A 109,973-nucleotide genomic window follows, 5' to 3' on the forward strand; every position below is an offset into this window, starting at 1 on the left:
CCGCTCGTCCTCGTTCACATACCGGCCCCGCACCGCACGCCGGACGGTGATCGGGTTCGGGCCGTGCCGCCACCGTTAACCGGTCCGCGGGTTGATCCCGACCACCCGGGCCGCCTGCGAACAGTTCATCCTCTGCTCCACCAAGGCAAGGTAAACCGCCCGCTCCCGCAGCAACGGCCGGCCACGCTGCGGATCGAACGGTCCCGGACCTCAAACTCCATCATCAACACCCCTTCGATCGGATGTTGCAACGACCCAAGGAATCCGAGCTGCTGAGTGGGGCGAAACTAGCGCCCGGGTATGACATTTCCGGGTCGGCCATCCACAAGCGCGGTGGTTCGGTGGCGGCTCTTCATGTCGTGCGTGAGTGGGTGGTGCCGACCGTCGCTCCCGCCGGGACCCGGCCGGGCCGAGCAGGCCGCTGGCGCGCCCAAAACGCTCACCCCGGCCGGGCGACGTGCGTGAGTGGTCGCGCTTACCCCGGAAAGCGGCGCAGGCCGTCGGTGAGGAACTGGGCCACCTCGTCCGGTGAGTCCAGGGTCAGGTCGGCCGCGCTGGACACCTCGGCGCCCGTCTCCGGGTTGGCGACCGCTACCGCCACGCCGAAGAAGCCGGGGTCGACGGCCTCGCGGGCGCGCAGCGCGTCGAACGCCTTGATGTCGGACATGTCGTCGCCGAAGTACCAGGCGCAGCGCGCGTTGCGGACGCCCTCGGTGATGACCATGCCCTTGTCCTGGTCGACCGGGGGCTTCAGCTCGATCACCATGCGGCCGCCCTGGATCTTCAGACCGTGGCGCTCGGCCTGCTCGTGACCCCAGCGCTCGACGTCGGCCGCCAGCTGCGGCGCCGTGCGGTAGTGCAGGGCCACCGACAGCCGCTTGAACTCGACCAGGATCTGCGGCGGCAGCTCGGCCTTGGCCCGCTCGGCCAGGTCGCTCATGGCCGGTATCCACGGCAGCGCGGCCGGCTCGGTGACGACCGCGCCCTCGTGCCACACCTCGAGCCCGTACAGCCCGTAGAGGTCGACCCGCTCGAGCGACGCGAACCGTGACCGCAGGAAGCTGACCGGCCGCGCGGACACTATCGCCACGCGGTGCACCGACGCGGCGAGCCGCTCGAGCACGCCGGGCACGGCCGGGACCGGCTGCGACGCGTCGGGGTCGTCGGTCACCGGCGAGAGCACGCCGTCGAAGTCGAAGAAAAAGGTGGTCTCGGCCGCGCGCTCGGCCGTGACGGCCCAAGCCTCGGCGACGCTCGGCGGATGGTTCGGACGCTGAGTCTCTGCCACGAGGTCAGATTACCTGCCGGAAGTCCGGATGGCCGCCTGAGAAATTGCCGTGACCCGGGTTTTGCGTACTACCGCGTGGCCCGGTTGACCGCTAGCGTTCTAAGCATGACGCGGGGTCATCCCGGGTCAGCCGGCCGGCCCGGACCTGCGACAAGTGCGCCACAGGGCCCCGCAATCCGACCCTGTGCATGTGCCGGGGGCCGGAGGTGCGGACCGCGGGCGTCGACGGGTTGCACGCCCGCTGGAGCAGGCCTGTGACACCACGCCGATCTGACGCCGAGGTCACCAAATCCAGCAGCCGCGCCGATACGGGACGCACATCCCGCGATCGACACGCTGACTCCGAACCGGCCCCTGCGGGCCGTGTTTTCGTTCTGGACACCTCGGTCCTGCTGTCCGACCCGGCAGCGTTCCGCCGGTTCACCGATCACGAGGTCGTCATTCCCCTCGTGGTTATCACGGAGTTGGAGGGCAAGCGTCACCATCCCGAGCTGGGCTGGTTCGCGCGGCAGGCGCTGCGCATGCTGGACGAGCTACGGATCAAGTTCGGTCGTCTCGACCAGCCGGTGCTGTGCAACGACGAGGGCGGCACCCTGCGCGTCGAGCTCAACCACGCCGATCAGAGCGTGCTCCCGCACGGTTTCCGCAATGACTCGAACGACACTCGCATCCTCTCGGTCGCGCTCGGCCTGGCCGCCGAGGGCCGCGACGTCACGCTGGTCAGCAAGGACATGCCCCTGCGCGTGAAGGCGGCCTCGGTCGGCCTCACGGCCGACGAGTACCGCCACGGCCAGGCCAGCGACCCGACCTGGACCGGCATGGCCGACCTCAAACTGGCCGAGGAGCAGGTCTCGGCGCTGTACGGGGGTGAGGAGCTCGAGCTCGAGGAGGCCGAGAACCTGCCCTGTCACACCGGCCTCGTGATCCACTCGCCTAAGGGCTCGGCGCTCGGCCGGGTCACCCCGGACAAGACGATCCGCCTCGTCCGCGGCGACCGGGACGCGTTCGGCATCCGCGGCCGCTCCGCCGAGCAGCGGGTCGCGCTCGACCTCCTGCTGGACGAGTCGATCGGCATCGTCTCGCTCGGCGGCCGGGCCGGCACCGGCAAGTCGGCGCTCGCGCTGTGCGCCGGCCTCGAGGCGACCATGGAACGCAACCGCCACAAGAAGGTGATCGTCTTCCGTCCGCTCTACGCCGTCGGCGGCCAGGAGCTGGGCTACCTGCCCGGCACCGAGAACGAGAAGATGTCGCCCTGGGCGCAGGCGGTCTTCGACACTCTCGGCTCGGTGGCCCACGCCAACGTGGTGGACGAGGTCATGGCCCGCGGCATGCTCGAGGTGCTGCCGCTCACCCACATCCGCGGCCGCAGCCTGCACGACGCCTACGTGATCGTCGACGAGGCCCAGTCGCTCGAGCGCAACGTGCTGCTCACCGTTCTCTCCCGCATCGGGCAGGGGTCGCGGGTGGTGCTCACCCACGACGTCGCCCAGCGGGACAACCTGCGGGTGGGCCGGCACGACGGCGTCACGGCCGTGATCGAGGCCCTCAAGGGCCATCCGATCTTCGCGCACGTGACACTGACGCGTTCCGAACGGTCACCGATCGCTGAAGTTGTCACCGACCTGTTGGAGGACATCCCCCTCTGAGGTGACCCTCGGTCGGGGGAGCTTTCGACCGGTTTGCGCGTAAATTTAGTGTGAGCAACCTCACAAGAGTGCGTCGGCATTTCACATCTACTTCACGTTGCGCAATGGTGTTCGGCGAGCGCCATCGCGTGGTCATCTTCGTCGGAGATCGACGTCGGGCCACCAGCTCGATCGAGGTTGATCGAGTTGTCGGCCCGAGTGGTCGCGGTGCTCGCGGCACGGCCAACCGCCTCGGCGGCCGGACGTGCCGCGTCATTGCCCCCGACGAAGGGATACTTCGTGAGTCGGCCTTGGAGCCGAGTCGGAGTACGTTCCGCGTCGGTCGGCCTGCTGGTGGCGGGTCTGATCGGCGGCGTGTACCTCGGCAAGGACCGCGTGGTCCAGGCGCCACAGCAGAGTTCCGAAGCGTCGAACGTCGTCCAGGTGGATGTCGACGACATGCAGCTGCTCAAGCAGCGCCAGAGCCAGCACGCCGCGGCTCGTGCGTTCCAGCGCGAGGCCGAGGGCGATGCCGCCGAGAAAGCGGCCGCCGAGGCGAGGGCCGCCGCCGACAAGGCGCACGACCTCGAGACGAAGGCGATCGCGGCGAAGAAGGCCGCCGCCGACGCCGCGGCGAAGAAGAAGTCCGAGGAGAGCGGCGGGCCGGTGGCCTACACCGGGCCGGTTCCCAGCTCCTGCAACGAGTTCTCGGGCAGCCGCAAGACCGGCTGTGCCCTGATGCTCGACGCCGGCTTCGGCATCGACCAGTTCCCGTGCCTCGACAAGCTGTGGAAGAAGGAGAGCGGGTGGAACTACCGCGCCTCGAACAGCAGCTCAGGGGCGTACGGGATCCCGCAGGCCTTGCCCGGCAACAAGATGGCGAAGTTCGGTGACGACTGGAAGACCAACCCCGCCACGCAGATCAAGTGGGGTCTGGACTACATCGAGGGCCGCTACGACTCGCCCTGCGGCGCCTGGTCGCACTCGCAGAGTACCGGTTGGTACTGACCGGTCTAATTAGACAAAGCCGACAAAACGGGTCCAGCGCGGCGATCGCGCCGGACCCGTTTTGCTGTGATCAAATGCGTGCATGGTCCGAAATGCCGCGCTCATCCTCGTTGGTGCCATCGCGAGCGTGGCGGTTGCCTGCGCGCCGGCGCAGGCCGTCGCGTTCGACCATCCGCGCCCGATCCGCGAGGTGGTCGGCGGCGTCGTCGCGCCGCCCGGCAAGTTCCCGTGGATGGTGCGGCTCTCGATGGGCTGCGGCGGCGCGCTGATCGCACCCCGCGTCGTGCTCACGGCCGGCCACTGCGTCGACGGTACGGGCGACACCGCCACCATCAAGGTGGTCGCCGGGGTCGTCGATCTCAAGTCGCCCAAGGCGCTCACGGCGCACTCGGTACGCGTGATCCGCGCGACCGGCTTCCGCGACGAGACCCGGGGCGACGACTGGGCCGTCATCCGCCTCGACCACGTGCTCGACCTGCCCACGCTGGCCCTGGTCAACGACGCGTCCGACGATCGTGGCCCGTTCGTGGTGATGGGCTGGGGGCAGACCCGCGAGGACTCGGTGAAGCAGGAGCGGCGCCTGCACTACGCCCCGGTGCCGGCCGTCTCCGACGAGAAGTGCGCGAGCGAGTACCACAAGGCCGACGTCAAGCTCGTGCCCAAGGAGCAGATCTGCGCCGGCAAGCGGGGCATCGACACCTGCCAGGGCGACTCCGGCGGCCCGATGGTCGGCAAGGACGCGCTCGGCCAGTGGGTACAGGTCGGCATCGTGAGCTGGGGGCTCGGCTGCGCCCGCGACGGCTACCCTGGCGTTTACACCCAGATCTCGGCGTTCCGCGACGACATCCGCAAGGCCACTCGCAAGCTCGGCTGAGCCGAGCCGTGGCAGTGGTTGCCGTTGCCTGGAACCATGGATGCCATGGGTTACGGCGGCTCGGACACGCAGTCAGATGCGACCAGGTTCGGCACGGAGGCGTTCTACGCCTCTCTCGGGCGGGCCTTTGTGACGATGTGTGCCGTCATTCCGCTTCTGTTCCTGATCGAGGTGATCGACAAGGGCATCGGCGGCGGCGAGCTCGACGTGGCCGGCGGCATCATCCCGCACCACATCTCCGGCCTTGACGGCGTCCTGTTCAGCCCGTTCCTGCACGCCGGGTGGGACCACCTCTACGGCAACGCGGTGCCGCTGATCCTGGTCGGCACGTTCGCGCTGGCCGGCGGGGGGCGCCGGTTCATCTGGTCGACCTTCGTCATCATGCTGGTCAGCGGCCTCGGCGTGTGGTTCGTCGGCGATCCGCACAGCGTGGTCGTCGGCGCGAGCGGGGTCATCTTCGGTTACCTCGGCCTGCTGCTGACCCGCGGCCTGGTCGAGCGCAGCTGGTGGAACCTCGCGGTGGCCGCGTTCATCGGCCTCCTGTACTGGTACCAGCTCTACAACATCCTGCCGACCGACGCCGCGATCTCCTGGCAGGGCCATCTGCTCGGCCTGCTCGGCGGCGTGATCGCGGCGATCCTGTTCCGCCGCAAGAAGCCGAAGACCCGGCCCGCGCTCTACGAGCCGACCACGACGACTCTTCCTCCTATCTAGACGATCTATCTAGGCGGCATCTCCAGCGGAAAGCGGAGAACGGGCGGAGGAGAGCAGCGCGGCAACCCGCTCGACGGTCCGCAGGTCGCGATCGCGCGGCATGATGATCAGGTCGGTGAAGCCCGCGGCCGCGAACGCCGAGCACGCCCGCAGGGTCTCGTCGTCGGTGGCGGGCAGCGGGAACTGCACCCCGCGCCGCAGCGTCGAGGGATCACGGCCGACCGCCTCGCAATGACGGTCGAGCACCGTCACCAGGCGCGCGAGGTCACCGGGTTCGGTCTCGAAGGTCGCGGTCAGCCAGCCATCGGCACGCTCCGCCACCGTACGCAGGCCGCGTTTTTCGCCGTTGCTCGCGATCCACATCGGTAGGGGTCGTTGAACCGGCTTGGGATCCGACCGCAGTTCGTCGAGCCGGAAATGCGCGCCCGCGAAGGTGACCGACGGCTCGGTCCAAAGGCGGCGGAGGATCTGAGCGGTCTCGTCGAGGCGCTCGACCCGCTCGCGCGGCGAGAGCGTGGGAAAGCCGGCGGCGGGATCGGCAGCCGGATCACCGCCGGCGCCGATGCCCACCTCGAGCCGGCCGTCGCTGATCTGGTCGACGGTGGCCGCCATCTTGGCCAGCAGCGCCGGGTGCCGATAGCCCACGCCGGTCACCAGGGTGCCCAGGCGGATGCGGCGGGTGCTCGCGGCCATCGCGGCCAGGACGGTCCACGCCTCGAAGATGTCGCCGGTGCGGTCGCGGCCCATCGGGATGAGGTGATCGAAGGCCCAGGCGTGGTCGAACGGCAGGTCGTCGAGCAACGACCACAGCTCGCGGTAGGCGCCGATCGGGTAGTGCTGTTGGGACGCTTTCCAGCCGATTCTCATGACAGTCAGCATAGCTGATCGTCAGTAGTGCTGAACATATCCGGAGGGGGATAGGGTTTGCCCGTGCTCCCCTCGGGTCTTCACACGCGGCTGGGATATCTGCTCAAACACGCCCAGATCGAGCTGGCCGAGCGCGGCCGGGTGGCGCTGGAGCCGCTGGGGGTGAGCGGGCGCGAGCTTGCCGTGCTGACGGTGCTGGGCGAGGGGGAGCCGCCGGCCCAGCAGCAGGCGGCGGGACGGCTCGGCGTCGACCGTACGACCATGGTTGATCTTGTGGACGCGCTGGAGCGCAAGGGGCTCGTCGAGCGCAGGTCCGATCCGGCCGATCGCCGGCGCAACCTCGTACACCTCACCGATCGCGGCCGCGAGGTGCTCGCCGAGGGTGAGCGGGTCCATCAGGACGTGGAGAAGACGTTCCTCGGCGCGCTGAGCGTGGAGGAGGGGCAGCAGCTCAAGGAGTTGCTGCGGCGGGTGCTGCAGGCCTGAGCCCGGCGCACCCGCCGCCGGTGCTAGAGGACCGGGTCGCCCATCGGGACCGTGGGCAGGTGGCCGTCGAAGTCGACCGCCGAGTAGAGGGCGAGCTTCTCCAGCCGGTGGTACGAGTCGATGACCCGGATCGTGCCGCTCTTGGAGCGCATGACGATCGACTGGGTGTGCGCGGCGCCGGAGCGGTAGCGGACGCCCTTGAGCAGGTCGCCCGAGGTCACACCGGTTGCCACGAAGAAGCAGTTGTCGCCGGTGACCAGGTCGTCCGTGGTCAGCACCCGGTCGAGGTCGTGGCCCGCGGCGAGGGCCTTCTCGCGCTCCGGCTCGTCCCGCGGCCACAGCTTCGCCTGGATCATGCCGCCCAGGCACTTGAGCGCGCAGGCGGCGGTGATGCCCTCGGGCGTGCCGCCGATGCCCATCAGCACGTCCACGTCGGACTCCATCCGGGCGGCCGAGATCGCGCCGGCGATGTCACCGTCGGAGATGAACTTGATGTTCGCGCCCGCCTGGCGGACCTCCTCGATCAGCCGGGCGTGGCGGGGGCGGTCGAGGATGCAGACCGTCACGTCGGAGACGCTGGACCGCTTCGCCTTGGCGATGCGGCGCAGGTTCTCCGCCGTTCCCGCGTTGATGTCGACGACGTCGGCGCAGTCCGGGCCCACGGCGATCTTCTCCATGTAGAAGACGGCGCTCGGGTCGAACATCGCGCCGCGCTCGGCCACCGCCAGGACCGCGATCGAGCCGGGCATGCCCTTGCTCATCAGCGTGGTGCCGTCGATCGGGTCGACGGCCACGTCGACCTCGGGGCCGGTGCCGTCGCCGACACGCTCGCCGTTGAACAGCATCGGGGCTTCGTCCTTCTCGCCCTCGCCGATCACGACGGTGCCGCGCATCTGGATCGAGTTGATGAGCTTGCGCATGGCGTCGACGGCGGCGCCGTCCCCGCCGTTCTTGTCGCCTCGGCCCACCCAGCGGCCGGCCGCCATGGCGGCGGCCTCGGTGACGCGGACCAGGTCGAGAGCGATGTTGCGGTCGAGATCCTGCGGAACCCGGGCCGGCATAGGGACGCCTCCTCGCGACGTTGCGGGGCTGTTTGTCCACCGATCCTCACATGGCCGGACGTGCAAAGTCCCGCGTCAGCGACATGGTTAACAATGGGTGAGTGGAACCCGCGCCCATGACCGATCCCGCCCCGGAAAATCGCGAAAGCCTCCCGGACGGGGTGCCCACCGACCCTGCCCGAGTCCCGCGCCTGCGCCGCCGCGAGGAACGCTCGCCCCGCGACATGGCGCTCTCGCTGGGCGTGCTGCTGGTGCCGATCGCCCTGCTGCTGATCTTCTATCGGGTGGTGCTGAGCGGCGACGCGCCCGTGACCGTCGACCCCAGCGCCACCCTCGAGGAGGCCCGCGCCGCCGCCGTCTTCACCGTCGCCGCGCCGACCGGCCTGAGCGACGACTGGCACGCCGCGAGCGCCACGTTCAAGCGGGAGACGACCGGCGCCACGCTCCGGATCGGCTACGTCGATCCCGACAAGGACCCCGTGCAACTCGTCGAGAGCAACGTCCTGGCGGCCACGCTGCTGCCGGCCGAGCTGAGCTCGAGCGCCAAGGCGGTGGGCGACTTCCGGACGCCGGCCGGGGTGTGGCGGGTCTACGACGGGCGGCCGGGGGAGAAGGCGCTGGTCCTGGCCGAACCGACCCGCACGATCGTGGTCGTGGGCAAGACCGACGTGAAGAACCTGCAGACCCTGGCGTCCGCGCTGACCTAGACGGTCATCCGAGCTACTCGATGTTCTCCTGACGCGCGGCCCGGGCGGCGTCGATGCGCTCCCGGGCCCCGTCCAGCCACCGCTGGCAGACGTCGGCCAGCTTTTCCCCGCGCTCCCACAGCGCCAGCGACTCCTCGAGCGAGCTCCCGCCCTGCTCGAGCCGCTCCACGACGGTCGCGAGCTCGGAACGAGCCTGCTCGTAGCTCAATTTCTCGTCGGTCATCAGCTCTCCTGTACCGCCGCGCGCAACTCGCCCTCGGCGAGCCGCACCCGGACCACGTCCTTGGGCTCCACATCCGTCGCCGCGCGGACCACATGCCCGTCGGCGCGCTGCACGATCGCGTAGCCCCGCTGCAGCGTCGCGGCCGGCGACAGCGCCCGCAGCCGGGCCACCGTGTGCCGCAGCTCGTCGTCGGCCCGCCCCAGCCGGTGCTCGAGGCTGCGGACCGCGCGCTCGCGCAGCGCCGTCACGTCGGCCCCGCGCTGGTCGATCAGCAGCTCGGGACGGGCGAGCGAGGGCCGCGACCGCCACGACTCGATGCGGTGCTCCTCGCGCTCGATCAGCGTGAGCACCGCCCGCTCGATGCGGCGCCGGGCGATGTCGATCAGCTGCCGTTCCTCGGCCAGGTCGGGGACGATCCGCTTGGCCGCGTCGGTCGGGGTCGAGGCGCGCAGGTCGGCCACGTAGTCGAGCAGCGGCGCGTCGGTCTCGTGGCCGATCGCGCTGACCACCGGCGTGCGGGCGCCGAACACCGCGCGGCACAGCGCCTCGTCGGAAAAGGGCAGCAGGTCTTCCACGCTGCCGCCGCCGCGGGCGATCACGATGACGTCGATCGTGTCGTCGTTGTCGAGGACCTTGAGCGCGTCGATCATCTGCGGGACCGCGGTGGGGCCCTGGACCGGCACGTTGATCACCCGGAAGTCGACGGCCGGCCACCGGCGCCGGGTGTTCATCAGCACGTCGCGCTCGGCGGCGCTGGCCCGGCCGGTGATCAGGCCGATGCGCTGGGGGAGGAACGGCAGCCGGCGCTTGCGCTCGCGGGCGAACAGGCCCTCGGCCGCCAGCAGCTTCTTGAGCCGCTCGAGCCGGGCCAGCAGCTCGCCCAGGCCGACCTGGCGGATCTCGTCGGCGCGCAGGCTGAGCGTGCCCCGGGCCGGGTAGAACTCGGGCTTGGCGTGCAGCGTGACCCGGGCGCCCTCGGCCAGCTCGGGCGCGCCCGCGTCGAGCACGTCGCGGTGGGCGGTGACGGTGAGGCTGAGGTCGGCCGAGGGGTCGCGCAGGGTCAGGAACACCACCGACGAGCCCGGGCGGCGGCTGATCTGCGCGACCTGCCCGTCGACCCACACCCAGCCGAGCTTGGCGATCCAGGCCCCGACCTTCTGACTGACGACGCGGACCGGCCACGGCTCGTCCGGGGAGCTCTTCGGCGACGGCTCACTCACCCGGCCAGACTACGGAAGACCCCCGACATTCTCGTCGTCCGCTATCTCGGCCCGCTCCTCGGCGTGTGTGTGCCGCCCGGCCGGGTGACGCGGCGCCGGCCGGTACGCCGGGGTCAGCACCGTGGCCAGCAGCACCGCGAACAGGCCCGCGCAGCCCCAGAACAGCACGTCGGCGACGGCGTGACCAGCCTCGCGCATCGAGAAGGGAAAGCCGTCGCCGACCAGCGTGCTGATCACCAGACCGGGGACGCCGACCACGAGGCCGGCCAGGTAGGCGGGCCACCGCGGGCGCTTCTCCAGCAACCCCAGCGTGAGCAGCACCAGGCCGCTGCCCAGCAGCACGACATGGAAGATCACGTAGGGCGCGTCGTCGAGACCCATGGCGAGGTCGAGCAGGCCGAGCGCGATGAAGGCCCAGGCGATCAGCAGCCGGATCATGGTCACCGTCGAGGGCAGCAGTCCGTCCTCCTCGTCCTGCTCGCCTTCGCGCATGCGACCGAGTATCGCCGCAAAATCGTCCTAACTCGGCCGAAACGGCGGGGGTCAGGGCCGGCGGTGGCGCACCAGCACGGCGATCACCACCAACACCATTCCCACGTACGCCCAGAACAGCGCGTCGGTGGCGACGGCGACCAGGTCGACGGACCAGTTCGCGCCGTGGGCGAGGCGCTCGGCGGTCGCCGAGTCGTCGGCCACCGCGCCCCGTTGCGCCCAGGCGAAGGGCCAGCCGCGGTCCTCGACGTAGGCGAACATGCAGCAGGTGCGCGCCCGGGACGAGGCCAGCCCGGCCGCCGTGCCGACCACCGCGAACAGGATCATCGTGACGGCCGTGACCAGGCGCGGCAGCGCGATCCGGTGCGGCATGAGCAGCACCAAGCCGGCCGCCGCGAGGACGAGCCCGACGCCGAGGTCGACCGCCGCGGTCGGGCCGTGCACCGCGAACAGGGCCCAGGTGAGGCCGCCGACCAGCGAAAAGGCGCCGAGCAACCATCGGCCCGCCGCGACCCACCGATTGGTCGTCCGGTCCTGCGCTGTGTCGTGCGCCGTGTCCTGCGTTATGTCGTCTGCCACCGCACGAGTATCGACGATCGGCCCTGTGGCGCATCTCGCAGAGGGGCAGGGTCCACCGGGCGGCACGTACCATGGCCGGGTGACCGAAGCTCGTAAGCGTGTCCTGCTGGCCAAGCCGCGCGGCTACTGCGCCGGCGTCGACCGGGCGGTGCAGACCGTCGAGGAGGCGCTGAAGCTCTACGGCGCGCCGGTCTACGTCCGCAAGCAGATCGTGCACAACAAGCACGTGGTGAGCACGCTCGAGGCCAGCGGCGCGATCTTCGTGGAGGAGAACGAGGAGGTCCCCGAGGGGTCCACCGTCGTCTTCTCGGCCCACGGCGTCGCGCCCGAGGTGCACGAGCAGGCCCGGGCGCGCAACCTCAAGGCGATCGACGCGACCTGCCCGCTGGTCACCAAGGTGCACCACGAGGCCAAGCGGTTCGCCGCCGACGACTACGACATCCTGCTCATCGGCCACGAGGGCCACGAAGAGGTCATCGGCACCTCGGGCGAGGCCCCGGCGCACATCCAGCTGGTCGACGGGCCCGACGCGGTCGACAAGGTCGTCGTGCGCGACCCGGCCAAGGTCGTCTGGCTGTCGCAGACCACGCTCTCGGTCGACGAGACCATGGAGACGGTGTCCCGGCTCAAGACCCGGCTGCCGCTGCTCCAGTCGCCGCCCAGCGACGACATCTGCTACGCCACGCAGAACCGCCAGCACGTGGTCAAGGAGATCGCCCCGTCCTGCGACGTGGTGATCGTCGTCGGCTCGAAGAACTCGTCGAACTCGGTGCGCCTGGTCGAGGTGGCGGTCGACGCCGGCGCCCGGGCCGGCCACCTGGTCGACTATGCCGCCGAGATCCAGGACGAGTGGCTGGCGGGCGCCACGACGGTCGGTGTCTCGTCCGGCGCGAGCGTGCCGGAAGACCTGGTCATGGACGTGTTGTCGCACCTGGCGTCGCGCGGCTTCGGCGAGGTCACCGAGTACACGACGGCCGAGGAGCGCCTGACCTTCTCGCTGCCGCAGGAGCTGCGCCGCGACATGAAGAAGGCTCAGCTCAACTCGGGCGCCTGAGGCTGGCGCGGGGCCACCTCGACCTGCGGCGGCGCCGGCATCTCCTGCTGGGAGACGCCCATCTCGGCCAGCTTGCGGGCGCTGACCAGCACCCGCGACTCCAAGGAGCCAACCGCTTTGTTGTACGCCGTGACGGCCCCACCCAGCGCGGCGCCCAGTTTGCCGACGTGGTCGCCGAGGGTGGCCAGCCGCCCGTAGAGCTCCCGGGCCAGGCCGTGCACGGCCACCGCGTTGCGGGCCAGCTCCTCCTGCCGCCACGAGTAGGCCACCGTGCGCAGCATCGCGACCAGCGTGGCCGGCGTGGCCAGCACCACGTTGCGCCGGAACGCGTGCTCCATCAGCGTCGGGTCGTGCTGGAGAGCGGCGTCGAGGAACGGGTCGGCCGGGACGAACAGCACCACGAAGTCGGGCGACGGCTCGAACGCCGTCCAGTACTCCTTGGCCGCGAGCGCGTCGATGTGTGCGCGCAGGTGGCGGGCGTGCTGGTCGAGGCAGGCGTCCCGGGTGCGCTCGTCGCGCGCCTCGGCCGCCGACAGGTAGCCCTCGAGCGGCGCCTTGGCGTCGACGACGACGCTGCGGCCGCCATGCAGACGCACCACGAGGTCGGGCCGTACGCCCTGCTCGTCGGTCGCGCCGGTGACCTGCTCGGCGAAGTCGCAGTGCTCGAGCAGGCCGGCCGCCTCGACCACCCGGCGCAGCTGGTGCTCGCCCCACCGGCCCCGCACCTGCGGCGCCCGCAGCGCCGACACCAGCTGTTTCGTCTCGGTGCGCAGCTCGTTCGAGACCGCGCCCATCTGCCGCACCTGCTCGCGCAGCTCGGCGTAGGCGTCGACCCGCTCGTGCTCGAGCTGGGCCACCCGCAGCTCGTAACGGCGCAGCGTGTCCTGCAGCGGGGAGACGGCGAGGGCCACCGCCTCCTGGGACTGGGCGGCCGACTCGTACGACAGCGCGCGCATCGACTGCTCGAGCCGCTCCTCGCCGTCGCGGTGGGCCTGGACCGTCGCCTCGAGGCGCGCGATGTCGGCCGCCGCCCGCATGCGGGCCGCCAGCCAGCCGAGGGCGGCGCCGACCGCGAGACAGAGGAACACCACGGCCAGCGTCGAGACGGTCACAACGGGCAGATTGCCACACACGTACGACAAGACCGGCGAGGGTACCGTTGAAACATGAGTGTGTTGCTGATCGTGGGCATCGTCATCGTCGTCCTGTTGGTGGTCGTGCTCGTGCGCCGTGGCGGCGCGGCGAGCCAGCAGACGCAGCTCGAGGACGCGCGGGCCGACGCGCAACGGTGGTATGAACGTCTCGGCGGTCAGCTGATGAACCTGCACGGCGACGACCCGGCCGCGCGGCAGGCCCTCTCCGACGCGAGCGAGCGCTACAACGCGGCCGGTGGCCAGCTCCAGCAGGCCAACAGCGTGCGGCAGTTCGAGCTGGCCCGCGAGTCGGCGCTGGAGGGCCTCAACTACGTGCGTGCCGCCCGGGTCGCGATGGGCATCGACCCCGGCCCCGAGCTGCCGCCGCTGGCGAGCGCGCAGGGCGCCGGCCGGCTGACCCAGGAGCGCGAGGTCAACGTGCAGGGCCAGCATTACAAGGCGGGCCCGATGCCGGGCGCCGACACGCCGTACTACTACCCCGGCGGCCGCGTGCAGGGCCGCCCGGTCCCCGCCGGCTGGTATTCGACCCCGGTCTGGAAGACGGCGCTCGGCGCCGGCGCCGGCGTGCTCGGCGGCATGCTCATCTTCGACGCGCTGTTCTCGCCCGGCTTCGGCGACATGGGCTACGGCGACGGCTTCCAGGACGGCTACCAGGACGCCGCCCAGGACTTCGGCGGCAGCGACAGCATGGGCGACTTCGGCGGCGGCAACGACTTCGGCGGCGGCGGCGATTTCGGCGGCGGCGACTTCGGCGGCGGCGATTTCGGGGGCGACTTCTAGGCCGGCCGGTCCGCGGGCAGACGGCGGGCGAGTTCGCGGCTTCTAGGCCGGCCGGTCCGCGGGCAGGCGGCGGGCGAGCTCGCGGCGCAGGGCTCGCGGGCCCGGCCAGATCTCGGTGAGGTCGGCGGTGAAGGCGGTGCCCTCGGCGGTCTCGGTCATGGCCGGGCCGCCCGGGCCCTCGTCCTGCACCGGGTGCACGCGGTCGAGGTCGATCGGCGTGACCTCGAGCACCGAGCGCATGCCCTGGCGGCGTACCACCACGTGGGCGATGTCCGGCCAGGCCAGCAGGATCGGGTCGCTGTCCTGGGCGGCCAGCTCGAGCCCGCCGGACGAGATGCGGACCCAGGTCTTCAGCGCGCCGCGGGTCGACCAGGCGTAGGCGCCGGCCGCCAGCGTGCTGATCGCGGCCGCCTCCAGGCCGGTCTGCCACCAGGGGTTGCCGGTGCCGCCGACCATCAGCGCGGCGATCGGCGACACCGCGCCGAACGAGATCATCAGGAGCGCCAGGACGGTGATGAACGTCCGCCACGGCGAGGACCGGAACAGCACGGCGTCGGCGGCGGGCGCCTGGACCTGCTCGGGGGCGATCGACATGCCCTTCATGCTGCAACAGCGAAGGGGCCGGGACCGGCCAAACGCCGGTCCCGGCCCTCGTGATCAGAAGGCGCGGCCTCGTGATCAGAACGCGCAGGCGATGACCAGCTCGGGCGTCCGGTCGGGCATCCGGTCGAGCTTGGCGATCCGGCCGGCCGCCTTCAGGTCGCCCTCGATCAGCGCGAGCCGGTCGAGCAGCGCCGCCGGGCCGAGCGCCTCGGCCAGCGGCACGTCCGCCTTCATCGAGAGCTTCCGGTCGGACTTGGCCCGCCGCACCTGACGCAGCGCGTCGCCGGCCAGGTCGAGCAGGCCGGCGTCACCGTCCTCGCCGGCGACCCGGGTCAGCTCGTACCGCGTGGGCCAGGTCGAGCGGTGGACCGAGCCGTACCGCCACCACGACCAGACCTCCTCGGTCACGTACGGCAGGACGGGCGCGAACAGCCGCAACTGCACCGACAGCCCGGCCGCCAGCGCCGCCCGCGCCGAGTCGGCCGCCGGCCCTTCCGCGTACGCCCGCTCCTTGACCAGCTCGATGTAGTCGTCGCAGAAGGTCCAGAAGAAGTGCTCGGTGGCCTGCAAGGCCTCGGTGTGGTCGTACCGGTCGAAGCCCTCGGTCGCGGTGGTGACCACGGTCGCGAGCCGGGTCAGCATCGCCCGGTCGAGCGGCTCGGTCACCGGCTGCCGCAGCGCCTCGGCCGCGCCCAGCCCGAGCGCGAACTTCGACGCGTTGAGCAGCTTGGTCGCCAGTCGCCGGCCGACCTTGATCTGGGCCGGGTCGAACGCGAGATCGGCGCCGGGCCGGCCGTTCGCCGCCCAGTACCGGACCGCGTCCGAGCCGTTCTGCTCGAGCAGGCCCATCGGCGTGACGACGTTGCCCTTGGACTTCGACATCTTCTTGCGCTCGGGGTCGAGGATCCAGCCGGAGAGGATCGCGTTGCGCCAGGGCAGCACGTGGTTCTCCAGGTCGGCCCGCAGGACCGTGGTGAACAGCCAGGTCCGGATGATCTCGTGGGCCTGGGCTCGGTGATCCATCGGGAAGACCCGGCGGAACAGGTCTTCGTCGTCGAGCCAGCCGCCGACGATCTGCGGCGTGAGCGACGACGTGGCCCACGTGTCCATGATGTCGGGGTCGGCGGTGAAGCCGCCCGGGACGTCGCGCCGGGTCTCGTCGAAGCCCGGCGGACACTCCGAGGAAGGGTCAACCGGCAGTGCTGATTCGTCCGGTATGAGAAGCTGGCCGTAGTCCGGTTCGCCAGCGTCGTCGAGCCGGTACCAAACCGGGATGGGCACGCCGAAGAACCGCTGCCGGCTGATCAGCCAATCCCCGGTCAGCCCGCTCACCCAGTGCTCGTAGCGGTGCCGCATGTGCTCGGGGAACCACTTCAGCTCCCGGCCACGCTCCAGCAGGCGATCGCGCAGCTCGGGCTCGCGGCCGCCGTTGCGGATGAACCACTGCCGGCTCGTGACGATCTCGAGCGGCGAGTCGCCCTTCTCGTAGAACTTCACCTGGTGCGTGATCGGCGTGGGCTCGCCGACCAGGTCGCCGGCCTCGCGCAGCAGCCGGACGATCTCGCGCCGGGCCGCGTTGACGGTCAGGCCGGCGAACGGCTCGTAGGCCGCCGCCGGGACGCCGGCCGGGCGGTCGGGCAGGAAGCGCCCGTCGCGCCCGAGCACGACCCGCGTCTCCAGCTGGAGATCACGCCACCAGGTGACGTCGGTCAGGTCGCCGAAGGTGCAGACCATGACGATGCCGGTGCCCTTGTCGGGCGCCGCGAGCGCGTGCTCGTAGACCGGGACCTCGACGCCGAAGAACGGCGTGCGGACCGTGCGGCCGACCAGGTGCCGGTAGCGCTCGTCACCCGGGTGGAAGACCAGCGCGACACAGGCCGGCAGGAGCTCGGGCCGGGTGGTTTCGATCTCGACCGGGCCGTCCGGACCATGAAATTTCACGCGGTGGTACGCGCCGGGCCGCTCCCGATCCTCCAGCTCGGCCTGGGCGACGGCCGTGCGGAAACCGACGTCCCACAACGTCGGCGCCTCCGCCGTGTACGCCTCACCGCGCGCCACGTTGTTGAGGAAGGCGCGCTGCGAGACGGCCCGGGCGCGGGCCCCGATCGTGGTGTAGGTCAGTCCCCAGTCGACGGACAGCCCGAGCCTGCGCCACAACTCCTCGAACGCCTTCTCGTCCTCGGTGGTGAGTCGCCCGCACAGCTCGACGAAGTTGCGACGGGAGATCGAGACGGCGTCCTTCGGCGCCTTGGCCGGCGGCTGCCAATCGGGGTCGTAGGGAAGGTTCGGGTCGCACCGGACGCCGTAGACGTTCTGGACGCGCCGCTCGGTCGGCAGCCCGTTGTCGTCCCAGCCCATCGGGTAGAAAACGGTCTTGCCGCGCATCCGCTGGAACCGCGCGACCGTGTCGGTGTGCGTGAACGAGAAGACGTGCCCCACGTGCAGCTCGCCCGATACGGTCGGCGGGGGCGTGTCGATCGCGTATACATCCGCCCGCTCCTTGGAACGGTCGAACGTATACGTGCCCTCCCCCTGCCAGCGGCGCGCCCACTTGTCCTCGAGCCCGTCCAGCGACGGCCGCTCGGGAAGACCGGCGCGCGCGGTCATCTCCGTATCAGTCATGGCCAGAATGCTACGGGCGTACTCCCGCGTGAGCCCGGCAATATCCCGCGATGGGCCACTTCGACGACGGGTGCTCGCGACGATGGGTGCTCGCCGGGAGAGACGCTCACGCCGCCTCGAAGTCGAGCAACCAGCGTTTCACCGGCAGGCCCCAGCGGTAGCCGCCGAGAGAGCCGTCGAGGCGGAGCACCCGGTGGCACGGCGTGAACAGGGCCACCGGGTTGCGGGCGCAGGCCGAGGCGGCGCCGCGGATGGCGGCCGGGCGGCCGGCCAGGTCGGCGAACTCGGTGTAGGTCACGGGGCTGCCGGGCTTGATGTCGCGCATCACGCGCCAGGCGTGGGCCATGAACTCGCCGCCCGTGCGCTGCTCGACGACCACCCGATCGAGGGCGGTCAGGTCGCCGTCGAAATAGGAGCGCACGTGCTCGGTGACCGGGCCGATGTCGGCGGCGGCCTCGGCCGGCTCGAGCAGGGCCCGATGGATGAGGGGCAGCAGCTCGCCCACGTCGTCGGTGAAGCCCGTGGCGCGCACGCCACCCGCATCGCCCACCACGATGGTCAGCGGGCCGGCCGGGGTCTCCATGGTCTGGTACTTCAACATTTCGTCCTCCAACGGCGATCGGGGGGCAGGGACACAGCCTGGCCTTTCGCGGCCGGCCGCGTGCGACTTTCTTGGAGCCTGTGGATAACCAGCGTCAGGACGCCCGCCACAAGCGGATCAGCGCGTACGAGCGCCACGGCCGCCAGCGCTCGGCGTGCTTCTCCAAGGCTTTCGGCGTCGAGGGCAGCCCGAGCGCCGCGGCGCCCCGGCGCACGGCCACGTCGGTCGGCAGGAACACGTCCGGGTCGCCGATCGCCCGCATCGCCACGTAACCGGCGGTCCAGGCGCCGATCCCGGGCACCTCCATCAGCCGCGCCATCGACTCCTCGCGGTCGGCGCCCGGCTCCAGGTCGATCTTGCCGTCGGCCACGGCCGAGGCCAGCTGGCGGATCGTCTCGCGGCGCGCGGCCGGCATGCCGAACGCCGAGTCCGGCAGCTCGGCGATCGCCCGGGCGGCGGGGAACCCGACCAGGTCGGCGCCGTCGAAGCCACCGGCCGCGCGGATCATCCGGGTCAGCGTCGTGCGGGCGCCGGACACGCTCACCTGCTGCCCGACGACCGCTCGCACGGCCACCTCGAAACCGTCGACCGCCCGCGGCACGCGTACGCCCGGCTCGGTGTTGATCGAATCGCTCAGCGCGGGATCCGCACCCAGCGTGGCATCTACGGCATCGGGGTCGGCATCCAGATCGAAGAGCCGCCGGCAGCGGGCCACGGCCGGCGCGAGGTCGCGCACGTCACTCAGCCGCAGCGTCGCGGAGACCCAGCGGTCGGCCGGGGTGAGCGCGACGGTCGCGCTCCCATGCGGCAACACCAGACCGCGCCGGTACGTGTCACCCGACCGTTCCTCGACGCCCGGAAGTGCCCGTCGTTCGAGGAAGTCGAGCAGCGCCGGGACGTGCAGCGGAGACCGGTAGGCGAGCCGCAGACTGATCGTGCCCGGCTCGGCGTGCTTGATCGGGCGGTGTTCCCGCAGCTGGCTCGGCGTCTGCGCGTACACCTCCTGCATGGTGTCGTTGAATTGCCGCACGCTGCCGAAACCGGACGCGAAAGCGATCTCCGCGAGCCCGAGGTCGGTGGTCTCGGTGAGGATGCGCGCGGTCTGCGCCCGTTGCGCCCGGGCCAGCGCGAGAGGTCCCGCGCCGAGCTCGGCCGTGAGCATCCGGTTGAGGTGGCGCTCGGTGTAGCCGAGGCGGGTGGCCAGGCCCGGCACGCCCTCGCGGTCGACCACGCCGTCGCCGATCAGCCGCATGGCCCGGCCGACCAGGTCGGCCCGGACGTCCCACTCGGGCGAGCCGGGCGCGGCGTCCGGCCGGCAGCGCTTGCAGGCGCGGAAGCCGCCCCGCTGAGCGGCGGCCGCGCTGGGGAAGAACGTGACGTTCTCCCGTTTCGGGGTCATGGCCGGGCAGGACGGGCGGCAGTAGATGCCGGTGCTGGTCACCGCGGTGTAGAACCAGCCGTCGAACCGCTGGTCCCGGCTGTCCACGGCCCGGTAGCACCGTTCGAAGTCCAGTTCCATGCCGTTGAGTCTGCTGCGTCCCGGGGAAAATGGCTGGCGGGATTCGGACATGACCGTCAGCTCCGGGCGCGTCCCTGGGCAGTGCGTAGACTGGGCTTCCGTGAGCCTCACCATCGGAATCGTCGGCCTGCCCAACGTTGGCAAGAGCACCCTGTTCAACGCCCTGACCAAGAACGACGTGCTCGCGGCGAACTACCCGTTCGCGACGATCGAGCCGAACGTCGGGGTCGTCGGGCTGCCCGACGAGCGCCTGGAGAAGCTCGCCGAGCTGTTCAGCAGCGAGAAGATCATCCCGGCGCCGGTGAGCTTCGTCGACATCGCCGGCCTGGTGCGGGGCGCGTCCAAGGGTCAGGGCCGCGGCAACGCGTTCCTCGCGAACATCCGCGACGCCTCGGCGATCTGCCAGGTCGTGCGCGCGTTCTCGGACCCGAACGTGCTGCACGTCGACGGCAAGATCTCGCCCGCCGACGACATCGAGACGATCAACACCGAGCTGATCCTGGCCGACCTCCAGACGGTCGAGAAGGCGCTGCCCCGCCTCCAGAAGGAGGCGAAGCTCAAGAAGGACCGCGCGTCCGTGGTGGCCGCGGCCGAGGCCGCGTTCAAGGTGCTCAACGACGGCGCGACGCTGTACTCCGGCGGCCAGGGCATCGACCTCGACCTGCTCGCCGAGCTGCACCTGCTGACCATCAAGCCGTTCCTGTACGTGTTCAACGTCGACGAGGCCGAGCTGGGCAACGCGGCGTTCCTCGACGAGCTGCGCGCCCTGGTCGCACCGGCCGACGCCGTCTTCATGGACGCGAAGATCGAGTCCGAGCTGATCGACCTGCCGCCGGACGAGGCGATGGAGCTGCTGGAGTCGACCGGCCAGACCGAGCCGGGCCTCAATCAGCTGATCCGGGTCGGCTTCGACACGCTGGGCCTGCAGACCTACCTGACCGCGGGCCCGAAGGAGGCGCGCGCCTGGGTGATCCCGACCGGCGCGACGGCCCCCGAGGCGGCGGGCGTCATCCACAGCGACTTCCAGCGCGGCTTCATCAAGGCCGAGATCGTCAGCTACGACGACCTGATGGCCGCGGGCTCGATGGCAGCCGCCAAGGCGGCCGGCAAGGTCCGCATGGAGGGCAAGGACTACGTGATGAAGGACGGGGACGTCGTGGAGTTCCGCTTCAACGTCTGAGTCGCGCCGAGGGCAGCTCGAGCGGGTGAATTCGGTGGCTCGGGGCTGCCCCGGGCTTGACCAGGCAAAGCTCGAGGGATTTGCTGATGAAGGCTCCGCACCGGCTGGTGCGAAGCCTTCATCCAAGCGGCGACGCGCGCCACTCCTTCACTTCAGCAATGACAGGTTAACGCGCGACGCCGCTGCCTTTGAAGGGCAAGCCGCGTGATTAACACGAAGATCACGGCGATGGCGGCGGGCGAGAACGGGCCGAAGACCACCACGGCCACGGTTCGCGACCTGCAGTCGCTCACTGTTCCCATCGGGGAGCTGATCGCCAAGAAGCCGTCGCCGTACTACAGACACGCCGTGGAGGAGATCTCCGCCGTGCGCGATCTGGTGCAGCGCGACATGAGCGGAGCCAAGGGCGCGAACGCCAAGAACAAGCTCCCGGAATACATCGAGCGCCGGCTGGAGGACGGGGTCTGGACCGGGCCCGTCTGGAACTTCACCATCTGGCTGCCGAAGAAACTCGAGCACGACGGTGACTACCGCCGGAACACGGTGCGGGAGTTCGGGGTGGACCCCACCAACCGCGGGTTCTGTCTCGACGGGGAGTCCCGCGGGTACGCGCTCGAGTTGATGATCGAGAAAGAGGACGATCCGCAGCGGCGGTCCGAGCTGTTGGACATCCCCATCTTCATCAACATCTACGACGGGATCGAGCCGCTGGTCGCCGCCCAGCATTTCCGGGACATCAACGGCCTCGGGGTCGGCATCAACGCCTCGCTTCTGCTCGGCCACGACTACGCCGACCCGTGGATGCGCGTCACTCGCCAGGTCTTCTCGGGACTGGGCGTTCGCCTCGAGGAGGAGTCCCGCCAGATCAAGGTCAACAGCAACAAGGTGATGACCGTGGTCGCCGCGCGCGGCATGGTCGCCGGCGTCGCGCGGGGCATCAGCGCGGTGACGTACGGCGGTGGCTCCATCCCGGAGGAGGTCGACGGCAGACGGGTGGACTTCGACCGGCTCGCCGATGCCGCCGGCACCTGGCTCGGCCATGTGTTCACCACCATCGGAGTCGAGAACTTCCGGGACAAGGGCCGCGTTCTGCGGTCGGCGCCGGTCATCGCCGCCCTGGGAGCGCTCGGCCGGCCGTTCTACGACGGCAATGTGGACGAGCAGCTGGCGGCGAAATCCGCCCTCGCCTCGGTGCCGGACTGGTCGGTGAGCGAAAGATGGAACGGCATCGCCGGCAAGTTCAGCGCGGCCGGCGTGTTCAGCGTCGCCTCGGGCAAAGAGGCGGGGCACGCCACATTCCGCGCCCTGCGGGACGACCGGGATCCGGGCTTCCACCGCATCCGCGGCCTGTCTCCGGCCATGAGCTGATCCGTGCGCCGGCCCTCCTCGGGGGCCGGCGCCATCTTTAATGGCTGGGCCGGTGAGCCGTCGATCGGCTACTTTCCGCGCGTGGCCGAGATCTATGTGAGCACTGACATCGAGGCGGACGGCCCGATTCCGGGGCGTTACTCGCTGCTGAGCTTCGCGTCCGCCGCGTTCGATGCCGAGGGCACGATGGTCGGCACCTACAGCGCGAACCTCGCGACGCTGCCCGAGGCGATCGCGGACCCGGACACGATGGCCTGGTGGGCCGAGAACCCGGACGCGTGGCGGGCATCCCGCTCCGATCCGCGCGATCCCGGTGAGGCGATGAGCGAGTACCGGGCGTGGCTCGAGGCGCTGCCGGGCAAGCCGGTCTTCGTGGGCTATCCGGCGGCGTACGACTTCATGTTCGTCTATTGGTATCTCGTCCGGTTCACCGGCGGCAGCCCGTTCTCGCACTCCGCCCTCGACCTGAAGTCGTTCGCGATGGCGGTGCTCGGCACCGACTTCCGGGGCACCGCCAAGCGCACCATGCCGCGCGACTGGTTCGGGCCGGCCCGGCACACCCACGTGGCCCTCGACGACGCGATCGAGCAGGGCGAACTGTGGTTCGCCATGCGGCGGGCGGCCCGCTCCGGCGCCTGACGGCCCGAGCCGAGCGGATCCTGCGAGCCTCCTACGAGACTGACAGAGGCGGGTTGTGCATCCCGGCGAGATACGGCCGTGAGGCGACCAGGCCGAACTCCACCAGCGCGCGGGTTTGGCGATCGGCGAGCTCGTAGAGCTTCTCCAGCACGATCCTCAGCTCGGTCACTTCGGGGGCGTAACTTGATGTCGTTGCACGTCTTGCAGGCTGGAACGACGTTGCCCCACGCGCAACCCGACGTCCTTCCGATTGATCGGGATGAGGTGCTCCTCCACCAGAGGCTCCGCCAGGCCGCAGTAGGCGCAGTTGCCGCCGAACCGGGCGGTCAACGGGGCGGTCAGCCGCCGGAACGGTGGAAGTCCGCGGTTGAGGTCGTACTGGCGACCGGCGTCCTGCAAGAACAGGCGCACGATCCGATTGGGCACGTCTGAGTAACTGCGGAGCGGCATGCGTCCAGAGGTACCACGCACCGTTGAGGCGGCGCCCCAAGGCGCCGGCCCTCTCTGGGGAAAAGGGCCGGCGCCTTATTTCGGGGGCGGGTGTCAGGCTGGGTTTTGCAGCAGGGTGGTCTGGTCGACGACCCAGTTGCCGCAGTGGGGGCAGCGGTTGGTGGGGTCCGGAGCGATCTCGGGACGGCGGATCGGCACGGCTCGGCGGCCGTGCATGTTGGCGGCGGTCCACAGCGTGTACCACTCCTGGACCACCGCGGGCGGGACCTGGAAGTGCTCGGCCAGGCGGCGGACCAGCACCCAGGACGGCATCGCCTTGCCGGTGAGGACCTTGGACAGCGTGGCCTTGCTGTAGTCGACCTGCTTGCCGAGCGCGCTCAGCGACGGCTTGCCCGCCTGGACCACGGCGTAGTTGAGGCGTTCGATCAGGTCGCCGTACGCGGCCTCGGGGTTCATGAGCTTGGCCCGGAGCCGGGTCATCTCGTGGTCGCGCTGGGGGAGCGCGGTCGGGCCACTGGTGGCGTCGCGGGAGACGGGACGGCGCCGCTGACCGAGCGCTCCGCCCCACCGCGGGGCGGCGGCGGTCATGCCACACCGTCCGGGCGGCCGCGACGGCTCCACAGAAGCGTGCCGCCGGCGATGACGAGGAGAAGGACGACGGCGCCCCAGCCGGGTCGGTGGTAACGCACGGTTGCCGGCCGCGGGTCCCACCACTCCGGGGGAGTGGGTTGGTTGATGTCAGTGAACACGGACGATGGTTCCTTCCATCTGCAATTGGTCCTGGACCCCGAGAAAAGATCTCTGGTGAAGAGCGGCGGGCCCTGGTGGTGATCAAGGCCGCGTCGCCGTGGATCCGATTCCAGCACGCAGAGTTGCCCCGATCAAGTGGTCGCATGGGGGTCGGTTTGGTGCGCGGCCCGGCAAAATGATCGCGAATCGGTTTCACGATCATGGATTGTTCACGCATTTCGAGAATGGACGAAAAAGGGGCCGGCGAGAGCTCGCCGACCCCTTGATCTCGACCGGGAAGACCGCCACCACAGCCGCTTTCCGGTCATTGCTGTCGCCGATGCGGGGTCCAGGACCAACCGGACTCCATCGGGCGGAACGCGATCCGTACCCTACCCGGGCCGTGGGCTCGTGACTAGGCCCGGGACAGGTGGTGCGGGTGCCGCGCTACGTGAGCGTGTGCCCCGGCGGACGAGATGTGCCACCCCATGGCAACACCTCGAAACCGGCGAAGGGTGTTCGCAGGCGGCGCGGTCGGTTCGGAGCGGCGGATGATCACCGCGGGATACGCCGATGCGAAACGTCGCGAAACGACGGGGAACGCCGGGCCGGATCTTGATTCACCTGTTCGGAGGACCCGGCCGGCCGCCGGTCGCGGCGTTCCCGCGACGATTCGTATTTCTTTTGTACCGACGGTTGTCGGGCATTTCTGGTGAATGGCTCGTTGATCTTCTCACCAGGTGCCCGAAAAATGCGACGACGCCATTTCCCGAGACCCGTAGTGACACGCAACCGCTTCGCCATTTACCGGGAGTCAAGCCCTCAAAGCCGCGATGCGGCATTCGGGCGAAATTTCGGAAATCTCGGGCGGAGGTCCTCACGCACGGTGATGGTTGAGGATGTACGTCGTAAGGGCCCTCCCGCGGTTCCTATTGTTTCCCGACGAGGTCCCGCTCGTAGCAGACGGACAGATCCGAGTCCTCGTAGACCCCGTAGAGCGGGATCTGCCGATAGCCCTCGCGCTCGTAGAAGCGGATCGCGTCGGGCTGGGCCGACCCCGTCTCCAGGCGCACGGTGGTCCAGCCCCGGTCCCGGGCCTTCTGCTCGAGGGCGCGCAGCACCGCGGTCGCCACCCCCGAACCGCGGCTGCCGGGCTCGACGTACATCCGCTTGACCTCGGCGCTGGTCGCGTCGAGCCGGCGGAGGGCGCCGCACCCGACCGGCCGGCCCTCGGCGATCGCGACCAGGAAGACGTCGATGTCGGCGGCCGAGGGCGCGGCGCCGGGCTCGTGATCGTCGCTGCCGTAGCGCGCGTCCAGTTCGGCGCGCTGGGCCGTGCGCAGCGCCTCGCCGGCCGGGTCGTCCCAGGCGCGTTCCTCGATCGTCCACATGCCGCGCCCCTCTCTTCGTAACAGGCGTTACGGTAACATCCGTTACGGATCGGGGAGGGAGAGACTCGTGTCACGTACGGCGAATCGGCCGGCCCAGGAGGAGGCGCTGTCCCGGGCGGTGTGGGAGGTGCTGGCCGAGCAGGGTCTCGAGCGGTTGACGGTGCGGGCCGTGGCGTCGGCGGCCGGCTGCACGACCGGCCTCGTCATGCACCGGTTCCCCCACCGACGGGCGTTGCTGCGGCACGCGCGCGAGCTGCTGCACGAGACGAGTCGCCGGCGGGTCGAGGCGCTGGAGGCGGCGGCCCGGTCGCCGCATGAGGCCCTGCGGTCGGTGCTGCGGCAGGGGCTCGCGATCGACGAGGAGTCGATCAGCGGGAGCGTGGTGTGGATCGGCTTCCTGGCCGCGGCGTTCGCCGACGACGAGCTGATCGAGATTCACCGGCGGAACAACCGGCTCTGGCGGGAGCGGCTGGAACGCCTGGTCGGCGCCGCGGCGCCGGAGTGGGCGGCCGGCCGGGTGTCCACGGTGGCGCTCGCGCTGAGCGCGATGGTGGAGGGGGCGGCGGCCTTCGCGGCGGCCGATCCCGCGGCCTACCCGGCGGCGGCCCAGGAGCGGATGCTCGACGCCGCGCTGGAGTCCTACGGCCTGGCCGGCCGCTGAAGCGACCGGCCGGCTGCACCGCAAGACAGGTCAGGCCAGGGAGACGGCGACCTCCTCGAGGGCGTCGTACGACTCCTGCATGCCGCTCTCCATCCCCGAGTTGATGACCGCGTCGCGGATCTCCTGGGAGTGGTACTCGCACAGGGCCTCGAAGTACGTCTGCCCGTCCTTCTCGACCAGCGTCACGGTGACCAGGCCGGCGGTGCCGTCCGGGTCGGGGACGCCCTCGAAGGCCTCGGTGTTGACCAGCCGCTCGGGGGCCGCGACCTCGCGGAACTCCCCGTGGAAGGCCACCTCGAAGCCGCCGTTGGCGGTCATCACGTACCGCCAGGAACCGCCGACCCGCAGGTCGACCTCGACGCTGGTGACCTGGCCCCTCTTGCCGCCCCACCAGCGCTTGACCAGCTCCGGCTCGGTGTAGGCGCGCCAGACCAGGTGCCGGGGCGCGTCGAACTCTCGGGTGATCAGGATCTGGGTGTCGGCCGGGAGCGTCACCTTGGCCGTGCCGTTAGTCGTCGCCATGAGATTCCTCCTCTTTGAGTTCCGCCAGGACGGTGTCCATCAGGTCGAAACGTTCGGTCCACGCCTGCTCGTACTTGGTGAGCCAGTCGTGGATCGGGCGCAGCGGCTCGGCGTTCAGCCGGTAGAGCCGCTGCCGGCCCTCGTCGCGGACGCGCACCAGGTCGACCTCGCGCAGCACGCGCAGGTGCTTGGAGACCTGGGGCTGGGCGAGACCGAGGAGCGCGACCAGGTCGTTGACCGGTCGCTCGCCCTGGGCCAGCAGGTCGAGGATCTGCCGGCGCCGGGGCTCGGCCACCGCGTTGAACGCGTCCGTCGTCGTTGCCGCTCGTGCCATGGGAGTAATCGTATACCCATAACGGAATACGTCAAGGCGCGAAAACGAGGCAGCGGACCAAAAGCGGATCAGGAGTCGGCGGCGATCGAGTTGAGCGCCTTGGCCAGCGCCGACAGGTCGAGCTCGCCGAGGTGGTCGAAGATGTGCCGCCGGACGCTCTCCAGGTGGGTGGGCCAGGCCTCTCGGAGGCGGGCCAGCCCCTTCTCGGTGAGCACGGCGTTCCAGCCGCGGGCATCCGAGTCGCACTTGATGCGCTTGATGTAGCCGTTGCTCTCCAGCTTGGCGGCGAGCCGGGTCATGCCGCTCAGCGACATGTCGCAGGCCTGGGCGAGCTCGCTCATCCGCATCAGGCCGCACTGTGACTCGGAGAGGTGGCGCAGCACGCTGTACTCGCTGGCCGTCATGCGCTGCCCCTGCTCCAGATCGGCGTTGAGGGCACGCGGGAGCACCAGCATGAGGCGGCCGAGGGCACGCATCACCGCCTCCTCCTCCGCGGTCAGCGGAGCAACGGAGAGCGGAGCCACCGAGGGGGGAGCCACCCCGTCGGGCGTTGTGGCGGACATGACATTGATCCTACGACGACGGCGCCGCATTATTTGTTTGACGCAACAATGAATCGGAGAGCTCGATGACCAAGATCGGCATTATTCTCGGCAGCACCCGCCCGGGCCGGAACGGCGAGGCCGTCGCCAAGTGGGTGCTCGACGTCGCGGCCAAGCGCACCGACGCCGAGTTCGAGCTGGTCGACCTGCTCGACTACAACCTGCCGCACCTGGACGAGGCGGTGCCGCCGTCGATGGGGCAGTACACCCAGCCGCACACCCTCGAGTGGGCCAAGAAGATCGCCTCGCTCGACGGCTTCATCTTCGTCACGCCCGAGTACAACCACTCCACCTCGGGCGCGCTCAAGAACGCGATCGACTTCCTGTTCGCCGAGTGGAACAACAAGGCCGCCGGCTTCGTCGGATACGGCTCGGTCGGTGGCGCGCGCGCCGTCGAGCACCTGCGGCTGATCGCCGGAGAGCTGATGATCGCGGACGTACGCGCTCAGGTCCTCCTCTCGTTGGCCCAGGACTTCGAGAACTACAGCGTCTTCCTGCCCAAGGAGTACCAGGAGCAGGCCCTGCACACCGTGATCGACCAGGTCGTGGCCTGGAGCAAGGCGCTCGAGACGGTTCGCAACCCCGCTTGATCGGCTCGCCCGCGAGGCCCGGGTTGCTTGCATCCCGGGCCTCGCCCGGCACAATGCTGGGGTGCAAAACCAGACAACTAGTGACTCTTTGCAGCAATTGCTTGAAATGCCACGAAAGTCTTGGTGGGCCCGGCTGCCGTTCGGCGTACGGATGGCGGCCGGCGCAAGCGCGACGCTGGTGGTCCTGAGCGGCGGCGTCGCCGGGATCGCCACGTTGACCGGGGGCGGCGGCGACCAGGCCGGACCCCGGATCGTGACCCAGGTCGGCGACGCCGCGGCCCCGCCGGCCGCCGCGGCCGATCCCGCTTCCCGCCTCGCCGCCACGAAGCCGCACGCCGCGGCGCCCCTTCGCCGCGACAAGGTCGCGCCGGCCCAGGCGGCCGCCCCGGTCCCGGCGCCGGCGCCGTCGTCCGCCGCTCCCGAGCCCGCCGCCGCGGCCGCCACGCAGCCGGAAGAGCCGTCGGCCGACCCGGTCGAGACCACCCGCACCGAGACCGAGACGCGCGAGATCCCGTTCGAGACTCGTGTGGTGCGCGATCCCGGGCTACCGCGCGGCGCCGAGAAGGAGAGGACGCCCGGCGTCCCCGGCGTGGAGACCCTTCGCTACCAGGTGACGTTGCGGGACGGCCGGCCGGTCGAGCGCAAGCTGATCGACGCGGTGGTCACCCGCCAGCCGCAGCACCGGGTCGTCGCCTACGGCACCCGCCGCGGCATGCAGCACCGCGACAAGAACTGCGGCGAGGCCCTCAACTTCTGCGTCCCGCTCGGTCGCCGGGCGGTGTGCCCGGGCGCCGGTCGCGAGGAGGACTCCACGCTGCCCGATCTCGTGCTCGACGCCGACCTCGGCTATCTCGAAGGGGTGGCCTGCTGACCGGCCGCGGGGAAGACTGAACCCGTGACGGGGGCACTCACCGACGACCGCCTGGACGAGCTCGCCGCGCGGATGGCCGAGGTGCCGGGCGTGATCGGCGTTCTGCTCGGCGGCAGCCGGGCCCGGGGCACGCACACCCCGGAGTCGGACACCGACATCGGCCTCTACTACCGCTCGCCGCTCGACGTCGACCGGCTCGACGCGCTGGCCAAGTCGATCGCCGGCCCGGCCGCCGTGGTCACCGCGCCCGGCGGCTGGGGTCCGTGGGTCGACGGCGGCGGCTGGCTCAAGATCGACGGGCACGCGGTGGACTGGATCTACCGCGACCTCGGCCGGGTGCGGTCGGTCTGGGCCGACTGCGAGCGCGGGCGATACGCCTTCCATCACCAGGCGGGCCATCCGCTGGGATTTCCCGATTTCGCGTACGCGGGGGAGCTCGCCCTCGGCCGGGTGCTGGCCGATCCGGCCGGGGAGTTGACCGAGCTCCGCGACCGGGCCCGGGTCTACCCGCCGAAGCTGGCCGAGGCGCTGGTCGCCGGGCTGTGGGAGGGCGACTTCCTGGTGGCGGTCGCCCGCAAGGCCGTCTCGCGCGGCGACAGCGCGTACGTGGCCGGTTGCCTGTTCCGCCTGGTCGGGGTGTGCGCACACGCGCTGCACGGCGCCGCCGGCCGCTGGCTGATCAACGAGAAGGGCGCGGTCGCCGCGGCGGCCGCGATCCCGGGCGCGCCCGAGCGGTTCCGGCAGCGGGTGGACGAGGCCTTCGGACAGGTCGACGGCGACCCGCTGCACCTGACTGTCGCGATCGACACGGCGGCCGATCTCGTGATCGACACCGCCGACGCGTGCGCCATGATGATGCGGTGACCGCCGACGCGCCGACCATCCTCGCCACGAGCGCCGGGTTCCGGCGCGGGCCCCGCGGGCCGTACGACGTCCATGTCGGACCGATGCTCCGGTTCGCCGCCGAGTTGTCCGGTTCGGCGGCGCCGAAGATCTGCGTGCTCACCCAGGCGACAGGCGACCCGCAAACGCTGATCGGGGCCTGTTACGCGGCATTCTCGGGAACCGGGTTCCGGCCCTCGCACCTCGCCCTCTTCCCGATGCCGAACGTCTCCGACATGCGGGCACACCTGCTGAGCCAGGACGTCATCTGGGTCGAGGGCGGGAGCGTGGCCAACCTGTGCGCGGTCTGGCGGGCGCACCGCCTCGACGAGATCCTGCACGAGGCCTGGCAGGCGGGCGTGGTGCTGGCCGGGATCTCGGCCGGGTCGATCTGCTGGCACCAGGGCGGCAGCACCGACTCGTACGGGCCGGACCTGCGCGGTTTCACCGACGGGCTGGGCTGGTTGCCGTACAGCAACGGGGTCCATTACGACGGCGAGGCGCAGCGCCGGCCGAAGATGCACGAGCTGATCGCCGCGGGCACGCTCGGTGACGGCTACGCGACCGACGACGGCGCCGGCCTGCTCTACCGCGGCACCGAGCTGGTCGAGGTGGTGGCCGACCGCCTGGGCCCCCAGGGATATGAGCTGAAGCGGGCAGCGGACGGCACGGTGATCGAGACCCCGCTGCCCACCCGGGTGCTCGACTACGACGAGTAGTGCAGGATCACGTTGTGCACGTGCTGGGTCTTCTCCACGCCGCGGAACTCGACCTCGTACTGGTGCGTGCCGACCGTGATGACGATGGTGCCCGAGGAGAAGAACTCGCCGGCCCAGCTCTTGTTGCTCACCACGCTGACGGCGCTGACCTTCGAGTACGGGATGCTCGTGATCGCGACGCGCTTACCGACGAAGGACTTGTCCTGGATGATGACGCGCCGGTTGGTCAGCCCGATGAACCCGGTGCCGGCCCCGATCGCGTCGTAGACGGCGATGATCTGCTCGCCCTCGAGCAGGCCGCTCTGAACCTGCTGGAGCTGGCCCTTGTTGTCGTAGATGACGTCGCTCATGGGGCGAAGCCTAGCGAGTCGGCTCTATGGCGTGGTCTGCGTCGCCCCGACCACGGTCCGATAGAAATCCTCGATCCGGGCGGCCAGGGTGACCTCACCGTCCGTGATGGCGTCGCCGTCTCGGGCGCCCAAACAGATCTGAGTGTGACCGTCGAGTCGCCGGATACTTGGCCTTATGTGCAGTGTGTCCGCCGCCACCTTGATTCGTTCCGTCAATGCGGCATGCTGACTCTCGTCGCATGCCAGCTCGCGCTTGAGCTGAACGCCGTCCCGCGTCCAACCGCTCAGCAGAGCAAGTGCGTCCGTCAGATAGTCGGAGCCGTTCCCCCGCCGTCTTCTGGCCCGCATCGCCGCACCCCCTAGGCGTCGTTGCCGGCTTGTGGCCAAACTGTCGCCGTGTCGTCATGGTCGGTGCCCACAGTCTTGTCTTCTGGGACAAGCATGTCCACGCCCACATATACGTGTTTGCGTGACGATCGGGACGGCTCGGGCAACCTGAACGGTGACTTTTTATGGGAAGCTCTGATCTCATGCCGGGGGAACAGCACGTCAACGCCGTGAAATCACGGAGGGTAATCGTCGGGGCGGCCATCATCACCGAGGGTCGCGTGCTCGCGTGCGAGCGCTCGGCGCCGCCCGAGGTGGCCGGCCGCTGGGAGTTCCCGGGCGGCAAGGTCGAGCCGGGCGAGACCGACGAGCAGGCGCTCGCCCGGGAGTGCCTCGAGGAGCTCGGCGTGCGGGTCGAGGTCGGCGACCGCATCGGCCCCGACGTCTCGCTCGCCCACGGCCGGGCCGTGCTCCGCGTCTTCGCCGTGCGGCTGCTGGACGGCGACACGCCCAAGGCCCTCGAGCACACCGCCATGCGCTGGCTGTCCACCGACGAGCTGGACAGTGTGCGCTGGCTGCCCGCGGACAAGCCGATCGTCGCCGCCCTGCCGCCGCTACTCGCCGGGGACCTCTGAGTACGTCTTCCGCAGCTCCCGCTTGAGCACCTTCATGCTCGGCCCGAGCGGCAGCGTCTCCGCGAAGCGCACCTGACGTGGGTACTTGTGCTTGCCGAGCTTCTCCCGCGACCACTCGATGAGCTCCTCGGCGGTGATCCCGCCGGGGTCGGCCACGACCACCGCGCAGATCTCCTCGCCGAAGACCGGGTCGGGCACCCCGATGACCGCGACCTGCTGCACGGCCGGATGCCGGGCCAGCGCCTCCTCGACCTCGCGCGGATAGACGTTGAAGCCGCCCCGGATCACCAGGTCCTTCTTGCGGTCGACGATCGTGATGAAGCCGTCGTCGTCCTTGGTGCCGAGGTCGCCGGTGCGGAACCAGCCGTCGACCACGGCCTGCGCGGTCGCCTCCGGGTTGTTGAGGTAGGCCGAGAACACGTTGTGCCCGCGAATGATGATCTCGCCGAGCTCGCCGTTCTCCATGAACTCGATCCGCTCGTCGATCTCCGGCCGGGCGATCTCCACCTCGACGCCCCAGATCGGGTGGCCGACCGTGCCGGCCTTCACCCCGAACGCGGGCTGGTTGGTGGTCGCGGTCGGCGACGTCTCGGAGAGGCCGTAGCCCTCGAAGACGGTCGCGTGGAACGTCTCGCTGAACTTCTCCAGCACGGCCACCGGCAGCGAGGCGCCGCCCGAGACGCAGAGCCGCAGCTCCGGCAGCCGGTCGGCCTTCGGCGCCGCCTCGAGCAGCCCGATGTACATGGTCGGCACGCCGTGGAAGATGGTCACGTTCTCCTTGACCATCAGGTTGATCGCGGTCTCGCCGGTGAACCGGGCCAGCAGCACGATCGTGCCGCCGAGGCGGAACGTGCCGTTCATGCCCACCGTCTGGCCGAACGTGTGGAACAGCGGCAGGCAGCCCATCACCACGTCGTCGTCGCGCAGGTCGTGGATGTCGAAGACGTTGACCATCGTGTTCATCACGAGGTTGAGGTGGGTGAGCAGGGCGCCCTTGGGCTTCCCGGTCGTGCCGCTGGTGTAGAAGACCACCGCCGTGTCCTCGGCCTCGCGCGAGACGTAGGTGCGCAGCGGGGGCACCGCGGCGGCCGCGTCCTCGAGGCGGCGGACGCCCTCGACGGCGGGACCGACCGACACCGCCGGGACTCCGGCGATCTTGGATGCCTCGATCGCGTTGGCGAGCTGGCTGGAGTGCGCGACCAGCAGCTTGGCCCCGCTGTCGGAGAGCACGTACGCGTTCTCCTGCGCGGTCAGCAGCAGGTGCATCGGGACGATCGTGGCGCCGACCGAGAGGACGGCGTAGTAGACGCGGGGGAAGTCGGCCAGGTTGGGGATCTGGATGGCGACGGTGTCGCCGGGGCCGATCCCGAGCTCGCGCAGGCCGGCGGCGTACGCGAGAGTCTGCTTCCAGAGATCGCGGTAGGTGATCCGCTCGGTGGTCGCGCTGTCGATCACCGCCAGCTTGTCGGGATGTTTCCGGGCCGCCTCGGCCAGGACGGTGGCCAGCGACAGTTGCGTCATGCCAGGTGCCCTCCGATCTTGGTGTACCCCCGGAGCAGGTCGCGGGAGATGATCAGGCGCTGCATCTCGTCGGTGCCCTCGTAGATGCGCATCAGGCGAACCTGGCGGTACCACCGCTCGATCGGCAGCTCACGGGTGTAGCCCATGCCGCCATGGATCTGCATCACCCGGTCCACGACCCGGTTGACCATGCCGGCCCCGTACAGCTTCGCCATTGACGAAGAGTGCCTCGGGTCCCAGCCTTGGTCAACGGTCCAGGCGGCCCGGAGGATCAGCCAGCGGGCCGCCTCCAGCTCCACTTCGGAGTCGGCGAGCATCCACTGGATCGCCTGATTCGTCCCGATAAGCGACCCGAACGTCTGGCGCGTGTTCGCGTACTCGACCGCCATGCCCAGGGCCCGTTCGGCGATGCCCAGCGCGTTCGAGGGGATCAGGTAGCGACCCTTGCCGATCCACTTCATGCCGAGCTCGAAGCCCTGACCGATCTCGCCGAGGATGTTGCGGTGCGGTACGCGTACGTCATCGAAAATGAGCGATGCCGGACCGCCCTCGCCCATGGTCTGGATGAACTCGGAGCGCCAGCCCATCGAGCGGTCGACCAGGAAGGCCGTGGCGCCGCCGTTGCTGGCCCGCTTGTCCGGGTCGGTCACCGCCACCACGATGGCGAAGTCGGCGTCGTTCCCGTTCGTGATGAACGTCTTCTCGCCGTTGAGCACCCAGTCGTCGCCGTCGCGCACGGCCCGCAACTTGATGTTCGCGGCGTCGGAGCCGGCGCCCGGCTCGGTGATCGCGAAGCAGGAGATGCGGTCGCCCTCGATCGTCGGCAGCAGGAACTCCGCCCGCTGGGCCTCGTTGGCGAAATAGAGGATGTTGTCGGCCTCGCCGCCGAACTTGAACTGCACGAAGGTGCGGCCCACCTCGGTCCAGATCAGCGACTGGAGGATGGCCGGCAGGTCCATCCCGCCGAACTCCTCCGGGGTGGACAGGCCCCAGAAGCCGAACTTCTTGGCCTTCTGCTGAAGCTCGCGCAGCTCGCTGAGCTCCAGGCCGGGCTGGTGGCGGCGCTCGCGGAGCAGCGCCTCCTGCTCGAGCGGCATGACCTCTTTGGTGATGAACTGGCGGGCGGTGTCGCGAATCGCACGTTCTTCGTCGGAGAGCGAGAAGTCCATGTCGCTTAAACTAGCGGTGTAAGTTTTTGCGCGTCCAGTGCTGAATCCTGGGAGTCTGTTGTGATGGCCCGACCCAAGCAAGCGTTGCTGACCCGCGAGCGGATTGTCGCCGCGGCGGGGGCGCTCATCGATGCCGAAGGCTTGGAAGCGTTGTCGATGCGCCGGCTCGCCACCGAGCTGGGTGTCCAGGGGCCATCGCTCTACAACCATTTTCCGACAAAAGCGGAAATTGTCGACGCGGTCGCCGACGCGGTGGTCGAGCAGGTCGACGTCTCCGTCTTTCGCCGGCTCGCGTGGCACGAGGCGTTGCGGGCCTGGGCGAAGTCGTACCATGCTGCGCTGGCCGCGCACCCGAACATCGTGCCCGTGCTCGCGTCCGGCCCGGGGCGTCGCCCGGCCGCGCTGGCGATGGCCGAGGCGGTCTTCGGCGCGCTGGTCGAGGCCGGGTGGCCGCCGGCCCGGGCCACGCACATCGGCGCGCTCATGCGTTACCTGGTGACCGGCTCGGCGCTCGGCTCGTTCGCGCTGGGCTTCGACATCGATCCCGCCCTCTACGACCAGTACCCGCATCTGCATCGCGCGCCGCTGCTGGCGGCGCATCATGAAGCCGTGGACGAAGGCGCCTTCGAGCTCGGCCTCGACCTGATGATCAGCGGCCTCAAGGCCCAGCACGAGATTGGGAGCAGCCGATGACCTCGCTTGACCGTCCCCACCTGTTCATCGGGGGAGAGTGGGTTCCGTCCTCGTCGTCGTCCTCGATCGCGGTCGAGAACCCGGCCACCGAGGAAGTGATCGCGCACGTTCCGGCGGGCACGGCGGCCGACGTCGACCGCGCGGTTGCGGCGGCTACCGCGGCGTTCGACGGCTGGGCGGCGACGCCGATGGCCGAGCGTGGGGCGGTGCTCGATCGGCTGCACACGGCGCTGGCCGCCCGGGCGGGCGACATCGCGAAGACCGTGGGGCTCGAGCTGGGCACGCCGGTCAAGGTGGCGAAAGCGGTCCAGGCCGGACTTCCGCTTGCGGTCCTTCGGGGGTACGCGGACCTGGCCGCCCGCGGCCCAGCTGGTGAGCAAATCGGAAACTCCCTGATTGAGCGCGAACCGGTGGGAATTGTCGGTGCGATCACCCCGTGGAACTATCCGCTGCACCAGGTCGTGGCCAAGGTGGCGGCCTCGCTGGCGGCGGGCTGCACCGTGGTGCTGAAGCCGAGCGAGCTGACGCCGCTGGTGGCGTACCTCCTGATGGACGCGGCCCTGGAGGCCGGCGTGCCGGCCGGAGTTCTCAACATGGTCACCGGCACCGGCCCGGTCGTGGGCGCGGCCATCGCCGGCCACCCGGGCGTCGACATGGTCTCGTTCACCGGGTCGACCGCGACCGGCCGGGCGATCTCGCACGCGGCCGCCGACCGGATCGCCAAGGTGGCGCTCGAGCTGGGCGGCAAGTCGGCCAACGTCATCCTCGAGGACGCCGACCTGACCAAGGCGGTGAAGGTGGGCGTGGGCAACGCGTTCCTCAACTCGGGGCAGACCTGCACGGCCTGGACCCGGATGCTGGTGCACCGCTCGCACTACGACGAGGCGGTCGCGCTGGCGGCCAAGACGGCCTCCGGTTACACGGTCGGCGACCCCTTCGACGAGAGCACCCGGCTCGGGCCGCTGGTGTCGGGCGCCCAGCGTGAGCGGGTGCGCGGCTTCATCGAGCGTTCGTCGGCGCGACTCGTGGCCGGCGGTCTGGACGCTGTGGTGCCGCCCGCCGGACATTTCGTGGCGCCGACCGTCTTCGCCGACGTCGACCCGGGAAGCGAGCTGGCCCAGGAGGAGATCTTCGGGCCGGTGCTGTCGATCATTCCGTTCGCCGACGACGACGAGGCGGTGGCGATCGCGAACAACTCGCGGTACGGGCTGGCCGGCGGCGTCTGGGGCTCGCCGGAGCGGGCGCTCGCGGTGGCCCGGCGGATGCGGACCGGCGCCGTCGACGTCAACGGCGGCGCGTTCAACCCGTTCGCGCCGTTCGGCGGCTACAAGCAGTCCGGTGTGGGACGCGAGTTGGGCGAGTACGGTCTGGACGAGTTCCGTCAGGTGAAGGCGATTCAGAGATGACCACTTACTTCAACGGGGTGACGGTGCGCTCGGCCGGCGCCCGTCCTGAGGTGGCCGAGCTGCGGCTGCCCGAGATCGGTCCGGGCCAGGTGCGGGTCCGGGTGCGGGCGGCCGGGGTGTGCCACTCCGACCTGTCCATGGTGAACGGGACGATCCGCGCCCCGTACCCGCTGGTCCTCGGGCACGAGGCGGCCGGCGAGGTGGTCGAGGCGGGCGAGCACGTGACCCGCGCGGCCGTCGGCGACCACGTGGTGCTCAACTGGCAGCCGCCGTGCCGGCGGTGCTGGTTCTGCGCGAACGGCGAGCCGTGGCTGTGCTCGACCTCGTCCGGCGTCGCGGCCCTGGAGAACGGCATCACGCTCGACGGCGCGCCGGTGCACGTGGCGCTGGGCCTGGGCGCGTTCGCCACCGAGGTGGTCGCCCCCGAGAACGCGGTGATCCGGGTGCCGCAGTCGCTCGGCTTCGACCGGGCCGCGCTGCTCGGCTGCGGCGTGCTGACCGCGACCGGCGCCGTGCGGAACACGGCCCGGGTGGCCGCGGGCGAGTCGGTCGTGGTGATCGGCCTCGGCGGCGTCGGCCTGTCGGTGGTGGCGGCGGCCCGCGCGGCCGGCGCCTCGGACGTGATCGCCGTCGACGTCACCGAGTCGAAGAAGGAGCTGGCCGAGGCGGCCGGCGCCACCGATTTCGTGGTCTCGTCGGACGCGCTCTCCAAGGAGGTCCGGGTGCGCACGTCGGGCCGCGGCGCCGACCACGCGATCGAGTGTGTCGGGCGCGCGGTGACGATCCGGGCGGCCTGGCGGGCCACCCGCCGCGGCGGCCAGGTCACGGTGGTGGGCATGGGCAGCAACGACGACCTGGTGCAGCTGTCCGCATTGGACATCTTCTCGTCGGCCCGCACGCTGCGCTCCTCCGTCTACGGCGCCGCCGACTTCGACGTCGAGGTGCCGCGCCTGGCCGCCGACGTGCTGTCCGGCGCCCTCTCGGTCGACCACCTGATCTCCGACCCCATCACGCTGGCCGACGTGCCCGAGGCGTTCGACCGCATGGCCCGCGGCGAGGGCGCGCGCTCGGTGGTCCAGCTCTGATGCGACCGGCGCCGGGCGAGGTGCTGCATTTCTCCGAGGACCCGAACCTGACGGTCTTCGAACCGCATGTCGCTCCGACTTCGGGGCTGGACACGCCGTACGTCTGGGCCGTCGATTTTCGCAATGCACCCAGCTATTGGTTCCCCCGCCAATGCCCGCGCGCGATGGCCTGGGTCCGCGAGGGCACCACGGACGCCGACCGAGACCGCATTGTCGGCGCCGGTTGCGGTTCCCGGGTCCACGCCATCGAATTCGGCTGGCTGGACGCCATGCGCACGACGAAGCTGTACGCCTACCGTTTCGCCGACAAGGCGTTCCACCACGTGTCATCGCCGGGTGCCGAGCCGCACGCTTTGGTGGCGACGACACGAGTCGAGCCGCTGGCGCCGCCGTCGCCGGTCGGCAGCCTCATCGACGCGCACGCCGAGGCGGGCATCCAGCTGCGGTTGCTGCCGAATCTGTGGCCGTTCTGGGACGAGGTCATCGAGAGCACTGTCGGCTGTAGCGGCATCCGCTTGCGGAACGCGCGACCCCGCCCCTCAGCTTGACGTCTTTCGGGAAGACGGCGGTGGACGGTCTGCGTGCGGCGGGCGACCGGACGAGCCGGCCCACCTGGGCGACTGGACCCTGAGCCCCGAGAGTGGATTCGTTCAAGAGCGATGATCGACGAACCGCGCCACACCAACAGCACGGCGGCTCTGACCTGCACCCCGGCACTACTCGTTCGCGGGCGGGACGGTTGGATTTGAGAATGTGGAATGTTCGGCGGCGAAAGACGGTGGTCTCACACTGGGGCTGGCCTGTTCCGCAAGTCGCGAAGCTGATCTCGCCCGAGGGCCTTTCGAAGCTTGCGGGAATCGCGAACGCCAGGGGTTACAGCCGCCGCGCAAGAGGTCTTGAGATCCGGGCCGGTTGGCACTACTTCTTGCTGCCATACCTGCCGGAGCCGTCTCCGGAGCCATGTTGGATCTGTCTTGTCGTCGGTGTAGCCAACATGCCGGCGCCGAGAGGGCAAGTGGTTCAGGAGATGGACTTTGCTCGGCTGGATGTTGGCCTGTCAGCCCTCGACAGACTCGACGGAGCTCCGGCATGGCAGCGAGATCAGCTGCTTCATTGGCTCGCATGGAGGGCGGCCCAGAAGCAAGAAGGCCGCCCCTCGTCCGAATAGAGACCGAGCGCCGCGGGCTCAGGTCGTATGCAGCAGAGCCGTGATGGTGCGGGCCAGCGTCGCCCTGGAGGCCGCCACCGACATGTTCATCGCCTCGCGCCAGGTTGACCATGTTGGCCACATGCTTACGGCCGTCAGCGCGTTCAGCAGTTCGTCGTTGTCGGCGATCTCGGCGGCGAACAGCGCGGCCAACTCATCCCGCACGCGGGCCACGTGCAAGCGGCGATACTTCTGCAACGTCTCCGAGAACGGCTCCTTCACCGCCGACGCCTTGGCGTTCGGGGCTATCTGCTCCAACATGCGCGCTCGCTGCTTGGCGTAGGCGTCTATTCGCTCCGGCAACGCGAGCTTGGCCGAGATCGGCCGGTAACCGGCGTCGCGGAGCTCGAGGACGCGCTCGCCGCTCGCGGCGAACAACGCCTCCATGTCGGCGAAATGGCTCCACAAGGCGCGCAGCGAGACGCCCGCCTGCTTGGCTATCTTCTCGGCCGTCGGGCGCAGGTCGCCCTCGCGGATGAGCTGCAAGTGGGCGTCGACGATGGCGTTTCGGGTGCGCTCCGAGCGGGCCGTGCGGCCGTCGACGCGCGGGGTGGAAGCGGTCACCGGTCACTCCGGTAGCGGTTCAGCTCCCGCCGGGCCAGCGAGCGTTTGTGCACCTCGTCCGGGCCGTCGGCGAGACGCAGGGTGCGCGCGTGGGCCCACAGCCCGGCCAGCGGCGTGTCCTGGCCGACGCCGGCCGCCCCGTACGTCTGGATCGCCTTGTCAATGATCCATTCGACCGTGGACGGGACCGTGATCTTGATGGCCTGGATCTCGGTGTGCGCGCCCTTGTTGCCGACCGTGTCCATCAGCCACGCGGCCTTCAGCACCAGCAGGCGCGCCTGCTCGATGCGCACCCGGGACTCGGCGATCCAGTCCTGCACCACGCCCTGCTCGGCCAGCGGCTTGCCGAACGGGGTGCGGGCCAGCGCCCGCGTGCACATCAGCTCGAGGGCGCGCTCACCCATGCCGATCAGCCGCATGCAGTGGTGGATGCGTCCGGGGCCGAGACGGGCCTGCGAGATGGCGAACCCGCTCCCGGGCGAGCCGATCAGCGCACTCAACGGCACGCGTACGTCCTCGAAGAAGACCTCCGCATGCCCGCCGTGGTCCCCGTCGGTGTAGCCGAAGACCCGCATGCCCCGCTCGACCCGCACACCGGGCGTGTCCCGCGGCACCAGGATCATGCTCTGCTGCACGTGGCGGGCGGCCGTCGGATCGGTCTTGCCCATCACGATGAAGATCTTGCAGTCCGGGTTCATCGCGCCCGAAATGTAGAACTTGTGCCCGTTGATGACGTAGGAGTCGCCGTCGCGGACGATCAAGGTGCCGATGTTGGTGGCGTCGGAGGAAGCCACCGCGGGCTCGGTCATGGCGAAGGCCGACCGGATCGTGCCGGCCAGGAGCGGGGCGAGCCATTCGCGCTGCTGGTCGGGGGAGCCGAACTCGGAGAGCACCTCCATGTTCCCGGTGTCGGGCGCGGCGCAGTTCAGCGCGGCCGGCGCCAGCGACGGACTCCGGCCGGTGATCTCGGCCAGCGGCGCGTACTGGAGGTTCGTCAGCCCGGCGCCGTGCTCGCCGGGCAGGAAGAGGTTCCACAGGCCGGCGGCCCGCGCCTCCTTCTGCAGCTCCGGCAGCACCGCCGGCGGACCCCAGCCCTCATGCTCGGCCAGCGTCGGCTCGGCCGGGTAGACGAAAGAATCCATGAAGGACAGCAGCCGCTTGCGGTAGTCCTCGGTCGTCGCGTCGAAGCCGAACTCCATCAGTTACCCTCCAGCGCCTCGTGGCCACGCATCACCAGCGGGCCGACCAGGTTGCCGATCGACTCGAAACCCTCGCCGACGGTCTGGCCCTGAACGTATCGGTAGTGCACGCCCTCGAGGATCACGGCGAGCTTGAATGCGGCGAATGCCACGTACCAGTGCAGGTCACTCACATCGCGTCCGCTTCGCGACGCGTAACGGTCGGTCATCTCCGGCAGGGTGGGATGGCCGGGCACATTCAGCGGTACGGTCGCCCGGCCGTCCGCGACCTGCAGCGGCAACCCGGCATAGACCAGCATGAGCGCGACATCGCTGAGCGGGTCGCCGAGCGTGGACATCTCCCAGTCGAGCACCGCGTTGATCTGCAACCGGTCGCCGATCAGCACGTTGTCGAGCCGGTAGTCGCCGTGCACGACCGAGCCCGGACCGCCGGCCGGGATGTCCACGGCCAGCCGCGCGTGCAGCTCGTCGATCCCGGCCACGTCGCGGCTGCGGGAGGCGTCGAGCTGCTTCTTCCAGCGCCGCACCTGGCGCTCGTTGAAGCCCTCGGCCCGGCCGAAGTCCGCGAGCCCGATCGCCGCCGGGTCCAGCGCGTGCAGGTCGGCGAGCGTGTCGACGAGGTCGATGATCAGCCCGCCAAGAGCCGGCCCGCCCAGCGCTTCCAGGTCCTTTTCGTCGCGATAAATCCGGCCGTCGACGTGTTCCATGAGATAAAACGGCGCACCGATGACCGAAATGTCGGTACAAAGCAGCACCGGGCGTGGCGCCGGGAAGCCGGCTTTCGACAGGGCCTCGAGAACCTTGTGCTCCCGAGCCATGTCGTGAGCGGTGGGCAGCACGTGCCCGAGCGGGGGACGGCGCAGCACCCAGCGTTGTTGACCGTCGGTGATCGCGTACGTCAAATTGGATCGTCCGCCGGCAAACATCTGCCCGGATATTTCGGACTTCGAGCCGAGATAGGTCCGCAGAGCCGCGAGATCGAGACCCTTCATCACGCGCCGCCCGCTTCGAACGCCCGCTGGATCTTGTTCATCCCGCCGAGCCAGCGATCGGTGTCCGCGGCCCGCAACTTGTAGTAATCGGCGACCTCGGGGTGCGGCAGGATCAGGAAGCTCTCGCCCTCGATCGCCTTGGCGGCGACCTCGGCCACCTCGCCCGGCTCCAGCGCACCCTCGGCCAGCATCGTGGCGCTCGCGCTTCCGCGCTCACCGCCGCGCGTGAGCATGTCGGTGCGCACTCCTTGCGGGCAGAGCGCCTGCACGATCAAACCCCGATGCGCGTACGTCGCCCGCAGCCACTCGGCGTAAGCCAGCGCGCCGTGCTTGGTGACCGCATAGGAGGCGCTGCCCAGGATCGAGAGCAGCCCCGCCGCGCTGACCGTCATGACCAGCCGCTTGGGCGAGCCCTGGTCCAGCCACCGCGGCAGCAGGTGCCGGGTCACGTAGACGTGCGACATCACGTTGACCGCGAAGTCCCGCGTCCAGGCCGCGTCCGGCGTGTTCTCGTCACCGGCCGTCAGCACGCCGGCGTTCGAGCAGAAGAGGTCGACGCCGCCGAGCTCGGCCCAGGCCGTCTCGATCAGCCGGCGGGTGTCGTCCTCGCTCGCCGCGTCGGCCGGCACGGCCAGCCCGCCGATCTCGCTCGCCACCGCCGCCGCCGCGTCCCCGTCGAGGTCGCTGACCAGCACCGACGCGCCGTCGGCGGCGAACCGGCGGGCGAGCGCCGCGCCGATTCCGCCGCCGGCGCCGGTGACGACGACCCGTCGCGTGCCGGCCGCGGCCTCGCGGCCGCCCGCGGTCGCCGCGCCGGCCGGTCCCGCCGTCACTGCACGGACCCGGTCAGCGTGACCCCACCGTCGATGATGACGGTCTGTCCGGTGATCCAGGCCGCGTCCGGCCCGCAGAGGAACGCGACCGTGCCGGCCACGTCCTCGGGCACGCCGAGCCGGCCGAGCGGGTACGTCGCCGCCACCTTCTCCTCGCGGCCCTCGTAGAGCGCGGTCGCGAACTTGGTCTTGACCACGGCCGGGGCGACCGCGTTGACCCGCACCTTCGGGGCCAGCTCGACGGCCAGCTCCTCGGTGAGGTGGATCAGCGCGGCCTTGGTCACCCCGTAGAAGGCGATCCCCGGCGCCGGGCGCACGCCGGAGACCGACGAGATGTTGACGATGGCGCCGCCCTCGGACAGACCGCCGCGCAACGCCTCCTGCACCCAGCCGAGGGTGCCGAGCACGTTCACGTCGATCATCTTGCGGGCGGCGCCGAGGTCGAGCGTCGAGAGCGGGCCGTACGCCGGGTTGATCCCGATGTTGTTGACCAGCGTGGTGATCGGGCCGAACCGGCCGAGCACGGTGTCGATCACCGCGGCCCGGTGGTCGGTGTCGTCGCCCTTGCCGGGGATGCCGATCGCCACCTCGGGGCCGCCCAGGTCGCGTGCGGCCTGCTCGAGCGCCTCCGCGTTGCGGCCGGTGATGGCCACCCGGTAGCCCTCGGCAACGAAGCGTTGCGCGATGGCGAAGCCGATTCCCCTGCTGGCCCCGGTCACGATCGCCACTTGGTCCGCCATCGCCGCTCCTTTGCGTTGAGAAAGTTTCGACCTTGACGCTACTGCGCCGCCGGAATGCCGTTCTGGGGAGGCGTGGCCGCCGCCCCCGAGTATGCGGTGACGGCGCCGTCACCGTCATCGGTCTGGAACGGCGTCCCGAAGTACGTCGCCTTACCACCGGTCAGCTTGGTGAGCTGCTCACCCGCGTACCCCGAATGATCTTGCGCCGAGAATCGCAGCGGGACCAGTCCGGGACCGGTGAATCCACCCTTCTCGACCGCCGCGACCAGTTTGTCCCGGGTCAGATCCTTGCCCGCGTTCTGAAGCGCCTGCACGAACAGGTAGCCGACCGACATGCCGTACACGACGTTGTTGTCGAAGGTGGCGTTGTTGTTGAACTGGGAGTTGACCTTCTTGTAGAGCTGGATCCACGGGCTCGCGTCGTCGGTCGCCAGCGGCAGGTAGTTGGCCGCCACCACGCCCTCGAGCAGCGGAGCCGCCGCGCCCAGCGTCTTGGCCAGCGTGGTCGGGTCGGAGCCGACGTTGCTCACCACGAACTGCGGCTTGAAGCCGATCTTCGCGGCGGTGCCGATCGACAGCGCGGTGAAGCCGGGGATGCTGGCCAGCATGACGACGTCGCAGGCCGCCGCCTTGAGCGCGCCCATCTGCGGTCCGACGTTGGGGTTGCTGGTCACGTAGTTCTGCTTGGCCGTGACCGGTCCGAGGACCTTCTCGATGCCGGCCAGGCTGTCCCGCCCGAAGTCGTCGTCCTGACCGAGGAAGCAGACCTTCTTGCCGGGGTACGTCTGCTTCACGTACGTGGCCAGGATCTTGCCCTCGACCGTGTAGTCGGGGTTGAACCCGAACGTGCCCGAGTACTTGTCCGGCTGGTTCCAGCTGCGGCTGCCGCTGGCGACGAAGAGGTCGGGCACCCGGTTGGTCTTGAGGAAGTCCAGCACGCCGGTGTGCGTCGGGGTGCCGAGGCCGTTGAGGATCGCGAAGACCTTGTCCTGCAGCACGAGCTGGCGGACGACCTGCTGGGTGTTCGACGGGTTGTAACCGTCGTCCATGATCTTGTATGTGATCTTGCGGCCGTTCACGCCGCCGTTCGCGTTGACGTAGTCGAAGTAGGCCTTCGTGGCCGGGGCGATCGACGAATATCCGGCCGCGGCCGGGCCGGTGAGCGGCTGATGCGTGCCGACCAGGATCTCGGTGTCGGTCACGCCCGGGGTGTTGCTGCTGCTTCCACCACTGCTATTGCTGTTTCCGTTGCTGCAGCCTGCGGCCAGCAGCAGCGCGGCGAGGACGGTCGCGGTGCGTTTCATTGGCGGCCTTTCTGCTTTCTGCGCGGAATTCTTAGAGAGGCAAGCCCGCCGGGGGCGGCGAGCATGACGAGAACGAGGACGACGCCGAAGAAGGTGAGCGCGAGGTTGCCCTCGAGCTTCTGCGACCCCGCGTCCTCGGCGATCGACTGGGCGACCGAGGGCAGCGCCACCAGCAGCAGCGCGCCGATCAGCGCGCCCGACAGCCGGCCCAGGCCGCCGATCACGATGGCCATCACCAGGAACAGCGAGAGCGTGAGCGGGAAGGCGCCGGGGGAGACGCTTTGGGCGAGCACGGCGAAGAGGGCGCCGGCGAGACCGGCGCAGGCCGCGGAGACCACAAAGGCCATGACCTGGGTACGCGCGACGGAGATCCCGGCGAGCTTGGCGGCCGTCTCGTCATCCCGCACCGCACGCATGTCGCGGCCGAAACGACCCCGGATGAGGTACGCGAGGACCAGCACCGTGATCAGCGCGGCCGACCAGCAGATCCACGCCTGCCACTGCTCGACCGGGATCACGCCGGGCGGCGGGTCGAGCGGGACGCTCAGTCCCTGGTCGCTGTTGAACGTGCCGTCGAACGTGCTCGTGATGCTCGGGACGACCACCGCCACGCCCAGCGTCAGGCCGGCCAGGTAGGGGCCGCGGAGTCGCGCGGCGGCCAGGCCGATCACGGCCCCGACCACGGTGGTCACGACGACCGCCGCGATGATGCCGGGCACCAGCAGGTTGAACTTGTTCTGCCAGAGGGCGAGCGTGTACGCGCCGGTTGCCATCAGGGCGCCGTGGCCGAGGCTGAGCTGCCCGTTGAGTCCGGTCAGGACGGTCAGTCCCGCGGTCACGCAGAGGTAGGCCCCGATCGTCGCCAGCTGGTAGTTCCGAAACGGGGGCAGCGTGTAGGTCGCGGCGATGATCACGGCCGCGCCCGCTAGGACGACCAGTAACGGCGCCAGGTTGCTGGCTCGTGCTTTGCCCCGATTTATCGTTTTTATCGGCTTTTTGGCGACGATCGTCATGCGGTCCTCGCTTTCGCCTTGGAGAACAGCCCGTCCGGACGGCCCAGCAGCACGACCACGAGCAGGATCAGCACCGCCATGGGGGCGACCGTCGCGCCGAGGTAGCCGCTCACGTACGTGAGGAGCAGCCCCACCACGAGACCGCCGACCACCGCGCCGACCGGGCTGTCCAGGCCGCCCAGCACCGCGGCCGTGAACGCGGAGATGAACAGCAGGTCCATCGCGTTCGGATGCAGGCCGAGCTCGGTGGGCAGGACCAGCATCCCGGCCAGTGAGCCGACCGCGGCGGCGAGCGCCCAGCCGAGCGTCAGCATGCCGCCCACCGGCACACCGAGCAGGCGCGAGACGTCGGGCGCGAAAGCCGCGGCACGCATGCGCAGGCCGGTGGACGTACGGGTGAAGAGGAGCGTGAGGAGGACGACCACCGCGCCGACCGCCGCGAAGACGAACAGGTCGTAGCGCGACAGCAGCGCGACGCCGCCGATCTGGAACGCGTCGCGGCTGAACGGCGCCTCGGCCGGGCGGAACTCGTTGCCGTAGATCATGCCGAGCACGCCCTGGATGATCAGCACGAGGCCGAGCGCCACCACCACGCCGTTGAGCGGGGACGAATGGTCGACGAAGCGCATCACCACCCGCTCGACCACCGCGCCGAGCACGAGACCGCTCGCGATGGCGACCACGAACCCGAGCCAATAGGAGCCGGTCGCGTCGGTGACGGAATAGCCGACGTACGCGGTCGCCACCGCCATCGCGCCCTGCGCGAAGTTCACGATCCGCGCGGCCCGCCAGATCAGCACCAGGGCCAGCGCGAACGCCGCGTAGACGGCGCCGCGGCTGAGCCCGTCGAAGGTCAGGTACAGGAATCGGTCCATGTCAGAACCCCAGGTAGGCGTGCCGGAGATCGGCGTCGTCGGCGAGCGTGGCGGCGTCCTGCCGGGCGGCGATGCGACCGAGGTTGAGGACCACGCCCTCGTCGGCGATCGACAGCGCGCTGCGCACGTTCTGCTCGACCAGCAGGACGGCGAGGCCCGTACGATCGCGCAGGTCCCGCAGCAGCGCCATGATCTGCGCGGTGATCTTCGGAGCCAGCCCCAGCGACGGCTCGTCGAGCAGCAGCAGCCGCGGCTCGGCGACCAGGGCGCGCCCGATCGCGAGCATCTGCCGCTCGCCGCCGGAGAGCTGATGCCCGAGGTGGCTCTTCCGGTTCGCGATCGCCGGGAACAGGTCGTAGATCCCGTCGAGCGAGGGCTTCTTCTTCCGCCAGAGCCCGCCGAGCCGCAGGTTCTCGTCGACGGTCAGCTCGGTGACGACGCCGCGTCCCTCGGGCACGTGCGCGATGCCGTGCCGGACCATCCGCTCGACCTTCACTTCGCGCAGGTCGAGCCCATCGAAAACGATGCGGCCGGCGGCCGGCGACAACAATCCGGAGAGCGTACGCAGGAGCGTCGTCTTACCGGCCCCGTTGGCGCCCAGAACGGCGACGATGCGTCCCTCGCCCACATTGAGGCTGACGTCATGCAGCACGGGCGCCGCGCCGTAGCCCGCCGTGAGCCCTTCGACCTGCAGGAGTATGCTCATGCGGCGGCCCCCAGATAGGCCTCGGCCACCTTGGGATCGGTGCGAATCTCCCCCGGCGTGCCCAGCGCGATCGGCTTCCCGAAGTCGAGCACGAGAATCTCGTCGCACACCGACATGACAAGGTCCATGTGATGCTCGACGAGCAGCACGGTCGTCCCCGCCCCGCGAATGAGATCGGCCAGCCAGCTGATCTCCTCGGCGTCGAGCCCGCCGGCCGGCTCGTCCAGCATGAGAATCCGCGGCTCGCCGACCAGGGCCCGAGCCAACTCGACCCGCTTGCGCTTGGCGTACGGAAGCGTCCCCGGGTACGCCTCAGCGACGTCCGCAACCCCACACCGTTCCAGCGCCGCATAGGCCGCGTCGCGCTCGTTCTTCCCGTCCGAGGTCTTGCCGCGCCGCCCGACAAGAACGTTGTCGAGCACCGTCATCCCGCCGAACTGCCCAACTCCTTGCAGCGTCCGAGCAATGCCATGCTTGCTCAGCCGATGGGGCCGCGCCTTGAACGGCCGCCCGTCAAGCGTGATGGCCCCCGAGTGAGGCGCCACAAACCCACAGATCGCATTGAAGAGCGTCGTCTTCCCAGCCCCATTGGGCCCGATGATCCCCACCACCCGCCCCGGCGCCACCCGCAACGAGACATCGTCGAGAGCAAGCAGCCCGCCAAAGCGAACCGTTATGTGATGGAGAAAAAGCCCCTGGTCATCGCCTGTTGCCATAGTCACCTCACGGACCAGCCGGACGTCCTGAGTGGAGGGTGTGAAGGTCAACTTTTTACACTTGGAGTGTAACTTTCTGGGCCGCCGCGTCAACCGCTCGCTACCGCCTCGTTACCTCACCGAGCCTTAGTCGTCGATCGATGCCACCCAGGCGCCGCTCCGGAGCCTCTCCGGGGCCTCTCCGGGCCGCCCGCACCCACCACCGGCGCCGCCGATCCGCCCAGCCCAAGCCACCCCGGCCGGCGCTCGCGTCGCCCACTCAGCCCGCGTCGCCCACTCAGCCCGCGTCGCCCCGCAGGCGCCCGCGTTGCGCCGCCCAGCCCCGTGTCGCCTCGGTCAGCCAGCGCTCGGGCCGACCCGCGGGTGTCCGCGCCGGCCCACGCCCAGCCCGCGTCGCCCAGCCTGGGCCGGGCCCCGCGTTGCCCAGCCTGCGCCGCCCCGCGATGCCCAGCCTGCGCCGCCCCGCGATGCCCAGCCTGCGCCGCCCCGCGTCGCGCAGCCCGCGTCGCCCCCGCATCGCGCGCGTCGGCCCCACAGGCGCCCCGCGTCGCCCGGTCAGCCCGCGCTCGGGCCGCCCCACAGGTGCCCGCGCGCCCGCGCCGGCCCGCGCCCAGCCCGCCGCCCGCATCGAGCTGCCCAGCCCGCGCCGCCCGCGCCGCCCCGGTCAGCTCGCGCCCGCTCCGATCAGCCCACGTCACTCCAGCGCCGTGCCGCTCTCACGCCTGCCCAATCCGGCGCCGGCCGCATCCAGCGCTCCGTTTCCGCCCGCGCACCAATTCGCCCGCGCTCCCTTTCGCCGCCGCCCGCGACGAAGGCGATCCCTCCACGCCCAAGCGGCCGCCGCCCAAGCGCCCTCTCCGCACCGATCCACCGGCCACCCACCGAACCAGGCGGCGCCAGTGCCGAGACCCCTCCTCTCAGGCGACGTTGATCGGGCGGAACTGCACGCTGATCCGCGGCCCCACCGGTTTGGCGGTCTTCAAAATCGCGTGCTCCCACGTTCGCTGGCAGGAGCCGCCCATGACGATCAGGTCGCCGTGGCCCAGCGGGAAGCGCAACGTGTCGTGGTTGCCCGCTCGCGGGCGCAGCGACAGGTAACGCGGCGAGCCCAGCGACAGGATCGCGACCATCGTGTCGTGGCGCGCCGACCGGCCGATCGTGTCGCCGTGCCAGGCGACGCTGTCGCGGCCGTCTCGATAGAGGCACATGCCGGCCGTGACGAACTCCTCGCCCAACTCGTCGGCGTAGTGCGCGGACAGCGACCGCCGGGCCTCGGTCAGCGCCGGATGCGGGAGTTGCTCGTCGCCGCCGTACCACCGCAGGAGGCGCGGGACGGCGACGACGTTGTCGTACATCTGCCGGCGGTCGGCCCGCCAGTCGATGCCGAGCATCGTCTCGAAGACCTCGTCGGAGCCCTGCAGCCACCCGGGCAACACATCGACCCAGGCGCCGGCGGTCAGCCGATGGCGGGTGATGCCCGCGAGCGGCTCGAGCGTGGGGGCGGGAGCGGCCCCGCCCATGAGATCGAGCATCGATGGCTGGTAAGTGCTGGTCACCAGGCCATGTTAGTACAGATGTGCGACGGCTGGGGCCGGCGTCGGCGGCCTGTGGATATCGGTGGCAAGGCGGCCGTTCCCGGCGCCTTCGTGGAAGACTCGGCCGTGGTGGATGGCCCCGGACAAGGGAGCAATCGATGCAGCACGCCCGCCTCGGCAGCACCGGCCTGAGGGTCAGCCGGCTGGCTCTCGGTTGCATGAGCTACGGCGACCCGACCACACCCGACGCCCACCCCTGGGCAATGACCGAGGACCAGGCCGGCCCGTTCTTCCGCCAGGCCGTCGAGCTCGGCGTCAATTTCTGGGACACCGCGAACGTCTACCAGAGAGGTACCTCGGAGGAGATCGTCGGTCGCGCCATCACCCGGTACTCCCGCCGCGAGGACATCGTGCTCGCGACCAAGGTCCGCGGAAAGATGCACGACGGCCCCGGCGGATCCGGGCTGTCGCGCAAGGCCATCCTGGAGCAGATCGACGCCTCGCTGACCCGGCTCGGGACCGACTACGTCGACCTCTATCAGATCCATCGCTTCGACGACGACACCCCGGTCGAGGAGACCATGGAGGCCCTGCACGACATCATCAGGGCCGGCAAGGTTCGCTATATCGGTGCATCGTCGATGTACGCGTGGCAGTTCGCGAAGCTGCAGCATGCCGCCGACCTCGGTGGCTGGACGCGATTCGTGTCCATGCAAAACCAGTACAACCTGCTGCGGCGGCATGACGAGCGCGAGCTGATGGCGATGTGCGGCGACATGGGCGTGGGTCTCGTCCCGTACTCGCCGAACGGCAAAGGTCGCCTCGCTCGGCCGGCCGGCGAACAAAGCACCCGGTCGAGCACCGACAAGGTCGTCCAGGCCTTCGACTCACCCCACGACGAGCCCGTCATCAACGCCGTCGAGAACCTCGCCCGGACGCGCGGCGTCAGCATGGCCCAGATTGCGCTGGCGTGGGTGCTGCGTAACCCCCTCGTGTCGGCGCCCATCGTCGGGGCGACCAAGCCGCACCACCTCACCGAAGCGGTCGCCACGCTCGACATCCACCTCACCGACGATGAAGCCGCCGGCCTCGAGAGGTCGTACGTCGAGTACGGCCCGTCCTGGTATTGACCGGCCGATCAGTTCCTACTCGGGCCTTCCCTGTGCCACGCACGGCAAGCCTCCTGCCTGCGGAAATGGCCGTTCAGCAGATCGTCAGCGAACGCCCGAGGTGAGTTTCGTGCTAACGCCGGTGCACATCGGACTAGGCCGCGCCCACCGGCGGGCGCATGATCAGGCAAGTTCACCGGTGCGAAACAAGCCGGTGACATTCGGCGATCAACGCCCGTAATCCTCACTCGATCGCACCAGCGAACCGACGCATCCCGCCCGATGCGGAGGTCCGATTAGGAGGCTGGCAAGTGAATCGTTTCAACACGCAATCCCGACGCCGGCTCGGCGCCGCACTGGGCGCCTCCGTGGCGCTCGGCACGCTGCTGGCCACCGGCCCCGGCGTGCCCGCGGCCGGCACCGACCGCGGCGGCAGCAGCAGCTACCCGGCCGGCTGCCCGTGGATGGACACTCGCAAGAGCGCCGACCAGCGCGCCAAGCTGCTCCTCCAGGCGAGCACCCTCGGCCAGAAGCTCCGCTGGCTCGACGAGCAAGCCGCGAACTCACCCGCCCAGACCACGTTCAACGGCGTCACCTACCCCGTCCAGGTCGCCTGCACCCCGACCGTGGTCTACGCCGACGGCCCGGACTACGTGCGCGGACCGGCCGGGGTGACGGTCTTCCCGGCCCAACTCGCGCTCGCCGGCACGTGGAACGACGACCTCGCGTACACCAAGGGCAAGACCCAGGCCGACGAGGCGTTCAAGGCCGGCAAGAACGTCCTGCTGGCGCCCGGCATCTCGAGCTCACGCACCCCGCTGGCCGGCCGCACCCCCGAATACCTCGGCGAAGACTCCCTGCTCAGTGGCAACCTCGCGGCCGCGGCGATCGACGGCATGCAGCGCGGCAACCCGGGCCAGCCGGTCATGACCGTCGTCAAGCACTACGTCGCCAACGAGCAGGAACTCGACCGCCAGACCAGCTCGTCCAACATCGACGGACGCACCCTGCGCGAGGTCTACGACCTGCCCTTCGCGATCGCCATCAGCAAGGCCTCGCCGGGCGGCATCATGTGTTCTTACAACCAAATCAATGGTGCGTACGCGTGTGAGAGTCCCGTTCTCAACAACCTGCTCAAGGGCGACGGCGGTTTTGACGGCTACGTCACCTCCGATTTCGGGGCCGTGCACTCGACCGCGCAGTCGCTCAACAACGGCCTCGACCAGGAGCTGAACCGGCCCCGCTTCTACACGCCGGCGAACATCGAGGCGGCGCTCGACGCGGGCCAGGTCTCGATGACGCAGATCGACACCGCCGCATTCCGGGTCGCACGCGCCTATATCAAGGCCGGGCTCTTCGACCACCCGCTGCCGGCCACGCCGTCGACGACCACCTCTACTCCCGAGCACAAGGCCGTCGCGCAGGCCGTCGCCGAGCAGGGTTCGGTGCTGCTCAAGAACGAGGGCTCGGTGCTGCCGCTGACCGCTCACGCCAAGACGATCGCGGTGATCGGCCAGACCGCCTCGAACACGCCGACCAACGGCGTCAGCGCCGGCACGATCTGCGCCGAGGGCCGGGACAACTCGGCCGCCTGCCCGAACCCGGTCGCGCCGCTCGACGCGATCACGGCCCGGGCCGCCACGGCCGGCCAGACTGTCACCTACAACAACGGGGCCGACCCGGCCGCCGCCGCCGCGGCCGCGCAGGGTGCGGATGTCGCGGTCGTCTTCGGTTACGCGAAGCAGGGCGAGTTCGCCGACCGTACGACGCTGGCCCTGGACGGCAACGGCGACGCCTTGATCTCCGCGGTCGCCGCCGCCAACCCGAACACGGTCGTGGTCCTCGAGACCGGCACGGCGACGACAATGCCGTGGCTCGCCGGCGTCAAGGGCGTCGTCGAGGCCTGGTATCCCGGTGACCAGCAGGGCACCGCGCTGGCCCGTCTCCTCTACGGCGACGTGGACTTCACCGGCCGGCTGCCGATGACCTTCCCGAAATCGCTGACCGACATCCCCACCAACACCCCCGCGCAGTACCCCGGCACGTTCGCCGACGGCTCGACCACGCGGCCCGCCGGCAGCACGGCGATCCGTCAGGTCAGCTACAGCGAGGGCCTCAAGGTCGGCTACAAGTGGTACGACTCGCAGAACATCGAGCCGCTCTACCCCTTCGGCTACGGCCTCTCGTACACCACGTTCGCCTACCAGAACCTGCGGGTCACGCCGCACCTGAAGGGCTCGCGCGGCACGGTGACGGTGACCTTCGACGTGCGCAACACCGGCAGCCGGGCCGGAACCGCGACCCCGCAGATGTACCTCACGCTGCCCTCGGCCACCGGCGAACCGGGCAAGCGACTCGTCGGATACGACCAGGTCAAGCTCAAGCCCGGCCAGAGCACCCGAGTGCAGCTGACGATCGACGCGTCGACGCCGAACCACCCGCTCGGCTTCTGGAACACCGCCGAGCACAAGTGGGACACGGCCGCCGGCGCCTACGCGGTGCAGGTCGGTGCCAGCTCCCGTGAGCTGCCGCTGACCGGCTCCTTCAGCATCTCCTGAGCGATCGGCGAACCGCCGCCCGGCCGGGCTCGTCTCGGCCGGGCGGTTGCCGTTCATCACGGCAACTTGGCCGGGGCTCGTCTCGGCCGAGCGGTTGCTGGTCATTGCCGCGACTCCGAGACGAGGGCCGGCTCCTCCCCGGCGGCGGGCGCTTCCGGCTTCGGTTTGGGACGCAGCACGACCGTGGCCACGATCGCCGCGGCGATGCCGCCGAAGACGCCGACCAGTGACGTGGTGGACACGGCGTCCACAAAGGAGTCTTTCGCCACCTGGGCCAAGGCCGCGTCGCCCGTCTGCGCGGCGATCCGCAGAGCGTCGCCGATCGAGTCGCGAGCCTGAGCCACGACATCGGTGGGCATCGCCGAGCGATACGCGGCCGTGAGCACGCTGCCCAGCACCGCGACGCTGAGGGCCGTGCCCACCTGCTGCACGGTGTCGTTCACCGCCGAGCCGACGCCGACCCGCTCGGGCGGCAGGGCGGCGAGCAGCGTGCCATATGCCGCCGGCCCGGCTGTGCCACTGCCGGCCCCGATCACGACCAAGGCGGCGGCCAGCTTCAGATAGCCGTCGCCCGGGTTGATGGAGGCGAGGATGGCGAACCCGCCACCCATCAACAGCATGCCGGCAGCGAGCGCGAACCGGGTGCCGAGGCGCTTGTCGACGATCACCCCGATGCCGTTGAACGCCATCACCGTGACGATCATCGGAATGAACGCCAGGCCGGCCCGGATCGGCGGATAGCCCAGCACGAACTGGATGTATTGCGTCAGGGCGAGGATCACGCCCCCGGCCGAGAACGACAGCAGGACGATCGAGAAGCTCGCGCCGGCGAAATTGCGGTCGCGGAACAGCGCTATCGGCAGCATCGGCTCGGCCACGCTGCGCTCCCACAGGGCGAACGCGGTGATCCCGACCGCCGCGACGACGAAGCCACCGATGGTCTGCGGCGACCCCCAGCCGTCCCGGGCGGTCGAGATGACGGCCCACACCAGGGCGGTCAGGCCCACAAAGGACAGCAGGGCGCCGAGCGGATCGGGCCGGGTGGCCGCGCCGCGCGACTCCGGAATGATCAAGAGCGCCGCGATCACGGCGATCGCGGCCACCGGAACGTTCACCAGGAAGACCGAGCCCCACCAGAAATGCTGAAGCAGCAGGCCGCCGATCACCGGGCTGCCGAGGGCGCCGAGTGCCAGCACCGAGCTCCAGATGGCGATCGCCTTCTTGCGCTCCTGATCGTCGAAGACCGTGGTGAGGATCGACAGGGTGCCCGGCATCAGGAACGCGCCACCGATGCCCATCAGTCCGCGCGCGGCGATCAGCTGCTCGGGCGTCTGGCAGATCGTGGCCAGCCCCGAGGCGCTCCCGAACACGATCAGCCCGATGATCAGGCCCCGGCGTCGCCCGTACCGGTCAGAAAGACTGCCGGCCGTGAGCAGCAGGCCGGCAAAGACCAGGATGTAGGAATCGATGATCCATTGGATCTCGGACGGGCTCGCGTCGAGGTCGCGGATCAGCGACGGGATCGCGATGTTGAGCACCATGTTGTCGATGACGACCACGAGCAGGCTCAGGCAGAGCACGCCGAGAATCAACCAGCGACGCGGGTTGCGGTCGGGCATGACGGGCCTCTCTCGTACGGTGTGCGATTGACTCGAACACCGTACCATCGAAGTCGCACGCTGTTCGACCCCTTATAAGATGGAGGCATGCCTTCGAAGCCGGATTTCGTCCACTCGGTCTGGACCCGGCCGCCCCGCGCCCGCGGTGGCCAGCCCACGCTCAGCCGCGAGCAGATCGTCCGCGTCGCGATCGAGCTGCTCGACGCCGAGGGCACGACCGGGCTGAGCATGCGCCGGCTCGGCACCCGGCTCGACGCCGGCGCCACCTCTCTCTACTGGCACGTGGCGAACAAGGACGAGTTGCTGGAGCTGGCCATCGACGAGGTGCTCGGCGAGGTCTACGTCCCCGAGCCCGGCGACGCGCCATGGCGCATCAGTCTGTCGGTGCTGTCCAACGGCATGCGCGGGACGTTGCTGCGCCATCCCTGGGCGATCGCCCTGCTCGGCACCAAACCCACCCTCGGTCCCAACGCGATGCGCATGGGCGAGCGCATGATCGCCCTGCTCATGGAGGCCGGATTCAGCGGGTACGCCTTGTCGCACGTCGGCGGCTTGCTGAACGGGCACGCGATCGGCTCGGCCACCACCCAGGCCGCCGCCGTCGCCGCGCTCGAGCAGGCCAACGTGCCGATCGCGGAGTACTACAAGGGGCTCGATCCCTACCTCGACCAGCTCGCGCCCGACCATCCGCACTTCGCCGAGTGGCGCCAGGCCAACCCGATCGACCTGGTCGACCCGCACCAGATCTGGGACGAGGGCTTCGCCTTCGGGCTCGAGCGCATCCTCGACGGCCTCGAGCACTGGCTCGCGGCCGGAAAACCGGCGGCGCGGGGCGAAAATCGGGCTTGACTCTCCCCCTGGGGGAGGGGTTTAGCTTTCCCCGCATGACGCAGACGCTCGCGGGAGACTTCGACTACGACACCCACGGTCAGGGCTATGCACGGCGCCGTCGCCCCGACCCGCGGATCGCCACGCTGATCCACTCGGCGCTCGGCGACGCCCGCACGGTGCTGAATGTCGGCGCCGGTGCGGGCTCCTACGAACCCGACGACCGATACGTGCTGGCGGTCGAGCCGTCGGCGGCCATGCGGGCGCAACGGCCGCCGGGCGCGGCGCCGGCCGTGAACGCGACCGCGGAACGGCTGCCGTTCGACGACGACGCCTTCGACGCGGTGATGGCGACCGTGACCGTGCACCAATGGCGCGGCACGGCCCGTGGATTGGCCGAGCTGCGCCGGGTGGCACGCGGCCCGGTCGTGGTGCTGACCTTCGACGGAGAGGAACTGGAGAGACTGTGGCTCGCGGCGTACGTGCCGGAACTGGTCGCGGCCGAGCGGCGGCGTTACCCGGCGGTGCCGGAGATCGCGGCGGCAATCGGGCGGACCGCCGAGGTGATCGAGGTGCCGATCCCGATCGACTGCGTGGACGGCTTCACCGAGGCCTTCTACGCGCGGCCGGAGGCGTTCCTCGACCCACGGGTGCGCGCGGCCCAGTCGGCGTGGGGCTTCGTGTCGCCCGAGGCGACAAACCGGGCCGTCGAAAACTTGCGGTCCGACCTGGCGTCCGGTGAGTGGCAGAGGAGGTACGGGTATCTGCGTGACCAGCCCGAGTTCCTCGGCTCGCTGCGCCTGCTGATCGGCCGCCCGTGACGACACCGCCCCGCGCGACCGACTGTGCGGCGCTGAAACTGCGGCGCTGACGGGGGCGACGCTGGGCGGGGGTGGCGCTGGGCAGGGGCTGCGCTGGGCAGGGGCGGCGCTGGGCAGGGCGGCGCTGGGCAGGGGCGGCGCTGGGCAGGGGCGCTGGGCGGGGATGGCTTGCCGGGCGGCCGCGTGAGGGGCGGAACAGCGTTGACCCGTACCCCCGGGTGCGGGTTTAGGGTCGCCGCATGCGGGTGGGTGAGTTGGCGCGCCGCACCGGGACCACGGTGCGGGCGCTTCGGTATTACGAGGCGGCCGGGCTCGTCGTGCCGCGTCGGCTCGGCAACGGGTATCGGGAGTATGAGCCGATCGCGGTGCGGCTTGTGCAGCAGATTCGGGAGCTGACCGCGCTCGGGCTCAGCGTGGAGGAGACGCGGCCGTTCGTGGAGAGCCTCGCCGACGGACGGGACGCCGATGTGTGCGCGGCCGCGGTCGCCACCTACCGCAGCGCGATCGACGGGCTCCACGAACGGATCGGCAAGCTCTCCGCCCAGCGGGACGGTCTGCGCGAGCGGCTCGACGTGGCCGCCGGCCGAGTGCGGCCGCCGGCGCCGGGGCGGGGCAGCGCCGATCCGAGTGGGCTGATCGGTTCGCTAGTGCCGAGCCTGAGCTTCTACGCGACCGACGGGCGCCCGATCGATCTGGCCGGGCTCGGGCCGGGGCGCAGCATCGTGTTCGTCTACCCGTTGACCGGGCGGCCGGGCGTCGACCTGCCCGACAGCCTCCTGGAGATCCCGGGCGCGCGCGGCTCGACCGAGCAGGCGTCCTGGTTTCGCGACCACCACGCCGAGCTGCTCGCGGCCGGCGCCGCCCGGGTGTTCGGGCTGTCCGCGCAGTCCAGCGGCTACCAGCGCGAGCTCGTCCACCGGCTGCGGCTGCCCTACCCGCTGCTGCCCGACCCCCGCATGACGCTCGCGACCACGCTCGGCCTGCCCACGTTCGGCGCGGGTGACATGGTTCTCTATCGGCGCCTCACGCTGGTGATCCGGGACGACCTGATCGAGCATGTCTTTCATCCGATCGCCGCCCCCGCGATGCACGCGCTGGAGGTCCTGAGTTGGCTGAGCAAGCATCGACGGAGCTGACGATTCGCGACGCGGGTGACTCCGACGCCGCCGCTTGCGTCGCGATCTACCGGCCGTTCGTGCTGGACACCGCCGTCAGCTTCGAGCTGAGCCCGCCGACCGAGACGGAGATGGCGGCCCGCATCCGCGAGGCGTCCGGACGGCACGCCTGGCTGGTGGCCGAGATCGACGGCGAGGTGGCCGGGTATGCCTACGCCCGCCCGTTCGCGGCCCGCGAGGCGTACCGATGGTCATGTGAGACAAGCATTTATCTCTCCGCGGCACGCCGCCGCTCGGGTCTGGGCCGAGCCCTCTACGAAGCGCTCCTGGCCCGCCTGACCGAGCGCGGCTTCCGGGTGGCCGTGGCCAAGATGACGCTGCCCAACCCGGCGAGCGAAGGCCTGCACGCGGCGCTCGGGTTCCGCCCGGTCGGCGTGCATCCGCGCATCGGCTACAAGAACGGCGCCTGGCACGACATCGCCATCGCCCAGAAGGAGCTCACCACCGAAGCCGGCGACCCACCGGCCGAGCCCCGCTGAGCGAGGGCGCCGGCGAGAAGAGGGTCGCGCTGAGAGAAGGGTCGCGCTGAGAGAAGGGTCGCGCTGAGAGAAGGGTCGCGCTGAGAGAAGGGTCGCGCTGAGAGAAGGGTCGCGCTGAGAGAAGGGGCGCGCTGAGAGAAGGGGCGCGCTGAGAGAAGGGTCGCGCTGAGAAAGAACGGACCCGCTGAGAAAGCGGGCGGCAGAGCAAAACGGGCCCGCCGAGAAAGACGGGCCCGCCGAGAAACAACGGGCCGGCCCCCGAAGGAGCCGGCCCGGCGAACTAATGCTCGGCGTCGGGGTTTTCCTTCGACGGCGGGTTGTAGGTGAGCTGATCCGTCGGCATCGGGAACTCCTGGTCGTCCCCGAACGGGGACGGCCCGCCCTGATGCGGGAGCGCCAGCTCGGCGACGTCCATCTTGCCGTCGTCGCGGACCGAGGGGGCCTCGCTCGGGCGGGCGCTCGTGAACGGGGTGCCCGCCGTGTGGACCTCGGGCCCGGCCGTGACGCCGGCGGGAACCCGGGGCGCACGCGCGGCCGGGGCCGGCTCGTTCTCCAGCTGGTCGCGCCGGAAGATCTTGCGGCCGAGCCAGACCAGCGGGTCGTAGCGGCGGTCGACCACGCGCTCCTTCATCGGGATGATCGCGTTGTCAGTGATCTTGATGTGCTCGGGGCAGACCTCGGTGCAGCACTTGGTGATGTTGCAGTAGCCGAGGCCCTGGTGCGCCTGCGCGTAGTCCTTGCGGTCGGTGCGCGCGTCGAGCGGGTGCATGTCGAGCTCGGCGGCCCGGATGAAGAACCGCGGCCCGGAGAAGGCCGTCTTGTTCTCCTCGTGGTCGCGCACCACGTGGCAGGTGTTCTGGCAGAGGTAGCACTCGATGCACTTGCGGAACTCCTGCGAGCGCTCGACGTCGACCTGCTGCATCCGGTACTGCCCCGGGGCGACGCCCTCCGGCGGTGCGAACGCGGGCGTCTCGCGTGCCTTCTCGTAGTTGAAGGAGACGTCGGTGACCAGGTCGCGGATGACCGGGAAGGTCCGCAGCGGCGTGATCGTGATGGTCTCGTCCTCCTCGAAGGTGGACATCCGCGTCATGCAGCCCAGCTTGGGCATGCCGTTGATCTCCATCGAGCAGGACCCGCACTTGCCGGCCTTGCAGTTCCACCGGCAGGCCAGGTCGGGCGTCTGCGTCGCCTGCAGCCGGTGGATGATGTCGAGCACGACCTCGCCGTCGTTGACCTCGACGTCGTAGTCCTGGATGTCGCCGCCGGACGAGTCGCCGCGCCAGACGCGGAAGTGGCGCTTGGTGCCCATTACTTCGCCTCCGTCTTGCTCGCGCCGGCCAGCGCGTCGAAGTCGGTCATTTCGTCATCGGTGAGGTACTTCGACAGCTCGGTGCGATCGAACAGCGTGATCAGCTCTTCGCGCATCTTCGGCAGCGGCTTGCGCTCGAGGTGCACGTCGCCGTCGGCGTCGACCGAGCAGACCAGGTTGACCTTGCGCCAGTCGGCGCTCATCCCCGGGAAGTCCTCGCGGGTGTGGCCGCCGCGCGACTCCTCCCGCTCGAGCGCGGCCTTCGCCGTGCACTCCGAGACGACCAGCATGTTGCGCAGATCGAGCGCGAGGTGCCAGCCCGGGTTGTACTGCCGGCCGCCGGTCGCGCCGACGTTCGCCACCCGCAGCTTGAGGTCTTGCAGCCGCTTCAGCGCGTCACTCAGCTCACCGGCCCGCCGGATGATGCCGACCAGGTCACCCATCACGGCCTGAAGATCTTGCTGCAGCGTGTACGGGTTTTCGCCGCTCTGCCGCTGCAACGGCGCCAAAGCCACGTCGACTGCCGACTCCACGTCCGACGTGTTGACCTTGGGTCGCTTGGTGAGCGCGTCGATGTACGACGAGGCGTGCTCGCCCGCCCGCTTGCCGAAGACCAGCAGGTCGGAGAGCGAGTTGCCGCCGAGCCGGTTGGAGCCGTGCATGCCGCCGGACACCTCACCGGCCGCGAACAGGCCCTCGACCTTGCCGAGCGCCGCCGCCGAATCGGGCTCGACCTCGACCCCGCCCATCACGTAGTGACAGGTCGGTCCGACCTCCATCGGCTCCTTGGTGATGTCGACGTCGGCCAGCTCCTTGAACTGGTGGTGCATCGACGGGAGTCGCTTGATGATCGTCTCGGCCGGCATGCGGGTGGAGACATCCAGGAAGACGCCGCCGGCCGGGGTGCCCCGGCCCGCCTTGACCTCGCTGTTGATCGCCCGGGCCACCTCGTCGCGGGGCAGGAGCTCCGGCGGGCGGCGGTTGTTGTCGGGGTCGGTGTACCAGCGGTCGGCCTCCTCCTCGGTGTCCGCGTACTGCTTGCGGAACACGTCGGGGACGTAGTCGAACATGAACCGCTTGCCGTCGGAGTTGCGCAGCACGCCGCCGTCGCCGCGGACCGACTCGGTGACCAGGATGCCCTTGACGCTGGGCGGCCAGACCATGCCGGTCGGGTGGAACTGGAGGAACTCCATGTTGATCAGCGTCGCGCCGGCGCGGAGGGCCAGCGCGTGGCCGTCGCCGGTGTACTCCCACGAGTTCGAGGTGACCTTGTAGCTGCGGCCGACGCCGCCGGTCGCCAGGACCACCGCCGGGGCCTCGAGCAGGAGGAACTCGCCGGTCTCGCGGTAGTAGCCGAACGCGCCCGCGACCCGGTTGCCGTCGAGCATCAGCTCGGTGATCGTGGTCTCGGCGAAGACCCGGATCTTCGAGTCGTAGCTGCCGGTCTCGGCGAAGTCTTCCTGCTGCAGGGACACGATCTTCTGCTGGAGGGTGCGGATCAGCTCGAGGCCGGTGCGGTCGCCGACGTGGGCGAGGCGCGGGTACTCGTGGCCGCCGAAGTTCCGCTGCGAGATCTTGCCGTCCTTCGTGCGGTCGAAGAGCGCGCCGTACGTCTCGAGTTCCCAGATGCGCTCGGGCGCCTCCTTGGCGTGCAGCTCGGCCATCCGGAAGTTGTTGAGGAACTTGCCGCCCCGCATGGTGTCGCGGAAGTGCACCATCCAGTTGTCGCGCGAGTTCACATTGCCCATCGCGGCGGCCGCGCCGCCCTCGGCCATGACCGTGTGGGCCTTGCCGAACAGGGACTTCGAGATGATCGCGGTGCGTTTGCCGGCCAGCCGGGCCTCGATCGCCGCGCGCAGTCCGGCGCCGCCGGCGCCGATCACGACAACGTCGTAGTGGTGCCGTTCGATTCGGGTGGTCATCGTCGTCGCTCCCTCTCAGCCGATGAACCGCAGGTCGTTGAACCAGTGCGCGGAGACGGCCATGACATAGAAGTCGGTGAGCGCGAGCGTGCCGAGCGTGATCCAGGCCAGCATCATGTGCCGCGTGTTGAGCTTGGACACGAAGGTCCAGAACCGGTACCGCAGCGGATGCTTGGAGAAGTGCTTGAGCCGGCCGCCGGCGATGTGGCGGCAAGAGTGGCAGGACAACGTGTACGCCCAGAGCATCACCACGTTGCCGACCAGGATGATGTTGCCGAGGCCGAACCCGAACCCGTCCGGGCTCTGGAACGCGCGAATGGCATCCCATGTATTGATCAGCGAGATGATCCCGGCCGCGAAGAACGCGTACCGATGAATGTTCTGGAAGATCAGCGGGAAGCGCGTCTCTCCGGTGTATTTCTGGTGGGCGTCGGGCACCGCGCAGGCCGGCGGGGAAAGCCAGAACGCGCGGTAGTACGCCTTGCGGTAGTAGTAGCACGTGAGCCGGAACAACAGGAGGAACGGCAGCGTGAAGGCGGCCTCCGGGATGAACCAGGCACTCGGCAACGGCGTGCCGAACTCGGCCGAGCCCTCCACGCACCGGTCGGTCAGACACGGCGAGTAGAACGGCGTGAGGTAGTGGTAATCCGAGACGTAATACCACTTGTGCATGAAGACGCGGACGGTCGCGTAGAGGACCCATGCCGCAAGACCTACGAAGGTGACAAGTGGGGGAAACCACCATCGGTCGGTACGCAACGTTTTCGCCGCAATCGCCGCGCGAGTGCGCCCGGCGCCCGGCCTCGTTGCCGTCGTCGTCATTCGATCTCCTGACGTGCCTGTCCTGTGACCCGGCTGTTAACGGGCCGGGGAGCCCTTCAGCCGCCATACGTCCGTGATGTGTGGCACACGTTACGCCGGGGGTCAGACACTTTGCGGCTCAGGGATGATGTCTACGTCACAAAATCGAGCCCTACTCACATCGGCCCGCCTTGTGAGCGGTAGTTGATCTTGGCGGGTGGCCGGTTTCGATCAGAGTTCCGGCGCCGCCAACCGGCGGATCGACCCGGCGCAGGACGCCGGGGACCACTGGCCGAGCTCATCGGCCACGGCCTGGCCGTCGTCGGTCTCGGGAGCGACGAAGAACGCGGGCGTACGGGATTTGGCCTGCCGATCGAGAGCGTCGGCATAGACGGTCCGGGCGTCGAGCAGTTGCCGCCAGGCGTCCTCGTCCCGCTGGTCGTCCAGCTGGTCGACGTAGATCCGGACGGCGGCGTTCTCGTCCCGGATCGCCGTCGCCCGCCCGGCGGGTGTGGCGGTCGAGCCCGGCGGGATGAGAGTGTTCAGCCGCCGCTCCAGGTCGAGGCAGTTGGTGTCGCGCGCCTGCCGCGAGTCGCCGGCGGCCGAGGCCCGGTCCCGCACCCCGTCGATGGTGTTGACGATCGAGAGAGCCCCCGCACAGAGCGCGGCCACCACGATCGCCGCCGCCACGGAGATGCCGGCCACGAACCACCGCCGCCGACGCTGCCGCTCGTCGCCGCCGCCGCCCGCGGGCCCAAGGCTGAACATCCGCCGCCGCCCGCTGCCCTTGCCGCCTCCGCTGCCCGCTCGGCCGCCGCCCGCTGTGCTGCTCGCCCAGCCGCCACCCGCCCGGCCGCCACCCGCCCGGCCGCCGCCCGCCCGGCCGCCGCCCGCCCTGCCGCTGCCCGCTTTGCTGCTGCTGCCCGCCCCGCCGCCCGCCGTGCTGCCGTCCGCTGTGCCGCTGCCCGCCCCGCCGCCCGCTGTGCTGCCGCCCGCTGTGCTGCCGCTGGCCGCCCTGCCGCCCACTGTGTTGCTGCTGCCCGCCCCGCCGTCCGCTGTGCTGCCGCCCCCACCCCTCGTGACGGATAAATCGGATTTGTCCGGCGAGTCGGCGTCGTCGAACGCACGGGAGTCGCCGGACGCGGGCACGCCGGCAGCCAGGTCGGAGTCGCCGGGCGAGCTGTTACCCGCGAGGGCGGAGCCGCCGGCGGGGTCGGAGTCGTCGGAAAAGGTTCCGCCGGTCGCCCACCTGGCCGGGCCGCCTCGGTCGGGCGCGCTCGACGTGTCCGCCGGCGGGCCGGTCACCGGGTCGTCGGCGCTGTCGCGGCCGCCCCGGCCGAGGGGGAGACGGCTGGTCGGGACGTCGTCGTCATCCGGATCGCGCGGCGTGTCGCTCACCGGCCCAGTGAAACACGCCGGTCAATGTGCGCCACGCCGCGCGAGATGGGCGGGCAGGGCGTCAGCCGGAGGCGTTGCCGGTCAGGTTCCACGAGGCCAGGTGCAATGCGGGCGCCGCGTAACGGACGCCGGCCCAGCTGTCGGGGAGCAGGACCGACTCGCTGCCGATGCCGTGGACCATGCCGATGCCCAGGGCCTGCGGGTAGGACTGGGTGAATCGCATGTTGCTCACCGCCGCCGTCACCTCGCCGTTCTCGACCAACCAGACGCCGTTTCGGGTCAGGCCGGTGATGACCAGGCTTTTCGGGTCGAGGACCCTCGTGTACCAGAGGTCGGTGATCAGCAGGCCGCGTTCCATGCGGGCGACCAGGGGGCGTGCCGACTCGGCGATCGGACTGGCCGGGTCGGCGGGCGGCAGGGGCGGCTCGGTGGCGGCGGCCGCGGCCTCGAGGCGCAGGTGGGTGGGGACCGGGCCCCAGGTGCGGGACAGCTCCCACGCGTGGCCGGTGGGGTCGGCGCCGGCCTCGGCGGCCGTCCGGCGGTCGTGGGCCACGGCCTTGGTCACGCCGTCGCGGACCAGCACCAGCGTCTCGCGTGGCGTGCCCTCGCCGTCGAAGGGCAGGTCGGGGGCGGGCTCGCCGCGGCTGCCGAGCGGGTCGTCCACGATGGTCACCGACGGGTCGAACTGCTCGGCGCCCAGCTCGGCGAAGGACTGGCGCTGCGCGTACGTCTTGCCGTTGAAGCCGAACATCATGAAGTTGCCCAGCAGGTCGGCGACCGCCTCGGGCTCGAGCACCACCTCGTAGCGGCCGGGCGGCAGCTCGATCGGGCGATCCCCGGCCCGCGCCTTGGCCGCGGCCCGCGCGCCGAGCCGGGCGCCGTCGATGCCGGCGAGGCGGCCGCCGGCCAGCCGGGCCACGCCGTCGGCGCCGTTGTGCCGGGCGATGCCGTCCATCGCCGCCTCGGCCGCGCGGCCCTCGACCGCCTGGCCGGCGCTGTTGGCGAACGCCGCCGCCTGGTAGATCGTGCGGCAGTAACCGGCCGTCTCGAGGCCGCCGGCCGCGCGCACGAAGTCGCGAACCCGCTCGGCGCGCTCGGCCGGGGTGGCGCGGGCGGTCGCCTCGTCGAAGCCGAAGTCGAGGCCCGAGCGGTCGCCCGAGCCGTGATAGCCCGCCGACTGGTGCAGCGGCATCGGCGGGGTGAGGCCGGGCCAGGACGCGTCGGCCGGGCTGAGCCGCGCCGCGTCGACGGTGCGGTCGACCAGGGCGCGCAGCCCGTCGGCGTCGGTGACCGTGGTGGAGCCCGCGGCCGTACGCCCATCGAGGTGCATCCGCAGCCGGACCGTGGTGGTCGCGTCGGCCACGTTCTGGTGGATGGCCGAGTTGGCGAACCGGGTCAGCGCCTCGGCCCGGTGCTGCACGTTGACCTCGGCCTGCGCGGACGCTCCCACGGCCGAGCGCACCAGCTCGATCACGCGAGCGGCCAGCTCGAGCTCGGCCCCGGTCCGGGCGTTTTCGGCGCTCATCCGCGCACCCCCACTCGTACGTCGGTGAAGCGAGCCGGCGCCGCCGGATGGCCGGTGTGACCCACCTGGCCGGGCTGCCCCTTGCCGCAGTTGGGTGTGCCCCAGGCGATGGTCTCCGAGGACAGCATGTCCATCGACTGCCAGAACCGGGGGCCGATGCCGGTGTAGGTCGGGTTGCGCAGGAGCCGGCCGCGCTTCCCGTTCTTGATCTCGTAGCCGATCTCGCAGCCGAACTGGAAGTTGAGCCGGCGGTCGTCGATCGACCAGGAGCGGTTGGTCTCCATGTAGACGCCGTCGTCGGTGGCCGCGATGATCTCGTCGAGCGTGTGCGGGCCGGGCTCGAGACCCACGTTGGTCATGCGGACCATCGGCAGCCGCGCCCAGCCGTCGGAGCGGACGCTGCCGGCGTAGTCGAGGCCGGCGACGGCGGCCGAGTCGCGCCCGGCCAGCACGCCCACCCAGATGCCGTCGCGAACCGCGTCGCGCTTGGTGGCCGGGGTGCCCTCGTCGTCGTAGCCGAAGCTGCCGAGCGCGCCCGGGATGCCGGGGTCGATGGTGATGTTCATGAGCTCGGAGCCGTAGCGCAGCGAGCCGAGCTTGGCCAGGTCGAGCCAGCTGGTGCCGGCGAACGCGGCCTCCCAGCCGAGGATGCGGTCGAGCTCGATGGCGTGCCCCACCGACTCGTGGATCTGCAGGGCGAGCTGCTCGCCGCCGAGGATCAGGGTGGTCTCGCCGGCCGGGCACAGCGGCGCGGTGACCAGGGCGCGCGCCTCCTCGGCCATGCGCGGCGCGTTGCCGATCAGGTCGAGCTCGTCGACCAGCTCCCAGCCGCGGGTGCCGTGCTGCCCGCGGTTGGACGGCCAGGACCGGCGCTGCACCTCGCCGTCGCCGATCACGCTGGCGTTGACGCCCGCGCCGCACTCGCGGATGTGCTGGTCGATGCGGTGGCCCTCGCTGGAGACGAACCACTTGCGGGTGTCCCAGATCTGGTAGAGGGCCTCGGCGATGTCGGCCCCCGCCTCCTTGGCCGCGGTGGTCGCGCGGACCAGTAGGTCGCCCTTGGTGGAGAGCGGAACGCCGATCGGGTCGACCACGCAGTCGCTGGCCCAGCTCGCCGAACCGGCGCCGGCCGGCACCAGCTCGATCGGTGGCACCAGCTCGATGGGTGGACCGGGCACGATGGCGCTGGCCGCGGCGATCTGCGCGGCCCGGCGCCCGGCGGCGCGAGCGGCGGCCACGGAGAGGTCGGGCACGGCGTAGAAACCCCAACTCGAACCGACCAGAGCCCGTACGCCGAGGCCGGCGCTCTCGTCGGAGCTCAGATCCTCGACATCCCCGTCGCGCGCGGTCATCGACTCGGTGCGGCGCACCATGATGCGTGCGTCCGCATAACGCGCCCCGGCGTCGAGAGCGGCCTGGACCGCGGCCGACGCCTCATCGAAGTGGCTCATGCACCGACCCTAGGTGACCGGTACGACAAAACTCAGGCCCGCGACCGCAACTCCGCCGGGTCGATGACCGCCGCGATCGGCTCGGTCAGCCGGAGGACGTCGCCCGTCTCCCGGGCCGTCTCTTCCAAGTACTTGTCGCTGTCCAGGTGGTAGAGGCGCAGGGCGCTCAACTTGGTATCGACGACGAGATACCAAGGGATGCCGGCCTCCGCGTAGTAGTGCATCTTCAGCACCTTGTCGGTGGTGGCGTCGGACGGGAGGTGATCTCACAGACGAGGCGAACGTCCGAGGCGTCGATCACCAACTCCTCCAGGTTGATGTCCGTCGCGATGACGAGGTCCGGGATGGGGATTCGACTCGGACCGACTCGGAGGTTCACCGCTTCGAGCACCTGAAGCCCTGCCGATGGCCAAGAACTGCTCTTCGGACATCGGCTGCGCGTCGCTGAAGATGGCTGTCGTCATGGCGTCTCCCCTGCGATCGAGGTCAGACTCTCTCACAAAGACTAGTCTCATGCCAACTCTCCTCGCGACTACCTCGCCGGGCGCTCCCGGAGGAAGGCCAGCTCCTCGTCGAGGGTGGCGGACGGGGTCGAATCGATGCCCGGGAGGGTCGCGCCGATCAGGAGCAACGGGCGGGAGCGGTCGGACTGGGCGGCGGCCTCGGCCAGGCTGTGGTGGACGTAGACGTCGGTCGCGTCCTGGCGGTCGCCCAGGTAGCGCTCGGCGAACGGGGCCGGCAGGTCGTACCAGTCGGTGACCGGGGTGCGGGCCACGGCCCGGTGGAAGACCTCGGGGCGGCGCAGCACGGCCATCGCCGCGAGCCAGCCGCCCAGGCCCGTGCCGCGCACCGCGACCGAGGTCAGGTCGAGGTCCGGGTGCTTGCCCAGCAGGGCGTGCAGGGCGTCGACCTGGTCGGTCAGGGCGACGTCGCCGAGCCGGCGGTGGACCACCTTCTCGAAGCTGGGCGTCACCCCGGGCGTACCCCGGCTGTCGACGCTGACCACCGCGAAGCCGGCGTCCGCCCACCATTGCCGCTCCTGCCACGCGGCCGGGTCGGTCACCACCTGCTGGTGGCCGGTTCCCTCGCCCAGCGTGACCAGCACGGGGATCTTCGCGCCGCCGACGAAGCCCGCCGGATAGAGCACCGCCGCGGGAAGCCGCCGGTCGGTGACGCGTTCGAGGATCGGGCTCGGGTGGTAGGGGAGCGGCGCCGCGAGGTTGCGGAGGGTGGCGACGCGGGCGTCGCCGCGCCACACGGTGTCGTCGACGACCAGGACGTCGGCGGCGGCCTCGGCGCGATGCCAGCCGGGGGTCAAGCTGATCTTGCGGGCCTCGGCGCCGCCTCCTCCGAGAGACGTCCGTACGCGGAACACGGCCTGCGACGACGGATCGGTCTCGGTTCCCTCGACCACGAGATCGGGCGCCCCGGCCGGAGCGCCCTCCCGGGGCAGCGTCCCGACCACCCGCCGCACGTAGAGGCCGGGCGGGGTCAGCAGGCTTCCGTCGGCGAACAGGCAGCGCGCGTCGAAGCCGTCGTGCGCGAGCTCCCCGCCCACCAGCACCCGGCCGTCCGGCAGGTGCCGCGGCGTCCCGGCCACCGGCTCCACCCAGCGGGCGTCGGCGAGCTCGGCGTGCACCTGGGTCTCCCCGGTCCGGGGGTCGATCGCGAGCACCAGCCCGTGCTGCTGCATCCGGCGCAGGACGGTGATCAGCGGCCCGCCACCGTCGTCCCAGCGCACGTTCACCACGTACGGATAGGTCTCCCGGTCCCAATGCACATCCACCCAGCCCTCGTCGAGGTCGAGCAGGTGCAGGCTGGTCGCCCCGGCGGTGCGCGTGGCCAGGATCTGGTTCCCGTCCGGCGACCACCACCAGCCCCGCCGCCGGCCGAACTGGACCGCGGCCGGGTCGGGCACGCCCCACGAGATCAGGCCGCCGTGCTCCCGCCAGGCCGTCCCGGGCTCGCCCGCCAGCAGCCGGTCGCCGCCGGGACCGGCCACCCGCAGCGCCGCCGAGCCGCCGGCCGTGCTGACGTAGCCGATGCTGCGGCCGGTCGGGTCGGGGCGGGGATCCCGGACGGGGGTGGCGGTCGGCACCTCGGTGACGCCGCCCGCGACCAGGTCGGCGCGGAAGAGACGGCCGTCGCGCACGAAAGCGGCGACGCGGGCGTCCCGGTCCACGGCGTACGCGGGAATGGGTCCGTCCGCGATCTTCGCCTCGGCCCCGGTGGCCACCGTGAGGGTCCAGAGCGCCGCGGACGGGTCCTCGGGGCCGCCCGAGCGCAGGAAGGCCACCCGGCCGCCGTCGGAACCGATCGTCACGGCGTGCGGCGCGCCGTAGCGGAAGTGACCGGTGCGAGCGGCGAGTCCGGGGTAGTCCACCCGGACAGCATCGCTGATCAAGGCGGTATCCCGGGGCGCAAACTCGCAGCCGGGTTGCAAAAGGGCGCCCGGTGCCCCGCGTACAGTTGCGCGCGTGACAGACGCCCTGCCCGCACGCCGCCTGCTGCTGGTGCACGCCCACCCCGACGACGAGGTCACCGGCACCGGCGCGACGATGGCCCACTACGCCGCCTCCGGCGCGCACGTGACGCTCGTGACCTGCACCCTCGGCGAGGAGGGCGAGATACACGTCCCCGAGCTGGCCCAGCTCGAGGCGAAGCAGGCCGACCAGCTCGGCGGCTACCGGCTGACCGAGCTCGCCCGCTCCTGCGCCGCCCTCGGCGTGACCGACCACCGGGTCCTCGGCGGCCCGGGGCGGTACCGCGACTCCGGCATGATGGGCCTGCCGACCAACGAGCATCCCCGGGCGTTCTGGGGCGCCGATCTGGACGAGGCGGCGGCCCATCTCCTCGAGATCATTCGCGAGATCCGGCCGCAGGTCATGATCACGTACGACGAGAACGGCTTCTACGGTCATCCGGACCACATCCAGGCCCACCGGGTCGCCATGCGCGCGGCCGAGCTGGCCGGTCCCGACGGCCCGCAGAAGATCTACTGGACCGCGATGCCGCTGAGTGTCCTGCGCGAGGGCATGGAGGCGTTCCGCGGGCTCGACGACAACCCGTTCGCCGACGTGGAAAAGGTCGAGGACCTGCCGTTCGGGCACACCGACGAAGAGATCGCGGCCCGGATGGACGGCACCGACCACTACCAGGCGAAGATGGCGGCCATGCGGGCGCACGCCACCCAGATCCCGGACAACTCCTGGCTCTACGGCATCGCCGGCGACTTCGGCGGTGAGTTCATGGGCGTGGAGTACTTCATGCTGGCCAAGGGCGAGCGCGGCGCCGGCGAGGGCCCGCACAACTGGGAGAGCGACCTGTTCAGCGGCCTCGAGGTCGGCGAGCGCGCGATAGCGGACTCGGCCACGAGATGACCGAGGCGCCCGTCACCGAGCCGGTCACCGAGCCGGCGCAGAAGCCGAGCGGCTGGGAACCGGTGATCCGGGCCGGCGGGGTGATCGTCGCGGTGGTCGCGGCCGTCGTGACCGGCGCGCTCGAGCTGCTGCTCACCACGCTGCGCTGGGGCGACCTCGGCACGATCTGGCGCGGCGACGCGATCGGCTCCGGCCGCGGCCCGGTGATCGGGCTGTCGATCCTGCTCGCGGTGGTGGCGAACTGGGCCATCGCCTGGTTCGCGGTCAGCACCACCGGGCGGCGCTGGGCGATGGGGCCGCCATGGGCGCTCTGGACGCTGATGATGCTGTTCGCGGCCGGGGTGCGCACGCACGAGGGCGACTACCTGCTCGGCGGCGAGGACTGGGTCGCGCTCGTGATGATCCTGGTCGGCAGCCTGACGTTCGCCGTCTACTCGTACCGCATGATCCTCAAGCGCATTCCCCGCGATTAGCAGCAGACTCCCAGGCTTCCCCGAGGTACGCGTGGCGCGTCATCCGCAAAGATGGCCGTCGGGTCCAGCGCCGGACGTTCACCCGGCGTTAGGATCCCGAGCCACCATCCGTTGCGTCCCCGGGAGGACGAAATGAGGCAGCAGCGCTGGTTCGCGCCCGTGGCGCTGGCGGTCGGGCTGTTCGCGATCAACGTGGTGGCCCGCCTGATCATCCGCCTCTGGTTCGACGGCGACGACTCGGCCGAGAGCCGCACCACCCTGGTCATGTTCGGGGTGATCGGCCTGACGCTCGCCGTCTGGACCTTCTTCGCCAGTCAACGCAAACGGCCGAGCGACTGGCTGCTGCCCGACCTCGTGTTCGGCGCCGTCGGCGGCATGCTCCTGACCGTCCTGGTCGGACCGTTCATCAGCGGTGGCGAGCCGTTCAAGAGCGGCGCCGGCGACTTCTTCTCGCAGATCTGGCTGTACGCCGGCTTCGCGATCGTCGGCACGCTGCTGGGCTACTGGCTGGCCGTGATGCTCGGCCGCGACTACCGGTCGCGCTCGCTCAAGGCCTACACCGAGACGCGCGCCGCGAAGCCGCGCAAGGTCGTTCGCCGCTAGGACGCCTGGGCGACGGGAGCTTCCCGGGTCAGGTACGTGTGGTGGGTGCTGAAGCCCACCCGGCCGTAGAGCGCGACCGCGGCCGTGTTCCGCTCCTCCACCTGGAGGTAGGCGCGGGTGCTGCCGCGCTGCGTCGCCCACTGGGCCAGGCCGCGCACCACCTGCTGGGCGATGCCGCGCCGGCGGGCGGCGGGCGCGGTCTGCAGCAGCGAGACGCCGAGCCAGCGGCCCGGGCCGGTCACCGCGCCGCGGGCCACCGCGATCAGCTCGCCGCCGGCGTCGCGGACGTGGGCGAAGACGACCTCGGGCACGCCGGTGAGGATGCGGTGCGCGGCCGGCGGCAGGTCGCCCTTGTGCTCGGCGACCATCTCGTACCACTCGTCGCCGGGCGCGTCGGCGAGATCGACCGGCGGCAGGTCGGCCTGGGCCGGCACCGCGGCCAGCAGGGCGGCGATCGACGTGGTCTGCACCAGGGTGAGCGGCCGCGCTGTCCAGCCGCGGTCGTCGAGGGCGGCGCTGACCGGGGCGGCCAGCGGCATCGGCGCGTTGATCAGCGGTTGCTGGCCATGTGCGGAATACCACTCGGCCACCGCGTCGATGGCGGCCTCGAGCGTCCGGTCGGGGTCGCCCACCGCCAGGGCCGAGTTGGCCCGGCCCGTCCAGTTCCCGGCCGCCCGCAGGATCCATCCGCCCAGGTGGGACTGGATCGGGGCGGGCCACGCGTCGTTGGCCGCGAGCTCGAGGGCGATGACGTCGGCGGCCGGCGGGCGACGGGCGGCCGGGACGCGTTTGGCCCGGTGAACCTCGCCCAGCGGCACCCGCAGCGTGCCCTTGTCGGTGGCGATCGTGAGATCCGTCTCGGTGAGGGCGACCAGCTCTCCCAGGGCATCCGAATACAGCGTTCGTTCCGGCGATACGCCTACAATCCGGCGTACCACCACCCGGTGTCCCACATCCTGCCGACGGAGCACGTGTCACCTCCTCCGGCGGAGATACTAGGCTCTGCAACTGTCGCCGGCGGATCCGCGGCGTGGCTTTGGAGGGAAAGACCCGTGACCTACATCATCGCTGAGCCCTGCGTCGATGTGCTCGACAAGGCATGCATCGAAGAATGCCCGGTCGACTGCATCTACGAGGGCAACCGGATGCTCTACATCCACCCCGATGAGTGTGTGGACTGCGGTGCGTGCGAGCCGGTCTGCCCGGTCGAGGCGATCTTCTACGAGGACGACGTGCCCGACCAGTGGAAGGACTACACGAACGCGAACTACGAGTTCTTCGAGGACCTGGGTTCGCCGGGCGGCGCCGCCAAGAAGGGCAAGATCGACAAGGACACGCCGTTCGTGGCCGCGCAGCCGCCCCGGGGCGAGAGCTGAGCGCTCTCGCGTCGGCCCTGCCGGATTTCCCCTGGGACCTGCTGGAGCCGGCGAAGGCCAAGGCCGCCGCGCATCCCGGCGGGATCGTCGACCTGTCGGTCGGCACCCCGGTCGATCCGGTCCCCGAGCTGATCCGCGCCGCGCTCGCGGACGCGTCGGACGCGCCGGGCTACCCGCTCACCGCGGGCACCCCGGCGCTCCGCGCGGCGATCGCGGGGTGGCTGGCCCGGGCCTGCAACGCCTCGGGCGAGCTCGGCGTGCTGCCCACGATCGGCTCCAAGGAGCTGGTCGCGTGGCTGCCCACGCTGCTCGGCGTCCGCTCCGGCGACGTCGTGGTGATCCCGTCGGTCTGCTACCCGACGTACGAGGTCGGCGGCCTGCTCGCCGGCGCGACCGTGGTCCGGTCGGACTCGCTGACCGCCCTCGGTCCCGACCGCCGGGTCAAGCTGATCTGGATCAACTCGCCGTCCAACCCGACCGGCAAGGTGCTCCCGGTCGAGCACCTGCGCAAGGTCGTCGCCTGGGCGCGCGAGCGGGGCGTGACCGTGGTCAGCGACGAGTGCTACCTGGCGCTCGGCTGGGAGACCCGGCCGGTGTCGGTGCTCGACGACGCGGTCACCGGCGGCGACTACACCGGCGTGCTCGCCGTGCACTCGCTCTCGAAGCGGTCGAACCTGGCCGGCTACCGCGCCGGCTTCCTCGGCGGCGACCCGGCGCTCGTCGCCGGCCTGCTCGCGGTCCGCAAGCACGCCGGCATGATCGTGCCGGCGCCGGTGCAGGCCGCGATGATCGCCGCGCTCGGCGACGAGGCGCACGTCGACCGGCAGCGGGAGCTCTACGGCGCCCGGCGCGACATCTTGCGCATCGCTTTGGTGAAGGCGGGATTCGAGATCAGTCAATCCGAGGCCGGGCTCTACCTGTGGGCGAGCCGGGGCGAGGACTGCTGGCAGACCGTCGACGGCCTCGCCGAGAAGGGCATCCTCGCAGCTCCGGGCGTGTTCTACGGCCCCGCCGCGGCACGGCACGTGCGCATCGCATTGACCGCGACGGACGAACGGGTGGCCGCGGCCGCTTCCCGGTTGACCTGATACCGGGGTTTCGTCGTGTCGACGCCCATCGTTACCCTCATGGGTGCGATGCAGGATGACGACGCTGCGGGGAGGCGGTCGTGGCTGACGGGGTGCGCGTCGAGACCGACGGGCTTAACAAGTTCTCCAACCAGGTGCAGAACGATACGAGCGCGACGCTCGACGCCGGCTATTCGCGGGCGAGCGTCGATCTCTCGCAGGGCGTGACGTTCGGCGCCGCGAACGCGAGCGGCGGCGTGCACGCGGCCAAGCAGCGGTACGTGGACGCGCTCATCGCGCACACGAACAACGTGCACGCCTACATGGACGCGGCGCGGATCCTGGCCGACGCGGCGTCCAAGGTCGCCGCGGCCGTCCAGGAGACCGACGGGCGGGCCGGCCAGCGGGCCGACGAGGTGCGCGGGCTGATGTCGCAGGCGGTGACGGACTCGCGGAAGCGACAGGCCGAGATCGACGGCCGCCCGTACGGAGGGGGGAGGGCGGTATGAGCGACCCGGTGCTGACCAGCAGCTGGTGCACGAACTGGGGTGCGTACAACACGCCCCGGCTCTGGTCGATGGTGATGGACGAGGACGAGAACGCCGGCCGTGACCAGGTGAGCGCCTGGCGCACGCTGGCCGGCTCGGTGCGCAGCCAGCGCACGGCGCTGCTGACCGCCCGCGCCGACCTGGTGGCCGCCTGGCCCCCGGAGGAGAACGCGTCGTCGGCCGCCTTCGTCAACGAGCTCGACATCCTGATCGCGAAGCTCGACACGGCCTCGGCCGACGCCGACTCGACCGGCAGCGGCCTCGACAACATCGTGACCGCGATCCAGAAGGCGAAGACGACGATCCAGCCGCTCTGGGACAAGTACAAGGACAAGAGCGACGACTGGGTCCCGAACTGGTGGGACCACGCCGAGGACGACATCGACAAGGACGCCCGCAACGCGATGATCACCGCGGAGCAGGCGGTCGAGGACTCGGTGGCCCAGCTCAAGGTGCCCGAGGCGTACTCGCTGAACATCGACGGCGGGAGCATCGACGAGCCGCCGGGCGGCGATCCGCCGGGCGGCGGCGGTGGCAAGACCGGCGGGTCGGGTTCGCGCGGGATCACGGCCGAGGTGCCGCACAACCCGCCCCCGCAGCTGCCCGGCCACGACGCCACGCTGCCCGACGGCGACCAGGGCGGCAGCGTGGACGGCCCGGGCGATCTCGGCGGCGGCGGGAGCGTCGGCGGCGGCGGCGGCTCGGTCGGTGGCGGCGGGGTGGGCAGTGTCGGCGGCGGCGGGAGCGTCTCCGGCGGAGGCCCCGACCTGGCCGGCGTGATCACTCCGGGGCAGCCCCCGGCCGTGGGCGGCGGTGGCGGCACCCTGCCGACAACCGGCATCGGCGGTGGCGGCGGCACGCTGCCCACCCCCGGCATCGGCGGTGGCGGTGGCGGCGGCGGGTACGTGCCCGGCCTGATGCCGACCGGCGGCGGTGGCACCCCGATCTCGGCCGGCGGCGGCCGCGGCGGCAGCCTTCGTCCGGGCGGCCGGCTCGGCGGGACCATCGGCGAGCCCGGCGCGGCCGGCGGCCGCGGTGGCGGCATGCCGATGGGCGCGGGCGGCGGCGGCCTCGGCGGTCGCGGTGGCGGCGTCGGCGGCCGGGGTGGCCGGCTCGGCGGCGGCATCGGCGAGCCCGGTGGCGGTCGCGGCGGTCGCGCCGGCCTCGGCGCGGCCGGCGAGGGTGCCGGCGGGCGGGGCGGACGCGCCACGAAGCCGGCCCGGCCCCCGTGGCTGCCGAACGACGAGGTCGGCGCCAACCGCGCCGGCCCGGGCATGAACGGGATGCCGGGCCGCGGCGGCCGGCGCGCGGGCGGCCGCGAGGACGACTACGACTTCGACCCGGACAACCCGTGGGAGGTCGCCGAGGGCGTGAACCCGGTGATCGCCCCGTCGTCGGACAACCCCCGGCACGACCCGGGCCCGAACGTGATCGGTTGGCGGTAGTGATCCGATCCCTGCGGACGGGCGGCGCGGCACTCGGCGCCGCCCTTCTCGTGGCCCTGCTGCCGGGCACGCCGGCCCGGGCCGACGCCCAGCGGGCCGCACAGTGGTATTTCGGCCCGATGAAGCTCGCCGAGGCCCAGGAGCTGGGCAAGGGCGGCGAGGGCGTGATCGTCGCCGTGCTCGACAGCGGTGTCGACAAGACCCATCAGGACCTGCGCGGCGCGACCTTGCCCGGGTGGAACACGGCCCGCAAGGTCCCCGACGACAACCTCGACACCTGGCCGCACGGCACCGGCATCGCGACGCTGATCGCGGGCCGGGGCCACGGCAGCGGCGACGGCCTGCTCGGCGTCGCCCCGCGCAGCAAGGTGATGTCGGTGAGCCCGACCGAGGAACCGGGGGTGGCGGCCGACGGCATCCGCTGGGCGATCGCGCACGGCGCCAAGGTCATCAACATGTCGTTCACCATCGGCCACGGCGACGACATCATGCAGAAGGCGGTCAACGAGGCGGCCGCCGCCGACGTGGTGCTGGTCGCCGGCTCGGGCAACGACCCCGGGCCGGTCCAGATGCCGGCGAAGCTCGACAACGTGCTCGCGGTCGGCTCGGTGGACCGCAACAACAAGGTCGCCGACTTCTCCGCGTACGGACCGGAGCTCGACCTCGTCGCCTACGGCACGCAGATGACCGTCGCCCGGCCGCACAACAAATACGTCGTGGCCCAGGGAACCAGCGACTCGACCGCGCTGGTCTCCGGAATCGCCGCCCTGATGAGGGCGAAGTACCCGGACATGTCGGCGGCCGAGGTCGTCGACCGGCTCACCCGCACGGCGACCGACCGGGGTCCGAAGGGGCGCGACGACAAATACGGCTACGGCCAGCTCGACGCCATCGCCGCCCTGACCGCGCCCCGCACGCCACCGAGCGCCGCGGCGACCACCACCAAGCCGGCCGACTCCGACGTCAACGCCCAGGGACCGGCCGCGGCCCCGCCGGCCAGCACGGACACCGGCCTTCCGGCCTGGCTGTTCCCGGTCGCGATCCTCGCGCTGCTGCTGATCATCGTGCTCGTCGTCGTCCTGATCGTGAGGCTGCGCCGCCGGACGTCCTGATCGAGCGCCACGGGATTGGCACGAACGAACGCATTCGTGGGGTCGAATGCGCACACCGCCGTGCGTTACTCTCAGTGCCGCTCAGATCTGGGGGGATCGACGGTGCATTCATCCGTCCAAGCGGACCGGAGCGACGACGCGCGCGTGGGGGACGTGCGCCGATTCGTGACCGAAGTAGAGACAATGGCGATCCGGCTCGACCGGATCACCGGCCCGGACCGTACGGGCACGGCGTTTGCCGTGGTCGACGCCGTGGGCCGGTTTCTGGACGTCAGCCTGCTTCCGGGGTGGCCGGCGTCGCTGGGTCCGGCGCGGGTGGCCGCCGGCCTGCTCGAGGCGTTGGAGACCGCTCGGCTCAAGGCCGCGCTGGTTCCGATGATCTTGCGTCGGCTCGGCCACGCTGCGTTACCGGCCGTGGCGGAAGAGGTGCCCGCGTCGCTGCCGCCGGTGGCCGACGAAGGCTTCCTCGACGCCGCCCGCGGCCGGATCGCCGAGGCCTACCGGCTGATCGACGACGCCGACAAGAGGCTGCGCGAACAGCAGGCGGCCCGGGTCATCGCCGGCCCGCGCGGCCTGTTCCGCCTGCACGTGCGGGGCAGCCGGATCGACGGCGCCGAGGTCGCGGCGGGGCTGACCGTGGCCGACACCGACCGGCTGGTGGCCGACGCCCGCGAGGCGCTGACCGAGCTGACCCGGGTCCGCTGGGAGTCGTGATGGCCGACCACGACCCCATGGCCGACCACGATTTCGCCGCCGCCGGGTCGGCCATGCGGGCGCAGGCCAAGAGCTGGGACGACCTGGCCGACACGATGGCCCGGGCGCACGGCCGGGTCGCCTACCTGGCGCTGCACCCGAGCGCGTTCTCGGTGGTCGACCCGGGCGAGGCGCCGGCCGCACGCGGGCTGGCCGAGGCGTGGGCGGCCAGCCACGACCGCCTCGCCGGCCTGCTCGAACAGGCCGGCGACGAGTTCGACCGGATGGCCCGGGCGCTGCGCGCGTCGGCCGAGCGGTACGACGAGGGCGACCAGGCCGTCGCCGATCGGATGCGCGGGGTGTGGGGATGACGATCGAGCAGGGGCTCGGCGCGTTCCGGGAGGCGGCCGACCTGGTGCAGGAGGCGTCGGCGAAACTGCCGGGCGCCTGGCAGCGGCTGGTCGACGCCCTGCACGACCTGCTGCATCGGGCGCATCGGCTGGGCGCCGATCCGGTGTGGGCGGCGATCGCGGGCACCTACGACGCGGAGGTCCACCGGGCGATCACCACCGCCGACGCCTGGGTGGCCCGGATGAGCCCGGCCGTCGACGCGCTGGTCGAGACGCTGGCCAAGACGGCGGCGCGGTCGGTGCCGGTGCTGGCGCTCTTCGACTCGGCGATCACGCTGGGCGCCGCCGCCCAGCATCTGTCGGGGCTGTCCGCCGACATGACCGGCCGGGGCGAGCTCGAGACCTGGAGCGGACGGGCCCGGGAGGCGTACGACCGGCGGGTCCACGAGCAGGCCGGCGCGGCCGACGCGGCGGCGGTCGAGGTCGCGGCCTCGGCTCGCTGGCTGGCCGGGATCGGGGCGGCCAACATCGCGTACGTCACGAACGTCGGCCATCTCGGCGCCGACCTGATCGCGAGGTTCGCCGCCGCCGCGGTCGAGGCCGGCGCCGCGGCGGCCGGCGACGTCTCCCGCCTGGTGACCACGCTCGACCGGATCGGCGATCACCTGGAGGGAGCCCAGCAGCGCCTCGCCGGCTGGGCCCGCGACCTCCAGGACCACTTCGCCGCCACGCTGGCGCGCGCCGACGTGCCCGCGTTCGGGGCGTGGCCCTCGGCGGCCACCATGGCCTAGCGTCGACGCCATGCAGCCGACGATTCTGGTCCGCGGTGAGGCGAGCCGCGAGGTGCCGCCCGAGCTGGCCGTCTTCAGCGTCTCGGTGTCGGTCCGCGGGAAGGACAAGGACGCGGTGCTGGCCCGACTCACCGAGAGCTCGGCGGTGCTGCGCTCCCTGCTGGACGGCTACGGCGAGGCGATCGAGCGCCGGGAGACCGGTGGCTTCCAGGTCTATCCCGATTTCAAGCGCGCCGGCGAGCGGCCCGTGGCGTACGTCGGCACCATCGACACCTCGGTGACCGTGAGCGACTTCGGGGTTCTCGGCGAGATGCTGCCGCGCCTCGCCGGGTTGGCCGAGGCCTCGATCCACGGCCCGTGGTGGCAGCTGCGGCGCGGCAGCAAGGCCGGCGCCGACGTGCGGAAGGCCGCGATCGCCGACGCGCTCGACCGCGCCCGGGAGTACGCCGCGGCCGTCGGCAGCCGCATCGACAAGCTGGTGGAGATCTCCGACGAGGTCGCCGGCGGCGGAGGCGGCATCATGGCGATCTCCGCGCGGTCGGTGGCCTACGACGCCGCGCCGGTCCTTCAGCTCGACCCGCAGCGCCAGACCGTACAGGCGTCGGTGCTGGTGAAGGTGACCATCACCGAGCCGGATCTGACGGAATAAACCACACGCCCGGGCATGATCCGTAAGACTCGGCACCATGCCCAAGGGTCGCCGCGACGTCCTGCTGCGGGTGGCGAACGTCAACCCGGACAGCGTGATCACCCACACCGACCGGGTGCTGTATTCGGCGGTCGGCGCCTTCATCCTGCTGTACCTCGTGTACGCCACGGTCGGCGGCGCCGCCTTCATCGACGCCAGCTCCGACTACGCGCACCCCTGGTACCGCTGGCTGGTCGGCCCGCTGGTGGCGGCCGGGGTGGTCGCGTTCGACCGGGCGGTGGTCGGCCGGGTGTCGATCAGCTACGACAAGCTCGACTCCACCGACCCGCGCGAGTTCCTGCGCAAGCCCACCCTCGGCCTCTACGTGAGCCGCCTCGGCCTCGCGATCCTGTTCGCCGCGATCATCACCGAGCCGCTGATGCTCGCCCGCTACCAGGGCGAGATCGACGCGCGGCTCAACGAGGTGCACAACCAGCAGCTCAGCCGCATCGACACCGACGGCGTGATCGGCACCTGGACGGCCCGGCTCGACCAGCTCAAAGAACAAACGGACAACGACGATGCGGCCGTACGCGATCTGAGCGCCCGCGCCGCCCAGAAGCGCTCCGATGCCCGGCTGCTCTACCAGCAGGCCGTCGACGACTCGGCCGGCGACGGCGTCTCCCGCTCGACCGGCTGCCCGCGCGGCGGCTACTGCGCCACGCTCGTGAGCCGTTCCCGCAGCCTCGACGACCAGGCCGCCGCGCTCGACCGGCAGGCCGGGGCGCTGCTCGACACCCAGCGGTCCGCCCGCGACGCCCGCGCCGCCGAGCAGGCCTCGCTTACCCGGCAGGTCGAGGACCAGCGGCTGGCCAACAGCCGGGCGATCCGGGCCGACTCCGGCTTCGGCGCCCGCACGGCCGCCATGTGGCACCTGGTCACCGCCGACTTCTGGGGCGTCGGCATCTTCTACCTGGGCATCACGCTGCTGCTGGTCGCGCTCGACTGCGCCGCGGTCGGGCTCAAGTTCGTCTCGCGCGGCAACGCCTACGAGCGCAACGAGGCCCGGATCGCGCGGCGCCGCGAGCACGAGGCGGCCCTGCTGCACGAGCGGGAGATCCACGACGCGCGGACGTACGGGGCGGCGATGGCCAAGGTGATCGCCGAGGGCATCGAGGCGGCCAGCAACGACGAGCGGGTGGCCCGGGAGTCGGCCGAGCGCGCGAGCGAGGTGCTGCGGACGGCCGTGGTCGTTCCCGACGAGATCCTCCGGCTGACCGCCCACCCGGCCGGCCGCCACCGCCGGGCGCCCGTGATCCTCACCGAGGACGACGTGCGCGCGCTCCCGGCGGGCGGCCGGCACTTCCACGAGCTGGCCGCCGAGACCGACCAGGTCTAGGACATCGCGTTTCTAGGACATCGCGTTCCGGCTGATCCCCGAGGCCTGCACCGGCACCGTGAAGATCGCGCCGCTGCACGAGCCGTCCGCGTCGGGGGTCATCGCCAGCGCGTCGTCGAGGGTGAACGCTCCGATCGAGTTGCGCGGCACCTCCCACGACACCACGAACCGCTGCCGGGTCAGCCGCACCCGCACGTCCTTGCAGCCGCGCTCGCGATGCTCGGGGTCGGCGACGATGTTGCCCGCGCCGGTGGCGATCGAGGTGATCCGGATCGGGTAGTCGTAATCGTTGGTCACCGTGACCGTCAGGTTGCCGACCTGCCCCGGGAGCAGCGGATGGTTGAGGTCCGACCGGGCCCGCAGCGCGAGCTCCACCGCCGAGCCCGCGTTCCAGTGCCCGGTCTCGGAGCCGGTGATCCGCCAGTAGACCCACGCGGCGCCGGCGTTCACCACGACCGCCGCGGCCGCGGCCACCGAGAGGATCGCCCGGGTTCGTCCGTCCAGCCGGCGGCGTCGCGTGTCGCCGGGCCGTCGCACCTCCCAGGTCGGTTCCTCGTGATCGGACGGGCGCAACTCGATGTGCCCGTTCTGCTCCCGCTTCGCGGCGCTGTCGCGCCGCCGGGTGAGCGAGTCGAGCCTGATCACGAGCGCGCCTCAAATCCTTCGGCGGCGAGCCGTCTGCCGAGCGTTCGCATGCGGGCGCGTTCCTCCTCAAGGACCGGGTAGAACTGTGTATTCAACGTTCCCCGACGACCCCGGGTCGTGTGATCGGCATTCCGTCCGCCGTTGTGCGCGCATATATCGCACAGGAGCGGCTGTCCGGCCTAACCCCTTAGGGTGACGCGTCCGGCTCAACGTATCCCCTGGTCGTGGCCCCTGCATTTAATCAAGGAAGTGGCGGGTCCCGGCAAATGCAAGCGCACCCGCTCGGCTTAATCCGTACGCGCCCAAGAAATAGATCGAGCCCCCGGCTACGGGACCCTGCCGGGGGCTCGACCATTTCCCGATCGGCTCAGCCGGAAGCGACGGTAGGCGCGGACTCGTCGCTCCCGGTGGCGACCGGGCTGGGTGTGGTTTCGGGCGACGCCGGCCGGGTCTCGGCCGGCGTCGCGCGGGGAGTGTCATCCGGCGCCGCGGTGGCGGGCGCGATCGTGGCCGCCGGCTCGCTGGTGGCCGGGGCAATGGTGGCCGGCTCGGCGGTCGCCACGGGATCGATGGGCCCGGCCACTGCCGCCTCGGTGGCCGGGCCGGCACCGGCCGCCCGTGCGGCCGGCGTGCCGGGGAAGGAGAGGCGCTGACTCCTGCCGCTCTCCTCGCCCACCCAGAGCCGGTACCGCGGGACGACGGTCCAATACCACTTCCCGCCCGCGACCTCCGCCGCCGCGAAGGCGACCGACTCGCTCGCTCCGCCGCCGGCGGCCACGGTGTGCGTGACGTCGGGGAGCGGCGGTTCGCTCACGCTGTGCGCCGTGACCACGTACCGGTCCATCCGGTCGCCGGGCGCGAGCTCCTGCGCGCTCCAGCTGACCAGCGCGCCGGCGCCCTGCTTCGCGACGCTCGGCGTGACCCCGCGCGGCATCGTCTCCGAGCGCACCCGGAACGAGACCGCCTTGCTGGGAATCGCCCAGTCGGCGCGGGCGACCATCGTGCCCGCGACGACGACGGCGCCGACCACGGCCGCGACCACCAGGTAGGTGAGCGGTCGCCTCATCGGCCGGTCCTCGCACCGACACCGAACAGGCCGATCGTGAACCTGGTCGCGGCGCACTTCGGCGTCGTGTTCGGCGGCATGGTCACCGCCAGCGTCCCCGGCAACGTGGTGCGGCCGTGCGCCCGGACCAGGGCCGGCAGCCGGCCGCCGTAGTTCGAGACGCGCAGCCCCGAGGTCGGGCACCCGTGGCGCGAGGTCCTGACGACTCTCCCACCGAGCCGGTCGATCCGCAGGGTCCATCGGCCGGGATTGACGATGGTGAGCCTGATTCGTTGCGCGGCGCCCGGATACAAACCCCGGACCGACGTTCCCTCCACGGTGAACCGGTCCGGGCTGCTGCCGTCCCGCCCGACCAGGATCAGTTGCGGCCGGTCGAGCCCGTCCCGCCCGGGCGATCCGAGGGTCGCCAGGGGAAGGACGATCAACGCCAGCGCGGTGATTGTCGTCCGCCATCTCACGCTTCAAGCTCCTGCGCTTTCGGTGGGAGAGCCGGGATCAGGCCGAGCGCAGTTCGCCGTTGAGCTTGAACGTGATCTTGAAGATCTTCCCCGCGCAGGCCGGGTCGGCCGCGGCTTCCATTCCGACGAAGCCGTTGAACGTCGCGTTGACCGTCGTGTTGGGCGCGATGTCGACGTCGTCGGGGTTGTCGTTGAGGACGATGTGGGCCATCCCCTGGTTGCAGGTGCCGCTCTCGCTGTTGTTGTTGACCGCGGCCTGGTTGTCGTAGACCTTGACGAGGATCGTGCTGGTGTCCACGGTCGTCGCGGTAACCGGGTACTCGTTGTAGTTCCCGATCGACGCGGTCGCGTTGACGGCGTGCCCCGGCCACACGTTCCCGACGTTGGTGATGTTGGCGATCACCGGCTGGATCGTCGAGCTCGTCGCGGACGCGTTGCCCTGGCCGTTGAACCACCCGGATGCGTAGGCGAAGGCCGCGGTTCCGCCGGTGATGGCGAGGGCCGTGCCGCCGAGGAAAGCGACGGAACGCTTGGTGAGCTTGCGCATGGGGGAGTTCCTCCTGGAACGGTCATTGTTCGGTGTGGCCGGCCCGTTTCGGCGTCCGGCGCTGCGACCAAGATGACCGACGCGGAATCGTCGGGCGATAGGTATTCCGTTCGCCCTATCCGAACGCTGCGCCAGCCGCCCGCGACCGTTCCGGTTACCCCGAAAGGCGGAGCCGCACGCCGCTGATCAGCGTTTCCGAGCTCGGTGCAACTATTGCCACCAGGGAAGTGTTGCCGCTAGCAACAGTCCGCCATCTTCTCAACCCAGAGGGAGATCAAAATAGCCTGGACGGCGGCTGAACGTGAAAAAGCGGGGGCAAAAATCGCGTACCGGCCGCACTATTTCCGGCCCTAATGGGTTAATGCTTCCTCGAAAGAGGCATACCGCGTTAGGTTATGTCAGCGCCGGGGCCGGGCGGCGATCGCCTCGATCTCGACCCGGAACCCCGGATGCACCAGACCGCCGACCTGGACCAGCGAGCTGGCCGGCGGGCGGGACACGTCCACGAACTCGTCGCGGACCGTGCGGAACGCCGCCAGGTCGGCCATGTTCGTCAGGAACACGGTCAGCTTCACCACATCGGCCATGGTGGCGCCGGCGTCGTCGAGGATGGCGACGATGTTGCGGAACACCTGGCGGGTCTGCTCGGCCGTGTCGTCGTAGCCGACCAGGCGGCCGGTCGCGTCCAGCGGCACCTGGCCCGAGATCAGCAGCATCGGCCCGTCGAAGGAGACGGCGTGGCTGTAGCCGTTGACCGGCGGCGTCCCCTCGGGCCGGATGTGGTGCTGCATGCGGGCGAGCCTAGCCGCTACGGTCGTGCGATGACACGGGTCTTCGGCGAGGTGGCATCGATCTACGACGACGTCCGGCCCGGTTACCCGGACGAGGTGCGACAGGCGATCATCGCGTACGGCGAACGGATGCCCGACGAGATCGTGGATCTCGGAGCCGGCACCGGCAAGGCCACCGAGCTGCTGCTCCGCCTGGAGAGACCGCTCACCGCGATAGAGCCCGACCCGCGGATGGCCGACGTTCTGCGGGCCAAGTTCCCGGGGGTCGGCGTCGAGACGACGACGTTCGAGGACTGGCGGCCGGCCCGGCGGCCCGACCTGATCGCCTGCGCCACCGCCTGGCACTGGATGGACCCCGGGACCCGCCATCGACGGGCCTTCGACGCGCTCGCGCCCGGGGGCGTTCTGGCGATCTTCTACCACCGTTACGACGTCCTCGACGCCGCGCAGTCCCGGGCGATCGGCGAGCTGCTCACCCGGATCGACCCCGACGTGCCCGACAAGGACGAGCACTGGGTGCTCGACGACATGACGGCCGCGGGCATCTGGTCCGACGTCGAGGAGCGGCGCTTCCACGCCCGGCCGGTCTTTTCGAAGGAGCGCTACCTCGCGCTGATGCAGACGTTCTCGCCGTTCCGCCGCCACTCCGACGCGGTGCGCAAACGCACGCTCGACGGGCTCGGCGCGCTGCTCGACGATTTCGGCGGCGAGGTCACCCTCGATTTGCGGACGACACTGGTGCTCGGTCGTAGGCCCTGACCATCGTCGCCCGGGCGATCTCGCCGGGCGCGCGGCCGGCTCGCGCCGCCACCCGGCCGTCCGGGGCCCAGATGCCGGAGCGGCCGGCCGTCTCGGGGTAGCCGCCGCCGGTCGGTCCGGCGAACGACGAGGTCGCCACCCAGACGCCGTACGCCTGGCCGGCGAGCCGGGCACGCTCGGCCGCCACCGTCTCGCCCTCGGGCGGGTCGACGACGCCCGCGACGTACGCGTGAATGCCCAGCTCCGCCGTCTCCGCGAGGTGCTCCGGGATGCCGGTGTCGCGGCAGATCGCCAGGCCCAGCCGCCAACCGTCCACCTCGAGCACCGCGGGCGACGGCCCGGCCCGGAAGCGCTCCTCGGTGGTGTGCGGGTGCCTCTTGCGGTACGCGACGCGGACGCCGCCGCCGTCGACGGCCAGCATGCCGATGTACGGCCCGTCGACCGGCGCCCCGGCCAGCGCGATCGTGTCGGTGGCCGCGCACGCCTCGACCAGCGGCGCGAGCCGGGGATCGTCGAGCGCGAGCTCCGGCGCCTCCAGCTCGTACCCGGTCAGCGACATCTCGGGGAAGACCACGACCCGGGCCGCGGCCGCGCGGACGGCGGCGGCGTGGCGGGTCGCGTTCGTGGCGACGTCGAGGGAGACGACGCGCGGCTGGGCGACGGCGATGACCAAGGAGCGCATGGGCCGATCATTCCTTCGGGGGGTCGGTGCTGGCTAGCGGCGAACGGCTTGGACCAGGAATCGATGGGCGGTCACCGTGAGGGGACCGCGTAGCCGGATGATCGAGTCGAGCCGCTCCAGGCCCTTCTCGTACCGCTCGGTGGTGAAGTCCCGGATCTGCCAGGGCAGATCACGCAGCCGGCGCACGACCGACCCGACGTCGGCGAAGACCAGCGCGGGGTGCTCCTCGCGGATGTCGGTCACCTCGAGGCCGCCGGCCCGCAGCCGGGCCGCCGCGACCTCGGCGTTCCACGGCTGGCGGTAGGCGGGCGGGGCGCCCAGAAGCCGGTTGATCTCGGCCAGGTCGTCGCTGCCGACCTGCTGGGTGAGCAGGTGGCCGCCCGGTCGCAGCAGGCGGAGGATGTCGGCGGCCGGCAGTCGCCCGTGCCGGCTGAGCACCACGTCGAACTCGTCCTCGCCGCCGGGCAGCTCGGTCAGCACCGGCACGCCGAAGGGTGCGAGCCGGTCGCGGGCGACGGGGGTGTTGCGGGCCCAGCTCTCGACCGCGACGGTGTGCGCCGGCAGCGGGGCGAGCTCGGCGAGGAGCTCCCCGCTGCCGGTGTCGAGGTCGAGCACGGCGGTGGCCCGGCGCACGAGGGCACGGGCGAGTTCCGGGTACGACCAGGAGGGCTCCCCGGGGCGGCCGTCCAGCCAGGCGAACTCCCAGCCGGTGGCGCGCTCGCCGAGAGCCGTCGCGGTCGACTCGACCGGCTCGCCGTACTGCTGCCCGCTGCGCACATGCCGACGTTAGCCAGGCCACCTATGAGCCCGCCCGGGTTGTGACGCGACTCAAGCTCGAAACATGGTTACGTTATGGCAACGGCGAGGCGGGGCGCTAGCTGTTGCGCACCGGCATGAGGATCGAGAAGCGCGACTCGCCCGGCACCCGCACGGCGAGCGGGTGGATCGGCCCGTCCAGCTCCAGCAGGAGTTGCCCGGCGCCACCGGCGTCCAGCGCCTGCAACAGGAACTCCCGGTTCACGGCCACGTGCTGCTCCGCCGACCACTCGCTCTCGGTGGCCAGCCGCACGCTTCCCTCGGGATCAAGACCGAAGATCACGAGGTCGTACGTCGACCCTTCGTGCTCCCGCGTCGCGACCGGTGCCGCCGCGACCATCTCGCGCAGTCGCGCGGTGTCGACGGTGACCCGGGCGGTCGGCTCTCGCCCGTGATCGAGCAGTCGCCGGTAGTCCGGGAAGTCCACGGCGAGCGGCTTGCCCTCGACGACCGCGCCGCCCGTCTCGGCCCGCACCGCATCTTCACCGAGGTCCAGCGTGATCTCGCCGTCGAGCGCACGCAGACCGTCGACGAGCGTGAGGGGCAGCAGCAGGCGGGCGGGTGGCCCCTCGACCGCGGCCGGCAGCTCGGCCACGGCCAGCCGGAAGCGATCGGTGGCGACCAGCGTGAGCAGGTCGTCGCCGGCGTCGAACAGCACGCCGGGCAGCAGGCCGCCGGGCTCGGCGGCGGCCGCGAACCGCACGGCGTCGAGGCTCGCGGCGAGGGCGGCGGCGGGCAGGGTGATCCGGGTCATCAGGTTCTCCTCCAGGTCCAGCAGGGCGTGGATGCGAAGGAGCTCACGCTGGGCGTCGGCGAGGCCGTCCTCGAGCCGTTGCCGATGGCGGTGCAGCCGGCGGCGTACGCCATCGGGTTGGTCCATCTCCCGCACCGCCGCGGCGATCTCGGCGACCGGAAGTCCCACCCGCCGCAGCCCGGCGATCAGCCGGGCCGCCCGCACCTGGGCATCGCTGTACCACCGATAGCCGGTGGCCGGATCGACCTGAGCCGGCACCAGCACGCCCGCCCCGTCGTAGAACCGGAGCGCACTGACCGCCAGCCCGCTGGCCCGAGCCACCTCACCGATGCCGCGCATGTCTCCTCGCACCCCGCCGACCTTGCCGCCTCGACCTGCTGGAGGGTCAACCCCGGCAAGCTAACCGATCGCGAGGGTTGCGGCCACGCCCAGCATCACGACGGCGATCAGGCCGTCCAGCACGCGCCAGGCGGCGGGCCTCGCCAGCAGCGGGGCGAGCCGGTGCGCGCCCGCGCCCAGGGCCGTGAACCAGACCAGGCTCGCGGCGGCGGCGCCCAGGCCGAAGAGCCAGCGGTGGGGGTGGCGCTGGGCGACCGAGCCGAGCAGCAGGACGGTGTCGAGGTAGACGTGCGGGTTCAGGTAGGTGAGGGCCAGGCACGTCAGCACCGTCGCGCCGAGGGTGGCGGGGGCTCGCTCGGCGGGGGTGAGCTTGGTGGGGCGCATCGCGCGGCGGGCGGCCATGATGGCGTACGCGATCAGGAACGCGGCCCCGACCCAGCGGATGACCGTGACGGCGGACGGCCGGGCCGTGACCACCGCGCCCAGGCCGCCGATGCCGGCCAGGATCAGGAGCAGGTCGGAGAGGGCGCAGACGGCCACGACCGCGAGCACGTGTTCCCGCCGCAGGCCCTGACGCAGGACGAAGGCGTTCTGGGCGCCGATCGCGACGATCAGGACGGCGGACGCGACGAAGCCGGCGAGCAGGGAGGTGAGCACCGGATTGACGCTAGGCGGTGCTCACGGCGTACTCAAACTAAAGATTTTGACGTTGGTTTAGAATTTCTTACGTGGATCAGGTGCAGCTCGCGACATTCCAGGCGGTGATCGGCGCCGGGAGCTTCGAGGCGGCGGCCCGGCAGCTGCACGTCACGCCCTCGGCGGTCAGTCAGCGGATCAAGGCGCTGGAGAGCTCGGTCGGGCAGGTGCTGGTGCGGCGGGCGAAGCCGTGCGTGGCGACCCCGGCGGGGGAGGCGCTGGTCCGGTTCGCGGGGCAGGTCGAGCTGCTGGAGCGGGAGGCGCTGGCCCAGGCGAACGACGGCGCCCGGGTCTCGATCGTGGTGAACGCCGACTCGCTCGACACCTGGTTCCTGCCGGCGCTCGCGGCGGTGCCCGGGCCGGCCTACGAGCTGCACACCGACGACCAGGACTACACCGCCGACCTGCTGCGGTCCGGCACCGCGATGGCGGCGGTGACCGCCGAGCACACCGCCGTGCAGGGGTGCCGGCTCGAACGGCTGGGCGCGATGCGCTATCTGCCGGTGGGCAACCCGGCCGCGATGATCGTCTACAACCGGAAGGACCGGCTTCAGCACCGGTTCCTGGAGTCGGTCGGGCAGAGCGCCGACGTGCCGATCCACTACGTCCCGGCGACGGCCGCCTTCGTCGAGGCGATCCGGCTCGGGCTGGGGTGGGGCATGGTCCCGGAGCAGCGCGCCCTGGCCGACATCGAGGCCGGCCACTATAAGCCGATATTTCCGGATAAGTTTGTGGACGTGCCGCTGTATTGGCAGTACTGGAAGATCGAGTCGACGGTGCTGCGCGACCTCACCGCGGCGGTCCGGAACGCGGCCGCCGCGGCGCTGCGATAAGCGGGCTCAATGGTGTAGCGGCTCAGCCGTTGGAGCGGCTCAGCCGTTGGAGGGGCTCAGCCGTTGGAGGGGCTCAGCCGTTGGAGCGGCTCAGCCGTTGGAGCGGCTCAGCCGTTGGAGCGGCTCAGCCGTTGGAGGGGCTCAGGCGTTGGAATGCAGGGCCGAGTTGAGCTCGATGCCCGTGCCCGTCCGGGGCCGCGCCTCCAGGGTCCCGGTCACCGAGTTCTGCCAGAAGAGCAGGTTGTCCTGCCCGGAGAGCTCGCGGGCCTTGACCACCCGCCCGTCCGGCAGGGTGAGCTTCGACCCGGCCGTGATGTAGACGCCGGCCGCCACCACGCAGTCGTCGCCGAGCGAGATGCCGATGCCCGCGTTCGCCCCGATCAGGCTGCGCTCGCCGATCGAGACCCGCTCCTTGCCGCCGCCCGAGAGCGTGCCCATGATGGACGACCCGCCGCCGATGTCGGAGCCGTCGCCGACCACGACGCCCTGGACGATGCGGCCCTCGACCATCGAGACGCCGAGCGTGCCGGCGTTGAAGTTGACGAAGCCCTCGTGCATGACCGTCGTGCCGGCGGCCAGGTGGGCGCCGAGCCGCACCCGGTCGGCATCGGCGATGCGCACGCCGGCCGGGGTGACGTAGTCGGTCATCCGCGGGAACTTGTCGAGACCGTGGACGGCCAGGTGGCGGCCGGCCGCGCGCTCGAGCAGGCGCAGCTCGTCGACCATGTCGGGCGGGCACGGGCCGGCCGACGTCCAGGCGACGTTCGACAGCGTGCCGAAGATGCCGTCGAGGTTGATCGAGTTGGGCACCACGAGGCGATGCGAGAGCAGATGCAGGCGGAGGTACGCGTCGGAAGCGTCCACGATCGGGTCGGCCAGCGACTCGATGGCGACGCTCACTTCGACCACGGTGAGGCCGGGCAGCGCGCGCGGACCGGTCAGCCCGGCGGGCAGCGCCGACGGCTCGGCCGGCCCCTCCCCGAGACCGAGGTAGCCGGTCGGGAACCAGGTGTCGAGAACCTGCCCGTCGGCCGTGACGGTGGCGAGGCCGATGCCCCACGCGGGCGAGGTCGAGATCGCGATTTCCACGTATCAGACCCTACTAAAGGCGCCCCGGCGGCCGGTGGGCGCGTGACGAGGATCGTAAGTCCGAAGCTGATTCACCCACGGCCGGTATGGTGCGCCCTATGGCCAACCCGCTGACCCCGGACGTGCTGGTCGACCCGGTCGAGCTGACCCGCGCCCTGGTCGACATCGAGTCCGTGTCCCGCAACGAGAAGGTGATCGCCGACTGCGTGGAGGAGGTCCTCCGCAAGGCGCCGCACCTGAGTGTGGACCGTCTCGGCAACACGGTGATGGCCCGTACCGATCTCGGACGGGAACAACGGGTGGTGCTGGCCGGTCACCTCGACACGGTGCCGATCAACAACAACTTCCCCTCGACGGTGGTCGACGACCTGATCTACGGCTGCGGCACGTCGGACATGAAATCGGGTACGGCGCTGGCCCTGCACCTGGCGGCGACGCTGCCCGACCCCGGCTACGACGTCACCTACCTGTTCTACGAGGCCGAGGAGATCGAGTCGCAGTACAACGGGCTCACCCTGGTCTCCGAGCAGCACCCCGAGTGGCTGCTCGCCGACTTCGCGGTGCTGCTCGAGCCGACGTACGGCGTGGTCGAGGCCGGCTGCCAGGGCACTCTGCGCGCGCTGGTGCGCACCCACGGCCGGCGGGCGCACACGGCCCGGGCCTGGCGCGGGGTCAACGCGATCCACGCGGCCGGCGAGGTGCTGCGGCGGCTGGACGACTACCGGCCGCGGACGGTCACGATCGACGGCTGCACGTACCGCGAGGGGCTCAACGCCGTACGCGTCAAGGGTGGGGTCGCGGGCAACGTCGTGCCGGACGAGTGCGAGGTCGAGGTCAACCTGCGCTTCGCCCCCGACCGCACCGAGAAGCAGGCTTTCGAGCACGTGCTCGAGGTCTTCGAGGGCTTCGAGGTCGAGCTCACCGACTCGGCCCCCGGCGCGCTGCCCGGCCTGACCGCCGAGCCGGCCCGGGAGTTCCTGGCCGCGGTCGGCGAGGAACCGGCGGCCAAGCTGGGCTGGACCGACGTCGCGCGGTTCGCGGCGCTGGGCATCCCGGCGCTCAACTACGGCCCGGGCGACCCGCTGCTCGCGCACGCGCCGGACGAGCACGTCGAGATCGGCAAGATCAGGGACGGCGCGGCGACGCTGCACCGGTGGCTGTCCGCGTATTAGGCGGGTGCTCCGCCCGTACCGGAAACCGGTCTTGATCCTTTAAATGACCTGGACCGTCACGCGGCCGATCGCCCGCAACGCCTGCGGCGGGATCTCGATGGTGGCTTCCGGATCATGCGGCGGCTTGGTCTCGGCGCGCGACATCCGCCGCTCCTCGACCACGAGGCGGATGCGGCGCTGCATGCGGCGCTGTTCCTTCAGACGTTCGTATCGGTTCGTCACGGTGGCTCCCTTAGCCCAGGAACCCAGCCGAGACTGGGCGCCGTGCCGTCGATTTCGTAACTGTACAGACGCTCCAGAGCTACCGTCCGTTGCTTCAATCTGGCAAAAAGGTTCGCCGGTCGCAATCCTCTTACCGAAACCCAACCGGTTATTCACCGCCTACTGACCGTCCGCACTACCTTTTAGGCATGACGGACAGCACCAAACGGCGGCCACACGAGCCGGAGCGTCACCGCGGAGCGGTCACGCTGCGCCGCGAATCCCTCCCCTCGAGCACGGCCGACGAGAAACTGCTCGACTCGAGCAACCGGCGAGAGTGGAAGACCAAGGACGCCTGGCGCTCGCTGCGCATCCTGTCCGAGTTCGTCGAGGGTTTCGACACCCTGGCCGACCTGCCGCCCGCGGTGAGCGTCTTCGGCTCGGCCCGCAGCAAGCCCGACAGCCCCGAGTGCGAGATGGCCGCCGACCTCGGCGCGGCCCTGGCCGAGGCGGGCTACGCGGTGATCACCGGTGGCGGGCCGGGCGTGATGGAGGCGGCCAACCGGGGCGCCACCGAGGCCGGCGGCATGTCGGTCGGGCTCGGCATCGAGCTGCCCTTCGAGCAGGGCCTCAACGACTGGGTCGACGTCGGCATCGACTTCCGCTACTTCTTCGTCCGCAAGACCATGTTCGTGAAGTACGCGCAGGCGTTCGTGGTGCTGCCCGGCGGCTTCGGCACGCTCGACGAGCTGTTCGAGGCGATCACCCTGGTGCAGACCAAGAAGGTGACCCGCTTCCCGGTCATCCTGATGGGCTCGGACTACTGGTCCGGCCTGCTCGACTGGATCAGGCAGACACTGCTCAAGGATGGCAAGGTCAGCGACTCCGACCTCGAGCTCATCCAGGTGACCGACGACGTGGACGAGGCGGTACAGATCATCGTGGATGCCGACGCGGCCCTCGCCGAGACCAGCGGGAAGCGGTGACGTGGCCGCCATCGGCGTCTTCTGCGCCTCCTCCAACAAGCTCGATCAGCAGTGGCTCGATCTGGCCACGCACACCGGCGCCGAGCTCGCCGCCCGCGGGCACACGCTGGTCTCCGGCGGCGGTTGCGTCGGCATGATGGGCGCGGTCGCGGACGGCGCCCGGGCCGGCGGCGCGCACACGCTCGGGGTCATCCCGCAGTCCCTGGTGGACCTCGAGGTCGCCGACATGAGCTCGGACGAGCTGATCGTCACGGACGACATGGGCAGCCGGAAGAACCTGCTGATCGACCGGTCGGAAGCGTTCGTCACCCTGCCCGGCGGCCTCGGCACGCTGGACGAGCTGTTCGAGGTCTGGACCACGGCCACGCTCGATCTGCACGCCAAGCCGATCGTGCTGCTCGACCCGACCGGGTTCTACGACGGGCTGATCTCCTGGTTGGGGCAGCTCGCCGACACGGCTTTCGTCCGTACGGCCGCCCTCGAACGAGTGATGATCGCCAAGTCGATCGGCGAGGCCTTCGACGAGATCGAGCGCGCGCTTCCGTAGCCCTTTGCGGGCAGCATCACGCCGGGTGGGTGTCACCACACCCACCCGGCGTGATTCGTACCCCGGCGAGCCCGCCGGAGACCCGGGGGCGCGCCAGAAACGCGCTCTCACCGGACGCGCTCGGTGCGCTCGCGCCGGTTACCCGACGGGGTCGCAACTCGCCGGGGGACGCCTCGGATCTCGCAGGGGTGGCCCCTGCCGGAACGGTGCGATGCGGCGCTGCCGCTCCGGCAGGGGGCCTGCGGGTGAGGGGCCCGACTGCTAGAAGCATTTAGCTTTACGCTGCGCCCAGCTGCCGGGACACGTCAAGACATGTCGATCAGTAATCGCACAATGACATTGTGCGGTTTTCGCCGCCGTTCATCCGGTGTGGAACACTGCCTGGCATGGCCCCGCAACGGGCGACCCTTCTGCAGGTCGCGCAGCGGGCCGGCGTGTCCCGCAGCACGGCCTCCTTCGTCCTGGCCGGACGTCACCAGGACATGAGGATCTCCGAAGACGCCCGGCAACGGGTGCTCCGGTCGGCCCAGGAGCTGGACTACCGGCCCAACCTCATGGCGCGCAGTCTCCGGACGAAGGTCACCAAGACCATCGCGCTGATCTCGGACACGATCGCCTCCGACCCGTACGCGGGCCGCGTGATCCAGGGAAGCCTGGCGGCCGCCGTCTCGCGCGGGCACCTGCTGTTCATCGGCGAGACCGAGGGCGACACCGTGATCGAGGAGAAGCTGATCGCCGACTTCCTCGACCGGCAGGTCGACGCCTTCCTCTACGCGAGCATGTTCACCCGCTACGTCCGGGTGCCCAAGCTGCTGCGCGACCGGCCCGTGGTTCTTCTCAACTGCCTCAGCCGGGGTACGCGGGCGGCCCATCACGCGGTCATCCCGGACGAGATGGCGGCGGGCGTCGACGCGGCCCGCACGCTGCTCGAGGCCGGGCACCGGGGCGGCATCCACCTGGTCGGCCATCCCGGCGGCGGCGTCTTCGCCTCCCGCGAACGGCTCGCCGGGATCAAGGAGGGGCTGGGCGAGGCGGGGGCGCGGCTCGCGGGGACGATCGACTGCGATTGGTGGCCCGATTCGGCGTACGAGGCGGTCAGCCGCGTCCTGACCGAGGGACTCGAGCCCAAGGCCCTCATCTGCCTGAACGACCGGATCGCGCTCGGCGCCTACCAGGCGTTGCGGGAAGCCGGCGTGGCCATCCCCGACGACGTGTCGGTGCTCTCCTTCGACGACTCCGAGCTCGCCGCCTGGCTGCGACCCCAGCTCACCAGCATCGGGCTGCCGCATTACCGGCTCGGCTGGCAGGCGGTGGAGACGCTGCTCGGGCCGTCCACCGATCCCGCGGTGCAGCGCGTGCCGATGCCGATCGGGCGGCGCGAGTCGGTCGCCAAACCGCGCTGCGAATAACGTCGTACCCTCGTGGTTTCCTTGATGCCGTGAGCACGCCGGCCCCCTCCGCCTCGGTGCGCCGGCCTGCCTATCGTCTGGTCCGGCGACCGCTACCCACGCTGCCCTCGTTGCGCCCCGATCCGGTCCAGCAGTACGTGTCCGCCCACGTCGATGGCCCGCTGCTGGTGGTCGGCGGCCCCGGCACCGGCAAGACGACGATGCTGGTCGAGGCCGTCGCCGCCCGGATAGCCGAGGGCGTCGACCCCGAGCGCGTCCTGGTGCTGACGTTCGGCCGCCGCGGCGCCACCGCGTTGCGCGACCGCATCGAGGCCCGCATCGCCGGCGACCGCGGCCGCATCATGCACGAGCCGCTGGTGCGCACGTTCCACGCCTACTCCTACGCGCTGCTGCGCCGGGCCGCGGCCGAGCGCGGCGAGCCGTCGCCCCGGCTGCTCACCGGCCCCGAGCAAGACCTGATCATCCGCGAGCTGCTCTCGGTGGTCGGCGACCCGTCGGTCCCCGACGAGATCGGCTGGCCCGAGGCGCTGCGCCCGGCCCTGCCCACCCGCGCCTTCGCCCAGCAGCTGCGCGACCTGATGCAGCGAGCGGCCGAGCGCGGCATCGGCGCCGCCGAGTTGGCCCGCCTCGGCGAGCGCCTCGGCCGCGACGACTGGCCGGCCGCGGCCCGCTTCCTGCGGGAGTACGTCGCGGTCCTGGCCCTGCGCGACGTCACCACCCGCGGTTCGACCGCCTACGACCCCGCCGAGCTGGTGCGCGCCGCCTCGGGCCTGCTGGCCGACGACCCGGAACTGCTGGCCGCCGAGCGCGACCGCCTGGCCTACGTTTACGTCGACGAGCTGGCCGACACCGACCCGGCCCAGATAGACCTGCTGGCCCAGGTGACCGCGGGCGGCAAGCCCCTGGTCGCGTTCGCCGACCCCGACTCCTCGATCTACGGCTTCCGCGGCGCGGATCCCACCGCGGTCGCGACGTTCCCGACGAAGTTCCGCACCGCGTCGGGCGCCCTCGCCGAGACGATCACCCTGCACACGAATTACCGGGCGGTCTCGCCGGTGCTGACCGCGACCACCCGGGTGGCCCGCCACATGCGGGGGGCGATCGGTCATCGGCCGATGCACCCGCCGGCTGCGGCCGCTGCGCCCGGGCCGGCCGCGCCTGGGCCTGCCGCGGCCGCCGCGCCCGGCCCTTCCACGCCCGGCCCTGCCGCGCCCGGCCCTGCCGCGCCCGGCCCTGCCGCGCCCGGCCCTGCCGCGCCCGGCCCTTCCACGCCCAGCTCTTCCACGCCCGCGCCCGGCTCTGCCGCGCCCGCATCTGGGGCGGGCGGCTCTGCCGCACCTGCCTCTGCAGCGCCGGCCGCCGGCCCTGACACGTCCGCATCCGTCGTGCCCGGGCCATCGTCCTCGCCCGATTCGCTTGCCTCGCCCGATTCGACTGCTCCGGGCGGTTCCTCGCCCTCGACGGGGGGCGGCGGGGGCGATGTTGCCGGCGCGAATGAGCCTGCCCCTGCGCCGGGCGGGCCTGTCGGCGGAGCGCTTGAGGCCGGAGCGGTCGTGCGGACATTTCGGGCGGCGACCGCCGAGGCGGCGTACGTCGCTCATGCTCTGCGGGAAGCTCATCTGCTGCATGGGGTGCCGTGGTCGCGGATGGCCGTCGTGTTGCGGTCCACCTCGTTGCAGCTGCCCTCGTTCCAGCGGGCGCTCGCCGCCGCCGGCGTGCCCACCGTGACCCATGCCGAGGACATGCCGCTTCATCTGCAGCCGGCCGTGGCGCCGTTCCTGCTGTTGCTGCGGTGTGCGCTCGATCCGGAGTCGCTCAACGAAGAGGCGGCCGTCGCTCTGTTGCACTCGCCGCTGGGTGGGGCCGATCCGCTGGCCGAGCGGCGGCTGCGGCAGGGGCTGCGGGCTCTCGCGCTCGCGGCCGGTGACCGGCGGCCCTCGGGGGAGTTGCTGGTCGACGCCGTTCGCGATCCGGCGGGGCTCGACCTGGTGGAACGGCGCTGGGCGGTGCCGGCGCAGACCGTCGCGCGGCTGATCGCCACGGCTCGGGAGGCGGCGGCCGAGCCGGGGACCACCGCCGAGCAGGTCTTGTGGACGGTCTGGCGGGAGAGCGGGCTGGCCGACCGGTGGTACGGCATGAGCACCCGCACCGGCCTCTCCGACGACGCCGACGTGAGCCGGGCCCGGCAGTGGCGGGCCGAGGCGGCCGACCGCGACCTCGACTCGATGGTGGTGCTCTTCGACGCGGCGGCCCGGTTCGTCGATCGGCTGCCGGGGGCCCGCACCGAGGTGTTCCTCGATCACGTGCTGGGGCAGGACCTGCCGGCCGACTCGATCGCGCCGAGTGCCGACCGGGGTGAGGCCGTGCGGCTGCTCACCGCGCACGCGGCGAAGGGCCTCGAGTGGGACGTGGTGGTCCTCGCCGGCGTGCAGGAGGGCATCTGGCCCGACCTGCGCCTGCGTGGCAGCCTGCTCGGTTCCGAACGCCTGGTCGACGTGCTGGCCGGCCGCGCCGCCACCGGCCGGGCCGCGGTGGTGGGCGAGACGTCCGCCCTGCTCGACGAGGAACGACGCCTCTTCTACGTGGCCGCCACCCGCGCCCGACAGAGACTCGTCGTCACCGCCGTGGCGTCGGCCGGCGTCGGCGGCTCCGAGGGTGAGGAGCAGCCCAGCCGCTTTCTCACCGAGCTCGTCTCGCACCTGCCGGGGCCGTCCGACGGCTCGGCCGACGGCCCGCCGCCCCCACCCGACGATCCGGTCGATGGCCCGGACGATCCGCCTCCGCCCGATGGACCCTCGGGCCCGGACCCGTGGGAGTCCGGGGCGCGTGACGAGTCCACCGGACCGCCGGATACGACGGATATTTCGGGCGGCGGCAGTGGGGGAAGGCCCGACCGCGGCGACGGCGACGACGAAGGGGCGCGCGAACGCGACGGCAGCGATGAAGAAGCGCCCGAGGGCGACGGCGGCGACGAGGCGCCCGTGGTTGACGGCGGCGGCGAAGCGCCCGTGGTTGACGGCGGCGGCGAGGCGCCCGTGGTTGACGGCGGCGGCGAAGCGCCCGTGGGTGACGGCGGCGGCGAGGCGCCCGTGGGCGACGGCGGCGAAGAGGCGCCTGCGCGCGACGACGGGCGGGAACGCCTGCGGGCCGAGGGCGAGCTGCCCGTCGGCCGGGCGCCACGCGCGCTGACGCTCGCGGGGCTCGTCGCGGAACTGCGTACCGTCGTGGTGGGCGCCGACCAGACGCCGAGCCGGCGGCGCGCCGCGGCCGCTGAGCTGGCCAAGCTTGCCGCCGCGGGGGTGCCGGGGGCGCATCCGGACGAGTGGTGGGGGCTTCGGCCGCTCTCCGACGATCGACCGCTCGTCGACGAAGGGGATCCCGTCAAGGTCACGCCGTCCTCGATGGAGAGCGCGCTCCGGTGCAGCCTTCGATGGCTGCTCGAACGGCATGGCGGGGCCGCGCCGCCGGGGCCGGCGCAAGGGGTCGGCAATCTGGTGCACGCCGCCGCCATGCTCGCCGAGGATGCCAACTCCGATCGGGAGAAGCTGGTCGAGTATGTTTCGGCCCGGTTCGATGCGATCGAGCTCGCCGCCCGGTGGCTGGCCGGCCCCGAGCAGGAGCGGGCGCAGGGCATGGTGGACAAGCTTCTGCGCTGGCTCGCCGCCAATCCGCGGCGGCTGCTCGCCATCGAGCACGAGTTCACCGTGCGGCTCGAGGATGAGAAGCGGCCGATCGATCTCACCGGCCGGGTCGACCGGCTCGAGATCGACGAGGAGGGGCGGCTGGTGGTCATCGACCTCAAGACGGGCAAGACCACCACCGTCTCCGCGGCCGATCTCGGGGAGCACGCTCAGCTCGCCGGCTATCAGGCGGCGGTCGAGGCGGGGGCGTTCGGCGACCACGGCGATCAGAGCGGGGGCGCCGCGCTGGTGCAGCTCGGGCCGGGCAAGGACGCGCGGGAGCAGATGCAGGTTCCGCTCTCCGACGCGACCGACCCGCAATGGGCGTACGCGATGGTCCGCCGCACCGCCGAGACGATGGCCGCCGCGACCTTCGCCGCGGTGGCGAACAGCCGGTGCCGGGTCTGCCCGGTCCGCACCAGCTGCCCGATCTCCGGCAAGGGGCGCCAGGTAGTAGAAGATACGCAGTGACCCAGCCCAGCCTCTTCGCCGACGAACCGGCGGCGCCACGCCGTCGTGCCGACTCGGGACCGCGCTACACGCCGGCCGAGTTGGCCAGGCTGCTGCGCCTGCCGCCGCCGACCGCCGAGCAGGCCGCGATCATCTCGGCCGCGGTCGAGCCGTTGCTGGTGGTGGCCGGCGCCGGCTCGGGCAAGACCGAGACGATGGCCTCCCGGGTCGTCTGGCTGGTCGCCAACGGTTATGCGCACCCCGACCAGATCCTCGGCCTCACCTTCACCCGCAAGGCCGCCGGCGAGCTCGCCCACCGCGTCCGGGCCCGCCTCGGCCAGCTCGTGCGGCGACTGGGACGCGACGATGCGCTGGTCGGCGAGGCGACGATCTCGACCTATCACTCGTACGCGGCCCGCATCGTCACCGAGCACGGACTGCGCGCCGGCTACGAGCCGTCGGCCCGGCTGCTCACCGAGGCCGCCCGCTGGCAGATCGTCGACTCGCTGGTCCGCGCCTACACGGGCGAGATGACCGGCCTCAACCGCGCGCCCGGCACCGTCACCGACGACGTGCTGGCGCTCGCCTCCGAGCTCGCCGAGCACCTGGTCGCCCCGGACGAGCTGGCCGCCTGGACCGGCCGCTTCTTCGCCGAGGTCCAGGAGCTGCCGGGCCGGGTCTACAAGGACGTCGCCGACGTGCTCCAGCGGCAGCGGCACCGGCTCACGCTGCTGCCCCTCGTGCGCCTGTTCGAGCAGCGCAAGCTCGACATCGAGGCGATGGACTTCGGCGACCAGATGGCCCGCGCGGCGCGGGTCGCGCGCGATCACCCGGCGGTCGGCGAGATCGAGCGCGGCCGCTTCCGGATCGTGCTGCTCGACGAGTACCAGGACACCAGCCACGCCCAGGTGACGATGCTGAACGCGCTCTTCGGCGGCGGCCACCCGGTCACCGCCGTGGGCGATCCCTGCCAGTCGATCTACGGGTGGCGCGGGGCGTCGGCGGGCACGCTCGACCGCTTTCCGGGGGAGTTCACGCGACCGGACGGCGGGGACGCCTGGGTGCTGAGCCTGACCAAGAGCTGGCGGAACCGGCCCGAGATCCTCCAGGTGGCCAACGAGCTGTCCCGGCCGCTGCGGGCGGCCGGCGCGCGGGTGGCCACGCTCGAGGCGGCACCGCGGGTGGCGACCAGCGTCGGGGGCCGGACGGTGAGCTGTGCGCTGCTCACGACGTACGCGGATGAGGCCGATTGGATCGCCGACCAGATGTTGCGGGCCTGGCAGATCACGGCCGGCATGCTCGACGCGGCGCCCGAGCAGATCCCCGTCGAGAAGCGGCCGACCAGCGCCGTCCTGGTGCGGGTGCGCAGCCAGATCCCCGTGATCGAGCAGGCGTTGCGCGCGCGGGGCCTGCCGGTCGAGGTGGTCGGCCTGGGCGGTCTGCTCGATACCCCGGAGGTACGCGATGTCGTCTGCACGCTGCGGGTGCTGGCCGACCCGACCGACGGCGCCTCGCTGCTCCGCCTGCTGACCGGCGCCCGCTGGCGGATCGGCCCGCGCGACCTGGTGGCCCTGCACCGCCGGTCCCGGGGCCTGGCCGCGGCCCGCGCCGAGGTGGTCAACCGCGCCGACCCGGAGGACTTCCTGGCCGACCACCTGGACGACGCCACCCTGATCGAGGCGATGGCCGATCTGGGCGCCCCGCAGCAGTACTCGGCCGAGGGCTACGCCCGCCTCCGCACGTTCAGCCGGGAGCTCAGCGCCCTGCGGCAGCGCCTCGACCAGCCCCTTCCCGACCTGGTGGCGGACATCGAGCGCACCATCGGCCTGGACGTCGAGGTGGCCGTGCGCGGCTGGCGGGCCGGCGACGCCGGACTGGCCCGCGGTCACCTGGACGCGCTCGGCGACGTGGCGGCCCGCTACGCGGCCGAGACCGACGGCGGCACCCTGGCCGGCTTCCTGGCGTTCCTGGCCGCGGCCGAGGAGGAGGAGCGCGGCCTCGAGCCGGGCCAGGTCGACGTGGTCGAGGGCGCGGTCCAGATCCTCACCGCACATGCGGCCAAGGGCCTGGAGTGGGACGTCGTGTCGGTGGCCGGCCTCAGCAAGGGCGTCTGGCCGGGGCTGGTCCGGGCCAGCGACCACTACCTGATGGGCATCGGCGTGCTGCCGTTCCCGCTGCGCGGCGACGCCGACGGCCTGCCCGAGCTCGACCTCGCCGACGCGACCGACCAGAAGGGCGTGGTCGCGGCGGTCTCCGACTTCGGGCGCAAATGGCGGGAGCACGACGAGCGGGAGGAGCGCCGGCTCGCCTACGTGGCGGTGACCCGCCCCCGCCGCCTGCTGCTCTGCTCGGGTTACTGGTGGGGCGAGGCGGTCAAGAAGCCGCGCGGCCCCTCCGTGTTCCTCGACGAGATCCGCGCGACCTGCGAGGCCGGCGCCGGCCTGGTCACCGCGTGGGCGCCGGAGCCCGCCCCGGACGAGGCGAACCCGTCGGGGGCCGAGGTCGCCGCGGCCGAGTGGCCGTTCGACCCGCTGGGCCGCCGCCGCCCGGCCATGACCGCGGCGGCCGACCTGATCCGCCGCATGATCGCCGACCCCGACGCGTCCGTGGCCGAGGCCTTCGCCGACCTGGCCGCGAGCGAGCCGGAGATCGCCGCCCGGGCCGGTTTCGCGGCCGACCTGGTGGGGCTGCCCGAACCCGAAGCAAAAGCGGAAGCGTCCGACGATCCGGACATCGCCCGTTGGCGGCGGGAGGCCGACCTGCTGCTGGCCGAGCGGGACGAGCGGTCGCGCCGGGACGGGCCGATCGAGGTGGCGCTGCCCGGCCATCTCTCGGTGTCGCAGCTGGTGGTGCTGCGGCGCGACCCGCAGGGGCTGGCCCGATCGCTGCGCCGGCCGCTTCCGCAACGGCCCGCGCCGTACGCCCGCCGCGGCACCGCCTTCCACGCCTGGCTGGAGCAGCGGTTCGGCTCGGCCCGCCTGATCGACATCGACGAGCTGCCGGGCGCCGCCGACGACGACGCGGCCGGCGACGAGGAGCTGACCGCCCTGCAGGAGGCGTTCCTGAGTGGCGAGTGGGCCGATCGCACCCCGGTCGAGGTGGAAGTGCCGTTCGCGACCTCGGTGGCCGGTGTCGTGGTGCGGGGCCGGATGGACGCGGTCTTCGCCGAGCCGGCCAACCGGTACGACGTGATCGACTGGAAGACCGGCCGGCGACCGACCGGGGTCGAGGCCGAGGCGGCCGCGGTGCAGCTCTCGGCGTACCGGATCGCCTGGGCCTCGCTCGCCGGGGTGCCGGTCAACCGGGTGCGCGCCGGCTTCCACTACGTGCGCGAGCAGGTCACCGTGCGCCCGCACGATCTCCTGGACGCCGACGCGCTGGCCGCCCTGGTGGCGGAGGTTCCGGAGACCGGTCCCTAGGCGGCGCCGGCCGCGGCGAGCAGATGCAGCAGGGCGCCGGCGTACGCCTCTTCGGCCGTCGGCGCCTCGAAGCGCCGTTCCTCCCCGAGCAGGTCGATGCTCACCTCGTACGCGTCAAGATCCCGCCGCAGTTGCCGGAAGGTGCCGCCCAGCAGCTCCCGCAGCTGGTCCTCCCGCGGAAGCCAGATCGCCTCGTCGATCTCGACGTCGTCCAGCGCCCACTCCGTGGTGCCGTTGAAACCGATCACCCGTCCCTCCGGCACCGAGTACACCTGGATGGTCATGTTGCTCAGGACGAACACCTCTTCGTCCAGGTCACGGTCGGGAATCGCGAAGCGATCGCCGAGCGTGGGTTTCCATGCGAGCCCGGCCTCTTTCAGTCGTGATGCCATTTGTGCGCCGATCACCGCCGAGCCTCCTCAGTCGTGCTACGCTCCAGCCGTTGTTCGTTTGGTTTGCCAAGTACTTAGGAGCGCCTGTGGGGAATTCTGCCCCAGGCGCTCTTTGTCGTAACCCGGGTTCTCCGGTGCGGGCGATCAGTACGGCGACACGAGACTCGGAGAATCCGGGTCTTACCACCTCGCACCTGTCCATAATGGGCAGGAGCGATCGACCGTCGAGGAGACGATCATGGTTACCGGCGTTGTGAAGTGGTTCAACGCGGACAAGGGCTTTGGGTTCATCACCCCCGACGACGGCGGCGCCGACGTCTTCGCCCACTTCTCCGCGATCCAGATGTCTGGCTACCGCAGCCTCGAGGAGAACCAGCGAGTCGAGTTCGAGGTGACCCAGGGCCAGAAGGGCCCGCAGGCCGCGAACATCCGCGCTGTCTGATTCACGAGGTCAACAACAAGTCCGGCGCCGCATCCCGCCAGGGGTGCGGCGCCGTTCTTCATAGCGCCTTGCTTTTCATACGGCGGCGGCCTCGGGCAGCGGCGCGGTGCCACCCATGTGCGCCGGCAGCCACCAGCGATCGTCGGGGCCCGACGGCTTCTCCGGGTAGGCCCGCTGGACCGCGTCGAGCAGGCCGCTGAGCCGCTCCTTGAGGACCGCCGAGAGCGCGTCGGGCGACGTGCCCTTGGGCATCTCGATGGCCTCGCCCACCTTGATCAGCACGGGCACGTGCCGCTTGGTCAGCTCTTTCTTGTGCCCCTTGGTCCAGAGCCGGTGCGGGCCCCAGACCACCATCGGGATCAGCGGCACCTTGGCCGTGCGCGCCAGCCGCACCGCGCCCGACTTCAGCTCCTTCACCGTGAACGACTCGCTGATCGTCGCCTCGGGGAAGACGCCGACCACCTCGCCGCCCTTGAGCGCGTTGGTCGCCTCGCGGAACGAGGCGGCGCCGGCGTCGCGGTCGACCGGGATGTGCCGCATGCCGCGCATGAGCGGGCCGCTCACCTTGTGGTCGAAGACCGACTTCTTGGCCATGAAGCGGACCAGCCGCTTGGCCGGCTGGGCGGCCAGGCCGCAGAAGATGAAGTCGAGGTAGCTCACGTGGTTACTCGCCAGCACCGCACCGCCCTCACGCGGGATGTGCTCGGCGCCGTCGACCTGGATGCCTAGGTCGAGCGCGCGGAACATCGTCTTGGCTAAGGCGATGACCGGGGGATACACGAGTTCCATGGAAAGACGGTAGCCGAACTCCCTGAAGATCGGCTGGATCGGGGTGCAACCAGTGAGGGCTCTGGTGCGTCTTTACCTAAGACGACTGTGCGCCGACGGGGGGAGACACACATGCGCAGCACGCCCGCCCGTCGTGAGTTGGCGTTCGTGCTCGCCGTGGCCTGCGTCGGCCTGGCCCTGGTGCTGGTCGTCGTCTTCGCGCCGTGGTACCCGGCGACGCCGCCCGGCGCAACCGAGGTGGCGACCGTGCAGGACCACGTCGTCCGCCTGGTCGGCGACGAGCAGCCGGACGGCGGCGCCGCGCTGACGCCGTAGCGCCTGGCTCGATCATCGGCCACCGCCGCCGTGACCCGATTCTCAGCGGCGTGGTGTTCACTGGGATTCATGTCTGAGCCGAACCCGGAGACCTTCGCCTGGCAGCGGCCCGGCGACCGGTTCGCCTCGGGCATGGTGACGGGATCGGCCGGTTCGCTGCTCGCGCCGCCGCCCCCGCCTCCGGAGGCTCCACCGAAGCCGGACGGCCCGAAGCGTCGCCGGCGGCAGATCCGGATCTTCGCGGGCGTCGCGGGTGGCATCCTCGCGATCGGTCTGACGATCCTGCTGGCGCTGGTCTTCTCCTCGGACGGCAACCCGTTCCGCAGCAAGGCGTCGGCGCCGACCGACGTGCGGCCGCCGCTCGCCCAGGCCTGCCCGGCGCCGACCGGCTCGCCGAGCCCGGCGCCCACGCAGACGCCGAGCGCCCTGCCGCCGGCGACCGGGGCCCGCACGACCGACACCGACGCCGGCATCTCCTACAAGGCGTACGGGGCGCCCTGGGTGCCGTGGACCACGGTGTGGCGGGCCGGGACGCTCGAGGTGCCGTACAAGATGGGCCAGCACTTCGTGACCGAGACCTACCGCGGCGGCGAGTACCACGCGTCGATCCTGTCGGCCGCGGTGCCGGCGGCCGACAACGACGCGGTGACGCTCAACCTCGAATGTGTGGGGCAGCAGGTGGCGGCGGACGTGCGGGCCGAGTACTACCCGCAGCCCAACACGCTGGAGCGGATCAAGGACGGGCTGACCACGATCGGCGGGCGGCCGGCCTACCTCAGCCAGTTCCGCCTGCATTTCCACGAGGCCGGGCTGACCGCCACCGACGAGCTCTCGGCGGTGGCGGTCATCGACGTCGGCAGGCCGACGGCGGCGGTCCTGTACGTGTCGATCCCCGGCACCCACAAGCAGTGGGACTACGTGGTCGACGACGTCATGAAGTCGGTGCGGGTGTTCTAGCTTCCCGTGAGACCCCAGCGCTTGCGCAGGGCGTTGTCGGCGGCGTTGAACACCACGTCGATCAGGATGCCGATCACCAGGACGACGATGATGTAGCTGATCACCAGGCTCGAGTCGGAGAAATCGCGGGCCTGCTGCATGCGTACGCCGATGGAGAGCGCCCCCGGCACGATGACCAGCAGCTCGCCCGCCATCAGGCTCCGCCAGGAGAAGGCCCATCCCTGCTTGAGGCCGGAGATGAACGAGGGCAGTGACGCCGGCAGGATCAGGTGCCGGTACTTCGCGACGCCCTTCATGCCCAGCACCTGCCCGACCCGCAGCCAGGTGCGCGGCACGTAGTCGATGCCGCTGATCAGGCCGTTGGCCACCGACGGCGCGGCGCCGATGACGACCACGAACAGGATCGCGCTCTCACTGATCTGGAAGAGCAGGATCGCCAGCGGGAACCACATGATCGACGGCATCGTCTGGAGGCCGGTGATCAGCGAGCCGATGGCGGCCCGCAACGGGGCGAACCGGGAGACGGCCGCGCCGACCACGGTGCCGATCAGCACCGCCAGCGCGAAACCGGTCAGCGCCCGGGTCAGGGTCAGCCGTACGCCGTCCCAGAAACCGCCGTCGGTGAGCACGCCGCCGAGGTCGCCGAAGACGGTGGCCGGGCCGGGCAGCACGTAGTCGGGCTTCCAGTGCGACCACACGACGATCTGCCAGACGAGCAGCACGATCGCGATGGCCAGCAGCTTGGGCCAGGCGCTGCGCCAGATCCGCTTGCCGACCGTGCCCTTGTCGCTCTTGGGCGCCAGCTCGAGCGCGTCGAGGCCGGAGACCTCGTTGGCCTGCTCCGACGTGGCGACCGGGCCGGCGGTCTCGCCGGCCAGACCCTCGAGCCCGGCGCGGGCGGACGGGAACTTAGTTGGCATGGCGGGCCACCTCCGCGCGGAGCCGGTCGGTGATCTCGGCGGCCTGGCCGGACACCTCGGGCGAGTCGATGCGGCGCGGCCGGTTGTGGGTGACCGGGAAGTCCTCGATCACCCGGCCGGGCCGGCTGCTGAGCAGCACGACGCGGTCGCCGAGGCGCACCGCCTCGCGCACGTTGTGGGTCACGAACAGGACGGTGAGCTCCTGCTCCCGCCAGATCCGCTCGAGCTCGTCGTGCAGGATGTCGCGGGTCATCGCGTCGAGTGCGCCGAACGGCTCGTCCATCAGCAGGATGTCGGCGTTCTGGGCCAGCGCGCGGGCGAGGGCCACGCGCTGGCGCATGCCGCCGGAGAGCTCGTGCGGCCGCTTGTGGCCGAAGCCGCTCAGCCGCACGATCTCCAGCAGCTCCTCGGCCCGCTTCCGGCGCTCGGCCTTGCCGGCGCCCTGCAACCGCAGCGGCAGCTCGACGTTGCCGGCGACGGACAGCCAGGGGAACAGGGCGGCCTCCTGGAACATCAGCGAGACGTGCCGGCCGCCGATGTCGAGGTTGCCGCCGCTGATCCGGTCGAGGCCCGCGACCAGCGAGAGCAGCGTGCTCTTGCCGCATCCGGAGGCGCCCAGCAGGCAGACGAACTCGCCCTGCCGGACCGTCAGCGAGACGTGGTCGAGCGCCAGCAGCGCGCCGTTGCCCGACCCGTACTGCTTGGAGACGTTCTCGAGGCGGACGACCGCATCGGTACGGACGTCGGTGTGTTCCAGGAGGCTCATGGTGATCCCTCGTTTCAGGCCGCGGCGTCGCTCACCTCGGGCTGACCGGCCGCCTTGAGCAGCTCGTTCAGCGGACCGAGGTCGTAGATGCCCTTGAGGTCGACGGGCTTGAGCAGGCCGACGTCCTGGGCGTGCTGAGCGCTGGTGAACAGGGAGGAGGCGATCGGGTCGGCGGTGAAGCTGAGGTTCTTGAACGACGCGGCGAGCACGTTGTCCTTCAGCGCCTTGCCGGACAGCGCCTTGATCTGCTCGTTGGCCGCCGCCTGCGCGCCCGCGTTGTCGGTCTTGATGTAGTCGAGCGCCTTCAGATGGCCCTGGAGGAGCTTCTTCACCGTGCCCGGGTACTTCTTCAGGAACTGCTGCGAGACGATCAGGTGGGTCGTCACGAACTCGCCGCCCGGCCACAGGTCCTTCTCGTTGACCAGGACCTTGGCGCCGGACTCGAGCTGGAGCCGGCTGAAGTACGGCTCGGGCAGCCAGGCGCCGTCGATCGCGCCCTGGGCGAACGCCTGCAGCGTGGTCGCGTTGTCCTGCGGGAGGATCGAGACGTCGCCGCCGCCCTGGGCGTCGGCGTTGAGACCGTTCTGCTTGAGGTAGGCGCGCAGCGCGACGTCCTGGGTGTTGCCCAGCTGCGGCGTGGCGAGCTTCTTGCCCTTGAGGTCGGCCGCGGTGTTGATGCCGGGCTTGACCACGAGACCGGCGCCGGCCGAGGTGCTGCCCGCGATGATCTTCAGGGCCTGGCCCTTCGACTGCGACCACCCGTTGATCGCCGGGTTCGGGCCGATGTACGTGGCGTCGACCGCGCCGGAGAGCAGCGCCTCGAGGGCGGCCGGGCCGGCGTTGAACGTCTTGGCGTCGAGCTTGGTGCTGCCCAGAGCCTCCTGGAAGAAGCCCTTGTCGACGCCGATGAGAGCGGGCGCGTGGGTGATGTTCGGGAAGTAGCCGAGCTTGATCGTCGACGCCTCGGCCGCGCTGCCACCCGAGGCGGCGGCGCTGTCCTTGTCGTCACCGCAGGCGGTGAGGGCGGTCGCGGCTATCAGGGCGGTGGCGGCGAGGGCGAGCGCACGTACGGTGCGGGAGCTCATGCTCACTCCTAGGTTCTATTGGCTGGGTAGCGGGGAGAGTTCGGCCAGGGTCTTGTGGTCGACGACGCCCTCGATGGCTTCCTCGACGGCGACCCACACGTCGCGCAGCCCGGTGGCGGCGCCGTGGTAGGTCGTGGTGCTGGTGGGGAGTCCCCGCACGGTGGTCAGCGCGCCGCCCACGGCCCGGACCACGTCGCCCACCGTGATCTCGCCGGCCGGGCGGGCCAGGGCGTAGCCGCCGTCCACCCCGCGGTGGCTGTGCAGCAGGCCGGCGCGGCGCAGGTCGAGCAGGATCCCTTGCAGGAAGCTGAGCGGGATGTCCTGGACGGCGGCCAGCTCGGCGGCCTTGACCAGATGTGGCTGCTCGGCCGTGATGGCGAGCATGGCCCGTACGGCGTAATCGGTCCGCGCCGAGACGTACACGATCCGCTCACCTCCTCGCCGTCCGAAACTCTGCTTTCTCTATCTGTTGCATGGGAATAATGGACGAGGTGGGAAAGGCTCGTCAACCCGCGACCGCATGGCGGGAAGCGCCCGGTGATCGGTGACCTGCAGTCGCGCAGGTGAACACGCAGCGCGCTAATGTCAGTCCGTGGCGCGCAGAAGCAAGATCCCCGCAACGAAGTACCCGGTCGAGCGATTCACCCTGGACAACGGCCTGCGGGTGGTTCTCACGCCCGACCGCAGCGCCCCGGTCGTGGGCGTCGCGGTGGTCTACGACGTGGGCATCCGCTCCGAGCCGGAGGGCCGCACGGGCTTCGCCCACCTGTTCGAGCACCTGATGTTCCAGGGCTCGGAAAACCTGGAGAAGCTCGCTCACTTCCGGCACGTGCAGGGCGCGGGGGGCACCTTCAACGGCTCCACCCACCTCGACTACACCGACTACTTCGAGGTGCTGCCGGCCGGCGCCCTCGAGCGGGCGCTCTTCCTCGAGGCCGACCGGATGCGCGGGCCCCGCCTCACCGAGGAAAACCTGCTGAACCAGATCGACGTGGTCAAGGAGGAGATCCGGGTCAACGTCCTGAACCGGCCGTACGGCGGCTTCCCGTGGCTGAAGCTGCCGCCGGTGATGTTCGAGACGTTCGCCAACTCCCACGACGGTTACGGCTCGTTCGGCGACCTCGAGGCCGCCACCGTCGACGACGCGGTCGCCTTCTTCGACCGGTACTACGCCAGCGGCAACGCCACGCTCGCGGTCGCCGGCGACTTCGACGTGGCCGAGGCGACCGCGATGATCCGGCGGCACTTCGGCGACGTGCCGGCCCGGCCCGCGCCCGTGCTGCCCGACTTCGACGAGCCCAGCCTCGACGGCGAGCGCCGCGACGTCTACACCGACCGGCTCGCCCCGCTGCCCGGCGTGGCCGCCGCCTGGCGGGTGCCGGACCCGATCGCCGCCTTCGAGGACTACCTGCCGTACGTGGTTCTCGCCGAGGTGCTCACCGACGGCGAGGCGTCCCGGCTGGTCGAGCGTCTGGTGCAGCGCGACCGCTCGGTCACCAGCATCGGCGGCTACATCGGCTTCATGGGCGACGAGTTCCAGGTGCGCAACCCGACGGCGCTGCTGCTGCAGGCGCACATGCCGCCCGGCGGCGACGCCGAGAAGGTGCTGCGCACCGCCGACGAGGAGCTCGACCGCCTGGTCCAGGACGGGCTGGCGCCGGGCGAGCTCGAGCGAGTCCAGGCCCGCATCGCCACCCACCTGCTGCGCGACACCGACGCCGTGCTCGGCCGGGCGCTGCCGATGGCCGTGCTGGAGCTCCAGCGCGGCCGTCCCGAGCTGCTCAACGAGCTGCCCAAGCTGGTCGGCGAGGTGACCGACGCGCAGATCATCGCCGCCGCCTCCAGTCTCAAGCCCGACAACCGTGCCGTTGTCGAGGTCCAACCGGGAGTTACCGCATGACCGCCAAGACCCTGCCCGACCTCGTGCCGGACGCCAAGCTGAAGCTGCCCCGCCAGGTCGAGCGCACGCTGCCGGGCGGCCTCACCGTGATCGCGATCCGGCGCTCGTCGGTGCCGCTGGTCGAGCTGCGGCTGCGGGTCCCGTTCAGCAAGGCGCCGCTGCCCCGGGCCACGCTGCTCTCCCAGGCGCTGTTCACCGGCACCGGCACGATGTCGAGCGTGGACATCGCGGCCGAGCTCCAGGCGGTCGGCGGCGGGCTCTCCGCGGGCCTCGACCCCGACCGGCTGCTGGTCACCGGCAACGCGCTGGCGAGCGGCCTCGACCGGATGCTGGAGATCCTGGCCGCGGTGCTGACCGACCCGGCCTACCCGAACGCCGAGGTCGCCACCGAGCGGGACCGCCTGGTCGACCACATCAACGTGGCGCTCAGCCAGCCCGCGCACATCGCGCGGACGGCATTGCTCAAGCGGATGTACGGCAAGCATCCGTACGCGATCCAGACCCCCGAGCCGGAGCAGGTCCGCGCCGTGCGCCCGGCCCAGTTGCGCGGCCTGCACGCCGACCGGGTCCGCCCGGACGGCGCCGTGCTGGTGCTGGTCGGCGACATCAACCCGGAGAAGGCGATCGACGCCGCCGAGAAGGCGCTCGGCAGCTGGACCGGGCCCGGCCGCGACGAGACCGTGCCGGAGACGCCGGCGCTCGAGCCCGGCCCGCTGCTGCTGGTCGACCGGCCCGGCTCGGTGCAGTCGTCGCTGCGGATGGCGCTGCCCGCGCTGCCCCGCACCGACCCGCAGTACGCGGCCCTTCAGCTCGCCAACATGATCTTCGGTGGCTACTTCTCCTCCCGCTGGGTCGAGAACCTGCGCGAGGACAAGGGCTACACGTACGGCCCGCACACCGCGATCGAGCACTACCTGGCCGGC

General features: G+C 71.1%; 113 protein-coding genes and 1 pseudogene (1 of these 114 running past the window's edge). 53 read left to right on the plus strand and 61 right to left on the minus strand.

The annotated features are described in order from the left end of the window. Positions 1 to 475: 475 nt before the first annotated feature. The gene (otsB, locus tag ACZ6TB_RS32510) at positions 476 to 1,288 is read right to left on the minus strand and encodes a trehalose-phosphatase (protein ID WP_465560810.1); all 813 of its coding nucleotides are present in this window, start codon (positions 1,286 to 1,288) and stop codon (positions 476 to 478) included. Between the two features lie 254 nt (positions 1,289 to 1,542). Here otsB and ACZ6TB_RS32515 point away from each other — a divergent pair, with 254 nt between their 5' ends. The 4 genes from ACZ6TB_RS32515 (at position 1,543) to ACZ6TB_RS32530 (ending at position 5,509) form a co-directional block, all read left to right on the plus strand. Continuing rightward, positions 1,543 to 2,934 carry a PhoH family protein gene (locus ACZ6TB_RS32515; protein WP_465560813.1) on the plus strand — a complete coding sequence of 464 codons (1,392 nt, stop codon included), beginning with the start codon at positions 1,543 to 1,545 and terminating at the stop codon, positions 2,932 to 2,934. 279 nt (positions 2,935 to 3,213) lie between these two features. Next, the gene (locus tag ACZ6TB_RS32520) at positions 3,214 to 3,921 is read left to right on the plus strand and encodes an aggregation-promoting factor C-terminal-like domain-containing protein (protein WP_465560816.1); all 708 of its coding nucleotides are present in this window, start codon (positions 3,214 to 3,216) and stop codon (positions 3,919 to 3,921) included. Between the two features lie 127 nt (positions 3,922 to 4,048). Then, a complete protein-coding gene (locus ACZ6TB_RS32525; protein ID WP_465560818.1) occupies positions 4,049 to 4,795 on the plus strand; it encodes a S1 family peptidase in 747 nt (248 codons plus the stop codon). A 45-nt stretch (positions 4,796 to 4,840) separates the two neighbouring features. Continuing rightward, positions 4,841 to 5,509, plus strand: coding sequence for a rhomboid family intramembrane serine protease (locus ACZ6TB_RS32530; protein ID WP_465561490.1), 669 nt, complete (start codon positions 4,841 to 4,843; stop codon positions 5,507 to 5,509). A gap of 9 nt (positions 5,510 to 5,518) precedes the next feature. Here ACZ6TB_RS32530 and ACZ6TB_RS32535 read toward each other — a convergent pair whose 3' ends face one another. Then, positions 5,519 to 6,376: an LLM class flavin-dependent oxidoreductase gene (locus ACZ6TB_RS32535; RefSeq protein WP_465560820.1), complete on the minus strand. Its 858-nt coding sequence runs from the start codon at positions 6,374 to 6,376 to the stop codon at positions 5,519 to 5,521. Positions 6,377 to 6,439: 63 nt separating this feature from the next. On the opposite strand from ACZ6TB_RS32535, the gene ACZ6TB_RS32540 reads away from it, so the two are divergent. Beyond that, on the plus strand, positions 6,440 to 6,862 hold the full coding sequence (locus ACZ6TB_RS32540; RefSeq protein ID WP_465560823.1) for a MarR family winged helix-turn-helix transcriptional regulator: 423 nt from the start codon (positions 6,440 to 6,442) through the stop codon (positions 6,860 to 6,862). 23 nt (positions 6,863 to 6,885) lie between these two features. Here the strand turns inward: ACZ6TB_RS32540 and glpX are convergent, their stop codons facing one another. Then, positions 6,886 to 7,923, minus strand: a complete 1,038-nt coding sequence (gene glpX / locus ACZ6TB_RS32545; protein WP_465560826.1) for a class II fructose-bisphosphatase — start codon at positions 7,921 to 7,923, stop codon at positions 6,886 to 6,888. Positions 7,924 to 8,024: 101 nt separating this feature from the next. Here glpX and ACZ6TB_RS32550 point away from each other — a divergent pair, with 101 nt between their 5' ends. Further along, a complete protein-coding gene (locus ACZ6TB_RS32550) occupies positions 8,025 to 8,630 on the plus strand; it encodes a DUF4245 domain-containing protein (RefSeq protein ID WP_465560829.1) in 606 nt (201 codons plus the stop codon). A gap of 13 nt (positions 8,631 to 8,643) precedes the next feature. Here the strand turns inward: ACZ6TB_RS32550 and ACZ6TB_RS32555 are convergent, their stop codons facing one another. The 4 genes from ACZ6TB_RS32555 to ACZ6TB_RS32570 are packed head-to-tail and all read right to left on the minus strand — an operon-like array spanning position 8,644 to position 11,144. Beyond that, positions 8,644 to 8,853 carry an exodeoxyribonuclease VII small subunit gene (locus ACZ6TB_RS32555; RefSeq protein WP_465560832.1) on the minus strand — a complete coding sequence of 70 codons (210 nt, stop codon included), beginning with the start codon at positions 8,851 to 8,853 and terminating at the stop codon, positions 8,644 to 8,646. Next, positions 8,853 to 10,073, minus strand: coding sequence for an exodeoxyribonuclease VII large subunit (xseA, locus tag ACZ6TB_RS32560; RefSeq protein ID WP_465560834.1), 1,221 nt, complete (start codon positions 10,071 to 10,073; stop codon positions 8,853 to 8,855). The genes ACZ6TB_RS32555 and xseA overlap by 1 nt, the downstream gene beginning before the upstream one ends. A 9-nt stretch (positions 10,074 to 10,082) precedes the next feature. Next, on the minus strand, positions 10,083 to 10,565 hold the full coding sequence (locus tag ACZ6TB_RS32565) for a hypothetical protein (protein WP_465560837.1): 483 nt from the start codon (positions 10,563 to 10,565) through the stop codon (positions 10,083 to 10,085). 51 nt (positions 10,566 to 10,616) lie between these two features. Continuing rightward, complete coding sequence (locus ACZ6TB_RS32570; RefSeq protein ID WP_465560839.1) at positions 10,617 to 11,144, minus strand: hypothetical protein; 528 nt, start codon at positions 11,142 to 11,144, stop codon at positions 10,617 to 10,619. Positions 11,145 to 11,223: 79 nt separating this feature from the next. Here ACZ6TB_RS32570 and ACZ6TB_RS32575 point away from each other — a divergent pair, with 79 nt between their 5' ends. Beyond that, positions 11,224 to 12,198: a 4-hydroxy-3-methylbut-2-enyl diphosphate reductase gene (locus ACZ6TB_RS32575; RefSeq protein ID WP_465560842.1), complete on the plus strand. Its 975-nt coding sequence runs from the start codon at positions 11,224 to 11,226 to the stop codon at positions 12,196 to 12,198. Here the strand turns inward: ACZ6TB_RS32575 and ACZ6TB_RS32580 are convergent. Further along, positions 12,177 to 13,310 (minus strand): DNA recombination protein RmuC, encoded by a 1,134-nt coding sequence (locus ACZ6TB_RS32580; protein ID WP_465560844.1) that lies wholly within the window; start codon positions 13,308 to 13,310, stop codon positions 12,177 to 12,179. The genes ACZ6TB_RS32575 and ACZ6TB_RS32580 overlap by 22 nt on opposite strands. 54 nt (positions 13,311 to 13,364) lie before the next feature. Between ACZ6TB_RS32580 and ACZ6TB_RS32585 the strand changes: the two genes are divergently transcribed. After that, positions 13,365 to 14,132: a hypothetical protein gene (locus ACZ6TB_RS32585; protein ID WP_465560847.1), complete on the plus strand. Its 768-nt coding sequence runs from the start codon at positions 13,365 to 13,367 to the stop codon at positions 14,130 to 14,132. A gap of 42 nt (positions 14,133 to 14,174) precedes the next feature. Here the strand turns inward: ACZ6TB_RS32585 and ACZ6TB_RS32590 are convergent, their stop codons facing one another. From ACZ6TB_RS32590 to ACZ6TB_RS32605, 4 genes are all read right to left on the minus strand, one after another. After that, positions 14,175 to 14,726, minus strand: coding sequence for a hypothetical protein (locus ACZ6TB_RS32590; protein ID WP_465560849.1), 552 nt, complete (start codon positions 14,724 to 14,726; stop codon positions 14,175 to 14,177). Between the two features lie 84 nt (positions 14,727 to 14,810). Beyond that, a complete protein-coding gene (gene valS, locus ACZ6TB_RS32595; RefSeq protein WP_465560852.1) occupies positions 14,811 to 17,357 on the minus strand; it encodes a valine--tRNA ligase in 2,547 nt (848 codons plus the stop codon). 106 nt (positions 17,358 to 17,463) lie between these two features. Continuing rightward, complete coding sequence (locus ACZ6TB_RS32600) at positions 17,464 to 17,958, minus strand: methylated-DNA--[protein]-cysteine S-methyltransferase (protein WP_465560855.1); 495 nt, start codon at positions 17,956 to 17,958, stop codon at positions 17,464 to 17,466. Positions 17,959 to 18,052: 94 nt separating this feature from the next. Further along, a complete protein-coding gene (locus tag ACZ6TB_RS32605) occupies positions 18,053 to 19,477 on the minus strand; it encodes an AlkA N-terminal domain-containing protein (RefSeq protein ID WP_465560858.1) in 1,425 nt (474 codons plus the stop codon). 100 nt (positions 19,478 to 19,577) lie between these two features. Here ACZ6TB_RS32605 and ychF point away from each other — a divergent pair, with 100 nt between their 5' ends. The 3 genes from ychF to ACZ6TB_RS32620 all read left to right on the plus strand — a co-directional run bounded on the left by ychF (position 19,578) and on the right by ACZ6TB_RS32620 (position 22,664). After that, positions 19,578 to 20,657 carry a redox-regulated ATPase YchF gene (gene ychF / locus ACZ6TB_RS32610; RefSeq protein ID WP_465560860.1) on the plus strand — a complete coding sequence of 360 codons (1,080 nt, stop codon included), beginning with the start codon at positions 19,578 to 19,580 and terminating at the stop codon, positions 20,655 to 20,657. A gap of 204 nt (positions 20,658 to 20,861) precedes the next feature. After that, positions 20,862 to 22,025 (plus strand): DNA sulfur modification protein DndB, encoded by a 1,164-nt coding sequence (locus ACZ6TB_RS32615; RefSeq protein ID WP_465560864.1) that lies wholly within the window; start codon positions 20,862 to 20,864, stop codon positions 22,023 to 22,025. Positions 22,026 to 22,106: 81 nt separating this feature from the next. Next, positions 22,107 to 22,664, plus strand: a complete 558-nt coding sequence (locus ACZ6TB_RS32620; protein WP_465560867.1) for an exonuclease — start codon at positions 22,107 to 22,109, stop codon at positions 22,662 to 22,664. 31 nt (positions 22,665 to 22,695) lie between these two features. On the opposite strand, the gene ACZ6TB_RS32625 is transcribed toward ACZ6TB_RS32620, so the two are convergent. The 4 genes from ACZ6TB_RS32625 to ACZ6TB_RS32640 form a co-directional block, all read right to left on the minus strand. Beyond that, the gene (locus ACZ6TB_RS32625) at positions 22,696 to 22,833 is read right to left on the minus strand and encodes a hypothetical protein (RefSeq protein WP_465560870.1); all 138 of its coding nucleotides are present in this window, start codon (positions 22,831 to 22,833) and stop codon (positions 22,696 to 22,698) included. Then, the gene (locus ACZ6TB_RS32630; protein WP_465560873.1) at positions 22,830 to 23,114 is read right to left on the minus strand and encodes a hypothetical protein; all 285 of its coding nucleotides are present in this window, start codon (positions 23,112 to 23,114) and stop codon (positions 22,830 to 22,832) included. Before ACZ6TB_RS32630 ends, ACZ6TB_RS32625 begins: the two co-directional genes overlap by 4 nt. A gap of 93 nt (positions 23,115 to 23,207) precedes the next feature. After that, complete coding sequence (locus ACZ6TB_RS32635; RefSeq protein ID WP_465560876.1) at positions 23,208 to 23,702, minus strand: helix-turn-helix domain-containing protein; 495 nt, start codon at positions 23,700 to 23,702, stop codon at positions 23,208 to 23,210. Positions 23,703 to 24,772: 1,070 nt separating this feature from the next. After that, positions 24,773 to 25,234, minus strand: coding sequence for a GNAT family N-acetyltransferase (locus tag ACZ6TB_RS32640; protein WP_465560879.1), 462 nt, complete (start codon positions 25,232 to 25,234; stop codon positions 24,773 to 24,775). A gap of 67 nt (positions 25,235 to 25,301) precedes the next feature. Here ACZ6TB_RS32640 and ACZ6TB_RS32645 point away from each other — a divergent pair, with 67 nt between their 5' ends. Then, positions 25,302 to 25,895, plus strand: a complete 594-nt coding sequence (locus tag ACZ6TB_RS32645) for a TetR family transcriptional regulator C-terminal domain-containing protein (RefSeq protein ID WP_465560882.1) — start codon at positions 25,302 to 25,304, stop codon at positions 25,893 to 25,895. Positions 25,896 to 25,925: 30 nt separating this feature from the next. Here the strand turns inward: ACZ6TB_RS32645 and ACZ6TB_RS32650 are convergent, their stop codons facing one another. The 3 genes from ACZ6TB_RS32650 to ACZ6TB_RS32660 all read right to left on the minus strand — a co-directional run bounded on the left by ACZ6TB_RS32650 (position 25,926) and on the right by ACZ6TB_RS32660 (position 27,314). Next, positions 25,926 to 26,417, minus strand: coding sequence for an SRPBCC family protein (locus ACZ6TB_RS32650; RefSeq protein ID WP_465560885.1), 492 nt, complete (start codon positions 26,415 to 26,417; stop codon positions 25,926 to 25,928). After that, on the minus strand, positions 26,404 to 26,751 hold the full coding sequence (locus ACZ6TB_RS32655; RefSeq protein ID WP_465560888.1) for an ArsR/SmtB family transcription factor: 348 nt from the start codon (positions 26,749 to 26,751) through the stop codon (positions 26,404 to 26,406). The genes ACZ6TB_RS32650 and ACZ6TB_RS32655 overlap by 14 nt, the downstream gene beginning before the upstream one ends. 68 nt (positions 26,752 to 26,819) lie before the next feature. Next, positions 26,820 to 27,314, minus strand: coding sequence for a MarR family winged helix-turn-helix transcriptional regulator (locus ACZ6TB_RS32660; RefSeq protein WP_465560891.1), 495 nt, complete (start codon positions 27,312 to 27,314; stop codon positions 26,820 to 26,822). A 65-nt stretch (positions 27,315 to 27,379) separates the two neighbouring features. Between ACZ6TB_RS32660 and ACZ6TB_RS32665 the strand changes: the two genes are divergently transcribed. The 4 genes from ACZ6TB_RS32665 to ACZ6TB_RS32680 all read left to right on the plus strand — a co-directional run bounded on the left by ACZ6TB_RS32665 (position 27,380) and on the right by ACZ6TB_RS32680 (position 30,415). Continuing rightward, complete coding sequence (locus ACZ6TB_RS32665) at positions 27,380 to 27,943, plus strand: NADPH-dependent FMN reductase (protein ID WP_465560894.1); 564 nt, start codon at positions 27,380 to 27,382, stop codon at positions 27,941 to 27,943. Between the two features lie 106 nt (positions 27,944 to 28,049). Beyond that, positions 28,050 to 28,814, plus strand: a complete 765-nt coding sequence (locus ACZ6TB_RS32670; RefSeq protein WP_465560897.1) for a G5 domain-containing protein — start codon at positions 28,050 to 28,052, stop codon at positions 28,812 to 28,814. Positions 28,815 to 28,838: 24 nt separating this feature from the next. Further along, a complete protein-coding gene (locus ACZ6TB_RS32675; RefSeq protein WP_465560900.1) occupies positions 28,839 to 29,678 on the plus strand; it encodes a nucleotidyltransferase domain-containing protein in 840 nt (279 codons plus the stop codon). Continuing rightward, entirely contained in the window at positions 29,675 to 30,415 is a 741-nt protein-coding gene (locus tag ACZ6TB_RS32680; RefSeq protein WP_465560903.1) for a Type 1 glutamine amidotransferase-like domain-containing protein, read from the plus strand. Before ACZ6TB_RS32675 ends, ACZ6TB_RS32680 begins: the two co-directional genes overlap by 4 nt. Here ACZ6TB_RS32680 and ACZ6TB_RS32685 read toward each other — a convergent pair. Then, positions 30,403 to 30,765 carry a PH domain-containing protein gene (locus ACZ6TB_RS32685; protein ID WP_465560906.1) on the minus strand — a complete coding sequence of 121 codons (363 nt, stop codon included), beginning with the start codon at positions 30,763 to 30,765 and terminating at the stop codon, positions 30,403 to 30,405. The genes ACZ6TB_RS32680 and ACZ6TB_RS32685 overlap by 13 nt on opposite strands. Before the next feature lie 24 nt (positions 30,766 to 30,789). Then, positions 30,790 to 31,113: a 4a-hydroxytetrahydrobiopterin dehydratase gene (locus tag ACZ6TB_RS32690; protein WP_465560909.1), complete on the minus strand. Its 324-nt coding sequence runs from the start codon at positions 31,111 to 31,113 to the stop codon at positions 30,790 to 30,792. Positions 31,114 to 31,295: 182 nt separating this feature from the next. Here ACZ6TB_RS32690 and ACZ6TB_RS32695 point away from each other — a divergent pair, with 182 nt between their 5' ends. Then, the gene (locus ACZ6TB_RS32695) at positions 31,296 to 31,727 is read left to right on the plus strand and encodes a (deoxy)nucleoside triphosphate pyrophosphohydrolase (protein WP_465560912.1); all 432 of its coding nucleotides are present in this window, start codon (positions 31,296 to 31,298) and stop codon (positions 31,725 to 31,727) included. Here the strand turns inward: ACZ6TB_RS32695 and ACZ6TB_RS32700 are convergent. Both ACZ6TB_RS32700 and ACZ6TB_RS32705 read right to left on the minus strand, forming a co-directional pair. After that, on the minus strand, positions 31,707 to 33,248 hold the full coding sequence (locus ACZ6TB_RS32700; protein ID WP_465560915.1) for a long-chain-fatty-acid--CoA ligase: 1,542 nt from the start codon (positions 33,246 to 33,248) through the stop codon (positions 31,707 to 31,709). The genes ACZ6TB_RS32695 and ACZ6TB_RS32700 overlap by 21 nt on opposite strands. Further along, positions 33,245 to 34,417 (minus strand): acyl-CoA dehydrogenase family protein, encoded by a 1,173-nt coding sequence (locus ACZ6TB_RS32705; protein WP_465560918.1) that lies wholly within the window; start codon positions 34,415 to 34,417, stop codon positions 33,245 to 33,247. Before ACZ6TB_RS32705 ends, ACZ6TB_RS32700 begins: the two co-directional genes overlap by 4 nt. Before the next feature lie 63 nt (positions 34,418 to 34,480). Here ACZ6TB_RS32705 and ACZ6TB_RS32710 point away from each other — a divergent pair, with 63 nt between their 5' ends. From ACZ6TB_RS32710 to ACZ6TB_RS32725, 4 genes are read left to right on the plus strand one after another with little or no spacing between them, the layout of a single operon-like run. After that, the gene (locus tag ACZ6TB_RS32710) at positions 34,481 to 35,110 is read left to right on the plus strand and encodes a TetR/AcrR family transcriptional regulator (protein WP_465560920.1); all 630 of its coding nucleotides are present in this window, start codon (positions 34,481 to 34,483) and stop codon (positions 35,108 to 35,110) included. Next, on the plus strand, positions 35,107 to 36,516 hold the full coding sequence (locus ACZ6TB_RS32715; RefSeq protein WP_465560923.1) for an aldehyde dehydrogenase family protein: 1,410 nt from the start codon (positions 35,107 to 35,109) through the stop codon (positions 36,514 to 36,516). Before ACZ6TB_RS32710 ends, ACZ6TB_RS32715 begins: the two co-directional genes overlap by 4 nt. Further along, the gene (locus ACZ6TB_RS32720) at positions 36,513 to 37,601 is read left to right on the plus strand and encodes an alcohol dehydrogenase catalytic domain-containing protein (protein WP_465560925.1); all 1,089 of its coding nucleotides are present in this window, start codon (positions 36,513 to 36,515) and stop codon (positions 37,599 to 37,601) included. Before ACZ6TB_RS32715 ends, ACZ6TB_RS32720 begins: the two co-directional genes overlap by 4 nt. Next, on the plus strand, positions 37,601 to 38,149 hold the full coding sequence (locus ACZ6TB_RS32725) for a DUF6886 family protein (RefSeq protein ID WP_465560928.1): 549 nt from the start codon (positions 37,601 to 37,603) through the stop codon (positions 38,147 to 38,149). The genes ACZ6TB_RS32720 and ACZ6TB_RS32725 overlap by 1 nt, the downstream gene beginning before the upstream one ends. Before the next feature lie 638 nt (positions 38,150 to 38,787). On the opposite strand, the gene ACZ6TB_RS32730 is transcribed toward ACZ6TB_RS32725, so the two are convergent. The 11 genes from ACZ6TB_RS32730 to ACZ6TB_RS32780 form a co-directional block, all read right to left on the minus strand. Further along, positions 38,788 to 39,372: a TetR/AcrR family transcriptional regulator gene (locus tag ACZ6TB_RS32730; RefSeq protein WP_465560930.1), complete on the minus strand. Its 585-nt coding sequence runs from the start codon at positions 39,370 to 39,372 to the stop codon at positions 38,788 to 38,790. Next, complete coding sequence (locus ACZ6TB_RS32735; RefSeq protein ID WP_465560933.1) at positions 39,369 to 40,571, minus strand: acyl-CoA dehydrogenase family protein; 1,203 nt, start codon at positions 40,569 to 40,571, stop codon at positions 39,369 to 39,371. Before ACZ6TB_RS32735 ends, ACZ6TB_RS32730 begins: the two co-directional genes overlap by 4 nt. Further along, positions 40,571 to 41,563 (minus strand): phosphotransferase family protein, encoded by a 993-nt coding sequence (locus ACZ6TB_RS32740; RefSeq protein WP_465561491.1) that lies wholly within the window; start codon positions 41,561 to 41,563, stop codon positions 40,571 to 40,573. The genes ACZ6TB_RS32735 and ACZ6TB_RS32740 overlap by 1 nt, the downstream gene beginning before the upstream one ends. Beyond that, on the minus strand, positions 41,563 to 42,396 hold the full coding sequence (locus tag ACZ6TB_RS32745) for an SDR family oxidoreductase (RefSeq protein ID WP_465560936.1): 834 nt from the start codon (positions 42,394 to 42,396) through the stop codon (positions 41,563 to 41,565). The genes ACZ6TB_RS32740 and ACZ6TB_RS32745 overlap by 1 nt, the downstream gene beginning before the upstream one ends. After that, entirely contained in the window at positions 42,393 to 43,136 is a 744-nt protein-coding gene (locus ACZ6TB_RS32750; protein ID WP_465560939.1) for an SDR family oxidoreductase, read from the minus strand. Before ACZ6TB_RS32750 ends, ACZ6TB_RS32745 begins: the two co-directional genes overlap by 4 nt. Before the next feature lie 38 nt (positions 43,137 to 43,174). Further along, the gene (locus tag ACZ6TB_RS32755) at positions 43,175 to 44,440 is read right to left on the minus strand and encodes an ABC transporter substrate-binding protein (RefSeq protein ID WP_465560942.1); all 1,266 of its coding nucleotides are present in this window, start codon (positions 44,438 to 44,440) and stop codon (positions 43,175 to 43,177) included. After that, a complete protein-coding gene (locus tag ACZ6TB_RS32760) occupies positions 44,437 to 45,453 on the minus strand; it encodes a branched-chain amino acid ABC transporter permease (protein ID WP_465560945.1) in 1,017 nt (338 codons plus the stop codon). Before ACZ6TB_RS32760 ends, ACZ6TB_RS32755 begins: the two co-directional genes overlap by 4 nt. Further along, positions 45,450 to 46,328 (minus strand): branched-chain amino acid ABC transporter permease, encoded by an 879-nt coding sequence (locus tag ACZ6TB_RS32765; protein WP_465560947.1) that lies wholly within the window; start codon positions 46,326 to 46,328, stop codon positions 45,450 to 45,452. Before ACZ6TB_RS32765 ends, ACZ6TB_RS32760 begins: the two co-directional genes overlap by 4 nt. Position 46,329: 1 nt before the next feature. After that, on the minus strand, positions 46,330 to 47,034 hold the full coding sequence (locus ACZ6TB_RS32770; RefSeq protein ID WP_465560949.1) for an ABC transporter ATP-binding protein: 705 nt from the start codon (positions 47,032 to 47,034) through the stop codon (positions 46,330 to 46,332). Beyond that, positions 47,031 to 47,750, minus strand: a complete 720-nt coding sequence (locus tag ACZ6TB_RS32775; protein WP_465561493.1) for an ABC transporter ATP-binding protein — start codon at positions 47,748 to 47,750, stop codon at positions 47,031 to 47,033. The genes ACZ6TB_RS32770 and ACZ6TB_RS32775 overlap by 4 nt, the downstream gene beginning before the upstream one ends. A 917-nt stretch (positions 47,751 to 48,667) precedes the next feature. Beyond that, positions 48,668 to 49,306, minus strand: a complete 639-nt coding sequence (locus ACZ6TB_RS32780; RefSeq protein WP_465560952.1) for an alpha-ketoglutarate-dependent dioxygenase AlkB — start codon at positions 49,304 to 49,306, stop codon at positions 48,668 to 48,670. Positions 49,307 to 49,443: 137 nt separating this feature from the next. On the opposite strand from ACZ6TB_RS32780, the gene ACZ6TB_RS32785 reads away from it, so the two are divergent. Beyond that, positions 49,444 to 50,415, plus strand: a complete 972-nt coding sequence (locus ACZ6TB_RS32785; protein WP_465560955.1) for an aldo/keto reductase — start codon at positions 49,444 to 49,446, stop codon at positions 50,413 to 50,415. Positions 50,416 to 50,705: 290 nt separating this feature from the next. Then, positions 50,706 to 52,952, plus strand: a complete 2,247-nt coding sequence (locus ACZ6TB_RS32790; RefSeq protein WP_465560957.1) for a glycoside hydrolase family 3 protein — start codon at positions 50,706 to 50,708, stop codon at positions 52,950 to 52,952. Between the two features lie 101 nt (positions 52,953 to 53,053). On the opposite strand, the gene ACZ6TB_RS32795 is transcribed toward ACZ6TB_RS32790, so the two are convergent. Continuing rightward, positions 53,054 to 54,571 (minus strand): MFS transporter, encoded by a 1,518-nt coding sequence (locus tag ACZ6TB_RS32795; protein WP_465560959.1) that lies wholly within the window; start codon positions 54,569 to 54,571, stop codon positions 53,054 to 53,056. Positions 54,572 to 54,658: 87 nt separating this feature from the next. Between ACZ6TB_RS32795 and ACZ6TB_RS32800 the strand changes: the two genes are divergently transcribed. The 4 genes from ACZ6TB_RS32800 to ACZ6TB_RS32815 all read left to right on the plus strand — a co-directional run bounded on the left by ACZ6TB_RS32800 (position 54,659) and on the right by ACZ6TB_RS32815 (position 57,874). Then, positions 54,659 to 55,420 carry a TetR/AcrR family transcriptional regulator C-terminal domain-containing protein gene (locus ACZ6TB_RS32800; RefSeq protein WP_465560961.1) on the plus strand — a complete coding sequence of 254 codons (762 nt, stop codon included), beginning with the start codon at positions 54,659 to 54,661 and terminating at the stop codon, positions 55,418 to 55,420. A gap of 35 nt (positions 55,421 to 55,455) precedes the next feature. Further along, entirely contained in the window at positions 55,456 to 56,220 is a 765-nt protein-coding gene (locus tag ACZ6TB_RS32805; RefSeq protein ID WP_465560963.1) for a class I SAM-dependent methyltransferase, read from the plus strand. Positions 56,221 to 56,459: 239 nt separating this feature from the next. Next, entirely contained in the window at positions 56,460 to 57,356 is an 897-nt protein-coding gene (locus tag ACZ6TB_RS32810; protein ID WP_465560966.1) for a MerR family transcriptional regulator, read from the plus strand. Continuing rightward, complete coding sequence (locus ACZ6TB_RS32815; protein ID WP_465560968.1) at positions 57,329 to 57,874, plus strand: GNAT family N-acetyltransferase; 546 nt, start codon at positions 57,329 to 57,331, stop codon at positions 57,872 to 57,874. Before ACZ6TB_RS32810 ends, ACZ6TB_RS32815 begins: the two co-directional genes overlap by 28 nt. Positions 57,875 to 58,154: 280 nt before the next feature. Here ACZ6TB_RS32815 and ACZ6TB_RS32820 read toward each other — a convergent pair whose 3' ends face one another. The 8 genes and pseudogenes from ACZ6TB_RS32820 to ACZ6TB_RS32855 all read right to left on the minus strand — a co-directional run bounded on the left by ACZ6TB_RS32820 (position 58,155) and on the right by ACZ6TB_RS32855 (position 68,603). Beyond that, positions 58,155 to 59,183: a succinate dehydrogenase/fumarate reductase iron-sulfur subunit gene (locus tag ACZ6TB_RS32820; RefSeq protein ID WP_465560971.1), complete on the minus strand. Its 1,029-nt coding sequence runs from the start codon at positions 59,181 to 59,183 to the stop codon at positions 58,155 to 58,157. Further along, positions 59,183 to 61,105 (minus strand): fumarate reductase/succinate dehydrogenase flavoprotein subunit, encoded by a 1,923-nt coding sequence (locus tag ACZ6TB_RS32825; RefSeq protein WP_465560973.1) that lies wholly within the window; start codon positions 61,103 to 61,105, stop codon positions 59,183 to 59,185. Before ACZ6TB_RS32825 ends, ACZ6TB_RS32820 begins: the two co-directional genes overlap by 1 nt. 15 nt (positions 61,106 to 61,120) lie before the next feature. After that, a complete protein-coding gene (locus ACZ6TB_RS32830) occupies positions 61,121 to 61,927 on the minus strand; it encodes a hypothetical protein (protein WP_465560975.1) in 807 nt (268 codons plus the stop codon). 210 nt (positions 61,928 to 62,137) lie between these two features. Further along, positions 62,138 to 63,304, minus strand: a complete 1,167-nt coding sequence (locus ACZ6TB_RS32835) for a hypothetical protein (protein WP_465560978.1) — start codon at positions 63,302 to 63,304, stop codon at positions 62,138 to 62,140. Positions 63,305 to 63,365: 61 nt separating this feature from the next. After that, a complete protein-coding gene (locus ACZ6TB_RS32840) occupies positions 63,366 to 64,829 on the minus strand; it encodes a TldD/PmbA family protein (protein ID WP_465560981.1) in 1,464 nt (487 codons plus the stop codon). After that, positions 64,826 to 66,280, minus strand: a complete 1,455-nt coding sequence (locus ACZ6TB_RS32845) for a TldD/PmbA family protein (RefSeq protein WP_465560983.1) — start codon at positions 66,278 to 66,280, stop codon at positions 64,826 to 64,828. Before ACZ6TB_RS32845 ends, ACZ6TB_RS32840 begins: the two co-directional genes overlap by 4 nt. A gap of 32 nt (positions 66,281 to 66,312) precedes the next feature. Beyond that, positions 66,313 to 66,525 (minus strand): annotated as a pseudogene (locus ACZ6TB_RS32850) (Uma2 family endonuclease); the annotation flags it as partial. Between the two features lie 287 nt (positions 66,526 to 66,812). Then, complete coding sequence (locus ACZ6TB_RS32855) at positions 66,813 to 68,603, minus strand: S9 family peptidase (RefSeq protein ID WP_465561494.1); 1,791 nt, start codon at positions 68,601 to 68,603, stop codon at positions 66,813 to 66,815. A gap of 154 nt (positions 68,604 to 68,757) precedes the next feature. On the opposite strand from ACZ6TB_RS32855, the gene mshB reads away from it, so the two are divergent. From mshB to ACZ6TB_RS32870, 3 genes are all read left to right on the plus strand, one after another. Continuing rightward, positions 68,758 to 69,660, plus strand: a complete 903-nt coding sequence (mshB, locus tag ACZ6TB_RS32860) for an N-acetyl-1-D-myo-inositol-2-amino-2-deoxy-alpha-D-glucopyranoside deacetylase (protein WP_465560986.1) — start codon at positions 68,758 to 68,760, stop codon at positions 69,658 to 69,660. Further along, positions 69,657 to 70,133 carry a hypothetical protein gene (locus ACZ6TB_RS32865; protein ID WP_465560989.1) on the plus strand — a complete coding sequence of 159 codons (477 nt, stop codon included), beginning with the start codon at positions 69,657 to 69,659 and terminating at the stop codon, positions 70,131 to 70,133. The genes mshB and ACZ6TB_RS32865 overlap by 4 nt, the downstream gene beginning before the upstream one ends. Positions 70,134 to 70,265: 132 nt before the next feature. Beyond that, the gene (locus tag ACZ6TB_RS32870; RefSeq protein ID WP_465560992.1) at positions 70,266 to 70,736 is read left to right on the plus strand and encodes a hypothetical protein; all 471 of its coding nucleotides are present in this window, start codon (positions 70,266 to 70,268) and stop codon (positions 70,734 to 70,736) included. Here the strand turns inward: ACZ6TB_RS32870 and ACZ6TB_RS32875 are convergent. Then, entirely contained in the window at positions 70,733 to 71,707 is a 975-nt protein-coding gene (locus tag ACZ6TB_RS32875; protein ID WP_465560995.1) for a GNAT family N-acetyltransferase, read from the minus strand. The two genes, ACZ6TB_RS32870 and ACZ6TB_RS32875, sit on opposite strands and share 4 nt — an antisense overlap. An 81-nt stretch (positions 71,708 to 71,788) precedes the next feature. Here ACZ6TB_RS32875 and fdxA point away from each other — a divergent pair, with 81 nt between their 5' ends. From fdxA to ACZ6TB_RS32925, 10 genes are all read left to right on the plus strand, one after another. Then, positions 71,789 to 72,112 carry a ferredoxin gene (gene fdxA / locus ACZ6TB_RS32880; RefSeq protein ID WP_465560998.1) on the plus strand — a complete coding sequence of 108 codons (324 nt, stop codon included), beginning with the start codon at positions 71,789 to 71,791 and terminating at the stop codon, positions 72,110 to 72,112. Further along, positions 72,109 to 73,200 carry a succinyldiaminopimelate transaminase gene (gene dapC, locus ACZ6TB_RS32885; protein WP_465561495.1) on the plus strand — a complete coding sequence of 364 codons (1,092 nt, stop codon included), beginning with the start codon at positions 72,109 to 72,111 and terminating at the stop codon, positions 73,198 to 73,200. The genes fdxA and dapC overlap by 4 nt, the downstream gene beginning before the upstream one ends. 80 nt (positions 73,201 to 73,280) lie before the next feature. Then, complete coding sequence (locus ACZ6TB_RS32890; RefSeq protein WP_465561001.1) at positions 73,281 to 73,688, plus strand: hypothetical protein; 408 nt, start codon at positions 73,281 to 73,283, stop codon at positions 73,686 to 73,688. After that, positions 73,685 to 75,172 (plus strand): hypothetical protein, encoded by a 1,488-nt coding sequence (locus tag ACZ6TB_RS32895; protein ID WP_465561003.1) that lies wholly within the window; start codon positions 73,685 to 73,687, stop codon positions 75,170 to 75,172. The genes ACZ6TB_RS32890 and ACZ6TB_RS32895 overlap by 4 nt, the downstream gene beginning before the upstream one ends. Further along, the gene (locus ACZ6TB_RS32900; RefSeq protein WP_465561006.1) at positions 75,172 to 76,284 is read left to right on the plus strand and encodes a S8 family peptidase; all 1,113 of its coding nucleotides are present in this window, start codon (positions 75,172 to 75,174) and stop codon (positions 76,282 to 76,284) included. Before ACZ6TB_RS32895 ends, ACZ6TB_RS32900 begins: the two co-directional genes overlap by 1 nt. A gap of 183 nt (positions 76,285 to 76,467) precedes the next feature. Beyond that, entirely contained in the window at positions 76,468 to 76,998 is a 531-nt protein-coding gene (locus tag ACZ6TB_RS32905; protein ID WP_465561008.1) for a hypothetical protein, read from the plus strand. Further along, positions 76,998 to 77,348, plus strand: a complete 351-nt coding sequence (locus ACZ6TB_RS32910; protein ID WP_465561011.1) for a hypothetical protein — start codon at positions 76,998 to 77,000, stop codon at positions 77,346 to 77,348. The genes ACZ6TB_RS32905 and ACZ6TB_RS32910 overlap by 1 nt, the downstream gene beginning before the upstream one ends. Beyond that, positions 77,345 to 78,118, plus strand: coding sequence for a hypothetical protein (locus tag ACZ6TB_RS32915; protein WP_465561013.1), 774 nt, complete (start codon positions 77,345 to 77,347; stop codon positions 78,116 to 78,118). The genes ACZ6TB_RS32910 and ACZ6TB_RS32915 overlap by 4 nt, the downstream gene beginning before the upstream one ends. 10 nt (positions 78,119 to 78,128) lie before the next feature. After that, positions 78,129 to 78,767: an SIMPL domain-containing protein gene (locus ACZ6TB_RS32920; protein ID WP_465561016.1), complete on the plus strand. Its 639-nt coding sequence runs from the start codon at positions 78,129 to 78,131 to the stop codon at positions 78,765 to 78,767. Between the two features lie 37 nt (positions 78,768 to 78,804). Further along, a complete protein-coding gene (locus ACZ6TB_RS32925) occupies positions 78,805 to 80,145 on the plus strand; it encodes a DUF4407 domain-containing protein (RefSeq protein ID WP_465561017.1) in 1,341 nt (446 codons plus the stop codon). Positions 80,146 to 80,157: 12 nt separating this feature from the next. Here ACZ6TB_RS32925 and ACZ6TB_RS32930 read toward each other — a convergent pair whose 3' ends face one another. From ACZ6TB_RS32930 to ACZ6TB_RS32950, 5 genes are all read right to left on the minus strand, one after another. After that, complete coding sequence (locus ACZ6TB_RS32930; RefSeq protein WP_465561019.1) at positions 80,158 to 80,790, minus strand: hypothetical protein; 633 nt, start codon at positions 80,788 to 80,790, stop codon at positions 80,158 to 80,160. A 367-nt stretch (positions 80,791 to 81,157) separates the two neighbouring features. After that, a complete protein-coding gene (locus ACZ6TB_RS32935) occupies positions 81,158 to 81,856 on the minus strand; it encodes a hypothetical protein (protein WP_465561022.1) in 699 nt (232 codons plus the stop codon). Then, positions 81,853 to 82,314 (minus strand): hypothetical protein, encoded by a 462-nt coding sequence (locus ACZ6TB_RS32940; RefSeq protein ID WP_465561024.1) that lies wholly within the window; start codon positions 82,312 to 82,314, stop codon positions 81,853 to 81,855. The genes ACZ6TB_RS32935 and ACZ6TB_RS32940 overlap by 4 nt, the downstream gene beginning before the upstream one ends. A gap of 37 nt (positions 82,315 to 82,351) precedes the next feature. Next, positions 82,352 to 82,861: a hypothetical protein gene (locus ACZ6TB_RS32945; protein ID WP_465561027.1), complete on the minus strand. Its 510-nt coding sequence runs from the start codon at positions 82,859 to 82,861 to the stop codon at positions 82,352 to 82,354. A 398-nt stretch (positions 82,862 to 83,259) separates the two neighbouring features. Beyond that, the gene (locus ACZ6TB_RS32950; protein WP_465561029.1) at positions 83,260 to 83,652 is read right to left on the minus strand and encodes a RidA family protein; all 393 of its coding nucleotides are present in this window, start codon (positions 83,650 to 83,652) and stop codon (positions 83,260 to 83,262) included. 30 nt (positions 83,653 to 83,682) lie between these two features. Here ACZ6TB_RS32950 and ACZ6TB_RS32955 point away from each other — a divergent pair, with 30 nt between their 5' ends. Then, positions 83,683 to 84,411 carry a class I SAM-dependent methyltransferase gene (locus tag ACZ6TB_RS32955; RefSeq protein ID WP_465561032.1) on the plus strand — a complete coding sequence of 243 codons (729 nt, stop codon included), beginning with the start codon at positions 83,683 to 83,685 and terminating at the stop codon, positions 84,409 to 84,411. Here ACZ6TB_RS32955 and ACZ6TB_RS32960 read toward each other — a convergent pair. From ACZ6TB_RS32960 to ACZ6TB_RS32975, 4 genes are all read right to left on the minus strand, one after another. Continuing rightward, complete coding sequence (locus ACZ6TB_RS32960) at positions 84,365 to 85,093, minus strand: carbon-nitrogen hydrolase family protein (protein WP_465561034.1); 729 nt, start codon at positions 85,091 to 85,093, stop codon at positions 84,365 to 84,367. The genes ACZ6TB_RS32955 and ACZ6TB_RS32960 overlap by 47 nt on opposite strands. 33 nt (positions 85,094 to 85,126) lie before the next feature. Beyond that, a complete protein-coding gene (locus tag ACZ6TB_RS32965; RefSeq protein WP_465561037.1) occupies positions 85,127 to 85,870 on the minus strand; it encodes a class I SAM-dependent methyltransferase in 744 nt (247 codons plus the stop codon). A 97-nt stretch (positions 85,871 to 85,967) separates the two neighbouring features. Next, positions 85,968 to 87,002 (minus strand): DNA polymerase III subunit beta family protein, encoded by a 1,035-nt coding sequence (locus ACZ6TB_RS32970; RefSeq protein ID WP_465561040.1) that lies wholly within the window; start codon positions 87,000 to 87,002, stop codon positions 85,968 to 85,970. 60 nt (positions 87,003 to 87,062) lie between these two features. Further along, complete coding sequence (locus tag ACZ6TB_RS32975) at positions 87,063 to 87,659, minus strand: LysE/ArgO family amino acid transporter (RefSeq protein ID WP_465561043.1); 597 nt, start codon at positions 87,657 to 87,659, stop codon at positions 87,063 to 87,065. Positions 87,660 to 87,730: 71 nt separating this feature from the next. On the opposite strand from ACZ6TB_RS32975, the gene ACZ6TB_RS32980 reads away from it, so the two are divergent. Further along, positions 87,731 to 88,531, plus strand: a complete 801-nt coding sequence (locus tag ACZ6TB_RS32980) for a LysR family transcriptional regulator ArgP (protein WP_465561046.1) — start codon at positions 87,731 to 87,733, stop codon at positions 88,529 to 88,531. A gap of 141 nt (positions 88,532 to 88,672) precedes the next feature. Here ACZ6TB_RS32980 and dapD read toward each other — a convergent pair whose 3' ends face one another. Continuing rightward, positions 88,673 to 89,620: a 2,3,4,5-tetrahydropyridine-2,6-dicarboxylate N-succinyltransferase gene (gene dapD, locus ACZ6TB_RS32985; protein ID WP_465561048.1), complete on the minus strand. Its 948-nt coding sequence runs from the start codon at positions 89,618 to 89,620 to the stop codon at positions 88,673 to 88,675. A gap of 98 nt (positions 89,621 to 89,718) precedes the next feature. On the opposite strand from dapD, the gene dapE reads away from it, so the two are divergent. Further along, a complete protein-coding gene (dapE, locus tag ACZ6TB_RS32990; protein WP_465561050.1) occupies positions 89,719 to 90,792 on the plus strand; it encodes a succinyl-diaminopimelate desuccinylase in 1,074 nt (357 codons plus the stop codon). Between the two features lie 39 nt (positions 90,793 to 90,831). On the opposite strand, the gene ACZ6TB_RS32995 is transcribed toward dapE, so the two are convergent. Further along, positions 90,832 to 91,014, minus strand: coding sequence for a hypothetical protein (locus ACZ6TB_RS32995; RefSeq protein ID WP_465561052.1), 183 nt, complete (start codon positions 91,012 to 91,014; stop codon positions 90,832 to 90,834). Between the two features lie 188 nt (positions 91,015 to 91,202). Between ACZ6TB_RS32995 and ACZ6TB_RS33000 the strand changes: the two genes are divergently transcribed. The 5 genes from ACZ6TB_RS33000 (at position 91,203) to ACZ6TB_RS33020 (ending at position 101,484) form a co-directional block, all read left to right on the plus strand. Continuing rightward, positions 91,203 to 91,979, plus strand: a complete 777-nt coding sequence (locus ACZ6TB_RS33000; RefSeq protein ID WP_465561054.1) for an LOG family protein — start codon at positions 91,203 to 91,205, stop codon at positions 91,977 to 91,979. 1 nt (position 91,980) lies between these two features. Beyond that, a complete protein-coding gene (locus tag ACZ6TB_RS33005) occupies positions 91,981 to 92,526 on the plus strand; it encodes an LOG family protein (protein ID WP_465561057.1) in 546 nt (181 codons plus the stop codon). Between the two features lie 386 nt (positions 92,527 to 92,912). Beyond that, positions 92,913 to 93,935: a LacI family DNA-binding transcriptional regulator gene (locus ACZ6TB_RS33010; protein ID WP_465561062.1), complete on the plus strand. Its 1,023-nt coding sequence runs from the start codon at positions 92,913 to 92,915 to the stop codon at positions 93,933 to 93,935. Positions 93,936 to 94,012: 77 nt separating this feature from the next. Further along, positions 94,013 to 98,086, plus strand: coding sequence for an ATP-dependent helicase (locus tag ACZ6TB_RS33015; RefSeq protein ID WP_465561497.1), 4,074 nt, complete (start codon positions 94,013 to 94,015; stop codon positions 98,084 to 98,086). After that, on the plus strand, positions 98,083 to 101,484 hold the full coding sequence (locus ACZ6TB_RS33020) for an ATP-dependent helicase (protein WP_465561064.1): 3,402 nt from the start codon (positions 98,083 to 98,085) through the stop codon (positions 101,482 to 101,484). Before ACZ6TB_RS33015 ends, ACZ6TB_RS33020 begins: the two co-directional genes overlap by 4 nt. Here ACZ6TB_RS33020 and ACZ6TB_RS33025 read toward each other — a convergent pair. Then, positions 101,481 to 101,876, minus strand: a complete 396-nt coding sequence (locus ACZ6TB_RS33025) for a pilus assembly protein CpaE (RefSeq protein ID WP_465561067.1) — start codon at positions 101,874 to 101,876, stop codon at positions 101,481 to 101,483. The two genes, ACZ6TB_RS33020 and ACZ6TB_RS33025, sit on opposite strands and share 4 nt — an antisense overlap. A gap of 238 nt (positions 101,877 to 102,114) precedes the next feature. On the opposite strand from ACZ6TB_RS33025, the gene cspE reads away from it, so the two are divergent. After that, positions 102,115 to 102,318: a transcription antiterminator/RNA stability regulator CspE gene (cspE, locus tag ACZ6TB_RS33030; protein WP_030442529.1), complete on the plus strand. Its 204-nt coding sequence runs from the start codon at positions 102,115 to 102,117 to the stop codon at positions 102,316 to 102,318. Positions 102,319 to 102,393: 75 nt separating this feature from the next. On the opposite strand, the gene ACZ6TB_RS33035 is transcribed toward cspE, so the two are convergent. Beyond that, complete coding sequence (locus ACZ6TB_RS33035) at positions 102,394 to 103,107, minus strand: lysophospholipid acyltransferase family protein (protein ID WP_465561070.1); 714 nt, start codon at positions 103,105 to 103,107, stop codon at positions 102,394 to 102,396. Between the two features lie 111 nt (positions 103,108 to 103,218). Between ACZ6TB_RS33035 and ACZ6TB_RS33040 the strand changes: the two genes are divergently transcribed. After that, on the plus strand, positions 103,219 to 103,422 hold the full coding sequence (locus ACZ6TB_RS33040) for a hypothetical protein (protein WP_465561073.1): 204 nt from the start codon (positions 103,219 to 103,221) through the stop codon (positions 103,420 to 103,422). 69 nt (positions 103,423 to 103,491) lie between these two features. Continuing rightward, positions 103,492 to 104,379 (plus strand): hypothetical protein, encoded by an 888-nt coding sequence (locus ACZ6TB_RS33045; RefSeq protein ID WP_465561075.1) that lies wholly within the window; start codon positions 103,492 to 103,494, stop codon positions 104,377 to 104,379. Here the strand turns inward: ACZ6TB_RS33045 and ACZ6TB_RS33050 are convergent. Genes ACZ6TB_RS33050 through ACZ6TB_RS33065 form a run of 4 tightly spaced genes read right to left on the minus strand, consistent with a single transcriptional unit; the run spans position 104,376 to position 107,573 of the window. Then, a complete protein-coding gene (locus ACZ6TB_RS33050) occupies positions 104,376 to 105,299 on the minus strand; it encodes an ABC transporter permease (RefSeq protein ID WP_465561078.1) in 924 nt (307 codons plus the stop codon). The two genes, ACZ6TB_RS33045 and ACZ6TB_RS33050, sit on opposite strands and share 4 nt — an antisense overlap. Beyond that, entirely contained in the window at positions 105,289 to 106,065 is a 777-nt protein-coding gene (locus tag ACZ6TB_RS33055) for an ABC transporter ATP-binding protein (RefSeq protein WP_465561080.1), read from the minus strand. Before ACZ6TB_RS33055 ends, ACZ6TB_RS33050 begins: the two co-directional genes overlap by 11 nt. A 14-nt stretch (positions 106,066 to 106,079) precedes the next feature. Continuing rightward, entirely contained in the window at positions 106,080 to 107,150 is a 1,071-nt protein-coding gene (locus ACZ6TB_RS33060; RefSeq protein WP_465561083.1) for an ABC transporter substrate-binding protein, read from the minus strand. A gap of 15 nt (positions 107,151 to 107,165) precedes the next feature. Further along, positions 107,166 to 107,573: an RrF2 family transcriptional regulator gene (locus ACZ6TB_RS33065; protein WP_465561086.1), complete on the minus strand. Its 408-nt coding sequence runs from the start codon at positions 107,571 to 107,573 to the stop codon at positions 107,166 to 107,168. Positions 107,574 to 107,742: 169 nt separating this feature from the next. On the opposite strand from ACZ6TB_RS33065, the gene ACZ6TB_RS33070 reads away from it, so the two are divergent. Both ACZ6TB_RS33070 and ACZ6TB_RS33075 read left to right on the plus strand, forming a co-directional pair. Further along, positions 107,743 to 109,050 (plus strand): M16 family metallopeptidase, encoded by a 1,308-nt coding sequence (locus tag ACZ6TB_RS33070; protein WP_465561089.1) that lies wholly within the window; start codon positions 107,743 to 107,745, stop codon positions 109,048 to 109,050. Further along, on the plus strand, positions 109,047 to 109,973 hold the 5' portion of the coding sequence (locus ACZ6TB_RS33075) for a M16 family metallopeptidase (protein WP_465561092.1). It continues 393 nt past the right edge of the window; 927 of the gene's 1,320 nt are visible here — the first part of the coding sequence; its start codon is at positions 109,047 to 109,049; the stop codon falls past the right edge of the window. The genes ACZ6TB_RS33070 and ACZ6TB_RS33075 overlap by 4 nt, the downstream gene beginning before the upstream one ends.

Source organism: Actinoplanes sp. NPDC051537 (assembly GCF_055586105.1).

Bases quoted from the DNA above. Each gene is read 5' to 3' on its own strand.
- ACZ6TB_RS33055 (WP_465561080.1), bottom strand. From the start codon at position 106,065: ATGAGCCTCCTGGAACACACCGACGTCCGTACCGATGCGGTCGTCCGC.
- ACZ6TB_RS32785 (WP_465560955.1), top strand. From the start codon at position 49,444: ATGCAGCACGCCCGCCTCGGCAGCACCGGCCTGAGGGTCAGCCGGCTG.
- ACZ6TB_RS32750 (WP_465560939.1), bottom strand. From the start codon at position 43,136: ATGGCGGACCAAGTGGCGATCGTGACCGGGGCCAGCAGGGGAATCGGC.
- ACZ6TB_RS32870 (WP_465560992.1), top strand. From the start codon at position 70,266: ATGAGGCAGCAGCGCTGGTTCGCGCCCGTGGCGCTGGCGGTCGGGCTG.
- ACZ6TB_RS32945 (WP_465561027.1), bottom strand. From the start codon at position 82,861: ATGCGCAAGCTCACCAAGCGTTCCGTCGCTTTCCTCGGCGGCACGGCC.
- ACZ6TB_RS32925 (WP_465561017.1), top strand. From the start codon at position 78,805: ATGCCCAAGGGTCGCCGCGACGTCCTGCTGCGGGTGGCGAACGTCAAC.
- ACZ6TB_RS32635 (WP_465560876.1), bottom strand. From the start codon at position 23,702: ATGACCGCCGCCGCCCCGCGGTGGGGCGGAGCGCTCGGTCAGCGGCGC.
- ACZ6TB_RS32795 (WP_465560959.1), bottom strand. From the start codon at position 54,571: ATGCCCGACCGCAACCCGCGTCGCTGGTTGATTCTCGGCGTGCTCTGC.
- ACZ6TB_RS32935 (WP_465561022.1), bottom strand. From the start codon at position 81,856: ATGAGGCGACCGCTCACCTACCTGGTGGTCGCGGCCGTGGTCGGCGCC.
- dapE (WP_465561050.1), top strand. From the start codon at position 89,719: ATGGCCAACCCGCTGACCCCGGACGTGCTGGTCGACCCGGTCGAGCTG.
- cspE (WP_030442529.1), top strand. From the start codon at position 102,115: ATGGTTACCGGCGTTGTGAAGTGGTTCAACGCGGACAAGGGCTTTGGG.
- ACZ6TB_RS32605 (WP_465560858.1), bottom strand. From the start codon at position 19,477: ATGGAACTGGACTTCGAACGGTGCTACCGGGCCGTGGACAGCCGGGAC.
- ACZ6TB_RS32910 (WP_465561011.1), top strand. From the start codon at position 76,998: ATGGCCGACCACGACCCCATGGCCGACCACGATTTCGCCGCCGCCGGG.
- ACZ6TB_RS33040 (WP_465561073.1), top strand. From the start codon at position 103,219: ATGCGCAGCACGCCCGCCCGTCGTGAGTTGGCGTTCGTGCTCGCCGTG.
- ACZ6TB_RS32705 (WP_465560918.1), bottom strand. From the start codon at position 34,417: ATGGACTTCTCGCTCTCCGACGAAGAACGTGCGATTCGCGACACCGCC.
- valS (WP_465560852.1), bottom strand. From the start codon at position 17,357: ATGACTGATACGGAGATGACCGCGCGCGCCGGTCTTCCCGAGCGGCCG.
- ACZ6TB_RS32665 (WP_465560894.1), top strand. From the start codon at position 27,380: ATGACCAAGATCGGCATTATTCTCGGCAGCACCCGCCCGGGCCGGAAC.
- ACZ6TB_RS32700 (WP_465560915.1), bottom strand. From the start codon at position 33,248: ATGACGCAACTGTCGCTGGCCACCGTCCTGGCCGAGGCGGCCCGGAAA.
- ACZ6TB_RS32915 (WP_465561013.1), top strand. From the start codon at position 77,345: ATGACGATCGAGCAGGGGCTCGGCGCGTTCCGGGAGGCGGCCGACCTG.
- ACZ6TB_RS33035 (WP_465561070.1), bottom strand. From the start codon at position 103,107: ATGGAACTCGTGTATCCCCCGGTCATCGCCTTAGCCAAGACGATGTTC.
- ACZ6TB_RS32630 (WP_465560873.1), bottom strand. From the start codon at position 23,114: ATGCCGCTCCGCAGTTACTCAGACGTGCCCAATCGGATCGTGCGCCTG.
- ACZ6TB_RS32770 (WP_465560949.1), bottom strand. From the start codon at position 47,034: ATGAGCATACTCCTGCAGGTCGAAGGGCTCACGGCGGGCTACGGCGCG.
- ACZ6TB_RS32820 (WP_465560971.1), bottom strand. From the start codon at position 59,183: ATGGGCACCAAGCGCCACTTCCGCGTCTGGCGCGGCGACTCGTCCGGC.
- ACZ6TB_RS32960 (WP_465561034.1), bottom strand. From the start codon at position 85,093: ATGCGCTCCTTGGTCATCGCCGTCGCCCAGCCGCGCGTCGTCTCCCTC.
- ACZ6TB_RS32720 (WP_465560925.1), top strand. From the start codon at position 36,513: ATGACCACTTACTTCAACGGGGTGACGGTGCGCTCGGCCGGCGCCCGT.
- ACZ6TB_RS32905 (WP_465561008.1), top strand. From the start codon at position 76,468: ATGGCGATCCGGCTCGACCGGATCACCGGCCCGGACCGTACGGGCACG.
- ACZ6TB_RS32845 (WP_465560983.1), bottom strand. From the start codon at position 66,280: ATGAGCCACTTCGATGAGGCGTCGGCCGCGGTCCAGGCCGCTCTCGAC.
- ACZ6TB_RS33000 (WP_465561054.1), top strand. From the start codon at position 91,203: ATGACGGACAGCACCAAACGGCGGCCACACGAGCCGGAGCGTCACCGC.
- ACZ6TB_RS32590 (WP_465560849.1), bottom strand. From the start codon at position 14,726: ATGTCGATCGCCCCCGAGCAGGTCCAGGCGCCCGCCGCCGACGCCGTG.
- ACZ6TB_RS32950 (WP_465561029.1), bottom strand. From the start codon at position 83,652: ATGCAGCACCACATCCGGCCCGAGGGGACGCCGCCGGTCAACGGCTAC.
- ACZ6TB_RS33025 (WP_465561067.1), bottom strand. From the start codon at position 101,876: ATGGCATCACGACTGAAAGAGGCCGGGCTCGCATGGAAACCCACGCTC.
- ACZ6TB_RS32585 (WP_465560847.1), top strand. From the start codon at position 13,365: ATGAGTGTGTTGCTGATCGTGGGCATCGTCATCGTCGTCCTGTTGGTG.
- ACZ6TB_RS33050 (WP_465561078.1), bottom strand. From the start codon at position 105,299: ATGCCAACTAAGTTCCCGTCCGCCCGCGCCGGGCTCGAGGGTCTGGCC.
- ACZ6TB_RS33045 (WP_465561075.1), top strand. From the start codon at position 103,492: ATGTCTGAGCCGAACCCGGAGACCTTCGCCTGGCAGCGGCCCGGCGAC.
- ACZ6TB_RS32765 (WP_465560947.1), bottom strand. From the start codon at position 46,328: ATGGACCGATTCCTGTACCTGACCTTCGACGGGCTCAGCCGCGGCGCC.
- ACZ6TB_RS32600 (WP_465560855.1), bottom strand. From the start codon at position 17,958: ATGTTGAAGTACCAGACCATGGAGACCCCGGCCGGCCCGCTGACCATC.
- ACZ6TB_RS32685 (WP_465560906.1), bottom strand. From the start codon at position 30,765: ATGAGCGACGTCATCTACGACAACAAGGGCCAGCTCCAGCAGGTTCAG.
- ACZ6TB_RS33060 (WP_465561083.1), bottom strand. From the start codon at position 107,150: ATGAGCTCCCGCACCGTACGTGCGCTCGCCCTCGCCGCCACCGCCCTG.
- ACZ6TB_RS32865 (WP_465560989.1), top strand. From the start codon at position 69,657: ATGACCGAGGCGCCCGTCACCGAGCCGGTCACCGAGCCGGCGCAGAAG.
- ACZ6TB_RS32530 (WP_465561490.1), top strand. From the start codon at position 4,841: ATGGGTTACGGCGGCTCGGACACGCAGTCAGATGCGACCAGGTTCGGC.
- ACZ6TB_RS32650 (WP_465560885.1), bottom strand. From the start codon at position 26,417: ATGGCGACGACTAACGGCACGGCCAAGGTGACGCTCCCGGCCGACACC.
- ACZ6TB_RS32955 (WP_465561032.1), top strand. From the start codon at position 83,683: ATGACACGGGTCTTCGGCGAGGTGGCATCGATCTACGACGACGTCCGG.
- ACZ6TB_RS32655 (WP_465560888.1), bottom strand. From the start codon at position 26,751: ATGGCACGAGCGGCAACGACGACGGACGCGTTCAACGCGGTGGCCGAG.
- ACZ6TB_RS32555 (WP_465560832.1), bottom strand. From the start codon at position 8,853: ATGACCGACGAGAAATTGAGCTACGAGCAGGCTCGTTCCGAGCTCGCG.
- ACZ6TB_RS32710 (WP_465560920.1), top strand. From the start codon at position 34,481: ATGGCCCGACCCAAGCAAGCGTTGCTGACCCGCGAGCGGATTGTCGCC.
- ACZ6TB_RS32800 (WP_465560961.1), top strand. From the start codon at position 54,659: ATGCCTTCGAAGCCGGATTTCGTCCACTCGGTCTGGACCCGGCCGCCC.
- ACZ6TB_RS32640 (WP_465560879.1), bottom strand. From the start codon at position 25,234: ATGTGGACGATCGAGGAACGCGCCTGGGACGACCCGGCCGGCGAGGCG.
- ACZ6TB_RS32735 (WP_465560933.1), bottom strand. From the start codon at position 40,571: ATGGAGTTCGGCTTCGACGCGACGACCGAGGACTACCGCAAGCGGCTG.
- ACZ6TB_RS32775 (WP_465561493.1), bottom strand. From the start codon at position 47,750: ATGGCAACAGGCGATGACCAGGGGCTTTTTCTCCATCACATAACGGTT.
- ACZ6TB_RS32825 (WP_465560973.1), bottom strand. From the start codon at position 61,105: ATGACCACCCGAATCGAACGGCACCACTACGACGTTGTCGTGATCGGC.
- glpX (WP_465560826.1), bottom strand. From the start codon at position 7,923: ATGCCGGCCCGGGTTCCGCAGGATCTCGACCGCAACATCGCTCTCGAC.
- ACZ6TB_RS32725 (WP_465560928.1), top strand. From the start codon at position 37,601: ATGCGACCGGCGCCGGGCGAGGTGCTGCATTTCTCCGAGGACCCGAAC.
- ACZ6TB_RS32695 (WP_465560912.1), top strand. From the start codon at position 31,296: ATGCCGGGGGAACAGCACGTCAACGCCGTGAAATCACGGAGGGTAATC.
- ACZ6TB_RS33010 (WP_465561062.1), top strand. From the start codon at position 92,913: ATGGCCCCGCAACGGGCGACCCTTCTGCAGGTCGCGCAGCGGGCCGGC.
- ACZ6TB_RS32690 (WP_465560909.1), bottom strand. From the start codon at position 31,113: ATGCGGGCCAGAAGACGGCGGGGGAACGGCTCCGACTATCTGACGGAC.
- ACZ6TB_RS32895 (WP_465561003.1), top strand. From the start codon at position 73,685: ATGAGCGACCCGGTGCTGACCAGCAGCTGGTGCACGAACTGGGGTGCG.
- ACZ6TB_RS32715 (WP_465560923.1), top strand. From the start codon at position 35,107: ATGACCTCGCTTGACCGTCCCCACCTGTTCATCGGGGGAGAGTGGGTT.
- ACZ6TB_RS32810 (WP_465560966.1), top strand. From the start codon at position 56,460: ATGCGGGTGGGTGAGTTGGCGCGCCGCACCGGGACCACGGTGCGGGCG.
- ACZ6TB_RS32660 (WP_465560891.1), bottom strand. From the start codon at position 27,314: ATGTCCGCCACAACGCCCGACGGGGTGGCTCCCCCCTCGGTGGCTCCG.
- ACZ6TB_RS32565 (WP_465560837.1), bottom strand. From the start codon at position 10,565: ATGCGCGAAGGCGAGCAGGACGAGGAGGACGGACTGCTGCCCTCGACG.
- ACZ6TB_RS32805 (WP_465560963.1), top strand. From the start codon at position 55,456: ATGACGCAGACGCTCGCGGGAGACTTCGACTACGACACCCACGGTCAG.
- ACZ6TB_RS32760 (WP_465560945.1), bottom strand. From the start codon at position 45,453: ATGACGATCGTCGCCAAAAAGCCGATAAAAACGATAAATCGGGGCAAA.
- ACZ6TB_RS32830 (WP_465560975.1), bottom strand. From the start codon at position 61,927: ATGACGACGACGGCAACGAGGCCGGGCGCCGGGCGCACTCGCGCGGCG.
- ACZ6TB_RS32670 (WP_465560897.1), top strand. From the start codon at position 28,050: ATGCCACGAAAGTCTTGGTGGGCCCGGCTGCCGTTCGGCGTACGGATG.
- ACZ6TB_RS32535 (WP_465560820.1), bottom strand. From the start codon at position 6,376: ATGAGAATCGGCTGGAAAGCGTCCCAACAGCACTACCCGATCGGCGCC.
- ACZ6TB_RS32755 (WP_465560942.1), bottom strand. From the start codon at position 44,440: ATGAAACGCACCGCGACCGTCCTCGCCGCGCTGCTGCTGGCCGCAGGC.
- ACZ6TB_RS32970 (WP_465561040.1), bottom strand. From the start codon at position 87,002: ATGCGCGGCATCGGTGAGGTGGCTCGGGCCAGCGGGCTGGCGGTCAGT.
- ACZ6TB_RS32920 (WP_465561016.1), top strand. From the start codon at position 78,129: ATGCAGCCGACGATTCTGGTCCGCGGTGAGGCGAGCCGCGAGGTGCCG.
- ACZ6TB_RS32740 (WP_465561491.1), bottom strand. From the start codon at position 41,563: ATGAAGGGTCTCGATCTCGCGGCTCTGCGGACCTATCTCGGCTCGAAG.
- ACZ6TB_RS32840 (WP_465560981.1), bottom strand. From the start codon at position 64,829: ATGAGCGCCGAAAACGCCCGGACCGGGGCCGAGCTCGAGCTGGCCGCT.